At 56.3% G+C, this 113,862-nt stretch carries 108 protein-coding genes and 5 tRNA genes (2 of these 113 running past the window's edge); 69 read left to right on the plus strand and 44 right to left on the minus strand.

Translation table 11 applies throughout. The features are described 5' to 3' along the window. The 3 genes from pstB to GJQ55_RS00525 form a co-directional block, all read left to right on the plus strand. Positions 1 to 356, plus strand: partial view of a phosphate ABC transporter ATP-binding protein PstB gene (pstB, locus tag GJQ55_RS00515; protein WP_267874254.1) — the end only. The gene continues 448 nt to the left of window position 1, outside the view; 356 of the gene's 804 nt are visible here — the last part of the coding sequence; its start codon lies off the left edge, out of view; its stop codon occupies positions 354 to 356. Positions 357 to 367: 11 nt separating this feature from the next. Continuing rightward, on the plus strand, positions 368 to 1,081 hold the full coding sequence (gene phoU, locus GJQ55_RS00520; protein WP_228345561.1) for a phosphate signaling complex protein PhoU: 714 nt from the start codon (positions 368 to 370) through the stop codon (positions 1,079 to 1,081). Between the two features lie 261 nt (positions 1,082 to 1,342). Beyond that, positions 1,343 to 2,329: a porin gene (locus GJQ55_RS00525; protein ID WP_228345562.1), complete on the plus strand. Its 987-nt coding sequence runs from the start codon at positions 1,343 to 1,345 to the stop codon at positions 2,327 to 2,329. A 132-nt stretch (positions 2,330 to 2,461) separates the two neighbouring features. Here GJQ55_RS00525 and phoR (GJQ55_RS00530) read toward each other — a convergent pair whose 3' ends face one another. After that, the gene (gene phoR, locus GJQ55_RS00530; RefSeq protein ID WP_228345563.1) at positions 2,462 to 3,739 is read right to left on the minus strand and encodes a phosphate regulon sensor histidine kinase PhoR; all 1,278 of its coding nucleotides are present in this window, start codon (positions 3,737 to 3,739) and stop codon (positions 2,462 to 2,464) included. Between the two features lie 11 nt (positions 3,740 to 3,750). Then, positions 3,751 to 4,455, minus strand: a complete 705-nt coding sequence (gene phoB / locus GJQ55_RS00535; protein WP_228345564.1) for a phosphate regulon transcriptional regulator PhoB — start codon at positions 4,453 to 4,455, stop codon at positions 3,751 to 3,753. 171 nt (positions 4,456 to 4,626) lie between these two features. On the opposite strand from phoB (GJQ55_RS00535), the gene GJQ55_RS00540 reads away from it, so the two are divergent. The 3 genes from GJQ55_RS00540 to GJQ55_RS00550 all read left to right on the plus strand — a co-directional run bounded on the left by GJQ55_RS00540 (position 4,627) and on the right by GJQ55_RS00550 (position 6,519). After that, positions 4,627 to 4,702: transfer RNA gene (locus GJQ55_RS00540), tRNA-Thr, on the plus strand. A gap of 121 nt (positions 4,703 to 4,823) precedes the next feature. Then, positions 4,824 to 5,144: a DUF3392 family protein gene (locus tag GJQ55_RS00545; RefSeq protein ID WP_228345565.1), complete on the plus strand. Its 321-nt coding sequence runs from the start codon at positions 4,824 to 4,826 to the stop codon at positions 5,142 to 5,144. 565 nt (positions 5,145 to 5,709) lie between these two features. After that, positions 5,710 to 6,519, plus strand: coding sequence for a hypothetical protein (locus tag GJQ55_RS00550; protein WP_228345566.1), 810 nt, complete (start codon positions 5,710 to 5,712; stop codon positions 6,517 to 6,519). Here GJQ55_RS00550 and trmH read toward each other — a convergent pair. Continuing rightward, the gene (gene trmH / locus GJQ55_RS00555) at positions 6,495 to 7,190 is read right to left on the minus strand and encodes a tRNA (guanosine(18)-2'-O)-methyltransferase TrmH (protein WP_228345567.1); all 696 of its coding nucleotides are present in this window, start codon (positions 7,188 to 7,190) and stop codon (positions 6,495 to 6,497) included. The two genes, GJQ55_RS00550 and trmH, sit on opposite strands and share 25 nt — an antisense overlap. 91 nt (positions 7,191 to 7,281) lie before the next feature. Here trmH and cysZ point away from each other — a divergent pair, with 91 nt between their 5' ends. Together cysZ and GJQ55_RS00565 are read left to right on the plus strand one after the other, a co-directional pair. Next, positions 7,282 to 8,052, plus strand: a complete 771-nt coding sequence (gene cysZ / locus GJQ55_RS00560; protein ID WP_228345568.1) for a sulfate transporter CysZ — start codon at positions 7,282 to 7,284, stop codon at positions 8,050 to 8,052. 13 nt (positions 8,053 to 8,065) lie between these two features. After that, entirely contained in the window at positions 8,066 to 9,001 is a 936-nt protein-coding gene (locus GJQ55_RS00565; protein ID WP_228345569.1) for a response regulator, read from the plus strand. Positions 9,002 to 9,022: 21 nt separating this feature from the next. Here the strand turns inward: GJQ55_RS00565 and phoR (GJQ55_RS00570) are convergent, their stop codons facing one another. From phoR (GJQ55_RS00570) to GJQ55_RS00585, 4 genes are all read right to left on the minus strand, one after another. Next, positions 9,023 to 10,357 (minus strand): phosphate regulon sensor histidine kinase PhoR, encoded by a 1,335-nt coding sequence (gene phoR / locus GJQ55_RS00570; RefSeq protein WP_228345570.1) that lies wholly within the window; start codon positions 10,355 to 10,357, stop codon positions 9,023 to 9,025. A 3-nt stretch (positions 10,358 to 10,360) separates the two neighbouring features. Next, complete coding sequence (gene phoB, locus GJQ55_RS00575; protein ID WP_228346731.1) at positions 10,361 to 11,059, minus strand: phosphate regulon transcriptional regulator PhoB; 699 nt, start codon at positions 11,057 to 11,059, stop codon at positions 10,361 to 10,363. 100 nt (positions 11,060 to 11,159) lie between these two features. Then, positions 11,160 to 12,062 (minus strand): 4-hydroxybenzoate octaprenyltransferase, encoded by a 903-nt coding sequence (gene ubiA / locus GJQ55_RS00580; protein ID WP_228345571.1) that lies wholly within the window; start codon positions 12,060 to 12,062, stop codon positions 11,160 to 11,162. Between the two features lie 14 nt (positions 12,063 to 12,076). Beyond that, positions 12,077 to 12,610 (minus strand): chorismate--pyruvate lyase family protein, encoded by a 534-nt coding sequence (locus GJQ55_RS00585; RefSeq protein WP_228345572.1) that lies wholly within the window; start codon positions 12,608 to 12,610, stop codon positions 12,077 to 12,079. A gap of 180 nt (positions 12,611 to 12,790) precedes the next feature. On the opposite strand from GJQ55_RS00585, the gene GJQ55_RS00590 reads away from it, so the two are divergent. Genes GJQ55_RS00590 through GJQ55_RS00620 form a run of 7 tightly spaced genes read left to right on the plus strand, consistent with a single transcriptional unit; the run spans position 12,791 to position 17,521 of the window. Next, a complete protein-coding gene (locus tag GJQ55_RS00590) occupies positions 12,791 to 12,955 on the plus strand; it encodes a rubredoxin (protein WP_228345573.1) in 165 nt (54 codons plus the stop codon). An 11-nt stretch (positions 12,956 to 12,966) separates the two neighbouring features. Further along, complete coding sequence (locus GJQ55_RS00595; RefSeq protein ID WP_228345574.1) at positions 12,967 to 14,124, plus strand: FAD-dependent oxidoreductase; 1,158 nt, start codon at positions 12,967 to 12,969, stop codon at positions 14,122 to 14,124. Between the two features lie 59 nt (positions 14,125 to 14,183). After that, positions 14,184 to 14,456, plus strand: a complete 273-nt coding sequence (locus tag GJQ55_RS00600; protein WP_228345575.1) for an HU family DNA-binding protein — start codon at positions 14,184 to 14,186, stop codon at positions 14,454 to 14,456. Then, a complete protein-coding gene (locus GJQ55_RS00605; protein WP_228346732.1) occupies positions 14,453 to 15,028 on the plus strand; it encodes a DUF1415 domain-containing protein in 576 nt (191 codons plus the stop codon). The genes GJQ55_RS00600 and GJQ55_RS00605 overlap by 4 nt, the downstream gene beginning before the upstream one ends. Positions 15,029 to 15,067: 39 nt before the next feature. Further along, a complete protein-coding gene (locus tag GJQ55_RS00610) occupies positions 15,068 to 15,442 on the plus strand; it encodes an SCP2 sterol-binding domain-containing protein (RefSeq protein ID WP_228345576.1) in 375 nt (124 codons plus the stop codon). Positions 15,443 to 15,482: 40 nt separating this feature from the next. Next, complete coding sequence (locus GJQ55_RS00615) at positions 15,483 to 16,763, plus strand: dicarboxylate/amino acid:cation symporter (protein ID WP_228345577.1); 1,281 nt, start codon at positions 15,483 to 15,485, stop codon at positions 16,761 to 16,763. Then, positions 16,760 to 17,521, plus strand: coding sequence for a hypothetical protein (locus tag GJQ55_RS00620; protein WP_228345578.1), 762 nt, complete (start codon positions 16,760 to 16,762; stop codon positions 17,519 to 17,521). Before GJQ55_RS00615 ends, GJQ55_RS00620 begins: the two co-directional genes overlap by 4 nt. 92 nt (positions 17,522 to 17,613) lie before the next feature. On the opposite strand, the gene rho is transcribed toward GJQ55_RS00620, so the two are convergent. Both rho and trxA read right to left on the minus strand, forming a co-directional pair. Next, a complete protein-coding gene (gene rho / locus GJQ55_RS00625; RefSeq protein ID WP_228345579.1) occupies positions 17,614 to 18,882 on the minus strand; it encodes a transcription termination factor Rho in 1,269 nt (422 codons plus the stop codon). Between the two features lie 174 nt (positions 18,883 to 19,056). After that, positions 19,057 to 19,383 (minus strand): thioredoxin TrxA, encoded by a 327-nt coding sequence (gene trxA, locus GJQ55_RS00630; protein ID WP_228345580.1) that lies wholly within the window; start codon positions 19,381 to 19,383, stop codon positions 19,057 to 19,059. A 149-nt stretch (positions 19,384 to 19,532) separates the two neighbouring features. Between trxA and ppx the strand changes: the two genes are divergently transcribed. After that, on the plus strand, positions 19,533 to 21,035 hold the full coding sequence (ppx, locus tag GJQ55_RS00635) for an exopolyphosphatase (protein ID WP_338147397.1): 1,503 nt from the start codon (positions 19,533 to 19,535) through the stop codon (positions 21,033 to 21,035). 25 nt (positions 21,036 to 21,060) lie between these two features. Here the strand turns inward: ppx and GJQ55_RS00640 are convergent, their stop codons facing one another. The 4 genes from GJQ55_RS00640 to hemB are packed head-to-tail and all read right to left on the minus strand — an operon-like array spanning position 21,061 to position 27,064. Further along, on the minus strand, positions 21,061 to 23,466 hold the full coding sequence (locus GJQ55_RS00640; protein ID WP_228345582.1) for a copper resistance system multicopper oxidase: 2,406 nt from the start codon (positions 23,464 to 23,466) through the stop codon (positions 21,061 to 21,063). A gap of 39 nt (positions 23,467 to 23,505) precedes the next feature. Continuing rightward, positions 23,506 to 23,934, minus strand: coding sequence for a hypothetical protein (locus GJQ55_RS00645; protein ID WP_228345583.1), 429 nt, complete (start codon positions 23,932 to 23,934; stop codon positions 23,506 to 23,508). Positions 23,935 to 23,944: 10 nt separating this feature from the next. Continuing rightward, on the minus strand, positions 23,945 to 26,044 hold the full coding sequence (ppk1, locus tag GJQ55_RS00650) for a polyphosphate kinase 1 (RefSeq protein ID WP_228345584.1): 2,100 nt from the start codon (positions 26,042 to 26,044) through the stop codon (positions 23,945 to 23,947). 9 nt (positions 26,045 to 26,053) lie between these two features. Continuing rightward, positions 26,054 to 27,064 carry a porphobilinogen synthase gene (gene hemB / locus GJQ55_RS00655; protein WP_228345585.1) on the minus strand — a complete coding sequence of 337 codons (1,011 nt, stop codon included), beginning with the start codon at positions 27,062 to 27,064 and terminating at the stop codon, positions 26,054 to 26,056. Between the two features lie 245 nt (positions 27,065 to 27,309). Here hemB and GJQ55_RS00660 point away from each other — a divergent pair, with 245 nt between their 5' ends. Further along, positions 27,310 to 27,786, plus strand: coding sequence for a thioesterase family protein (locus tag GJQ55_RS00660; RefSeq protein ID WP_228345586.1), 477 nt, complete (start codon positions 27,310 to 27,312; stop codon positions 27,784 to 27,786). A gap of 42 nt (positions 27,787 to 27,828) precedes the next feature. Here the strand turns inward: GJQ55_RS00660 and GJQ55_RS00665 are convergent, their stop codons facing one another. Together GJQ55_RS00665 and rpiA are read right to left on the minus strand one after the other, a co-directional pair. Continuing rightward, the gene (locus GJQ55_RS00665) at positions 27,829 to 30,525 is read right to left on the minus strand and encodes an intermembrane phospholipid transport YdbH family protein (protein WP_228345587.1); all 2,697 of its coding nucleotides are present in this window, start codon (positions 30,523 to 30,525) and stop codon (positions 27,829 to 27,831) included. Between the two features lie 4 nt (positions 30,526 to 30,529). Next, positions 30,530 to 31,204: a ribose-5-phosphate isomerase RpiA gene (gene rpiA, locus GJQ55_RS00670; protein WP_228345588.1), complete on the minus strand. Its 675-nt coding sequence runs from the start codon at positions 31,202 to 31,204 to the stop codon at positions 30,530 to 30,532. Positions 31,205 to 31,309: 105 nt separating this feature from the next. Here rpiA and ilvA point away from each other — a divergent pair, with 105 nt between their 5' ends. Then, positions 31,310 to 32,827: a threonine ammonia-lyase, biosynthetic gene (gene ilvA, locus GJQ55_RS00675; RefSeq protein ID WP_228345589.1), complete on the plus strand. Its 1,518-nt coding sequence runs from the start codon at positions 31,310 to 31,312 to the stop codon at positions 32,825 to 32,827. A gap of 127 nt (positions 32,828 to 32,954) precedes the next feature. Continuing rightward, on the plus strand, positions 32,955 to 33,686 hold the full coding sequence (locus GJQ55_RS00680) for a lysophospholipid acyltransferase family protein (protein ID WP_228345590.1): 732 nt from the start codon (positions 32,955 to 32,957) through the stop codon (positions 33,684 to 33,686). Here GJQ55_RS00680 and smrA read toward each other — a convergent pair. Further along, complete coding sequence (gene smrA, locus GJQ55_RS00685; RefSeq protein ID WP_228345591.1) at positions 33,683 to 34,282, minus strand: DNA endonuclease SmrA; 600 nt, start codon at positions 34,280 to 34,282, stop codon at positions 33,683 to 33,685. The genes GJQ55_RS00680 and smrA overlap by 4 nt on opposite strands. A gap of 260 nt (positions 34,283 to 34,542) precedes the next feature. On the opposite strand from smrA, the gene GJQ55_RS00690 reads away from it, so the two are divergent. After that, entirely contained in the window at positions 34,543 to 35,139 is a 597-nt protein-coding gene (locus GJQ55_RS00690; protein WP_228345592.1) for a hypothetical protein, read from the plus strand. A 67-nt stretch (positions 35,140 to 35,206) separates the two neighbouring features. Here the strand turns inward: GJQ55_RS00690 and GJQ55_RS00695 are convergent, their stop codons facing one another. Then, a complete protein-coding gene (locus tag GJQ55_RS00695; RefSeq protein ID WP_228345593.1) occupies positions 35,207 to 35,932 on the minus strand; it encodes a DUF481 domain-containing protein in 726 nt (241 codons plus the stop codon). 155 nt (positions 35,933 to 36,087) lie between these two features. Further along, entirely contained in the window at positions 36,088 to 37,716 is a 1,629-nt protein-coding gene (locus tag GJQ55_RS00700; protein ID WP_228345594.1) for an acyl-CoA synthetase, read from the minus strand. A gap of 296 nt (positions 37,717 to 38,012) precedes the next feature. On the opposite strand from GJQ55_RS00700, the gene GJQ55_RS00705 reads away from it, so the two are divergent. From GJQ55_RS00705 to hemW, 6 genes are all read left to right on the plus strand, one after another. Continuing rightward, positions 38,013 to 39,242 (plus strand): polyhydroxyalkanoate depolymerase, encoded by a 1,230-nt coding sequence (locus tag GJQ55_RS00705; RefSeq protein WP_228345595.1) that lies wholly within the window; start codon positions 38,013 to 38,015, stop codon positions 39,240 to 39,242. Between the two features lie 163 nt (positions 39,243 to 39,405). Further along, positions 39,406 to 40,563, plus strand: coding sequence for a homoserine O-succinyltransferase MetX (gene metX, locus GJQ55_RS00710; protein WP_228346733.1), 1,158 nt, complete (start codon positions 39,406 to 39,408; stop codon positions 40,561 to 40,563). Continuing rightward, positions 40,560 to 41,162, plus strand: coding sequence for a methionine biosynthesis protein MetW (metW, locus tag GJQ55_RS00715; protein ID WP_228345596.1), 603 nt, complete (start codon positions 40,560 to 40,562; stop codon positions 41,160 to 41,162). The genes metX and metW overlap by 4 nt, the downstream gene beginning before the upstream one ends. A 2-nt stretch (positions 41,163 to 41,164) precedes the next feature. After that, positions 41,165 to 41,632 (plus strand): DUF4426 domain-containing protein, encoded by a 468-nt coding sequence (locus tag GJQ55_RS00720; protein WP_228345597.1) that lies wholly within the window; start codon positions 41,165 to 41,167, stop codon positions 41,630 to 41,632. Further along, positions 41,629 to 42,240 carry an RdgB/HAM1 family non-canonical purine NTP pyrophosphatase gene (rdgB, locus tag GJQ55_RS00725; protein WP_228345598.1) on the plus strand — a complete coding sequence of 204 codons (612 nt, stop codon included), beginning with the start codon at positions 41,629 to 41,631 and terminating at the stop codon, positions 42,238 to 42,240. The genes GJQ55_RS00720 and rdgB overlap by 4 nt, the downstream gene beginning before the upstream one ends. 3 nt (positions 42,241 to 42,243) lie before the next feature. Continuing rightward, positions 42,244 to 43,386, plus strand: coding sequence for a radical SAM family heme chaperone HemW (hemW, locus tag GJQ55_RS00730; protein ID WP_228345599.1), 1,143 nt, complete (start codon positions 42,244 to 42,246; stop codon positions 43,384 to 43,386). Positions 43,387 to 43,390: 4 nt separating this feature from the next. Here hemW and GJQ55_RS00735 read toward each other — a convergent pair whose 3' ends face one another. Then, positions 43,391 to 44,104: a 3-deoxy-D-manno-octulosonic acid kinase gene (locus GJQ55_RS00735; protein ID WP_228345600.1), complete on the minus strand. Its 714-nt coding sequence runs from the start codon at positions 44,102 to 44,104 to the stop codon at positions 43,391 to 43,393. A gap of 109 nt (positions 44,105 to 44,213) precedes the next feature. Here GJQ55_RS00735 and GJQ55_RS00740 point away from each other — a divergent pair, with 109 nt between their 5' ends. Continuing rightward, complete coding sequence (locus tag GJQ55_RS00740; protein WP_228345601.1) at positions 44,214 to 45,266, plus strand: glycosyltransferase family 9 protein; 1,053 nt, start codon at positions 44,214 to 44,216, stop codon at positions 45,264 to 45,266. Positions 45,267 to 45,297: 31 nt separating this feature from the next. Here the strand turns inward: GJQ55_RS00740 and GJQ55_RS00745 are convergent, their stop codons facing one another. The 5 genes from GJQ55_RS00745 to ectA form a co-directional block, all read right to left on the minus strand. Further along, positions 45,298 to 46,248: a TPR end-of-group domain-containing protein gene (locus GJQ55_RS00745; RefSeq protein ID WP_228345602.1), complete on the minus strand. Its 951-nt coding sequence runs from the start codon at positions 46,246 to 46,248 to the stop codon at positions 45,298 to 45,300. Next, a complete protein-coding gene (locus GJQ55_RS00750; RefSeq protein WP_228345603.1) occupies positions 46,224 to 47,672 on the minus strand; it encodes an aspartate kinase in 1,449 nt (482 codons plus the stop codon). Before GJQ55_RS00750 ends, GJQ55_RS00745 begins: the two co-directional genes overlap by 25 nt. 10 nt (positions 47,673 to 47,682) lie before the next feature. Then, positions 47,683 to 48,087 (minus strand): ectoine synthase, encoded by a 405-nt coding sequence (locus GJQ55_RS00755; protein WP_228345604.1) that lies wholly within the window; start codon positions 48,085 to 48,087, stop codon positions 47,683 to 47,685. Between the two features lie 74 nt (positions 48,088 to 48,161). Further along, entirely contained in the window at positions 48,162 to 49,427 is a 1,266-nt protein-coding gene (gene ectB, locus GJQ55_RS00760; protein WP_228345605.1) for a diaminobutyrate--2-oxoglutarate transaminase, read from the minus strand. A 6-nt stretch (positions 49,428 to 49,433) separates the two neighbouring features. After that, the gene (gene ectA, locus GJQ55_RS00765) at positions 49,434 to 49,973 is read right to left on the minus strand and encodes a diaminobutyrate acetyltransferase (protein ID WP_228345606.1); all 540 of its coding nucleotides are present in this window, start codon (positions 49,971 to 49,973) and stop codon (positions 49,434 to 49,436) included. A gap of 293 nt (positions 49,974 to 50,266) precedes the next feature. Here ectA and GJQ55_RS00770 point away from each other — a divergent pair, with 293 nt between their 5' ends. Further along, positions 50,267 to 50,752, plus strand: a complete 486-nt coding sequence (locus GJQ55_RS00770; protein WP_228345607.1) for a MarR family winged helix-turn-helix transcriptional regulator — start codon at positions 50,267 to 50,269, stop codon at positions 50,750 to 50,752. Between the two features lie 193 nt (positions 50,753 to 50,945). After that, positions 50,946 to 52,127 carry an acetyl-CoA C-acetyltransferase gene (locus tag GJQ55_RS00775; protein ID WP_228345608.1) on the plus strand — a complete coding sequence of 394 codons (1,182 nt, stop codon included), beginning with the start codon at positions 50,946 to 50,948 and terminating at the stop codon, positions 52,125 to 52,127. Between the two features lie 405 nt (positions 52,128 to 52,532). On the opposite strand, the gene tatC is transcribed toward GJQ55_RS00775, so the two are convergent. The 8 genes from tatC to ubiE are packed head-to-tail and all read right to left on the minus strand — an operon-like array spanning position 52,533 to position 57,705. Next, positions 52,533 to 53,264, minus strand: a complete 732-nt coding sequence (gene tatC, locus GJQ55_RS00780) for a twin-arginine translocase subunit TatC (RefSeq protein WP_228345609.1) — start codon at positions 53,262 to 53,264, stop codon at positions 52,533 to 52,535. Beyond that, on the minus strand, positions 53,261 to 53,578 hold the full coding sequence (gene tatB / locus GJQ55_RS00785) for a Sec-independent protein translocase protein TatB (protein WP_228345610.1): 318 nt from the start codon (positions 53,576 to 53,578) through the stop codon (positions 53,261 to 53,263). Before tatB ends, tatC begins: the two co-directional genes overlap by 4 nt. Next, a complete protein-coding gene (tatA, locus tag GJQ55_RS00790; RefSeq protein ID WP_228345611.1) occupies positions 53,578 to 53,841 on the minus strand; it encodes a twin-arginine translocase TatA/TatE family subunit in 264 nt (87 codons plus the stop codon). Before tatA (GJQ55_RS00790) ends, tatB begins: the two co-directional genes overlap by 1 nt. 45 nt (positions 53,842 to 53,886) lie before the next feature. After that, positions 53,887 to 54,219, minus strand: a complete 333-nt coding sequence (locus GJQ55_RS00795; RefSeq protein WP_228345612.1) for a phosphoribosyl-ATP diphosphatase — start codon at positions 54,217 to 54,219, stop codon at positions 53,887 to 53,889. Between the two features lie 26 nt (positions 54,220 to 54,245). Further along, the gene (gene hisI / locus GJQ55_RS00800; protein ID WP_228345613.1) at positions 54,246 to 54,623 is read right to left on the minus strand and encodes a phosphoribosyl-AMP cyclohydrolase; all 378 of its coding nucleotides are present in this window, start codon (positions 54,621 to 54,623) and stop codon (positions 54,246 to 54,248) included. Between the two features lie 37 nt (positions 54,624 to 54,660). Beyond that, entirely contained in the window at positions 54,661 to 56,313 is a 1,653-nt protein-coding gene (gene ubiB, locus GJQ55_RS00805) for a ubiquinone biosynthesis regulatory protein kinase UbiB (protein WP_228345614.1), read from the minus strand. Positions 56,314 to 56,320: 7 nt separating this feature from the next. Continuing rightward, positions 56,321 to 56,956, minus strand: coding sequence for a ubiquinone biosynthesis accessory factor UbiJ (locus tag GJQ55_RS00810; protein WP_228345615.1), 636 nt, complete (start codon positions 56,954 to 56,956; stop codon positions 56,321 to 56,323). Next, entirely contained in the window at positions 56,956 to 57,705 is a 750-nt protein-coding gene (gene ubiE, locus GJQ55_RS00815; RefSeq protein WP_228346734.1) for a bifunctional demethylmenaquinone methyltransferase/2-methoxy-6-polyprenyl-1,4-benzoquinol methylase UbiE, read from the minus strand. Before ubiE ends, GJQ55_RS00810 begins: the two co-directional genes overlap by 1 nt. Positions 57,706 to 57,920: 215 nt before the next feature. Between ubiE and GJQ55_RS00820 the strand changes: the two genes are divergently transcribed. Then, positions 57,921 to 58,622 (plus strand): hypothetical protein, encoded by a 702-nt coding sequence (locus GJQ55_RS00820; RefSeq protein WP_228345616.1) that lies wholly within the window; start codon positions 57,921 to 57,923, stop codon positions 58,620 to 58,622. A 71-nt stretch (positions 58,623 to 58,693) separates the two neighbouring features. Then, entirely contained in the window at positions 58,694 to 58,951 is a 258-nt protein-coding gene (locus tag GJQ55_RS00825; protein ID WP_228345617.1) for a DUF1145 domain-containing protein, read from the plus strand. 70 nt (positions 58,952 to 59,021) lie between these two features. On the opposite strand, the gene GJQ55_RS00830 is transcribed toward GJQ55_RS00825, so the two are convergent. The 6 genes from GJQ55_RS00830 to GJQ55_RS00855 form a co-directional block, all read right to left on the minus strand. Beyond that, entirely contained in the window at positions 59,022 to 60,668 is a 1,647-nt protein-coding gene (locus GJQ55_RS00830; RefSeq protein WP_228345618.1) for a CocE/NonD family hydrolase, read from the minus strand. 119 nt (positions 60,669 to 60,787) lie between these two features. Then, a complete protein-coding gene (gene dauA, locus GJQ55_RS00835; RefSeq protein ID WP_228345619.1) occupies positions 60,788 to 62,509 on the minus strand; it encodes a C4-dicarboxylic acid transporter DauA in 1,722 nt (573 codons plus the stop codon). 838 nt (positions 62,510 to 63,347) lie between these two features. Further along, positions 63,348 to 63,611 carry a DUF167 family protein gene (locus tag GJQ55_RS00840; RefSeq protein WP_228345620.1) on the minus strand — a complete coding sequence of 88 codons (264 nt, stop codon included), beginning with the start codon at positions 63,609 to 63,611 and terminating at the stop codon, positions 63,348 to 63,350. Between the two features lie 26 nt (positions 63,612 to 63,637). Further along, complete coding sequence (locus GJQ55_RS00845) at positions 63,638 to 64,231, minus strand: YggT family protein (RefSeq protein WP_228345621.1); 594 nt, start codon at positions 64,229 to 64,231, stop codon at positions 63,638 to 63,640. Positions 64,232 to 64,326: 95 nt separating this feature from the next. After that, positions 64,327 to 65,145, minus strand: coding sequence for a pyrroline-5-carboxylate reductase (gene proC / locus GJQ55_RS00850; RefSeq protein ID WP_228345622.1), 819 nt, complete (start codon positions 65,143 to 65,145; stop codon positions 64,327 to 64,329). 42 nt (positions 65,146 to 65,187) lie between these two features. Beyond that, positions 65,188 to 65,892: a YggS family pyridoxal phosphate-dependent enzyme gene (locus GJQ55_RS00855; RefSeq protein WP_228345623.1), complete on the minus strand. Its 705-nt coding sequence runs from the start codon at positions 65,890 to 65,892 to the stop codon at positions 65,188 to 65,190. Positions 65,893 to 66,108: 216 nt separating this feature from the next. On the opposite strand from GJQ55_RS00855, the gene GJQ55_RS00860 reads away from it, so the two are divergent. The 15 genes from GJQ55_RS00860 to tatA (GJQ55_RS00930) all read left to right on the plus strand — a co-directional run bounded on the left by GJQ55_RS00860 (position 66,109) and on the right by tatA (GJQ55_RS00930) (position 85,250). Continuing rightward, the gene (locus tag GJQ55_RS00860) at positions 66,109 to 67,143 is read left to right on the plus strand and encodes a type IV pilus twitching motility protein PilT (RefSeq protein WP_228345624.1); all 1,035 of its coding nucleotides are present in this window, start codon (positions 66,109 to 66,111) and stop codon (positions 67,141 to 67,143) included. 12 nt (positions 67,144 to 67,155) lie between these two features. After that, positions 67,156 to 68,271, plus strand: a complete 1,116-nt coding sequence (locus GJQ55_RS00865; protein ID WP_228345625.1) for a PilT/PilU family type 4a pilus ATPase — start codon at positions 67,156 to 67,158, stop codon at positions 68,269 to 68,271. Between the two features lie 93 nt (positions 68,272 to 68,364). Beyond that, on the plus strand, positions 68,365 to 70,641 hold the full coding sequence (locus tag GJQ55_RS00870) for a bifunctional diguanylate cyclase/phosphodiesterase (RefSeq protein ID WP_228345626.1): 2,277 nt from the start codon (positions 68,365 to 68,367) through the stop codon (positions 70,639 to 70,641). A 68-nt stretch (positions 70,642 to 70,709) separates the two neighbouring features. Beyond that, positions 70,710 to 71,393, plus strand: coding sequence for an endonuclease (locus tag GJQ55_RS00875; protein ID WP_228345627.1), 684 nt, complete (start codon positions 70,710 to 70,712; stop codon positions 71,391 to 71,393). A 50-nt stretch (positions 71,394 to 71,443) separates the two neighbouring features. Continuing rightward, on the plus strand, positions 71,444 to 71,893 hold the full coding sequence (locus tag GJQ55_RS00880) for a PhnE/PtxC family ABC transporter permease (protein ID WP_228345628.1): 450 nt from the start codon (positions 71,444 to 71,446) through the stop codon (positions 71,891 to 71,893). Positions 71,894 to 72,034: 141 nt separating this feature from the next. Continuing rightward, positions 72,035 to 73,102: an HlyD family secretion protein gene (locus GJQ55_RS00885; RefSeq protein ID WP_228345629.1), complete on the plus strand. Its 1,068-nt coding sequence runs from the start codon at positions 72,035 to 72,037 to the stop codon at positions 73,100 to 73,102. Then, complete coding sequence (rbbA, locus tag GJQ55_RS00890; protein ID WP_228345630.1) at positions 73,099 to 75,831, plus strand: ribosome-associated ATPase/putative transporter RbbA; 2,733 nt, start codon at positions 73,099 to 73,101, stop codon at positions 75,829 to 75,831. The genes GJQ55_RS00885 and rbbA overlap by 4 nt, the downstream gene beginning before the upstream one ends. Positions 75,832 to 75,833: 2 nt before the next feature. After that, entirely contained in the window at positions 75,834 to 76,961 is a 1,128-nt protein-coding gene (locus GJQ55_RS00895) for an ABC transporter permease (RefSeq protein WP_228345631.1), read from the plus strand. A gap of 508 nt (positions 76,962 to 77,469) precedes the next feature. Next, positions 77,470 to 79,521 (plus strand): transcriptional regulator NosR, encoded by a 2,052-nt coding sequence (gene nosR / locus GJQ55_RS00900; RefSeq protein ID WP_228345632.1) that lies wholly within the window; start codon positions 77,470 to 77,472, stop codon positions 79,519 to 79,521. A gap of 29 nt (positions 79,522 to 79,550) precedes the next feature. Continuing rightward, complete coding sequence (gene nosZ / locus GJQ55_RS00905; RefSeq protein WP_228345633.1) at positions 79,551 to 81,473, plus strand: TAT-dependent nitrous-oxide reductase; 1,923 nt, start codon at positions 79,551 to 79,553, stop codon at positions 81,471 to 81,473. A gap of 52 nt (positions 81,474 to 81,525) precedes the next feature. Further along, positions 81,526 to 82,770 carry a nitrous oxide reductase family maturation protein NosD gene (locus tag GJQ55_RS00910; RefSeq protein WP_228345634.1) on the plus strand — a complete coding sequence of 415 codons (1,245 nt, stop codon included), beginning with the start codon at positions 81,526 to 81,528 and terminating at the stop codon, positions 82,768 to 82,770. A 1-nt stretch (position 82,771) separates the two neighbouring features. Continuing rightward, positions 82,772 to 83,686 carry an ABC transporter ATP-binding protein gene (locus GJQ55_RS00915; RefSeq protein ID WP_228345635.1) on the plus strand — a complete coding sequence of 305 codons (915 nt, stop codon included), beginning with the start codon at positions 82,772 to 82,774 and terminating at the stop codon, positions 83,684 to 83,686. Beyond that, positions 83,683 to 84,513 carry an ABC transporter permease gene (locus tag GJQ55_RS00920; protein WP_228345636.1) on the plus strand — a complete coding sequence of 277 codons (831 nt, stop codon included), beginning with the start codon at positions 83,683 to 83,685 and terminating at the stop codon, positions 84,511 to 84,513. Before GJQ55_RS00915 ends, GJQ55_RS00920 begins: the two co-directional genes overlap by 4 nt. Positions 84,514 to 84,532: 19 nt before the next feature. Beyond that, on the plus strand, positions 84,533 to 85,081 hold the full coding sequence (locus GJQ55_RS00925; protein WP_228345637.1) for a nitrous oxide reductase accessory protein NosL: 549 nt from the start codon (positions 84,533 to 84,535) through the stop codon (positions 85,079 to 85,081). A gap of 13 nt (positions 85,082 to 85,094) precedes the next feature. Beyond that, positions 85,095 to 85,250, plus strand: coding sequence for a twin-arginine translocase TatA/TatE family subunit (gene tatA, locus GJQ55_RS00930; protein WP_228345638.1), 156 nt, complete (start codon positions 85,095 to 85,097; stop codon positions 85,248 to 85,250). 71 nt (positions 85,251 to 85,321) lie between these two features. Here the strand turns inward: tatA (GJQ55_RS00930) and GJQ55_RS00935 are convergent, their stop codons facing one another. After that, complete coding sequence (locus tag GJQ55_RS00935; protein WP_228345639.1) at positions 85,322 to 85,615, minus strand: hypothetical protein; 294 nt, start codon at positions 85,613 to 85,615, stop codon at positions 85,322 to 85,324. Here GJQ55_RS00935 and GJQ55_RS00940 point away from each other — a divergent pair. From GJQ55_RS00940 to acuI, 3 genes are read left to right on the plus strand one after another with little or no spacing between them, the layout of a single operon-like run. Then, positions 85,610 to 87,064 carry an NAD-dependent succinate-semialdehyde dehydrogenase gene (locus GJQ55_RS00940; protein WP_228345640.1) on the plus strand — a complete coding sequence of 485 codons (1,455 nt, stop codon included), beginning with the start codon at positions 85,610 to 85,612 and terminating at the stop codon, positions 87,062 to 87,064. The two genes, GJQ55_RS00935 and GJQ55_RS00940, sit on opposite strands and share 6 nt — an antisense overlap. Positions 87,065 to 87,091: 27 nt before the next feature. Next, positions 87,092 to 87,766, plus strand: a complete 675-nt coding sequence (locus GJQ55_RS00945) for a cytochrome b/b6 domain-containing protein (protein ID WP_228345641.1) — start codon at positions 87,092 to 87,094, stop codon at positions 87,764 to 87,766. A gap of 51 nt (positions 87,767 to 87,817) precedes the next feature. After that, on the plus strand, positions 87,818 to 88,813 hold the full coding sequence (gene acuI, locus GJQ55_RS00950) for an acrylyl-CoA reductase (NADPH) (protein WP_228345642.1): 996 nt from the start codon (positions 87,818 to 87,820) through the stop codon (positions 88,811 to 88,813). 14 nt (positions 88,814 to 88,827) lie between these two features. On the opposite strand, the gene GJQ55_RS00955 is transcribed toward acuI, so the two are convergent. From GJQ55_RS00955 to GJQ55_RS00975, 5 genes are all read right to left on the minus strand, one after another. Next, complete coding sequence (locus tag GJQ55_RS00955) at positions 88,828 to 89,316, minus strand: DUF1543 domain-containing protein (protein WP_228345643.1); 489 nt, start codon at positions 89,314 to 89,316, stop codon at positions 88,828 to 88,830. 65 nt (positions 89,317 to 89,381) lie between these two features. Next, positions 89,382 to 89,828, minus strand: coding sequence for a c-type cytochrome (locus GJQ55_RS00960; RefSeq protein ID WP_228345644.1), 447 nt, complete (start codon positions 89,826 to 89,828; stop codon positions 89,382 to 89,384). 102 nt (positions 89,829 to 89,930) lie between these two features. Continuing rightward, entirely contained in the window at positions 89,931 to 90,212 is a 282-nt protein-coding gene (locus GJQ55_RS00965) for a hypothetical protein (RefSeq protein WP_228345645.1), read from the minus strand. After that, complete coding sequence (locus GJQ55_RS00970) at positions 90,209 to 92,056, minus strand: Na/Pi cotransporter family protein (protein WP_228345646.1); 1,848 nt, start codon at positions 92,054 to 92,056, stop codon at positions 90,209 to 90,211. The genes GJQ55_RS00965 and GJQ55_RS00970 overlap by 4 nt, the downstream gene beginning before the upstream one ends. 84 nt (positions 92,057 to 92,140) lie before the next feature. Continuing rightward, a complete protein-coding gene (locus GJQ55_RS00975; RefSeq protein WP_228345647.1) occupies positions 92,141 to 93,133 on the minus strand; it encodes an adenosine kinase in 993 nt (330 codons plus the stop codon). 134 nt (positions 93,134 to 93,267) lie between these two features. Between GJQ55_RS00975 and birA the strand changes: the two genes are divergently transcribed. The 20 genes from birA to tuf (GJQ55_RS01075) form a co-directional block, all read left to right on the plus strand. Next, on the plus strand, positions 93,268 to 94,224 hold the full coding sequence (gene birA / locus GJQ55_RS00980) for a bifunctional biotin--[acetyl-CoA-carboxylase] ligase/biotin operon repressor BirA (protein ID WP_228345648.1): 957 nt from the start codon (positions 93,268 to 93,270) through the stop codon (positions 94,222 to 94,224). After that, on the plus strand, positions 94,205 to 94,906 hold the full coding sequence (locus GJQ55_RS00985; RefSeq protein ID WP_228345649.1) for a type III pantothenate kinase: 702 nt from the start codon (positions 94,205 to 94,207) through the stop codon (positions 94,904 to 94,906). The genes birA and GJQ55_RS00985 overlap by 20 nt, the downstream gene beginning before the upstream one ends. Continuing rightward, on the plus strand, positions 94,888 to 95,556 hold the full coding sequence (locus GJQ55_RS00990; protein WP_228345650.1) for an SPOR domain-containing protein: 669 nt from the start codon (positions 94,888 to 94,890) through the stop codon (positions 95,554 to 95,556). The genes GJQ55_RS00985 and GJQ55_RS00990 overlap by 19 nt, the downstream gene beginning before the upstream one ends. A 96-nt stretch (positions 95,557 to 95,652) precedes the next feature. Beyond that, positions 95,653 to 95,736 (plus strand) — tRNA-Tyr (locus tag GJQ55_RS00995). A gap of 78 nt (positions 95,737 to 95,814) precedes the next feature. Beyond that, positions 95,815 to 95,888 (plus strand) — tRNA-Gly (locus GJQ55_RS01000). A gap of 8 nt (positions 95,889 to 95,896) precedes the next feature. Next, positions 95,897 to 95,972 (plus strand) — tRNA-Thr (locus GJQ55_RS01005). Between the two features lie 75 nt (positions 95,973 to 96,047). Continuing rightward, positions 96,048 to 97,271: an elongation factor Tu gene (gene tuf / locus GJQ55_RS01010; protein WP_228345651.1), complete on the plus strand. Its 1,224-nt coding sequence runs from the start codon at positions 96,048 to 96,050 to the stop codon at positions 97,269 to 97,271. Between the two features lie 298 nt (positions 97,272 to 97,569). Next, a tRNA-Trp gene (locus GJQ55_RS01015) sits at positions 97,570 to 97,645 on the plus strand. Positions 97,646 to 97,695: 50 nt separating this feature from the next. Then, complete coding sequence (secE, locus tag GJQ55_RS01020; protein ID WP_228345652.1) at positions 97,696 to 98,064, plus strand: preprotein translocase subunit SecE; 369 nt, start codon at positions 97,696 to 97,698, stop codon at positions 98,062 to 98,064. 10 nt (positions 98,065 to 98,074) lie between these two features. Continuing rightward, positions 98,075 to 98,611, plus strand: a complete 537-nt coding sequence (gene nusG / locus GJQ55_RS01025; protein WP_228345653.1) for a transcription termination/antitermination protein NusG — start codon at positions 98,075 to 98,077, stop codon at positions 98,609 to 98,611. Between the two features lie 78 nt (positions 98,612 to 98,689). Next, positions 98,690 to 99,124 (plus strand): 50S ribosomal protein L11, encoded by a 435-nt coding sequence (gene rplK / locus GJQ55_RS01030; protein WP_228345654.1) that lies wholly within the window; start codon positions 98,690 to 98,692, stop codon positions 99,122 to 99,124. Continuing rightward, entirely contained in the window at positions 99,124 to 99,819 is a 696-nt protein-coding gene (rplA, locus tag GJQ55_RS01035; protein WP_228345655.1) for a 50S ribosomal protein L1, read from the plus strand. Before rplK ends, rplA begins: the two co-directional genes overlap by 1 nt. A 199-nt stretch (positions 99,820 to 100,018) precedes the next feature. Continuing rightward, on the plus strand, positions 100,019 to 100,510 hold the full coding sequence (gene rplJ, locus GJQ55_RS01040; protein ID WP_228345656.1) for a 50S ribosomal protein L10: 492 nt from the start codon (positions 100,019 to 100,021) through the stop codon (positions 100,508 to 100,510). 61 nt (positions 100,511 to 100,571) lie between these two features. Beyond that, on the plus strand, positions 100,572 to 100,940 hold the full coding sequence (rplL, locus tag GJQ55_RS01045; protein ID WP_228345657.1) for a 50S ribosomal protein L7/L12: 369 nt from the start codon (positions 100,572 to 100,574) through the stop codon (positions 100,938 to 100,940). Positions 100,941 to 101,132: 192 nt separating this feature from the next. Next, on the plus strand, positions 101,133 to 105,206 hold the full coding sequence (gene rpoB / locus GJQ55_RS01050) for a DNA-directed RNA polymerase subunit beta (RefSeq protein WP_228345658.1): 4,074 nt from the start codon (positions 101,133 to 101,135) through the stop codon (positions 105,204 to 105,206). A 65-nt stretch (positions 105,207 to 105,271) separates the two neighbouring features. Next, positions 105,272 to 109,495 carry a DNA-directed RNA polymerase subunit beta' gene (gene rpoC / locus GJQ55_RS01055; protein ID WP_228345659.1) on the plus strand — a complete coding sequence of 1,408 codons (4,224 nt, stop codon included), beginning with the start codon at positions 105,272 to 105,274 and terminating at the stop codon, positions 109,493 to 109,495. 128 nt (positions 109,496 to 109,623) lie between these two features. Further along, the gene (gene rpsL / locus GJQ55_RS01060) at positions 109,624 to 109,998 is read left to right on the plus strand and encodes a 30S ribosomal protein S12 (RefSeq protein WP_228345660.1); all 375 of its coding nucleotides are present in this window, start codon (positions 109,624 to 109,626) and stop codon (positions 109,996 to 109,998) included. Between the two features lie 89 nt (positions 109,999 to 110,087). Then, the gene (gene rpsG, locus GJQ55_RS01065) at positions 110,088 to 110,558 is read left to right on the plus strand and encodes a 30S ribosomal protein S7 (protein WP_228345661.1); all 471 of its coding nucleotides are present in this window, start codon (positions 110,088 to 110,090) and stop codon (positions 110,556 to 110,558) included. A gap of 19 nt (positions 110,559 to 110,577) precedes the next feature. Beyond that, positions 110,578 to 112,671: an elongation factor G gene (gene fusA, locus GJQ55_RS01070; RefSeq protein ID WP_228345662.1), complete on the plus strand. Its 2,094-nt coding sequence runs from the start codon at positions 110,578 to 110,580 to the stop codon at positions 112,669 to 112,671. A gap of 28 nt (positions 112,672 to 112,699) precedes the next feature. Next, positions 112,700 to 113,862, plus strand: partial view of an elongation factor Tu gene (gene tuf, locus GJQ55_RS01075; protein WP_228345651.1) — the 5' portion only. Its footprint extends 61 nt past the window's final position; only the first 1,163 of its 1,224 coding nucleotides appear in the window; it begins with the start codon at positions 112,700 to 112,702; the stop codon falls past the right edge of the window.

A 113,862-nucleotide genomic window follows, 5' to 3' on the forward strand; every position in this document is an offset into this window, starting at 1 on the left:
GGAACGAAGTAAAAGACCGTCTGCATGCTCCGGGCACCGGTTTATCCGGTGGTCAGCAGCAGCGTCTGTGCATTGCCCGCACCATTGCGGTGGACCCGGAAGTGATCCTGATGGACGAACCCTGTTCGGCCCTCGACCCGATTGCCACTGCCAAAATTGAAGAGCTGATTGACGAACTGCGCGAGAATTACACCATCGCCATCGTTACTCACTCAATGCAGCAAGCGGCACGGGTCTCACAACGTACCGCCTATTTTCACCTGGGTCAGCTGATTGAGGTGAATCCGACCGATCAGGTTTTCACCACGCCCGATCATGAACTAACAGAAGCCTACATTACCGGCCGGTTCGGTTAAGGGGACGCAGCATGGAAATGAATTTTAACCAGCATATTTCCGGTCAGTTTAACGCCGACCTGGAAGGTATCCGCAACAGCATGATGGCCATGGGTGGCCTGGTTGAGCGTCAGGTGGCCAATGCCATTGAAGCCATTACCACCGGCGACAGCCGGGTGGCCGATGACGTTATTCGCCGCGAAGACGAAGTGGATAAACTGGAAGTGGAAATTGACCAGGAATGCACCCAGATTCTGGTGCGCCGCCAGCCGGCGGCTTCGGATTTGCGCATGGTATTGTCGGTTTCGCGGGTGGTGCGTGATCTGGAGCGCATTGGCGACGAAGCCTGCAAAATCGCCATTCATACCCTGGAAATGGGCGACCAGAAAAATAACCCGCTGTGCCAGCAAGCCATGCGTTACATGGGTGCCGAAGTCGTCAAAATGATTTCCGGGGCACTGGATGCCTTTACCCGCCACGATATGGACGGCGCGGTGGATGTGGTGCGTAACGACAAACTGGTGGATCAGCAGTACGCCTCGGCGTTGCGTGAACTCATTACTTATATGATGGAAGACCCGCGTTCTATCAGTCAGGCCATCAGCATTCTGTGGATTCTGCGCGCCATTGAGCGTATTGGTGACCACGCCCGCAATATTTCTGAACAGGTTATTTACCTGGTGAAAGGCACCGACGTACGCCACAGCAGTCTGACCGAAATTGAAGAGCAGGCGCAGAAAAAGTAACGCAGTCTGTTTGTGCTTTTTACCACCAGGCCCGCCAATGTGCGGGCCTGCTGCGTTATGGGCAGGCAATTTTGCTAAAGCGTACTATGGTAGAACTCACGTCTGGCGACCTTCCTGTTAATGTCATAAAAACATCACCCAAATGGCATTAAACAGAAATATTGCCCGGCAATGTCATAAAACTGTAACTATTCTGCAACACAATCGTCATGACTCTGCTGCCATGGCGGCACCCGGCAAACTGACTATTGGAAGACAATTATGAAAAAACTCGCTTTAGCAATCGCCATTGCAACCACTCCTTTTATGGCCGGCCTGGCGCAGGCTGCAGACGGTGAGCCGGAGCTGTACGGCCGCGTCAATCTGGGCTTTCAATATGTGAATGAAGCCGATCTTAACGGCAAACTGGATGGCAAAACCGAGCTGCGTAACAACAGTTCGCGCATCGGCGTAAAAGGCTCACAGGTGATTAACGACGCCGTTACTGCCATTTACCAGGTGGAACTGCGCATTAACCCGGATGCGCTTGGTGAAGGTGCTAACGAAAAAAACATGCAGCACCGCAACAGCTTTATTGGTTTTAAAGGCGAGTTTGGTACGGTGAAGTTCGGTACTCATGACACCCCGCTGAAACTGATTCAGGACAAAATCGACCTGTTCAGCACCCTTGATGGTGATATGAAAGAAGCCCTGTTCGCCAACAGTGAAAACCGTGGCCAAAACATGCTGATGTATACCTCACCGAGCCTGAGCGGTTTTACCGTGGATGTCGCGCATCTCAGTGCCGAAGAAGAAGGTGTAGGCAATAACGATGATGACGGTATTTCCGCAGCGGTCAGCTACAAGGCCGACAAGATGTACTTCGGTATTGCTTATGACGATAACGTAAAAGGTCAGGATATCAGCACGCTGCGTGCCTCGGCGCGTATCAATATTGCGGCGGTACAGCTGGGGGCTATTTACGAACAATCAGAAAATAAAGTGACCAACTTTGCCACTGGCGATGATAAAGAAGACGGCTGGCTGGTTTCTGCAGCTTATACTTTGGCGCCTAAGGTCACCCTGAAAGCTCAGTACGGTCAGTCGGATATGGTTTACAAAGACGGTGAATCCGTCAGCGTAGGTGCTGATTACCAGTACGCTAAAAATACCCGTCTGATGGTTTTTTCTACGCTTAACTCTGGTGACAAAGCCGGAAAAGATGAATCGGCCAGTTACAACGGCGTTGCGGTTGAATACCGCTTCTGATCGGCTGGTGTGGTTTATCAGGGGCGCTGCGGCGCCCCTTTTTATTGGCCGTTTATTGAGGTTTTGCGACGTTATTGTTGGATGTTATTGGTGGAAATAATGGGCGGTTGGCCCAGCAGCTGCAACAGCCGCTCACTCCTGCTCGCTGATCCGGCAACGGTCGGCCGGCAGGGTAAAGCTGAAGGTGCTGCCCTTGCCCAGAGTCGATTCAATATCCAGCACAGTGTCGTGGTGGTCCAGGGCGTGCTTCACAATGGCCAGCCCCAGCCCCGAGCCGCCCAGAGTCGATTCCCGCGAATCATCCACCCGGTAAAACCGTTCGGTTAAGCGGCTGATATGCTGTGCCGGAATGCCGGGGCCATGATCGGTGATGCTGACTTTTACGCCGTCCATGCCGGCGCGGATATTCAAGTCAATCTGACCGTCACCACCGTACTTCACCGCATTGGTCAGCAGGTTGCTCAGCACAGAACTCATTTCTTCCGCGTGGCCACAGACGTCAATCCGTTGCGGACAGTGCAGACGAATACGGCCTTCACTCAGGGGGTGTAGCTGATCGATGACCGCATGGCTGAGCTGTTGCAGGTCAAACCAGTCACCGCGCTGCTCGCTGTTGGTGCTTTCCAGTTTCGACAGTTGAATCAGATCATTCACCAGCGTCTTCATCCGCTGCCCCTGGCTGTCCATCTGGCTGATGGCTTTGGCCAGCGCTGGCGGCAGCTCCATATCGCCCAGCATTTCCAGATAGCCGTTAATCACCGTCAATGGTGTGCGCAGCTCATGCGAGACATCGGCAATAAAGTTCTGCCGCATGGTTTCCACCCGTTTGCGCTCGGTAATGTCTTTGACCAGCATTACTTTCTGGTCATCACCAAAGGGCGTGATCTGCACCTGCAGGCTGAACAGGCGGCGGTGATTAATATCAAACTGCAGTGCCGAGCTGTAATCACCGGCTTTGAAATAACGGGTAAAGCGCGGATTGCGCAGCAGGTTGGTAACCGGCTGGCCGATGTCTTCTTTGCGCAGCCCCAGCAGGCGGGCAGCGGAACTGTTAAAGGCGACAATATGGCCGTCGGCGTTCAGGGTTACCACCCCGTCATGCAGCGACTCGATGCCTTGTTTGTAGCGCTGAATCTGGCCGGTCAGCAGCTGGATTTTATGTTTCAGGTTTTTTTCGCGCAGCAGAATGCGGTCGGTGCTGTAGCCAATCAGGCCATCTTCCGGTCGCGGCCCCTGGCGCAGACTCCAGCGATATAACGCCAGCATGGTGCGGTACATCAGCACAATCACAACCAGCAGGCCGATCATCAGCCCCATCAGCGGGTAGCCCAGCGACCAGCCCAGTGCCAAACCCAGGCCGGCAATGACCAGAACGCGTAACAACTCTTTCTGCCGGGCAATCTGCTGCACCTGGCGACTCCTTAGTGTCCGTTATGGGTGGGCGGAGAAAAGCGATATCCCGTGCCACGGACGGTTTGAATCATCTGTTCCTGGCCTTGTGGCGACAGGGCTTTGCGCAACCGGCGGATATGCACATCCACCGTGCGTTCATCCACATACACATTGCCACCCCAGACCCGGTCGAGCAGCTGGCCGCGGGAAAAAACCCGGTCGGGGTGCAGCATAAAGAACTCCAGCAGGCGGAACTCCAGCGGCCCCAGCGTCACGGGTTCGCCAGCAATGCTGGCTTTCTGGGCCTTGCGGTCAAGGCTCAGCTGATCGGCGGTTACCGGCTGATCATCCACCAGGCTGCCGCTGCGGCGCAGCAAGGCCCGTACCCGGGCCACCAGCTCGCGTGGCGAAAAGGGTTTCACCACATAATCATCGGCCCCGGTTTCCAGACCATTGATACGGTCGTCTTCATCGCTGCGGGCAGTGAGCATAATCAGCGGAATATCCGCCGTTAATTCGTCGCGCTTCAGCCGCCGTGCCAGTTCAATGCCCGACACCATTGGCATCATCCAGTCCAGCAGCACCAGATCGGGGCGGTCATTCACAATCATCTGGTGGGCCAGATGCCCGTTAGCCGCCAGCCGGACTTTAAAGCCGGCCATTTCCAGGCAGGTGCGGATCATTTCGCAGATGGCTGGTTCATCGTCTACCACCAGAATGTAACCACCACTCATCGCGGCCCCCGATTTTAAGGTAAAAAACACGGCCGGTATTGTGACAGTTTTATGAATCGCCGTGCAGCCCTGTTTGCCCGCTGAATGTATGCATAAATTGAAGATTTTCAGCGGCTTACCGAAAAAGCAGTTGACGGCACCCGGGGCGCTCATTAATATCCGTGCCCACTTGCCGGTATAGCTCAGTCGGTAGAGCAACTGACTTGTAATCAGTAGGTCCCGAGTTCGACTCTTGGTGCCGGCACCATACCAAAAAGCCCGTCCTTGTGACGGGCTTTTGCTTTTCCGGGGTTCCGTGCCCCGCGTTTCTGTGGATTGGAAACTCTTTTTCCGGCTGCAATAATCCGCGCCTTAACAAGGGGATAACCATGAGTCTGATTGTTGATATCGCCAGTGTCGTTCGGCCTTACACCAGCAGTATTGCCATTGCCTTAATTGCCACGCTGCTGGTGATTTTTGGTGGCGCCATTAATGAAATGGTGCGCACGCTGATTAAAACCCAGCCCACGTGGTTGCGGGTGCTGGTGTTTATTCTGCTCTGTACGTTTGGCTACGGGATTTTGTCGGTGTGGTTAACCGGTTTGCTGCAGGGGTATTTGCGCGGTTTGAGTGCGGGGATGTTTTTGTTGCAGGTAAGCCTGGCGTTTGTGGTAATCGGGGTTCTGGCCGAACGCAGCCGCTGGCGGTGAAATTCTGGTTATCCGGGGAATGTGGTGCGGGGGAGGGGTGAAAATCGGGCGGTCGGAATTCCGTTTCTGACCACCACAGCACCCAAAGCCTTCCTGGCCGAGAAGCTTACGCTTAATCCGTCTTGCCCTTCCTGGGTTCTTCCTTGTCATCGTCCTGATGAATGTTCTTCCTGTTGCCTCCTGGCGGGTCTTCCCTGAGCAATCCTTTGCTTTGTCCTGTGGTATTCCGCTACCTGATTTCATCCGTTCGCACGTCCGTGCACATCATCCTGCTGACCACCGCGATCCGTGCAGTGCAGTCATCCCTGATGCAAATAAAGATAACAGAATCAGTGGGTTGGAAAAGTGCCAGTATCCGCTTCTGTGACCACTTACCAGATGATTTTTTTGTTATCAGTGGCTAACAAAATCCATATAAATCAATGGGTTAACTAATAGTATTGCTGTGCAGGCGAAAAATGATGTCGAATGACTGCCGGAATGTCCTACCAGCGTGTGAGATATATCGCACACGCGCTGCAGAATTTCGCCCGGTAAGTTCGTCTGAAAGGTGCAGGAGTTAAGTATGAGCGAAGCATTAAACATCCCGTCCGGGCTGGTATTTTTGCCGCTGGGTGAAGAGGCATTGCCCTTGCTGAAACGCGGTGTGGTGCCGCTGCTGTGCCCGGCTGACAGTGGCTTGCCCTGGTTTGTTCGGGCAGCCGAAAAGGCTCAGGCTCCGGCGCGGATTGATGACGCCGCCTATCTGGCGCATTTGCAGCGTGAGTATCAGCGCTTGCCGGACTCTTTGCGTGGCCTGTTGACGCAGGAGGTATTTATTCAGCAGGCGGAAAAGAAGCGGGCGGATATTGAGGCGGCCTTATTAGCGCAGCAGCAGGCGCAGGCGGTGCAGGATACCGGTAACCCGGAGGACTGGTTGCTGCAGCGTTTTTACACCGATCCGTTTTCCCTGCTGGCCTGGCAACAAGGGGGTGGACTGAAAACCCTGTGGCTGGGCATTGATGCCAGCCAGTGGCCGGAAGCGGCGCTGCAGAGCGTTGAATACCGGCCGTCGCTGCCGGCGGCTTATCCACAACGGCTGTGGGCGGAAAGTCCGGTGCTGGCACCGCTGCAGGAACAGCGGCTGGTGCTGGCACGGGCAGACGCCGGACGGCTGGTGGAAGTGGCGGGCCGCACGCAGGGGTTATTGCGGCTGCCGCCGGTGGCGTTGCGCTGTGTGCTGCTGGGGGCTGAAATGCGGCCGGCTTTTGTGGCCTCGTTCCGGCAGTTCTGGCAGCAGGATTTCCGTTATCAGCGTATGCCGCTGGCGCGGATGCAATTACAGTCCGACCGCTATGGCTGGGACTTTATTCAGACGGTCTCTGCATCGCGCTGATTCACCAGTGCTGAAAACCCCTGCGGATCGGCCAGTTCGCCATCGTCGCGTAAGGGTGGGTAAGGCAGTTGCAGGCGCTGGCATATCCGGGCGACCTGCGGTTGGCACCATTCAAGCTTCAGGCGCTGGTAATCGTCATCGGCAATCCGGCGCTGATTAAACATACCCGCCTGCTGACGCTGACGTTGGGCTTCGCTCAGCAGCAGTGCGGCGGCGACCGAAACATTGAACGACTGCACCATGCCGTGCATGGGAATCACCAGATGCTCGTCGGCCAGTGCGGCGGCCTGGGCGCTGACACCGGTTTTTTCCGAGCCCAGTAACAGCGCCGTGGGTTGGGTGAAATCGTAGTCACGGTAATCGCGGGCACGCTCGCTGAAATGCGCGGCGCAGACGCGGAAGCCCTGTTGTTGCAGGGTTTGAATGGCGGTACCAATGTCGGGGTGGGTGTGAATATCCACCCAGTTGCCACTGCCGGCGCTGTGGTTACGGCGGACGCGGTATTGTTCGCCCAGCCACACACAGTGGGCAACGGGTACGGCGAAGGCATCGCAGCTGCGTACAATGGCCGACAAATTGCGGTCTTTGTGAACTTCATCGGTAAGAACGGTCAGATCGGGCTGACGCAGTGACAGGGTGTGTTCGATTCTCTCCAGACGTTGCGGCGTCACGGGCACAGTTCTCCTTGCTGGGTAAAACCGGTCTGGCCGGCATCAGGCCGGCATTGTATAAAACCCACTTTTTGAATGCACGGAGACGGTTATGCGTGGAAATCCCTGGGCGGGCATGATGTTTTTCTGGCACGGACTGAGCCGTCTGGGCGAGCCGGGCTTGCGCCGTTATGTGGCGTTGCCGCTGTTGCTGAATGTGCTGATTATGTCGCTGGCCAGCTGGTGGGGTATCAGCACCCTGCACGAACAAATGGGCGCGCTGGTGGAGTGGCTGCCGGGTTGGCTGAGCTGGTTGTACTGGCTGTTGTTGCCGTTAACCGTTATCACGCTGCTGCTGTTGCTGATGTACTTTTTCAGCACCGTGCTGATTATTCTGGCCAGCCCATTTAATGGCTTGTTGAGTGAGCAGGTGGAGCGCAGCAGCGGCGTGATGCTGCCGGAAGAATCCATTCCGGCGCTGATCCGGCGCACCCTGGGCCGGGAAATGACCAAGCTGGGCTATCTGCTGCCGCGCTATCTGTTGCTGCTGGTGCTGAGTGTTATCCCGGGTATTAACCTGGCTGCGCCCTTTCTGTGGTTCTGGTTTGGCAGCTGGGTGGTGGCGCTGCAGTACATCGATTATTCCTTTGATAACCACGGCCGCAGTTTTGCCGAAGTGCGTCAGGCCATGGGACAGGAACGTTTTACCGTGCTGGGCTTTGGTGCGCTGGTGGCGCTGCTGATGACGGTGCCGGTGCTGAACTGGTTTGTGATGCCGGCGGCCGTGATTGGCGCCACCCTGTTGCGCCAGCAGCGGTTGCCGTTGGCGGATGTAACGGGCAAAGCGGATGTGATCGGCTATGCTGAAAGGGTTTCTGAATAACTAAGGCCCGCTAATGGCAGCTCTGAATATTCTGGTCGTGGACGATGCGGCCTTTATCCGTGATTTAGTGAAAAAAGCCGTCCGTGAAACCTATCCGGGCTGTGAACTGCATGAAGCTATTGATGGCCGTAAGGCCATCAGCATTATGAACAGCAAAACCATCCAGCTGGTGCTGTGCGACTGGGAAATGCCGGAAGTCTCCGGCATTGAAGTGCTGGAATGGATGCGCGCCGACGAGCGCTACAAAGCCGTCCCTTTTATGATGATTACCAGTCGCGGTGACCGCGATCATGTCATCAAAGCGGTGCAGGCCGGGGTATCCGAGTACATTGGCAAACCCTTCACGCGGGAAAACTTTGTCGCCAAACTGACCAAACTGGTGTGGAAACATCTGAAAATCCGCCCGTCGCAGGGCGATGCGCCAGCCAATCCGCGTGCCGCTGGTGCCGCCGGTGTGCTGGGTGCAACAGCGATTGATGGCAAACCTAAAGGCGGTGATCTGGGCGGTGCCTCGGTACTGATGGGTGCAACGGCCAAACCGGCGGCAGCGCCCGCCGCCGCCCCGGCCGCTGACAGCGCCGCGGCGTTGCTGAATCCGGCGGCCGCCGCTAAACCAGCAGCCAAAGCTGGTGCGCGGGCGCGGGGGCTGGCCGATGTGCGTTTTGCTTCCGGCAGCCGCGCCAAACTGGTGATCAAAGACATTAATCTGCAGGAAATGATCGGCGTGTTCCGCCGTGAAGACGCGCTGCCGGCATTGCTGGAACAGGCGGTGCTGGACATTGTGGATCAGGATTCCGGCGAGGTGGCCCGCATCAATGGCTATGTGCGCATGATGCAGGCGCAGGAGCCGCACCCGGATGCGCAGACCATCCAGATGCTCATTCGTTATGTCGATGACGATCCGGAAAAGCTCGCTACCTTGTCGCGCTTTATTGCCAAGGTGCGCTGAGTTTTTCAACGCCCCTTGTTCTTATGGTTGATATCCCTGCTGGTCTGGTCCGGTTAACTGCTTGCCAGTCTGCCAGCGGGAAGCCGGGAAGACACAGCGGAAACAGCTGCCGGTGCCCGGTGTGCTGGTAATCTCCAGCGTCGCGTCGTGGCGCAACAACACATGCTTCACAATCGCCAGCCCTAAACCGGTGCCGCCGGTGGCTTTGCTGCGGCTGGGGTCGGCGCGGTAAAAGCGTTCGGTCAGGCGCGGAATATGCTGCGCTTCAATCCCCATGCCGTTGTCCTGCACCGCAAACACCCCGCAACCGTTGTCCAGAACCTGCCAGCTGAGCACAATATGGCCGCCGTCCGGGGTGTATTTGCAGGCATTAAACGCGAGGTTGGAAAAGGCGCTGCGCAGCTCGCCCGGGTAACCCAGAATCTGCAATGGTGCGTCGGCCTGCAGCTCCACTTGCTGGTGTTTGCTGGCCGCCAGTGCTCGGGCATCACGCAGAATCTGTTCCAGTAAGGCGTTCAGGTCCAGCCATTGCGGCGGTTCCTGACGGGTGGTTTCCAGCCGTGACAGCATCAGCAAATCTTTAATCAGCACATCCATGCGCCCGCTTTGTTCACTCATCTGCTGCAGAATACGCTGCCAGCGCGGTGGAAGTTCGGCGCTCAGATCCTGCAGGGTTTCGATATAGCCGCTCAGTACCGTCAGCGGGGTGCGCAGTTCGTGGCTGACGTTGGCGACAAAGTCTTTACGCATCTGCTCCAGCTGCCGCAGCCGGGTGACATCCTGAATCACCAGCAGGCGTTCATGGCGGCCAAAGGCGGTAATGCTGATCTGCAGCTGGCGTTTGCTGGCGTGCGGCGCAGCCATAATTAACGGTTCGCGGAAATCGGCTTGCTTCAGGTATGCGGAAAATTGCGGTTCGCGCACCAGATTGGTGAGGGGCTGGCCGGTATCGGCCGGACGTTTCAGCCCCAGTTGCCGGCTGGCGGCCAGATTCCACCATTCCAGATTGCCATGGCTGTCGAGCATCAGAATGCCTTCCTGCAGGGCGTCGGTGGAATCCTGAATGCGGCTCAGCAGCGCCTGCAGTTGCTGGCGATGGCGCAGGCTGCGCTGCTGCAGTCGCTGGGTGGTGCGGAACAGCGATTCCCATAAGCCGCCGGGTGGCGCTGGTGGTGTTGGGGTGTCCTGCAGTAACAGGCGCTGCAGGCGGTGCATTTGCCACAGCTGCCACAGCAGGGCCAGCAACAACACGGCGGTCAGAGTTGGCCATAACAGGTTTTTCAGGTACCCGAGCAAGGCGGCCGGCAACAATATCGCCAGCAGCCATTGCGCCTCCGTGCGCCAGCTGTGCGGCATGGCTCAGGACGCTTTGGTGGAGAAGCGGTAACCCGTGCCGCGCACGGTCTGGATCAGATGCTCGTGCGCACTGCCCAGGGCTTTGCGCAGGCGGCGGATATGCACATCGACGGTGCGCTCTTCCACATACACATTGCCGCCCCAGACCTGGTCCAGCAGCTGAGTACGCGAATACGCGCGTTCCTGATGGGTCATAAAAAACTGCAGCAGACGGTATTCGGTGGGGCCAATCTCGACCGGCTGATTGTGCGAGGTGACCCGGTGACAAACCGGGTCCAGCAGCAGGCCGCTGACTTCAATAGGTTCTTCAATACCCTGCGGGGTGGCGCGGCGCAGCACGGCTTTCAGGCGGGCCACCAGTTCGCGCGGGGAAAAGGGTTTGGTGATGTAATCATCGGCGCCGGCTTCCAGCCCCTGCACCTTGTTATCTTCCTCGCCTTTAGCGGTGAGCATGATAATGGGCATTTCAGCGGTTATATCATCGCGCTTCAGGCGCCGGGCAAATTCCACCCCGCTGGTGCCGGGCAGCATCCAGTCGAGCAGTACCATGTCGGGTTTGCGATCGACAATTTTAGCGTGGGCTTCCTGCGTACTGGCAGCTTCCAGACATTCGTAGCCGGCCATTTCCAGGGCCACGGCAATCATTTCCCGGATCGGGGCTTCGTCATCAACGATTAAAACGGTTTTTCCGGCTTTGCTCATAATGGTCACGCCAATGTCACATTCCTGTATTGCGGTGGTATTACAGACGCAGATTGTTACAGAGATGTGACGGCGGACGGTTTGGCGGAAATTTAACCGTTTATGTGGTGGGCGCTGCGGTCAGCAGATAGCTGCCCGCCAGCCCGGCCCAGATGATCAGCCCGAACCAGTAATTGTTTAAAAAGGCCTGGAAACAGGCTTCGCGGCTGCGTGAACGCACGCAGTACAGTAGCCAGCCAAAGTACAGAGCACCGGCCAGCAGCCCAATATAAGCCGGCCAGGCCAGTGCCAGCTGACCAAAGGCGGCCAGCAGACTGAGCAGGGTAATGCCGTACAGCAGGCCGACCATGACCAGATCCAGATCGCCGAACAGAATGGCGGTGGATTTCACCCCGATCAGCAGGTCATCGTCGCGGTCGACCATGGCGTACAGGGTATCGTAGGCCACCGTCCAGGCCATATTGGCGGCGTACAGCAGCCAGGCCACTTGCGGTATGTCATTGCTCTGGGCGGCAAAGGCCATGGGAATGGCCATCGAATAGGCGGCGCCCAGAAACAGCTGCGGCAGATGGGTGTAACGTTTCATAAAAGGGTACAACGACGCCAGCCCCAGCGCCGCAACCGACAGCATGATGGTCAGTTGGTTGGTCAGCAGTACCAGCAAAAAGGCCAGTACCACCAGTACGGCAAAGCCCTGCAGTGCCTGTTTGGGGGTTAAGCGCCCGGTCGCCAGCGGCCGGTCTTTGGTGCGCTTAACATGGCCGTCGACCTTGCGGTCGGCAAAGTCGTTGATGATGCAGCCGGCTGAGCGCATCAGAAACACGCCGAGGGTAAAGATCACCAGCAGGTGCCAATCCGGCACCCCCTGGGCGGCAATCCACAGCGCCCACAGGGTAGGGCCGAGCAGCAGATAGGAACCAATCGGACGGTTCAGACGGGTCAGGGCCACCCAGTCCTGCCATTGCGGCCAGTGGCGGTTGAGGGCGTCAGTAACAGCAGACATAGGCATTCCGGTGTTCAGAGAAAGTCAGTCAGGGCGCCGGTAAAGGCTTCGGAGACCATCAGAGGCTTATCTCCCAGATAAAATACCGACCGGCGCGACCATTCTAACCCCAGTGCATTGGCTTTGCAGTGGCTGGCCCGCAAGGGCGTACGGCGCAGATTCGGCTGCTGAAACAAAAAGCTGCCTAACGAGCGTTCCCCCAGAGACTGCAGACGTTTGCCGGCCCCGTTCAGGGTGGTGATTGGTACGGCGGTGCGGGCATACACCAGCGGGGTATCACCGAGCAGCAGGATAACTTCCCGCACCCACACACTGTGCTGACCGTGCAGTTGCAGTTCTGTGCGTTCCAGTGGCGTCGGCCGGCCATGATACTGGGCCAGCAACTGCACCCGGAACTGCCCCGGCCGCAGGGCGCTGAGGCGGGCGGTCAGAGAGCCGGAGTCCAGCAACCAGTCACGCCACAGCGGCGGCAGCAACGACGGCAGGCAGCGGTTGCGGCCGGACCAGTCCGGTACCGCAGGATGCAGCAGGGTTGCCAGCTCGGGCATTGGCAGAATTCCGCAACGGGGTGAATGAAACAGGCGCGCAGGATGCGCTAAACGCTGCCGTCAGGCAAGCCGGCGGGTGCATGGCGGCCGCTTTTTGCCCGTAATTGACCGTTGATTTTAACCGGCAGGCTGAGTAGCCTCAGCGCCTTTCTGATACCTGTGTAACAAAGGTTTGTGACCATGAAAAAGTGGCAATGCGTAGTATGTGGCTGGATTTATGACGAAGAACTGGGTGCGCCGGAAGAAGGCATTGCCCCGGGAACCCGTTGGGAAGATGTACCGGCTGATTTTATTTGCCCGGACTGCGGCGTCGGTAAAGACGACTTTGAAATGATCGAAATCTAACGGACATACTCATGACCGAACATCTTGCTCCCATCGTTGTCATCGGTACCGGCCTGGCCGGTTATAACCTGGTGAAAGAACTGCGCAAGCTGGCGCCGGCGCAGCCGGTGCTGATGATTACCGCCGACGATGGCCGTAATTACTCCAAACCCATGCTGTCGACCGGTTTTGGTAAAAACAAAACGGCTGATGAGCTGGCCATGGCGACGGCTGCTGACATGGCTGAGCAGCTCGGCATTGTGATCCGCACCAATACCCGGGTGACCCACATCGACCCCAAAGCTCATAAGGTCTTTATTGGCGAAGAACCGGTGGCCTACAGCAAGCTGGTACTGGCCTGGGGCGCCGATGTGATTGCCCCAAGAGTGCAGGGCGATGCCCAGGAGCGGATTTTCTCCATCAACGATCTGCAGGATTACAGTCGTTTCCGTACGGCAGCGGCAGGCAAAAAGCGGGTGCTGATTATGGGCGCCGGCCTGATCGGTTGTGAGTACGCCAACGATATGAAAGACGGTGGCTTTGCGGTGGACGTGGTCGCTCCGTGCGAACAGCTGATGCCGTCACTGCTGCCTAAAGAAGCGGCCGCCGCTGTACAGCGCGGGCTGGAAAGCCTCGGCGTACGCTTTCATTTAGGCCCGCTGGTGAGTCGTATTGAGCGTCACGGCGAGGGCGTCCGCGCCACGCTCAGCAACGGCGAAATGCTTGATGCAGATCTGGCGGTGTCGGCCATTGGCCTGCGGCCACGGCTGGAGCTGGCGGTGAAGGCGGGCTTACAGACTCACCACGGCGTGGTGGTTAACCGGCTGCTGGAAACCAGTGAGCCGGATATTTATGCGCTGGGTGACTGTGCTGAAGTCGATGGCCTGGTACTGCTGTATGTACTGCCGTTAATGACTGCAGCGCGGGCGCTGGCGAAAACCCTGGCCGGCGAACCGACGCCGGTCAGCTACGGCGTGATGCCGGTGACGGTGAAAACTCCGGTGGTACCGGTGGTGGTGGCGCCACCGGCAGCTGGCAGTGCCGGTCAGTGGCACATCGACGCCGAAGGCAACGATGTGCAGGCTGAATTCCGTGACGAAAGCGGTCAATTGCGCGGTTACGCTTTGACCGGAGCCAGGGTTATGAATAAAGTAGCGCTCAATAAGGCGCTGCCGGCATTGTTGCCCTGAACCTTTTTATAATCCCCGGGACACGGGGGCCTGACAAAACCCAACAAGGATAATTGTCCATGCGTAAACCTGAACTGGCTGCGGCCATCGCGGAAAAAGCGGATCTGAGCAAAGAAAAAGCGGCAGAAGTGATCACTGTCATTACTGACCAGATCGCGAAAGCACTGAGCGAAGGCGACAGCGTCAGCCTGATCGGTTTCGGCACTTTCGAAGTACGTTCACGCGCTGAACGTCAGGGTAAAAACCCGCAGACTGGTGCTGCTATCACCATCGCAGCGGCCAAAGTTCCGGCCTTCAAGCCGGGCAAAGGTCTGAAAGAGGCCGTGCAATAAGCACGGTTGAGCAGCTCACCCGTGACTGGGTGCGCGTGCTGGTGGTGGGCGAGGGGCTGTGCCCCTTCGCTCACCCGGTATTATCCCGCCTGCATATCGAGTTATCCGACAGCGCTGATCTGGAACGGGTAACCATGCACTTTATGGATCATCTGCAGCAGGTTGCTGAAGCCGATCCGCAGCAATTACCCACTTCCCTGTTTGTTACCCCCAACGTGCTGGACAGCTTTGACCAGTACTGGAACTGGGTGCTGATCTGCGACAACCTGCTGGTGCAGCTGGGTTACGAAGGCGTGCTGCAACTGGCAACCTTTCATCCGCAGTATCTGTTTGAAGGTGAAGACGAAGACGACATGAGTCACTTCACCAACCGTTCGCCTTACCCCATGCTGCACATCATCCGTGAAGACGATATGGAGCAGGCGCTGGCCAGTGTGCGCTTTCCCGAGCGCATACCAGAACGAAATCGTGAGCATATTAGACGTTTGGGTAAAGAAGGGCTTTTGCAACTGATGCCGGCTCTGGCACAATCGCGCCTCTTTCAGGATGTAACCGGACATCAGGACTCCTGAGAGCATCGTCTAAACCGCTACCACCGAGGCCTTATGCCAATGATCAAGTTCCCCCTGCTGCTGTGGGCGCTCAGCCTGCTGATGAAAAAAGCAGCCCGTAACAACCCCGATTTTCGCAAACAGCTGGAAGGCAAAGATTTTGCGTTTCAGTTGCAGACCGCCGATGGCGGCATCGTACGCCAGTTCGTCGTTGCCAATAACAGCATTCGCAGCAAACGCAAAGCGCACAGCAATCCGGCCTTTACCATCAGCTTTAAAAACGCCGATACTGGGCTGCGGATTCTGACCTCGAAAGACAAAAATGCCTTTATGCGGGCCATTCAGGAAAAAGACATCGCTATCAGCGGTGACCTGTCCCTGGTGATGTGGTTCCAGAGTGTCAGTAAGTACCTGAAACCTTCTAAAAAGAAATAAGCCAGTACCGTCCTGCCGGGCTGGCTGACAGGACGTTGTTATGACGCTGACGCGCCAGATTCTGATCGCCATGCTGGCTGCCCTGTTACTGGGCAGCCTGACCCGTACCCTGCTGCAATTACCCGGTTTGCCGGACGCACTGCACTGGCTGCTGAACGACCTGCTCAGCACCGGCCTGATTGAATTGGGTGGGCAGATATTTCTCGCCAGTCTGAAGTTGCTGGTGGTGCCGCTGGTGCTGGTGTCGCTGATTTGCGGCGTCAGCCAGTTGCAGGATCAGAGCACCTTAGGCCGTATGGGCCTGAAAACCCTGTTGCTGTATCTGGCCACCACGGCACTGGCGATCAGTCTGGCGCTGTTGTTGGCCACCGTGCTGCAACCGGGCAGTGGGGTGAATCTGGATACCCCGGCCAGTTACAGCCCGCCGCCGGCAACGCCTTTACTGGATGTGCTGATCGGCATTTTCCCCACCAACCCGGTGGCGGCCATGAGCAGCGGCAATATGCTGCAGATTATCGTTTTTGCGTTACTGATCGGGCTGGCCATCGGCCGCAGCGGTGAGGCCGGCCAACGGCTGGCGGCGCATTTCCGTGATTGGGATGCGGTGCTGATGACGCTGGTGTCGCTGCTGATGAAGGTCGCCCCTTATGGGGTGTTCTGCCTGCTGTTTAACCTGTTTGCCCGTCAGGGGTTGGGCACGGTGGGTGATCTGCTGCTGTACATGCTCACCGTCATCGCCGCCCTGCTGGTGCAGGCGCTGGTGGTTTACCCTTTGCTGCTGAAAACCTTTACGGGTCTGTCGCCCTGGCCCTTTCTGCGCAAAATGCGCACCGTGCAGATGTTTGCCTTCAGTACCGCCACCAGCAGTGCCACCATTCCGGTAAACCTGCGTAATGCCGAGCAACGGCTGGGGGTGGATAACCGCGTGGCCGCTTTTGTGATTCCGCTCGGCGCCACCATCAATATGGACGGCACCGCCATTATGCAGGGCGTGGCCACCGCCTTTATTGCCCAGGCGTTCGGACTGGAGCTGACCTTTACCGACTATCTGCTGGTTATCCTCACCGCTACCCTGGCGTCCATCGGTACCGCCGGGGTGCCCGGGGTCGGTTTGGTTACCCTGGCGATGGTATTGCAGCAGGTCGGCTTGCCTCCGGAGGGAATCGCCCTGATCATAGGCGTCGATCGCTTGCTGGATATGCTGCGCACCGCCGTCAACGTCACCGGGGATGCCCTGGTGAGTGTGATCGTTGGTCGCAGCGAACAAGCATTGAACGAACCTCTTTATTCTGATCTGAAAGCCGGAGAATCTGACGCATGACCCTGCGCCCTTATTGGCTGTTGCTGGCGCTTAGCCTGTGTTTTTCCTTATCTGCCGTGGCCGTTGACGCGCCGGCATTGTTGCCCGACGGCGCTGCCGCCGTGCTGCCGGATGCCGAGCAGGTACGCCAGCAGGAACAGCTGCTGGCCATTATTGATATGAGCGGGCTGACCGGGCTGGGCATTCAGGCCCGCCATGTTGCCCAGCAGATTCTTAACGATACCAACGCACCGTTAGGGCAGCAGTACGATGTCGTGGACCGCATTGCCCCGGTATGGGCGCCGGAGCAGCTGCAGCACCGCCTGAGTGCGCTGTTGCAGGGCTACGATGAGGCGCAGCGCCAGCAATTGCTGAGCACATTAAACAGCCGGGTGATACTGCAGGCGCGCAGCAAGGAACAAAGCGCGGTGCAGCAGCAAGACAGCCCTGCGTATCAGGATTACATTGCCCGGCTGCGCCAGCAGCAGCCGGCGGCAGAGCGTCTGCGGATGATTCAGGAACTGGATGCCGCGATGCTGTTTTCCGGTTTTCTGATCCAGACCCGGGCCGCCGTCTACCCGGAGCTGCAGGCCGTGTTGCGCAGCTGGAAGCCTTCGGAAAACTGGCAGGATACGGTGCGCCGGGATGCGCTGGAGTTTTTGCTGTACACCTACCGCAGCACTCCCAATCATGAGCTGCAGAAGCTGGCCAGTGCCTGGCGCGAGCCGCTGTTGCAGGACTGGTTGCAGGCGGTGCGGCAGCAGTTGGGTAAGTCCTGAGCTTGTCCTGGTGCCGGCCAGTGGGCCGCACCGGTAAATGAGCACCATAAAAAAAGCCGTCACAAGGACGGCTTTTTTGTGCGTGGCCGGTATTACTTACCCGGGCCGCCGCGCATGGAGTCGAAGAAGTCGTCATTGGTTTTGGTCTGACGCAGCTTATCGAGCAGGAACTCGATGGCCTGCACATCTTCCATTTCCGACAGCAGACGCCGCAGAATCCACAGACGCTGCAGCGCCTGTTCGTCGTACATCATGTCTTCACGACGGGTGCCGGAACGACGGATGTTGATGGCCGGGTAAATACGTTTCTCGGCGATCTTGCGGTCGAGGTGCAGTTCCTGGTTACCGGTACCTTTGAACTCTTCGTAAATCACTTCGTCCATCTTCGAGCCGGTATCCACCAGGGTGGTGGCGATGATGGTTAAGGAGCCACCTTCTTCCAGATTACGGGCGGCACCAAAGAAGCGCTTGGGTTTTTCCAGCGCGTTGGCATCCACACCACCGGTTAAGACTTTGCCGGAGGACGGCACCACGGTGTTGTAGGCACGGGCCAGACGGGTGATGGAGTCGAGCAGAATCACCACGTCGCGTTTGTGTTCGACCAGACGCTTGGCTTTTTCGATGACCATTTCGGCAACCTGCACGTGCCGTGACGGCGGTTCGTCGAAGGTGGAAGCGACCACTTCACCACGCACCGAGCGCTTCATTTCGGTTACTTCTTCCGGACGCTCATCGATCAGCAGTACGATCAGGTCACATTCCGGGTTGTTGCGGGCAATCGACTGCGCAATGGTCTGCAGCAGCATGGTTTTACCGGCTTTCGGCGGTGCCACAATCAGGCCGCGCTGGCCTTTACCAATGGGAGCAATCAGATCGAGAACGCGGGAGGAAAGGTCTTCGGTAGAGCCGTTACCCAGTTCCAGCACCAGGCGCTCGTTCGGGAACAGCGGGGTAAGGTTTTCAAACAGAACTTTGTTTTTGGTGCTTTCCGGCTTGTCGCCGTTAATTTCGTTAACTTTCAGCAGGGCAAAATAGCGTTCGCCTTCTTTGGGCGGGCGGATTTTACCGCTGACTTCATCGCCCTTGCGCAGGTTAAAGCGGCGGATCTGACTGGGGGATACATAGATATCGTCAGGGCCGGCGAGGTAAGAACTGTTAGAGCTGCGCAGGAAACCAAAACCATCCTGCAGAATTTCCAGCACACCATCACCGTAAATATCTTCGCCGCTTTTGGCATGGTGTTTCAGAATGGCGAAGATGATGTCTTGTTTACGGGTGCGGCTGACGTTCTCGAGGTTCATCTCCTTGGCAATATCCAGGAGCTCAGGAACGGACTTAAGTTTCAGATCAGAAAGATTCATAAAGGGTTGGATTTATTGCAGTTATTGAAGGGAGTTTGATGCTTGATCAAGAGAGGGCGACCCGGGGACCCCGAGCGTTGGCAAACTATAGACGCATTCCCGGGCGGGTGTCCACAAAAAAGGCGCCTGTTGGCGCCTTTTTTGTTCAGTCTGCAACCTTGGTCGGAAGCGCTCTTACAGGGCTTGTTCGATAAAGGCGGTCAGTTCAGATTTGCTCATGGCACCAATTTTGGTGGCTTCCGGCTGACCGTTTTTGAACAGAATCAGGGTCGGGATAGAGCGGATGTTGAACTTCGGCGCAGTGGCTTCGTTCTGGTCAATATTCAGCTTGGCCACTTTCAGTTTGCCGGCGTATTCAGCCGCCACTTCTTCCAGTACCGGAGCAATCATTTTGCACGGACCACACCACTCAGCCCAGAAATCCACCAGCACCGGCAGGTCGGAACCCAGTACGTCGGCGTCAAAGGAGTCGTCGGATACGGTCAGGATGTTATCGCTCATGTGTTTCCCCTGTGGAAAAATTACGGAAAGATGGCTTGCATTGTACGCCGACACGAGCCGGAATCAATGTGCAATCCGGTGCTGGACGTCACCGCCGGCTGGTTGCATAGTTCAGCCTTTGTCTGCAGCGGTGTGCAGGAAGAATGTTTATGAGTGATGCAACCAACGCCGGCAGTGATTTGATTGCTGCGGTAGACCTGGGCTCCAACAGTTTTCACATGGTGCTGGCGCGGGAGTTTCAGGGCGAATTCCGGGTGCTGGAAAAACGTGGCCAGAAGGTGCAGCTGGCGGCTGGTCTGGATGAACAGGGGATATTATCGGAAGAAGCCCAGCAACGCGGGCTGGATTGTTTGCGCGAGTTCTCGCAGTTTCTGCAGGGTATGGACGGCAGCCGGGTCAGCGTATTGGCCACCAATGCCTTGCGCGCCGCGCGTAACCGGCAGCAATTTATTGACCGTGCCGGGCAAATATTGGGCTATCCCATCGAAGTGATTGCCGGCCGTGAAGAGGCGCGGCTGATTTATCTTGGCGTGGCGCATACCCAGGCCGATGATGCCGGCAAACGGTTGGTGGTGGATATCGGCGGCGGCAGTACCGAATTTATTATCGGCGAACGCTTCGAGCCATTGGCGCTGGAAAGCCTGCACATGGGCTGTGTTTCCTATACGAAACAGTTTTTTCCCGATGGCGTTATTACCGAATCCCGGTTTAACGAGGCGGTCGCCGCCGCCAGCCAGGAACTGCAGGCGATTCAGCAGCAGTATCAGCAGCTGGGCTGGCATCAGGTGGTCGGTTCTTCCGGCACCATCCGTGCGGTGGAGCAGGCCTTGCTCGAAAATGGCTGGGAAACCGAAGGCATCAGTGCCGCCGGATTGGAAAAACTGACCCGGCAAATGCTCAGTTACGCCCATGTCGATGAGGTCAGTCTGCCCGGTGTCAAACCGGAGCGGCGCCAGGTGTTTATTGGTGGCTTAGCCATTTTGCAGGCGGTCTTCCAAACCCTGAAATTGTCGCGGATGCAGTATTCCGACGGCGCGCTGCGGGAAGGCGCGTTATGGGATCTGGTCGGCCGTTCCGGCCATGAAAATGTGCGCGAGCGTACCCTGCAGGCATTGTCTGAGCGCTTTCACACCGATACCGCGCAGGCACAGCGTGTGGAAGAGATGGCGTTGCAGTTATTTCAGCAGGTACGCCACGACTGGCAGCTGGATCAGAACTGGGGCGAGTGGCTGAAACGCGCCGCCCGCCTGCATGAAATTGGTCTGAGCATTGCTCACAGCGGCTTTCATAAGCACGGCGGTTATTTACTGGAGCACGCCGACTTACTGGGCTTTACCAAGCAGGGGCAGGCCAAGCTGGCGGCGCTGGTGCGCAGCCACCGGCGCAAAATTCTGCCGGAATACTTTGCCGGTTTACCCGAACCGGTACGGCCGCCGCTGCTGCGCGTGGCGCGCCTGTTGCGGCTGGCGGTGGTGCTGAACCACAGTCGTGGTGCCCATGCGTTGCCGGTACCGCAATTACAGGTGGATGGCGACACATTACAGCTGACTCTGCCCGCCGGTTGGCTGGCAGAGCATCCGTTAACGGCCCGTGATCTGCAGGATGAAATTAAACTGCAGAAGCAGGCCGGGTTGGTATTACTGGTAAGCTGACGGTCAGCACCGCCGGGTTGTTCGATCAGAATAACAGCGTTAAACCCAGACCGGCCTGCCATTGCTGTTCGGCTTTGGTGTTGCTGGCTTCGTGCTCATGCGTCCAGGCAATATCCACAAAGGGCCGTATGCGTTTGCTGATTTCATAACGGGTTTCTAACCCGATACGCAGTTCGCTCAGACCATTACGCAGCTCATCCCGTTCGTTATTCAGTACATATTCCGCATCCACATAGGGCTGGGTAATCCAGCGCTGCGTCAGCAGTAAATCACGCTCAGCTTCCAGTGTGATGGCCTGGCGGTCGGGGTGCAGCCACAGGTGCAGATCGGTTTCGATAAAACCGGGCGCCAGTCCGTGCACGCCGATAATGGCCGCTTCCTGCTGCAATAGTTCACGCTCCTGATAGCCGATACCCAGCTGAATATCCCAGAATTCGCTGTGCATGCGGCTATACAGCAGCAGGGCGTCGTAATTCGCATCGTGACCGGCTTCTTGATGGCCATGCGCCTTGATAAACAGCCGGTTTTCATCGGTGCCGATACGGCTTTCAATTTCTCCCTGCCAGCTGTCGTCATGGTGCTCATTCTGATACAGACCGAGATCGGCCAGCGTGCTGTGGAAAATCTGATTACCGTGTTCACGGCCATGCGCAGGTGACGGATTTATGAGAGGCGCTGCGGATGTCACGGGTTTCTGATGATGGCCGTGATGATGATCGGCATGTTCAGTCGGGTTCTCCTCACTCACCTGAGCCACCACCACTTTGTTCATCATGCCGGAACTCATGTGGTACAGCAGATGACAATGAATAGCCCACTCGCCCGGCTCATTGGCCGTTAACAGTGCGCTGACGGTTTGTCCTGGTGGCACAATAATGGTGTGTTTATTCGGCAATAATGCGGCATCGGCACCGTTTTCCAGTTGCATAAACATACCGTGCAGGTGCATGGGGTGCGCCATCATGCTGTTGTTCACAAAGGTCAGGCGTACACGCTCACCGAATTGCAGTTGCCAGGGTTCGGCCTCGGTGAATTTTTTACCATTTAATGTCCAGATGTAGCGCTCCATGCTGCCACCCAGGTTAATCACCAGATCGCGTGCCGGTGGTCGTTGATCCGGTTGTGGCAGCAGCGATTGTAAATCGTGATACTGCAGCATTTTATGGCCGTCCGGCGTGGCGGCATCAGCCCAGCCTGATACTGGTATGTCATGACCCTGATGCGGGTGATGACCGGCGTGTTCATCCTGCTTCGCCGCCATGCGGTGGTGAGCGTGTTCATCATGGTGATGGTCGTTATGTGCAGCATGATTCATCGTCGCCATATCGTGACCGCTATGTTCTTCGTGCCCCATATCGGCCATGGTCAGTAAGGCGCGCGGTCGGGCTTGCGGCTCGGCAATCGGTGCAGCCGGTTCTTTACCATTACTTAATAACGCGAGAGCAAAGCCACTGCGGTCAATGGATTCCGCTTCCAGCGCATAACGGTCGTTGCGGGGGCGGATCAGTACGTCGTACGTTTCGGCGGTACCAATGCGGAATTCCTGCACGGTGACGGGTTTTACCGGCTGACCATCAGCGCTGACCACGACCATATCCAGACCGGGAATCCGCACATCAAAAAACGACATGGCAGCGGCGTTAATAAAGCGCAGCCGCACGGTGTCGCCGGGGCGGAATTCTCCGTGCCAGGGGCTGGCGGCAGGCTGGCCATTCACCAGAAAGGTATAGCCGGTAACGTCGGCCAGATCGGTGCGCAACATGCGCATCTGATTCCAGTCGGCGCGCTCACGCAGCGTGCTCAGCAGGCCATCGTGCTGAATCTGGCGCCACACATCGGCCAGGGTTTCACGCTGATCCTGATAATATTCGGCGGTCTTTTTCAGATTTTTCATGATCTGCTCGCCGGGCAGGTCATGAAAATCCGACAGCATCACGACGTAATCGCGCTCACTGCGTTCATGCGTTGCCACGGGCTGTTGACCGGCCGGATGCACAATAAACGCACCGTATAAACCGTCCTGCTCCTGACTGCGGCTGTGCGCGTGATACCAGTAAGTGCCGTGCTGACGCAGTGTAAAGCGATACTCAAAATGGGTTCCCGGCGGAATACCGGGAAAGCCATTAAAACCGGGCACGCCGTCCATATAGCCGGGCAATAATAAGCCGTGCCAATGCACAGACGTGTCCTGATTTTTCAGGTCATTGTGAACGTGAATAACGGCTTCTTCGCCTTCTTCAAATTCCAGCGTGGGGGCTGGAAACTGGCCATTCACGGTAATGCGGGGTAATGCTTTGCCGGTAATGTTCACCGGTTGTTCGGCAATGTGCAGGTGGTATTCACGCACCTTGGCGGGGGTGCCAGCCTGCACCTGCATAAACATCAAAAGGCCTGCCAGCAACAGCGGCAGACGCACGAATAATCGGGTCATAAACAATCTCCTGAAACTGAAAAAATAAAACGATTCAGCTCAGGTATTTTGTGGCGGGCGTAACAGCAAAGATGGATGGCCCAGGCGCGGATTATCAATAAACCACTGGGCGAAGACGTGCAGCGGTGGTGTGGCGCTTACCGCAGCGGTATGTCCCGGCATGGTCAGCCAGTGGCACAGCTGCTGACACAAGGATTGTGCACAATCGGGGCAGTCGTCATGGGATGTGGCGGAGTGTGAGGTGAAACGGTGGTCGGGCGCGGCGTCCGCCGCCCTGTCGTGGCAGGGCAATACGTGATCTTCGTCAGTGGCAGCAATTGGTGTCGCTGCCGGGTGTGCCGGTGTTGCCGGTACGGCGTCATGAGCAGGTAATGCATGCAGCGGAGTAACGGCCGACAACAGGCTGCCCCACGCCATTAACAGCGTGCACATCAGAATCAGCCAGGCCGGTCGTTGTTTTTTCTGCATCCGTTATTACTCAGGACGAGCTGGCCGCCAGGGTTTCCAGCAGCAGGCTCTGGGCCTTGATAATATCAGCGTTTTTACCCGGCTGGGCGCGCACATAGGTGCCATCGGGCTGCAGATCCCAGGCCTGACAGTTGTCCTGCATGTACACTTCCAGCTCGTTTTTCATGCGCTCTTTCAGTTTGTTGTTTTCAATCGGGAAGGCGGTTTCGACCCGGTGCAGCAGGTTGCGTTCCATCATGTCAGCACTGCCGGCGTAAATTTCGTCTTTGCCGTTATTGAAGAAGTAATACACCCGGGTGTGTTCCAGGAAGCGGCCAACGATGGAGCGTACCCGGATGTTCTCCGACAGTCCGGCAATGCCCGGCCGCAGACAACACATACCCCGGATAATCAGCTCGACTTTAACCCCTGCCTGCGCCGCTTTATACAGCGCCCGGATTAATTTGGGTTCGGTTAAACCGTTGGCCTTAATGCGGATTAACGCCGGTTTACCGGCTTCGGCATGGCCGCGTTCGCGGTCGACCATTTCGATCAGTTTTTTGTGCAGGGTAAAGGGCGCATGGAACAGTTTTTTAATGCGCAGCGCTTCGCCCATGCCGGTGAGTTGCTGGAATACTTTGTGTACGTCTTCACCGATGGAATCGTCACAGGTTAAGAAACTGTAATCGGTATAGGCGCGCGCATTCCCGGCGTGATAATTACCGGTACCCAGATGTACATAGCGTTTATATTTGTCGCCTTCTTTGCGCACAATCAGCATCATTTTGGCATGGGTTTTATAGCCCACCACGCCATACACCACCACCGCACCGGCTTCCTGCAGGCGGTTGGCCAGATACAGGTTTTCTTCTTCGTCGAAGCGCGCGCGCAATTCAATTACTACCGTTACTTCTTTGCCATTACGGGCGGCATCGACCAGCGCATTGACGATTTCCGACTTGGCGCCGGTACGGTACAGGGTTTGTTTAATAGCGCGCACGTTCGGGTCTTTGGCGGCTTCGCGCAGTAAATCCACTACCGGGGTGAAAGACTCAAAGGGATGCAGCAATAACGTGTCTTTATCGCGGATACTTTCAAAAATACTTTTCTTGAAATTGATGTGCTTGGGCAGCCCTGGCGTGAACGGCGGATATTGCAGATCGGGGCGATTGATCTGAGCGATCACTTCCATTAACCGGCCCAGGTTCACCGGACCATTCACCCGGTACAAATCGTTGTTTTCCAGGCCGAATTTTTTCAGCAGAAACAGCGTCATGTCTTCAGGGCAGTTGTCGGCTACTTCAAGCCGCATTTCGTCACCGAAATTGCGCGAGTGCAGTTCGTCTTCCAGCGCCGAGGCTAAATCGGCAGTGTCTTCGTGGTCAATTTCCAGGTCAGCATTACGGGTAACGCGGAACTGATAACAGCCTTTTACCGTCATGCCGGGGAATAATTCATCGGCGTATTCGTGAATCATCGACGACAGGAAAATAAAGTGATCACCGCCGCTGGTCAGGGCATCCGGTACCCGGATAATGCGCGGCAGAGAGCGCGGTGCCGGAATAATGGCCATACCGGTTTCACGGCCAAAGGCGTCTTTACCCTCCAGCTCGACAATAAAATTCAGCGATTTATTCACCAGCCTGGGGAAGGGGTGCGAGGGGTCCAGCCCGATGGGGCTGATCAGTGGCTGAATATTGTCGTCAAAATAAGCCCGTACCCACACCCGCTGTTCTTCGCTCCAGTCAGCGCGGCGCAGGAAATGAATATTTTCTTTTTCCAGCGCCGGAATTAAGGTGTCATTCAGAATGCTGTACTGGCGTTCCACGGTGGTGCTGCACAGGGTATGAATGGCATTCAGCACCTGTTGCGGGTGCATGCCATCAGCCCCGGCCTGCTCGCGGGCAAACGCCAGCTGGCGGGTTAAATTAGCGACGCGGACTTCGTAAAATTCATCGAGGTTTTTGCTGAAAATACACAGAAAAAACAGCCGCTCCAGTAACGGATGCGTTTCATCCAGCGCTTGTTCCAGCACGCGGATATTAAACTGCAGGTGTGACAGCTCGCGGTTAATGTAATATTCGCTGCTGTTCACATCGATGATTTTTTCTACGCTGTTCGCGTCGCTCATAAACCGTCCTTAAGAATTAAGCCACTCGGCATATTGTTTGGCGTAGTAAGTCAGAATGCCATCGGCACCGGCGCGTTTAATGCACAGTAAGGATTCGTGCATCACCGCGTTGTCGTCCAGCCAGCCGTTTAAGGCGGCCGCCTTGTGCATGGCGTATTCACCACTCACCTGATACACAAAGGTGGGGGCTTTAAATTCATCTTTAATGCGGCGCACGATATCCAGGTAGGGCATGCCCGGTTTGATCATTACCATGTCGGCGCCTTCGGCCAGATCGAGGGCCACTTCGTGCAGCGCTTCGTCGCTGTTGGCCGGGTCCATCTGGTAGGTTTTCTTGTCGGCTTTGCCAAGGTTGGCGGCGGAGCCAACGGCATCGCGGAACGGGCCGTAATAGGCCGAGGCATATTTGGCGGAATAGGCCATGATGCGGGTGTTCACGAAGCTGTCTTCTTCCAGCGCGGCGCGGATATCGGCAATGCGGCCATCCATCATGTCGGACGGTGCAACAATATCGGCACCGGCTTCAGCGTGTGACAGCGCTTGTTTGACCAGGGTTTCTACCGTACGGTCGTTCAGCACATAACCATCGCGGTCGATGATGCCGTCCTGGCCGTGGGTGGTGAAGGGGTCAAGGGCAACGTCGGTAATCACGCCCATTTCCGGCACCGCATCTTTAATGGCGCGCACGGCGCGCTGGGCCAGACCGTTGGGGTTAAAGGCTTCTTCGGCAAATTCTGTTTTTGCTTCCGGTGGGGTGACCGGAAACAAGGCGACCGCCGGAATGCCCAGCTTATACAGATGCTTAACCTCAGCGACCAGCAGGTCGATGGACAGGCGCTCGATACCCGGCATGGAGGCAATTTTTTCGCGCTCCTGATGACCTTCCAGCACAAACATCGGGTAAATCAGGCTGTCGGTGGTCAGCTGAGTCTCACGCATCAGGCGACGGGAAAAATCATCGCGGCGCATCCGGCGCAGGCGGGTTTCCGGGAAAAAGCGTTGGGCATCGCTGAAAGCCATGAGGGAATCTCCAGTGGTAGCGGGGAACAGGGAAAGTATGGCCATTCTAGCCCGAAAGTGCGCTGATATAACGCAAAGTTTGGTCTGTCCGGGCGCTGCTGCCGCCTGGCCGGCACTGTGCCCGGGTAATGTTACAAAAATGTGACCGCTGGGCAGATAGGCCACTGTTGGTGGGCGTTTCTGCCCTTTACCGAAATGGGCGGGACCGCAACAATGCGGCTTCAATCCACCAACAGGTAAACCCCATGAGCTTGCAGGCCGAAGGATTCAGCAAAACCGAACTGACACTGGCCACCAATTTTCTTGATCAGATTCCGTTCAACAAATTACTGGGGCTGAAGCCAACATTATTAAGTGGCGAGCGTTGTGAATTTACCCTGGCCATGCGTGACGATCTGGTCGGCAACTGGTTGCAGGGCATTCTGCACGGCGGTGTGATTGCCACGGCGCTGGATGTCAGTGGTGGGGCGATGGCGATGATTGCTACCTGGCAGCGTATGCACCGGCATGACATTCCGAAAAGCGAGCGGCCGCAAAAGCTGGCCAAGCTCGGCACCATCGATATGCGGGTGGATTACCTGCACCCCGGTAAAGGCAAAGAATTTACCATCAGCGCCACGCTGTTGCGTATCGGCAACAAAGTGGCCGTGACGCGGATGGAATTTCACAATGAAGACGGTGTATTAATTGCGGTAGGCACCGGCACCTATTTGTGTGGCTAAGGCAACGGCCCTTCAATAAGTGACGGATGTCTGCGCAATCTGTTATTGATATTTTTCTTCCAGCCGGGTGATGACATCCTGAGTGACCCGCAGGCTTTCCAGAAAATCGAGCAGGTTGTATTCCAGGTTCACATTTAAGTGGGTGGCCTGGCCGCCGAAAAAGTCCGGATTTTTACCCTGAAACTGCAGCGCCAGGTCGAGCTGGCCATCGGGTTGATACAGCACGCCGGTTTGCAGCTGGTTGTAGTGGAAATTTTCCAGTATCTGCATGGCCAGCCCAACGCTCTGGTCGCTCTGGCCCAGGGCATCCGCCGCCGGGCTCTGATAGCGGATAACGCCGCCGGGATCGCGGGCAAATAAATTACCGGCCGGTATCTGCGGCCCTTGCGGGGTCAGCACGATCGGCAGCAGGCCATCCAGGGTACCGTTGGCCTGCACCCCGGAGCCGGGTTCCAGCGCCGCGATCTGGCCAAGCTGAATGCGGCTGATTTCAATACCGAACGAGTTAATCTCACGGCGGCTGTCGTAGCGGATTAACGGGGTGTGGATACGGCCGCCCAGCAGGTCGGTGTGCATTTCATAAATTTCTATCTGGGCCCAGGACAGGTCAGCGGGAATACGGGTCTGGCTGCGTGCCAGCAGGTTGCTCAGCTCGATGCCGGGGTTGAGTTTCTGGCCACTGAACTGGGCATCCAGCAGGTAGTCGCCCTGAAATGGCCGGCGCAGCGCCAGCAAGGCATTCCAGCCTTCCAGCGCCACGCTGTTGTCGTAAATGGCGCTGAGGTTATCGGCGCGCAGGCTGATATCCGGGGTGACCAGCCAGCCATCCTGCTGTTGTTGCCAGTCGACCCAGCCCTGGCCGGCCAGATGACCACTGAGGAACTGAATTTTGGTCAGCGCGGCCATGCTGCTCAGATTCAGGCTGTCCCAGTTCAGCGGAGTGTCGTTCAGGTGCCATTGCAGGTTGCCCCGGCCGGCGCTCACATCATGCTGCAGGTTCAGGCGCAGTTGCAGTTGTTGTCGGGCGGCCTGCAGCTGCAGCTGGCCGGTTAACAGTGGTTGCTTGTCCAGCTGGCGCCATTGCAGCGGCCCCTGCAGTTGCACATCCGGAATGGGCCAGCCCTGAAAGCTGGAAGGCCCCAACGCCAGACTCAGCTCGCAACGGCTGAGTAAGCCACGCCGGGTCAGGGTCGGGCGGCACTGCAGGGTACTGGCCTGCAGCTGCAATTCGGTAGTGGCGTGGTGGCGATTGGCCGGCTGGCGCAGCGTGGCGGGCTGCAGTTGCAGGCGCAGCGGTGCCACTCGCAGTTGTTCACCCACCTGAGTGGCATACAGATTTCCCTCTGCGGCCAGCTGTGGCAGTAAGGTCAGCGCCAGCGGCGGCAGTTGCCAGCCTGGTAGTGCCGCTAACTGCAGCTGGCTGGTAAGCCCTTGCTCACTGTGCAGCTGCCAGTTACCGGCAGCGTCCAGTGCCGCACTGAGCGTGCCCTGCAGGCTGGCCTGTTGCAGCGGCAGACCGGCCTGTAGCGCCTGACCATTCTGTAACTGTGCCTGCAGCGGCAGCTGCAGGGTCAGGCCGTCCGGTTGCCAGTGCAGATCGGGTTGCAGTTGCAGATTGGCGACGCTGATACCGGCTGAGTTGTGCAGTTGTTGCTGCAGCTGGCCGTGCAGATGGCAGTGGCTTAAATCGGCGTGGCAGCGGCCCTGCAGTTGCTGGCTGGCCTGCAGGTGCAGGTCGGCGGCCGGCAGGCGGATCTGTTGGGGCATACCCTGCAGGTGCAGCAGCCAGTCGCTGGCGGGTTGTTCTTTGGTGACGGATAACAGCCATTCCCCGCTTTGCCAGTGAGCGGTTGCATGCAGCGGGCGGGCAATGGTGGTCAGGGTTGAGGCGCTGGTCAGTTGCAGATCGCGTGGCAGCACGCCGTTATTCGGCAGCTGTAGCGTGGCTTTGGCCAGCAGCTGGCCAAGCGGCAAGGGTAAACCGGCCAGCTGAGGTAAGCGTTCACTCAGAGCGGCCAGCTCGAGACGCTGGTCCAGTTGCAGGCGGGTGTGGTCGGTATCCTGTTCAACCATGCCGTACTGTTGCAGCAATAACTGGCTTTGTTCGGCCAGCAACAGCAACCATTGGCCACTGCTTTGCAGCTGCAGTTCCAGTTGCCAGGGTGCAGATAAACCGGTCAGCTGTACGTCACCATGTAAGCGCCATTGTTGTTGGTTGACGCTGGCCTGCAAGGTCGCGCTGGCGGCCGGGTGTTGCAGCAGAATGCGGTCTATCCGCAGTTGCTGCAGGGGCAGTTGCAGCCACTGGCTGAAGGGCGGAATGCTGATGGCCTGATTGAATTGTTCGCGCACACGTTCGCCGGCATTGGCGGCAGCGGCTTTGGCCAGTTTTTCGGCGCTGGGGGCGGGCAGGCTGAGGCGGATTTCCTGCAGTTGTAATTCACGCAGCCGGCCTTGCAGCAGTTCGGCGGGGTGCCAGTTCAGGTGCAGATTGTGCAGTTGCAGCTGGCTGCCGTCGGCCAGACTGAGCTGCAGGTGCTGAAGGTGCAGACGATTCCAGCTGAGCCGGGCAATGTGCAGGGTTGCCGGGTGTTCTGTGCTGCCCAGCAGGGTTGGCAGCCAATGGTTAAGCGCAGGTTGTAACAGGCTGGGCAGGGCGGCCAGCAGCAGTACCAGCAGCCCGGCGGTAAGGCCAAGACTGATGGCGGTTATCCGCAGCCAGCGCAATCCCTGCGTCATCGGTTTACTTCGCGGTCAGAGTGCGGACGCCTTTCTGAGTACCGAGCAGCAGCACATCGGCAGCGCGGCGGGCAAACAGGCCGTTGGTGATAACCCCGGTGATATGGTTGATGCGGTTTTCCATACCGATGGCAGAATCCACAAACAGATCGTAAACATCCAGAATCTGGCCGCCGTTATCGGTGACCACGCCTTCGCGGTAAACCGGGTTGCCACCCAGCTTGACCAGTTCGCGGGCAACGTAGGAGCGCGCCATCGGAATCACTTCAACCGGCAGCGGGAATTTGCCTAAGCGTTCCACCATTTTGGTTTCATCGGCAATGCAGATAAATTCGCGCGCCACGGCCGCCACGATTTTTTCCCGCGTCAACGCCGCACCGCCGCCTTTGATGAGTTCCAGATTGCGGTTCACTTCATCAGCACCATCGATATAAAAATCGAGCTTACCAACGTTGTTGAGGTCGAACACTTCAATGCCGTGGTCGCGCAGGCGCTGCGCGGTAGCTTCCGAGCTGGCCACGGCGCCGGCGAATAAAAATTTATCCTGCGCCAGAGCATCGATAAAACAATTGGCAGTGGAACCCGTACCAACACCGACGATGCTGTCTTTGTCGAGTTTCGGGCGGATATAAGCGGCAGCGGCTTCGCCGACGGCGCGTTTCAGTTCGTCTTGTGTCATGGCATTCAACCTCGCTTTGATGTGCGAATTATAGGCGCTGATGCGTTACAATGCCTGTCCTTCTGCGCAATTTGCCGCTTTTTTTGTACTCACTGGACTCCCGGTATGCTGAACGATTACCTGAAAAAGATTCTTGCCGCCCGCGTTTACGATGTCGCCATCGAATCGCCGCTGCACATTGCCCCCTTTCTGAGTGAGCGGCTGGGGAATCAGATTTGGGTGAAACGCGAAGATCAGCAGCCGGTGTATTCGTTCAAGTTGCGCGGCGCTTACAACAAAGTGGTGCAGCTGACCGAGGAAGAAAAAGCCAAAGGCGTGGTGGCGGCTTCGGCCGGCAATCATGCTCAGGGATTAGCGCTGGCCGCCCAGAAGCTGGGTATTAAAGCCACCATCGTGATGCCCCGCACCACCCCGGATATTAAAGTCCGTTCAGTCAAAGCCCGCGGCGCCAAGGTGGTGTTGCAGGGCGATGCCTTCGACGATGCCTTTGCCTATTCGCAGAAGCTGGTGGAAGAAAAAGGCATGACTTATGTGCACCCCTACGATGATCCGGAAGTGATCGCCGGCCAGGGCACCATTGCCATGGAAGTGCTGCGTCAGCTCAGTGGTCCGCTGGATGCGGTGTTTATTCCTGTTGGTGGTGGCGGTTTAATGGCTGGCATGGCGGCTTATATTAAGGCGCTGCGGCCGGATGTGCGGGTAATTGGGGTGGAAAGCTCCGAGTCGGCTTCGTTGCATGCCGCACTGGCCGCCGGTGAGCGGGTGATTCTGCCGCAGGTCGGTATTTTTGCCGACGGTGTGGCGGTGGCCCAGATCGGTAAAAACACCTGGGAAATCTGCAAAGACCATGTCGATGAAGTGATCACCTGTACCCCGGATGAAATCTGCGCGGCCATTAAAGATGTGTTTGATGACACCCGCGCCGTGTGTGAGCCCGCCGGCGCCCTGAGCGTGGCCGGGGTAAAAAAATACGTTGAACGTGAAGGCTGCGAAGGGTTGAACCTGGTCGCCATTCTCAGCGGCGCCAACGTCAATTTTGATCGCCTGCGTTATATTTCTGAGGTGGCGGAAATCGGTGAAGGGCGGGAAGTCATTCTGGCCGTTACCATTCCGGAACAGCCGGGCAGTTTTCAGCGCTTCTGCAGCTTAATCGGCAAGCGGCCGATTACCGAATTCAATTACCGTTATGGCGATGATAAGCAGGCGCAGATTTACGTCGGCATTAAAGTAGGCGCCGAACCGGGTGCCCGGCAGGCGCTGCTGGATGAGTTGCGCGCTGACCATTACCCGGTACTGGATATTACCGATGACGAAATGGCCAAATACCATATTCGCCATATGGTCGGTGGCCATGCGCCGGCCAGCGTCACCGATGAGCAGGTCTACCGCGTTGAGTTTCCGGAGCGCCCGGGTGCGTTGCTGAATTTCCTGCGCAAGCTGGGTAAGCAATTTAATATTTCGCTGTTCCATTACCGCAATCACGGCGCTGCCTACGGCCGGGTGCTGGTGGGCCTGCAGGTACCGGAAGACAAACACCAGTTACTGCAACAATGCCTGGATGATCTGGGTTATGCCTTCTGGGATGAAACCCAGAATATGGCCTACCAGTTATTCTTGCGCTGAACGATACAATGTATGGCCGTCGCCGGTCTTGTTGCCGGCGGCGTGATGACGGATAAAGACAATAATAAAAAAATAATACGCCGGGCAGGTTCTGCCCCGCAGCCGGATTAACTACAGGATTCCATTCATGCTTTATATGTTGCGTGCAGCGTATCTGACTCTGCATTTTTTAGTGGTTTGTTTTATTACGATGCTGGTCAGTGTGTTACGGCCCCGGCATCTGAATAACACCACTCAATGCGCGCGGCTGATGTGCTGGGCGTTGCCGGTGTTGCGGGTACGGGCTATCCGCAATAACGACTGCCCCATTAAGGGCCAGGAGCAGGCTATTTATGTGGTGAACCACCAATACACCATGGATGTGTTTACCTGCGCGACCATGCTGCCCGATCATATTGCCATTCTGGGAAAAAGCAGTTTGCGCTATGTGCCGGTGTTCGGTCTGGCGTTCTGGCTGGCGGGAAATATTTTCATCAATCGCCGCAATAAAGCCAAAGCCTGGGACACCATGGCCGAGGTCGCCCGTATTGTGAAACGTCGCGGTTGTTCGGTGTATATCTTTCCGGAAGGCACCCGCAGTCGCGGCCAAGGGCTGCAGCCGTTTAAATCCGGTGCCTTTGCGTTGGCGATTGAGTCGGGCTTACCGATTGTACCGATTGTGTTCAGCAGTACGCACAAACACATTGATCTGGGCCGCTGGAATACGGGCGTGGTGATGGGTGAATATCTGGAACCGATTCCGACCGCCGGCCTGACCGAAGCCGATGTAAAACCACTGGCCGAATTAACCCATCAGAAAATGCTGGCCGCCCTGCAGCGGCTGGATACAACGCTGGAGCAGCAGCGCGCCGCCGGTTAAAGCCGGCCCTTGCTGAATTGCTCCCGCGCGGCCTGTTTTTTGCGCTCGCTTTTGCGCAGTAATACATAAAACGCCCCGGCACCACCATGATGGGGTTGGGCGGTGTGAAACGCCTGTACATCGTCCAGCTCTGGCAGCCAGTGGGCGAGAAAGCTTTTCAGCACCGCCGGGTCTTTCTGATTGCGGTCGCCTTTGCCGGGTAAAATCAGCACGCTGCGTAAATCGTGTTCCATGCATTCGCGCACAAAGCGCAGTAATTCCCGCCGCGCTTCTTCGATGGTGCGGCGGTGCAGATCCAGCCGCGCTTCAATTTCATAGCGCCCCAGCCGTAATTTGCGGTACACCCCATCCTGAATACCAGGGCGTTTATAGCCCAGCACATCGTGCGGGCCGACCCGCGGTGCATCGCTGGTGGCCAGTGGTGCCACCACTTCGGCCGGTTTATCGGTGGCGGCCGCCTGCCGTCGTGCGGCCAGGCTGGCAGCATCGGCAGTGCTTTTTTGCAGGTCAGCCCTGGCTTTGGTCTGCAGGGGCGTAACCCCCTGCATTTCCTGCACAAACAGCGGGTCGGCGGTGGGGTTTTCAGGTGTTTTCATACAGCGTGTGTCCGTTGTTCCGGTGCTAAGGAGCCTCTGAATAACTCTGCACAGCTCTGCGCGAGTCTTTCCGGGCTGTAGAGCAAGGCGGCGAATGCAGAGAATGGCGGGTCCTTTTCAAGTTCGCCCTTAATGATACCCGACCGGCGAGGCGGGCGTCTGCCGTTGCCGCAGGGTGACAAAACTTTGCACACCGGCGACACAAGTTTGTGCCGGAATCCGTACACTGAGGGCGTTGTCGCAGTCAGTGGAACCGCATTATGTCGTTAGTCTCAGTTGGCAGAATCTTCACGCTCGTGCTGGCCGGTTGGTGGGTCAGTGCTGCGGCGTGGGCGTTTGAAGGTCTGCACCGGGAAATTGACTGGGTTAAGGAGTTGCAGTTGAGTGCCGCTCAGCAGCAGCAGCTGGAAGCCATTGAAGAACGTTATCAGCCTCTGCGTAAAGAGCAGATGCGCGGTTGTATGCGTGCCGCCGATGGCTTGCAGAAGATGCGCGAAGAGATGCATCAGGTACTGGATGTGCAGCAGCGCGAGAAGGCCCGCACCCTGATGCGGGCGCAGCATCAGCAGATGCAGTTACGCCACACCCGCGAGCTGGCGCATCGGCTGAATCTGCCGGATGAACAAAAAGATGCACTGCTGCAGGCGGTGACCAATTTGCAGGATGAATACCAGTGGCCGCTGGATATTGCCCAGCATGGCGCGGCCCGCCAGCAATACGAAACACTGCTGCAGGCGCAGCTGAATGCCGGCCAGCTGGCGCAGTGGCAACAGTGGCGGGAACAACGCCAGTATCAGTGGGCGCAGTCGGATAATGACAAAAAGAAGAAGCCCTGCCGTCGTCAGCAGGCAGAATAAGCCTGGCGCTAATGCCATAAAAAAACCGTGCCTGGCACGGTTTTTTTATGGGCGTTGAGCCGGTGGATCAGAAGCTGTATACCAGCGTGACTCCGAACTCGGTATCTTTATTGTCGCTGCCCAGCGGCACTTCATCGACGTATTTGATTTTGTAGCTCAGGTTCATGGCCAGGCTGCCGTTAAGGCGGCTTTGCAGGCCGGTTTCGGAACGGTAAATATTGTTATCGGCACCCATGTCAGCCGTAAATTCTTCAAAGAATTTTACCGCTTCGTTGATGGTCCACTGGTATTTCAGAGCCAGACGGCCGATGGCTTCTTCCTGGATTTCGCCGGTGTCATCGACTTTGTCGCGGCGATAACCGGGGCCGGCTTCCAGATCCAGGTGCATGGTGTCGGTGTTGATGGCGCGATAACCAAAACCAAAACCGGCGGTGCCCTGATATTTAAAACCACTGAAGCGGTCGCGTTCCTGGTCGGCGGTAATGGCCAGGTAGGTTGTTTCACTGAAATTACGGTCAAACTGCACTCCGGCGGTGTATTTCTCTTTCGAGGTTTCGCCGTCGTCTTTACTGTTCAGAGACGTCAGGCGCAGACGGGAATCCCACTGTGCGCCGGTGTGTTTTACCTCAAACTTACCGGTGGTGCTGGAGGTACTGGTGTTGCCCGACGTACGGATGCTGCCCAACTCGGCGGAGCCACTCCAGGCGGATTTTTCTTCCTCGGCTGCCATAACGGCAGGGCTGCTCATCAGGGCCAGCAGGCTGGCGGTAAACAGGGCGGATGGGGTGCGCATGATGTCCTCTCAATGCAGTTCGGGTTGGCAGCAGGTTAGCGGCCACACCGGGTGACTGCAACCATCAACAAGAGCATTGCTGCGGCATAAAGAGAGTGGTGGCAGATTGGCGGGCCGAAAAGAACACCGGCCTGCAGAGCAGGCCGGTAAGGGTGTTACATTTCTTTCGCTTGCGTCCGCAGCACGAACTTCTGGATCTTACCGGTGGAGGTTTTCGGCAGTTCTCCGAATACCACGTTACGAGGAATCTTGAAGTGCGCCATGTTGGCACGGCAGAAATCGATGATTTCTTTTTCGGTTACCTGGGCACCGGCTTTCAGCTTGATAAAGGCGCAGGGTGTTTCACCCCACTTATCATCCGGCTTAGCCACAATGGCCGCTTCTTCGACATCCGGGTGACGGTAGAGCACGTCTTCCACTTCGATGGAGGAGATGTTTTCACCACCGGAAATAATAATGTCTTTGGAGCGGTCTTTGATCTCGATGTAACCGTCTTCGTGCCACACAGCTAAGTCACCGGTGTGGAACCAGTCGCCGCTGAAGGCTTCTTCGGTGGCGGTCGGGTTTTTCAGGTAACCCTTCATCACGATGTTGCCGCGGATAAAGATTTCACCGATGGTCTCGCCATCGCGCGCAACCGGCTGCAGGGTTTGCGGATCGGCCACCATCAGGTCTTCCTGCATGGACGACTTCACACCCTGACGGGCTTTCAGCGCCGCACGCTCACGCGCGCTCTTGTCGTTCCAGGCTTCATGCCATTCACACAGAATGCAGGGGCCGTAGGTTTCGGTCAGGCCGTACACGTGGGTCACTTTAAAGCCCATCGCTTCCATGCCTTCAATCACGGCAGCCGGTGGTGCAGCACCCGCTACCATGGCGTTAATCTCATGCTCGATGCCGGCTTTCATGTCAGCCGGGGCATTGTTTAGCATGTTCAGTACAATTGGTGCGCCACAGAAATGCGACACTTTGTGATCTTTGATGGCACCGTAAATGGCATCGGCGCGCACGTGACGCAGGGACACGCTTACACCGGCGGCGGCGGCCAGAGTCCAGGGGAAACACCAGCCGTTGCAATGGAACTGCGGCAGAATCCACAGGTATACCGGGTGCTTGCCCATGTCCCAGGACACGATGTTGTTCACCGCATTCAGGTAGGCGCCACGGTGGTGGTACACCACGCCTTTGGGGTTGCCGGTGGTGCCTGAGGTGTAATTCAGGGTAATGGCATCCCACTCGTTGCCCGGCAGCTGCCAGTCAAAATCGGTGCTGGCTTGTTCCAGCAGTTGTTCGTAGGTCTGGCTGCCCAGTAGCTTACCATCCTGGTAATACTGGTCATCAATGCCGATCACGATGGGTTTAACGGCCACCATTTTCAGGGCTTTTTCGGCAATTTCACCGAATTCACGGTCAACAAACAGTACCTTGGTTTCAGCGTGCTGCAGAATAAAGGCAACGGCTTCGGCGTCCAGTCGGGTGTTGATGGCATTCAGCACGCCACCGCTCATCGGTACCCCGAAATGGGCTTCAAACATCGGCGGAATGTTCGGGCATAAGAAAGAAACGGTTTCACCTTTCTTGATACCCAGTTTATTCAGTGCTGAGGCCAGCTTTACGCAGCGCTCGTAGGTTTCACCCCAGGTGTACTGAGTATCCTGGTGGATCTGCGCGACGCGGTTCGGATAAACGAAGGCGCTGCGCTGAATGTAGCTGATGGGTGAAAGAACGGTGTAGTTGGCCGGATTGGCATCCAGACCCATGTCGTAAATGTTGTAGTGCTGCATAGGTACCCCATGTGTGCGCTGACAAGCTGTTGATTGTTGCCTGACCGGCAAAGGCCGGCATTAAAGGCGCAGGCCTGCTCTGTGTGAATGCGACCTAGGTAGTAATTCACTGTAAAGATTGATCTGTTGCAGGTACCGGCCTGATTGGCGTCAATGGCAGGGTTGATAGACACAGGTTGGTCATATCGGGCGATTATAAATCGTGTGTAACGGCCCAAAAAAAGCCACACTAATGCATTCCCTGCTAACCGAATGCTGTTGGCCGGCGTGTACTAATGACATTGCAGGAGCTTGCCATGCTTTACCGACTGAACGCCCAGATAATGGAGGCCATGCTGCCACTGCACGTGATGGCCCGTCAAACCCGGCAGATGATGTACCAGCCGCTGAACCCGCTGAACAGCAGCTGGGCGTTTCAGACTCTGCGTGCCGGTATGGAGCTGACCGAGCGGCTGACCGCCTGTTATCAGCAGCCGGCCTGGGATCTGGATACCACCACGATTAACGGCGAAACCGTCGCCATTGAGTACCGGGTGGCGGTGCATAAGCCCTACTGCAATCTGTTGCATTTTGAGCGGCAGAAAGACGGTTTGCAGCAGCCCAAGGTGCTGATGATCGCACCGTTATCCGGCCATTACGCCACTCTGCTGCGTGGCACGGTGCGGGAATTTATGCCCGACCACGAGGTATACATTACCGACTGGATCAATGCCCGCGATGTGCCGCTCAGCGACGGCTCATTCCGCTTTGATGACTATGTCGATTACCTGATTCAGTTTCTGGAGCATCTGGGGCCAGATACTCACGTACTGGCCGTGTGTCAGCCTTGTGTGCCGATGCTGGCAGCAGCGGCTTACATGGCCAGGAACAATCATCCGGCCCAGCCGCGCAGCATGACCCTGATGGGTGGCCCGGTGGATACCCGTATTAGCCCGACCAGCGTCAACGATTACGCCTCCGGCAAAGATCTGGAATGGTTTGAGGATAATGTGATTCAGCGTGTGCCGCGCGGCTTTGCCGGCCGCCGCCAGCTGGTGTATCCAGGGTTTATCCAGCTCACGGGTTTTATGTCGATGAACCTGGATTCGCACCTCAACAAACACTTCAAATTTTTCAATGACCTGATCAAAGGCGATGGTGACAGCGCCGATGCGCACCGCCAGTTTTACAACGAATACCTGGCGGTAATGGATATGCCGGGCCTGTATTATCTGGACACCATCCGTAAGGTATTTCTGGAGCATCAGCTGCCCAAGGGCGAGATGGAGTTCCGCGGCCAGCGCATTGATCTGAGTGCGATCCGTGATACTGCTCTGCTGACCGTGGAAGGTGAGTTGGATGATATTACCGGCCGCGGCCAGACCTCTTGCGCGCTGGATCTGTGCAGCAATATCCCCGCGGCCCGCAAACAGCACCTGGAAGTGGCAGGGGTGGGGCACTACGGCATCTTCAATGGCCGTCGCTTCCGTCAGGAGGTGGCACCGGTGGTGAAAGCCTTTATGCGTCAGCACGCCGGTAAGCAGTAAGTGGCCGGACGCTAGAAGCCAGAAGCCAGAAGCTAAAAGCCCAGTCAGCAATATCGGATAACAGCGGCCCCACTGCGTGGCTCTGCTGTTATCTGCCGGCAAGCCTGATAAACTCGCGCTTTGATTTTTCAGCCTTATTCACCTGAGCGGGATGCCAACTCTCATGCCGGATGTGATTCCCGACGATTCCGTCGGTCTGGTGACACCCCAGTTATTCCATTTCGATGAACCATTGACCCTGCGCAGTGGCCGTGTGCTGCCGCAATACGATCTGATGGTGGAAACCTACGGTACGCTGAACCGCAATAAAACCAATGCGGTGCTGATCTGTCATGCATTGAGTGGCGATCACCACGCGGCCGGTTACCACAGCATAAATGATAAAAAGCCTGGCTGGTGGGACAGTGCCATCGGCCCGGGCAAGCCGATTGATACCAACCGCTTTTTTGTGGTGGCGCTGAACAATCTGGGCGGCTGTTCCGGTTCTACCGGGCCGGTGAGCACCAACCCGGAAACCGGCAAGGTCTATGGGCCGGATTTTCCCATACTGGCGGTGCGCGATTGGGTGAACAGTCAGGCGCGCCTGGCCGACCGGCTGGGCATTCAGCAGTGGGCAGCGGTGGTGGGTGGGTCGCTCGGTGGTATGCAGGTATTACGCTGGTCGATTCAGTTTCCTGAACGTCTGCGTCACGCCGTTATTATTGCCTCGGCACCGAAATTATCGGCGCAGAATATTGCTTTTAACGAAGTCGCGCGCCAGGCCATTGCCAAAGATCCCGATTTCCATAACGGTCATTACCTGCAGCACGATACCCTTCCCAAGGCGGGTCTGATGCAGGCGCGCATGCTCGGGCATTTAACCTATTTATCCGACGATGCCATGCGGCAGAAATTCGGCCGCGAATTAAAAGAAGGCAAACTGAATTACAGCTTTGCGCCGGAATTTGAAGTCGAAAGTTATCTGCATTATCAGGGTGAAAAATTCAGTACCCGCTTTGATGCCAATACCTACATGCTGATGACCAAGGCGCTGGATTATTTTGACCCGGCCGCCGATTACGATAACGATCTGGTGAAATGCATGAGCCGGGCGCAGTGTAAATTCCTGCTGGTGTCGTTCACTACCGACTGGCGTTTTTCACCGGCCCGTTCGGAAGAAATTGTGAATGCGCTGGTACAAAACGATAAAGACGTCAGCTACGCCTGTGTGGAATCAGAAAGTGGCCACGATGCCTTCTTAATGCCTATTCCGCGTTATATGGCCATTTTTAACGCCTATATGCGCCGGGTTGCGGACGATGTTGAAGGAGGTGCGCGGTGAGTGCCTTACGCGAAGACCTGCAGATTATTCAGCAATGGGTAAAGCCCGACAGCCAGGTGCTGGACCTCGGCTGTGGCGAAGGCACCTTGCTGAAATACCTGCAGCAGCACAAAAATGTGCGGGGTTACGGGCTGGAAATTGACCCGGATAAAATCACCGCCTGCATCGCCAATGGCGTGAACGTGATTGAGCAGGATCTGGACAAAGGCTTAAGTAATTTTTCCGACAACAGCATTGATACCGTCATTATGACGCAGGCTTTGCAGGCCGTGCAGCGCCCCGATTTGTTGCTGGATGAAATGCTGCGCATCGGTGATGAGGCCATCGTGACCTTTCCGAATTTCGGTTACTGGCGCACGCGCTTTTATCTGCTGTTAAAAGGCCGCATGCCGATGTCGGAAACCCTGCCGTATAACTGGTACGACACGCCTAATATTCACATGTGCACCTTTCGCGATTTTGAAGTGCTGTGTCACGCCAAAAATATCCGCATTCTTAACCGCACGGTGGTGGATGATCAGCACCGTGAACACTGGACCATCGGTTTATGGCCGGCCATGCTCGGCGAAATCGCTGTTTATCACATTACGAGGAAATAACCATGAAGACACTGCAGCATCATGTTATGACCCTGATCTGTCTGCTGGCGGTCGCTTTCAGTCCGCTGTCACTGGCCAACAGCCGCGGTGAGCAGAAGCAGGTATTCGGTGATTACGAAGTGCATTATATCGGCCTGACCTCCAGCTTTCTGACGCCCGAAGTGGCTGCGGCTTACGGCATTGACCGTTCCCGCTCGCTGGGTTTTCTGAGTATTTCGGTGTTGCAGAGCCAGTCCGGTCAGGAGCTGGCGGTGCCGGTGCGGGCCAAACTGACCGGCACCATCCGCAACCTGATTGGTCAGACCCGCACGCTGGAATTCCGCGAAATTAAAGAAACCAATGCGGTGTATTACATCAGCACCTTCCGCTTTGATGACGAAGATATGTACACCGTGCAGTTACAAGCCACGCCGGAAGGCCAGACCCGCACCTTCGATGTGAAATTCAGCCAGCGGTTTTATCAGCAATGAAAATAGTATTGGCCAGCGGTAACGCCGGAAAATTACGGGAATTCCGCGCCTTGTTTGACACGCACTTTGCTCAGCAACACATTGAGATGCTGCCGCAAACTGAATTGGGTGTAACCGAGGCCGAGGAAACCGGCCTCAGCTTTGTCGAAAACGCCATTATCAAAGCCCGCCACGCCTGTGCCGTTACCGGTTTACCGGCTCTGGCCGATGATTCCGGTTTAGAAGTGGATGCCCTGGCCGGCGCGCCGGGTATTTACAGCGCCCGCTATGCCCAGCCGCAGGATGGTTTTGGCAGCGGTGATGCCGCCAATAATGCCAAGCTGCTGGCGGCGTTACAGGACATTACCGACGAACAACGCAGCGCGCGTTTTCAGTGTGTGCTGGTGTATATGCGCCACGCCAATGACCCGACCCCGCAGGTGTTTCAGGGCAGCTGGGAAGGCCGCATTCTGCAGGCACCGGAAGGCACCGACGGCTTCGGTTATGATCCGCTGTTTTATGTGCCCGAAACCGGTTGTGCTTCGGCCAGCCTGAGCAAAGAACGGAAAAACCAGCTCTCGCACCGTGCCAAAGCCCTGCAACAATTACTGCAGCATTGGCGCCCCTGATTCATGCTGCAACTGCCGCCGTTAAGCCTGTATATCCATATTCCCTGGTGTATCCGCAAATGCCCGTACTGCGATTTTAATTCGCATCAGGCGGGCACGGAGCTGCCGGAGCAGGAGTATATTCAGGCACTGCTGGCCGATCTGGACCACGACCTGACCTGGGTACAGGGCCGGGAAATTCAGAGTATTTTCTTTGGCGGCGGCACCCCCAGTTTGTTCTCGGCGGCGGCTTACCAAGCCTTGTTTAACGGACTGCAGCAACGCCTGGGTTTCGCTGCGGATATCGAAATCACCCTGGAAGCGAACCCCGGCACCTTTGAGGCGGAGAAATTCGCTGCTTACCGTCAGCTGGGTATTAATCGTTTATCCATCGGTATTCAGAGCTTTCATCCGCAGCATTTGCAGGCGCTGGGGCGGGTGCACGACAGCGCCCAGGCGATGCGGGCGGTGGAAATGGCCAAGCAGGCCGGCTTTGATCATTTTAATCTCGATTTAATGTATGGCCTGCCGGGGCAAACGGTGGAGCAGGCGCTGGCCGATATCCGCCAGGCGCTGGCGTTTCAGCCACCGCATCTGTCCTGGTATCAGCTGACCATTGAACCCAATACCGAATTTTATAAAACCCCGCCACGGCTGCCGCAGGATGATGATCTGTGGGACATTCAGGAAGCGGGGCTGGCGTTATTAGCGCAGCAGGGTTTTGAGCATTATGAGATTTCCGCTCATGCCAAACCCGGTCAGGCGGCGCGTCATAATGTTAATTACTGGCAGTTCGGGGATTATCTCGGCATTGGTGCGGGCGCCCACGGCAAAATTACCCTGCCGCAAACCGGGCAGATTATCCGTACCCAGAAAACCCGTTTACCGAAAGATTATCTGCATCCGGCGAAACCATTTCTGAGCAGTCAGCAACCCATTGCGGCTGACGAAGTGGGGCTGGAATGTCTGATGAATGCACTGCGTTTAAAAGATGGCATGCTCACTGCGGAATTTATCCAGCGCACCGGCCTGACCCTGGAATCGGTGAAAAACCCCCTGCAAAAAGCCCAACAGTTGGGATTGTTGCAGGTGGATGAGCGCATCATCGCCACCGCCAAAGGCCAGCAGTATCTGAACGAACTGCTGGCGTTATTTCTGGCCGATTAAGCGGTTATTTCCGGACGCTGCGGTAACCATCCAGCAGCGCGGCAAAGTCTTGTTCCTGCCAGTGAATGGCGCGTTTTTTTACTTCTTTACGGAACGAGCGCAGCAGCCGGTCGAGGTTGCTTTGCTGCCAGCCGTTGCCGCTTTGTGCATGGCATTTATCAAAATCAATCAGCCACACGCGGCCATCGGTATCGAGCAGAATATTGTGAATATTCAGATCGGTATGGTTCACCTGAGCCCGGTGCAGACGGGCTATTTCGATGCCGATATGACGGTACTCTTCGGTATCCAGCGGGCCTTGTTGCAGCAACTCGGCCAGATCGCGGGCGGCGGCAATTTTTTCGGTAATCAGGTCGGCGCGGTAACAAAGGCCGCGTTTGACTGCCCGCGCTGCCAGTGGCCGGGGCACATTGACGCCGGCTGCACGCAGTGTACTGAGCAGGGCAAATTCCTGCTGGCTGCGGGTGTTGTCCCAGCCGCTGAACCAATAGCAATCGCGCACCAGTTTGCCGAACAAACCACCGCGGCGGTAATGCCGCAGCGCCGCGTCACCGCCGTCGCTGCGGATAAACCAGGTGGTACCGCGGCCACTGGCCTGGCCGCTGATGCGGTTGTGCCGGCGCCAATGGGCCGGGTCAAACACCGGTGCGGCGGGGTCGGCCAACCATTGCGGGTCGTACCAGATCACTTCTTGGGCAGACAGTTGCCGGCGTTGCATAAGGGCCCCGGAAAAAGCGCGTAATGGGTTAAAAAGCCGGCAATTTTACACCGAACACCCGCCCCTGCATAATCGGGCCTGTTTTCCCTACCCAGCTGTGAGTGCTTGTATGCCATTGTTTAATCAGCCGCCGGAGTCTGTCTGTTTTGTGCGTTTGTCGGCCATTGGCGACGTCTGTCATGCGGTTGCCGCCGTGCAGGCGTTGCAACGGCACTGGCCACAGACCCGGGTGACCTGGGTGGTGGGAAAAATTGAAGCACAGCTGTTGCAGGGATTGGCCGGTGTCGAGCTGGTGGTGTACGACAAGAAAGCCGGCTGGGCGGGCATGAAAGCCGTGTGGCAGCAGCTGAACGGGCGGCGCTTTGATGCGTTGGTGCACATGCAGCTGGCATTACGCGCCAGCCTGCTGACCCTGGGTATTAAAGCCCGCTACAAGGTCGGCTTTAACCGCCGCCGCGCCAAAGAAGGGCAGTGGCTGTTTACCAACCGTAAAATTACCGACACCGAATCGCAGCACGTACTCGACAGTTTCTATGCCTTTATTGAATATCTGGGTGTGCCGCCATCGGCCCCGCAATGGCAGTTGTCGTTAAGCGACGCTGACCAGGAGTTTGCCCGCCAGCAGTTGCAGCAGCGCGCCACGGTGGTGATCTGCCCGGCGGCCAGTAAAGATGAACGCAACTGGTTGCCGGAGCGTTACGCGGCTTTTGCCGATTATGTGGTGAATCAGGGGTTTCAGGTGGCTGTTTGTGGCTCGCCGGCCGCCCGTGAAGTGCAGCTGGCAGCGCAGATTGAAGCGGCCATGCAACAGCAGGCGCTGAATCTGGTGGGGCAAACCAGCCTCAAGCAGCTGGCGGCGGTGTTGCAGCAAGCGGTGCTGGTGCTGGCGCCGGATTCCGGCCCGGCGCATATCGCCACCACGCAGGGGACGCCGGTGCTGGGGTTGTACGCCCACAGTAATCCGCAACGCACCGGGCCGTATAACAACCGTGCCGATGTGGTGAGTGTGTATGAACAGGTGGTGGTGGAGCAGCAGGGTAAACCGCTGAACGAGTTACCCTGGAGTACCCGCGCCAAAGGCGCGGAGTTAATGCAGCGGATACCGCTGAGTGCGGTCATTGAACGTTTCGAGCAAATGCGGCAGCGTGAGCTGCCGCACTGAGTGCCCGAGCAGGCACCGGATTAATGGCTGATCAGGCGTGGCTGGCCGGATCATCCGTCTTATCTTCGTGATCTTCATCGCGGTCGGGTAAGACCACCATTTCCAGAAAACGCGGATGCTCATGCAGGCTGACAAAACTGCTGTCACGGCCAGCCTGCAGCCGCAACGAGTCGGTTTTGCGGATGGCCCGGTGCAGGTCACGCAAGGCTTCGTCCGGCATATCAGATTCAGCGTAAGCACAGGCACGCTGGTACAGGGCATGGCTGTTATCGGGGTCAATATCCAGTGCCCGGTTGGCCAGGCTGCGGGCCCATTGCGCCTGCCCCAGCAACAGTGCGGCATCGGCTTTGTAGGTTAAGGCTTCCACATCGTCGGTACGCAGTTCCAGAATCTGATCATAAATGGCGATTTTGGCTTCGGCGGTATTTTCCTGCGAGGCTTTCAGCCACAACGAATGAATTTCGTTGGTCAGCTCAATCTCTTCCTGGGCCTGGGCGATATGGCGTGATTTATGGTGCAGTTCTTCTTCCAGCTTATCCAGCCGTTGTTCATAGCTGGCGGTGATGCGCCGGATTTCTTCATTGGCAAAAGCGCCGGCGCGTTCTTTGATATCACGCATTGAGTTCCAGCCGACCAATACCAGAATGGTGGAGGCACCGGCGATCAAATAGAAGAAGTAGGTGACGGTGTCGGTGGCGTAGCGGACGGCGGTGCTGGCCACCATAATTTCGCGGTCGACGATTTTTTCGGTGGCCTCTACGCGCAGATCGGCAATCATCTGCCGCAATGTGCGTACTTCATCGAGCAGATAACGCTCGGTAAAGGCGTTATACAGGGGCGCATCCAGCGCATCGATGGCCTGGTCAGCCTCGGCTTCCTGCGCCGCCTGGTCGGCCACGGGGGATGGACTGCCCCAGCTCTGCAGGGGCAGTAACAGGCTGCTGAGCAGCAGCGCGGTCAGGCAAGTTTTTGTGCTGGCCATGTGTCCGCCTGTTCAATCAGTTGCCCATGCAGTGCTTTCACTGCGGCGGCATAATCGGAATCGCTGACCAGGAACATCATATCAACCTGACGCAGCGCCTGGTGTACTGAGCGGATATTAACCCCGGCAGCGGACAGCGCACCAGCGGCCTGTTGCAACAGGCCCGGAATGTTCATGTCAGAACCGATGGCGCTGACCAGCGCCAGTTTTTCCACCCGCACGTCAGCCTGCGGGTACACCTGCTGCAGACGCTCCATCAGCCAGTTGATACGACGGCTGTTGCCTTTCATATAAAAGGTAACGGTGTTGGCGTTGTAGTCTTTGGTTAATACCCGCACGCCGGATTCCAGTACCAGATCGTTCATGCGCTGGCCGTAAGCCGGGTCGCCGACCATGTCCTGATCGAACAATTCCAGCGCCCAGACATTGCGGGTACCGGCGATGATTTCCACTTTCGGGGTGCTGCTGCAGTAATCGTTGCGGATCACGGTGCCGCTGTGTTCCGGTTCGAAGGTGTTTTTCACCCGCAGCAGAATGTTCTGCTTGCGCAGGCCGGCGGCGGCGCGGGGGTGAATGGCTTCCATTCCCAGGTTGGCCAGCTGGTCGGCCACATCGTAGTTGGTCTGACCGATAGGGTGGACGTTATCGGCACCGACCAGCAGCGGGTCGGCGGTGCTGAAGTGATATTCCTTATGAATAATGGCTTCGCGCGCGCCGGTAATGGTGGCAATGCGGCTGAAGGTCATTTCGCTGTAGCCACGGTCAAAGGTGCGCATCAGGCCTTCGCGGCATTGGGTATAGCCGGTAACGATGGGCATTTCGCGGGCAAAGTCGACATCGGCAAAGGCACTGGCGATGTGCTCATCCAGCGATTGCTGGTCGTCAGACACCCAGTTGGTTAAGTCGATAAAGCGGGCATTCACCTCATGCTGGCGCAGCAGTTGTACCGAGTTGTAGGCGCTGTGGGCTTCGCCCAGCGCACTGAGCATTTCCCGCACCCGGTGCAGGTGGTCATCAAGCTGGAAATGACCAAAGCTGCACACGGCCGCCAGATGCTGCAGGCATTCCTGCACGTCACCGATCCGCTCGCTGATAAACTGGTCGGCGCGTTTGCGGGTAACGGCATCGTCGGCAAACATACCGGCGTTAATGTCCAGCATTTGCTGTAACACCTGCTGTAGCTTGTCCTGCCAGGGGTGCTTGTCGTCCATTTCGGCAAACAGGGCATAGACGCCCGGTTCGCCGGATTTTTTGTGTTCCAGCAGGCCGTTGGTGATGCCGGCGTAGGCCGACACCACAAATACCCGTTGATACAGGCTGCTGTTGCCATCGGCACCGGTGTGCGGACGCAGCCAGATATTCTGTAATACATCCTGCCAGCGGCTCATCGAAGTGCCGCCGATTTTCTCGACGCTGTGGTTCATGGCGTTGTCCTCACTCGGTCACCGGTTCGGCACTCAGCTGATAAGCACCGTTTTTATCGTGCACTTCGTTGCCGATAAGCGGCGGGTTGAAGACACAGGCCATGGTCATTTCGCTGAAACCACGCAGCAGGTGCTTATCGTGTTTGTCCAGGATGTACAGCGTGCCGGGTTTGATCGGGTAAACCTTGCCGTCAGCAACGGTTTCAATTTCGCCTTCGCCGCTGATGCAGTACACCGACTCGAGGTGGTTCTGATACCAGATGGGGGTTTCGGTGTTGGCGTAAATGGTGGTGATGTGAAACGAGAACCCCATGTTGTCGTCTTTCAGCAACATGCGCACGCTGTTCCAGGTGCCGGTTTCGCTTTCAATTTTACGGGCAGAGTTCTGACATTCTTCCAGAGTACGGACGATCATAATAATTCCTGTAAGTATTCAATGCGGAGCAAATAGGAGAGAGGCGGGGGCAGCGCCCCCGTGCAGACGGCGGATCAGGAGGCTTTGGAGATCTGTTCGGCCATCACATCGCCGATGCACTGGGCCAGAATGTCCAGGCCGGCGTTCAGGGTTTTGTCTTCAATGGTCAGCGGGGTCAGGATTTTCACCACCTGGCCATCGGAACCGCTGGTTTCAATAATTAAGCCGCGTTTAAACGCCAGCTCGGTAATGCGGCTGGCCACCTGACCATTAACGCATTCTAAGCCCTGCATAATGCCGCGGCCTTTGTGCTTCATCTGGCCGCCGTGCTCGGCCTGAATTTCTTTCAGGCGGCTGCGGATCAGTTGCGCTTTTTTCTTCACGCTCTGGCTGAAGCTGTCATCGGCCCAGTAGGTTTCAATGGCTTTGCGGGCGGTGATAAACGCGTGGTTGTTGCCGCGGAACGTACCGTTATGCTCACCCGGCTTCCAGGTATCCAGCTTCTCTTTCAGCAGCACCACCGCCATCGGCAGACCAAAACCGCTGAGGGATTTGGACAGGGTAATCACGTCCGGTTCGATGCCGAATTCTTCAAAGCTGAAGAAGGTGCCGCTGCGGCCACAACCGGCCTGAATATCATCGACAATCAACAGCATGTTGTAGCGTTTGCACAGTGCCTGCAGGCCCAGCATCCAGGCGGCGGAGGCACTGTTCAGGCCGCCCTCACCCTGAATGCACTCCACAATCACGGCCGCCGGATGACCCAGGCCGGACGATTTGTCCTGCAGAGCTTTTTCAAAATAATGCAGGGTGTTGAAGTCACCCAGATAACCGTCGTAAGGCATAAAGTGTACGCCCGGCAGCGGCATACCAATGGCGGCTTTGTAGTAACCGTTGGCGGTTACGGCAGCCGCGCCCTGAGTGACGCCGTGGAAACCATTGGTGAACGACACAATGGTCTGGCGGCCGGTATTTTTACGGGCAATTTTCAGTGCCGCTTCCACCGCGTTGGTGCCGGTCGGGCCGGTAAACTGCACTTTGTACTTCATTTTGCGCGGTTGCAGGATGTGCTGGTCAAAAGCTTCCAGAAAAGCGGTTTTCGCTTCGGTGTGCATATCCAGGCCGTGGGCAATGCCGTCGGCTTCAATGTAATCCAGCAGCGCCTGCTTGAAATGCGGGTTGTTGTGGCCGTAATTCAGCGTACCGGCACCACCCAGAAAATCGATATAGGTATTGCCCTGATCATCGGTCAGGGTGGCATTTTGCGCCTTGGTAAAGGTTACCGGGAATGAACGACAGTAACCGCGAACGTTGGATTCCAGCTTCTGATAAATATCCATAACAAATTACTCCTGTGTGAAATAGGTGAAGGGACCGATGTGCACCAGCATTTCGCTGTCGTGAGCCTGTTTAAAATGTTGCTCTTTATCGAACAGGGTGCTGATGTTCAGCGGTGCGCCAAGGTTGTTGGCCAGGCGGCGGAAGGTATTCCACGACGCCTCGTTGCCGGGGGTGATACTGGTGTGCAAATGGTTAACCGCATGACGGTGACGCTGCAGCAGCTCATTCAGCATGCGTACGGCCAATCCCTGACCGCGGGCTTTTTTATCCACGGCCACCTGCCATACAAACAGGGTGTCGGGTTGCTGCGGCAGACGGTAGCCAGAGACAAAACCGACCAGCTCGCCATTCATTTCAGCGGCGACGGCAGTCTGGGCAAAGTGTGAACACTGCAGCAGGTTGCAGTACATGGAGTTGGTATCGAGCGGCTGACAACGACTGATCAGCTTATAAACATCGCTGCCGTCGGTAGCATCGGGGATGCGGAAGGTAATGGTTTGATCTGTATGGGTTTTTTCGGCTATATCCAGTGTGTCGCTAGTCATTCCTGTCGCAGAAACCGCGTACCGATGAGATGCTGGCTGATTTTTGGGCCGGCATGCCGTCATTACGGCTTCTGTAATTGCTTAGAGTGCTAAATAATTTAACAGGCTGAGAAAGTATTTACAACCCTAAACACTTTTCGGGCATTCCCGGCATGGAATATGCGTGCATGGTCCGAGCGGTGTGCTTGAGCGGCTGGCGAAAGTACAGAAGCCCTTACAAAATCCGTCTTGCTGATGCTTAGGCCCCTAATGATGTTACACTGCGCGCCATGCCTGACTTTCTGGAATTCCTGATGAACCGTTACGATGAAGTGCTGGTGGCCTTGCGCCGTATTATCCGCGCCACCGATCTGCATTCACGCCAGCTCAGTAAAGTATCCGGTCTGACGTCGCCGCAGCTGTTGATTCTGCAGCTGTTGCGTCAGCACAGCGAACTGACCGTCGGCGAAGTCGCTCAGCGGGTCAGCTTGTCGCAAGCCACCGTCACTACCATTATTGACCGGCTGGAAAAACGCGCGCTGGTCAAGCGTGAACGCGGCAGCAGTGATAAACGCAAGGTGTATGTGTACCTGACCGATGCCGCCAATGCGGTGCTTCTGAATGCCCCGAAACCCCTGCAGGAAAGCTTTGTGCAGCAGTTTCAGGATCTGCATGACTGGGAGCAGACCATGATTCTCAGTGCGCTGGAGCGGGTGGCCTATATGATGGATGCGCAGCATATTGATGCCTCGCCGGTACTGGATATTGGCCGTCTGGATCGTACCGATGGTAATTTGTAACCGACTTTCGTCGTAGTTGCGCGGCCCCCGCGGTGGCCCGTCTTGCGTTATAATGCGCGCCCTCCGCAGCCGGCCATGGCTGGACAATGCGGACAAGCCTCATACCTTTGCCTGAAACGGCGCCGGGCGTCATCAACCGGTCACCTGTCGTGTGCCAGTCTGTTCAGGTCTTTTTTGCTCACGGAGAATTTCCATGACTGATGTAGTGATTGTGGCGGCTACCCGTACCGCTGTTGGTTCTTTTGGCGGTTCTCTGGCCAGCCTCAGCGCGGTTGATCTGGGCGCTGCGGTTATCCGTTGTTTGCTGGATAAAACCGGTATTAATCCGGCCGATGTCGATGAAGTACTGATGGGGCAGGTATTAACCGCCGCCAGTGGACAGAACCCGGCCCGTCAGTCGGTGATTAAGGCCGGTTTGCCGGTTACCGTACCCGCCATGACCATCAATAAGGTCTGTGGTTCAGGCCTGAAAGCCCTGCATCTGGCGGCGCAGGCCATCAAGAGCGGTGATGCTGATATCGTTATCGCCGGTGGTCAGGAATCCATGTCCAACGCCCCGCACGCCTTGCCGAACTCCCGCAATGGTCAGCGCATGGGTAACTGGAACATGGTGGACACCATGATCAGCGATGGTCTGTGGGATGCCTTCAACGATTACCACATGGGTATCACGGCTGAGAATATCGCCGAAGAGTACAGCATCAGCCGCGAAGAGCAGGATGCTTTTGCCGCCGCGTCACAGGAAAAAGCCCTGGCGGCCATTGCAGCCGGTAAGTTCAAAGACGAAATCACCCCGGTGCTGATTCCGCAACGTAAAGGTGACCCGCTGGTGTTCGATACCGATGAAAACCCGCGGGCCGGCACCACGGTCGAAAAGCTGGCCGCCATGCGCCCGGCGTTCAAAAAGGACGGCTGCGTGACCGCTGGTAATGCTTCCTCACTGAATGACGGCGCCGCTGCTGTGATGCTGGCCAGCCGGGCCAAAGCGGAAGCGCTGGGCTTGCCGATTCTGGGTACCATTAAGGCTTACGCCAGTGCCGGTGTGGACCCGAAAATCATGGGTACCGGCCCGGTGCCGGCGACTAAAAAGTGCCTGGAAAAAGCCGGCTGGAGCGTGGCCGATCTGGACCTTATCGAAGCCAACGAAGCCTTTGCCGTACAGGCTCTGTCGGTGAACAAAGGCCTGAACTGGGATGCCGATAAAATCAACGTGAACGGTGGCGCTATTGCCATCGGTCACCCGATTGGGGCGTCTGGCTGCCGTATTTTCGTTACCCTGTTGCATGAAATGATGCGCCGGGATGCAAAAAAAGGCCTGGCGACTCTCTGTATCGGTGGTGGTATGGGTGTGGCACTGGCGGTTGAACGCGGCTGATTATCGCGTTTTTGTGCATCAGAAAGGGCAGCATTGGCTGCCCTTTTTTTATGTCATTGGTCTGATGGATAACGGATTATTCTGCAGCTGCAGGACGTGCGGCTACCCGCTGTCCGTTCCTGTACAGCGAATGCGCATCCCGGGCATCGGCGTTGGTCGTCTCATCCCAGCCGGTAACCTCAAAACTGGCGCTGTCGGCGCCTTCCAGAACCTGTGTCGGCTCATACCCCTGACGGTGATACACAAGGTGTTGATCCTTCAGATAGCCGCGCGCTAATACCTCTATGCTGGCCGGATCGGCGACAGCATGAAAAGCAGGGGCCTGAACAGTAATAAAAACGTGGTAATAATTTGCGCGATTAACAGCATCGAAAAATCCTTTTAGCTGTCAGAGAGGTTTTGTATTCAGTCCTGTTGCACCGGTTTTTTCACCAGCCGCGCCGCCAGCACGCCGGCTTCAAACAGCAGCCACATGGGTACCGCCAGCACGGTCTGGGAAATCACATCGGGCGGGGTAACCAGCATGCCGACCACGAAGCAGCCCACAAAAATATAAGGGCGCTTTTCGGTTAATGATTCAACGCTGGTAATGCCGCTGAGGACCAATAAAAAGGTGGCGATGGGGATTTCAAAGGCAATGCCGAAAGCAAAAAAGACTTTCAGAATAAAATCCAGAATATTGCTGATATCCGGCAGGTAGGAAATGCCTTCCGGGCCTGCCGCCGTAAAAAATCCGAATGCCAATGGCAACACCAGGAAATAGGCGAAGGCGATACCGAGGTAAAACAGTGCAATACTGCTGAGCAGCAACGGGATGGCGAAGCGTTTTTCGTGCTGGTACAGGCCGGGGGAAATAAAGGCCCAGATCTGGTGCAGAATAAAGGGCACCGCCAGCAGTACCGACAGTACAAAGGTCATTTTGAACGGCACCAGAAAAGGCGCAACCACGCCGGTGGCGATCATATTGCCGGTGCTGGGTAATAAATCAGACAGCGGTTGTACCAGAATCAGGTACATATCGTTGGCGAAATAAAACAAGCTCAGAAAAATCACCAGCACCAGCAGCACCGCTTTCAGCAGGCGGTTGCGCAGCTCAATCAGATGGGCGACTAAGGGTTGGGCCTGATCAGTGCTCATAGTGGGGGTTTACCGGAATGGTTGTCCGTTGTCTCCGGCAGGGCCGGGTTCTGCTCAGCCGCACCAGCATCGGTTGGTGCCGGTGGGGCAGCTGGGGTATCGATAAAGGTGGCGTAGGGATCTTTCAGTTTTTCCCGTAATTCTTCGGTGCGCACCTGCCGTTCCAGTTCGTCCTGCATATTATTGAGCGAGCGCCGCACTTTACCCAGCAACAAGCCGGCCGTACGGGCGGCTTTGGGCAGTCGCTCCGGCCCCAGTACCAGCAGGGCCAGAATGGCGCAGACCAATAACTCAAGAAAACCGATATCGAACATCAGCGTTTATCGTGTTCCTGAGTGGTGCTTTTAAACTCGGCGTCTTTGGTGTCGCCAGACGCTTTGTCACCGGTCTGATGCTCCAGCGGTTTGGCCGGGTCGGCGGTTTTGTCGTCTTCTTTATCGCTGTTCATCGCGCCTTTGAAGCTTTTGATAGCGCCACCTAAATCACCGCCTAAATTACGGAGTTTTTTGGTGCCGAAAATCATAATGACAATGGCCAGAATAATAAGCAGTTGCCAGATACTGATACCGCTGAGCATGGTGTTTTCCTCTTATGCAAATAGGGCAGATCGCTGCCGCTGTGGTTATTCCGGCTGGCGGGAGGCTTTTTCTTCCAGCCCCGACATATTAAACCGGCGTGCCAGTTCGTTCAGCACCGCTTCCGGGCGCTCGCCCAGTTTGGCCAGTGCCACCAGGCTGTGAAACCACAGGTCAGCAGTTTCATAAATAACATCGGAATTATCACCACTGCGTTCAGCATCTTTGGCAGCAATGATCGTTTCGGTGGCTTCTTCACCGATTTTTTCCAGAATTTTGTTCAGACCCTTGTGATACAGGCTGGCGACATAGGACGAGTCGGCCGCAGCCTGTTTACGCTGTTCCAGAATGTCGCCCAGATTGGTAAGTACATTACTCATAATGTTTCCGCTGTGTCGGTTCGGTATTAATAAATGTCGTGCGGGTCTTTCAGCACCGGGTCGACCGTTACCCATTCACCATCGCGCCAGACTTTGTAGAAACAGCTTTCGCGGCCGGTATGACAGGCGATGCCACCGATCTGTTCTACCTGCAGTACGATGACATCGGCATCGCAATCCAGACGCACTTCGTGCAGATTTTGCACATGACCGGATTCTTCGCCTTTGCGCCACAATTTCTGGCGCGAGCGTGAATAATAAATGGCACGGTTTTCGGTAACCGTCAGCTCTAATGCTTCACGGTTCATCCAGGCCATCATCAGAATGCGGCCACTGCGGTAATCCTGCGCGATGGCCGGTACCAGGCCATCGCTGTCCCACTTCACGGCGTCAAGCCAACTCATAACAACCCCTTCTAATCAGTGCGGCAGAATAGCGCGCTCAGGCCCGCAGCAGCAACAGCAGGATGCCGGCGGCGGCGATGCCCACGCCGGTAAATTCCGGCACCCCCAGTGCAAAGCTCTGCCACCAGACAAATAAGCCGCTGCCGATGGTCAGCGTGCCCATGGTCTGCTGACGCTTCTGCTGTTTCTGTTGGTGCAGCTCTTCGCGCAGGGCGCGGATTTCGGCGTGCAGGCTGGCCTGGGTTTCATCCAGATGGTTCAGCCGGGTTAAGGCACCGTGTACAAGACCCGGAATCTGCGGGGCTTTTTCAATCCAGCCCGGCAACTGGCGCTTCAGTTCACGGAAGGCCGCTTTCGGGCCAAAGCGGTCGCGCATCCAGCGTTCCAGGAAGGGTTTGGCGGTGCTCCACAAATCCAGCTGCGGATACAACTGCCGGCCCAGCCCCTCGATGTTGAGCAGGGTTTTCTGCAGCAGCACCAGTTGCGGCTGCACTTCCATATTGAAACGGCGCGCGGTGCTGAACAGCTGAATCAATACCTGACCAAAGGAAATTTCGGCCAGTGGTTTCTCAAAAATCGGCTCCAGCACGGCGCGGATGGCGGCGGAAAATTCATTCACCTTGGTGGTGGCCGGCACCCAGCCGGAGTCGATGTGCAACTGCGCGACCTGATGATAATCCTGGTTAAAAAAAGCCAGCATGTTCATGGCCAGATAGGTCTGGTCTTCTTCGGTCAGGCTGCCGACGATGCCGCAGTCGATGGCGATGTATTGCGGGGTTTGCGGATGCTCGCGCGAGACGAAAATATTGCCCGGGTGCATGTCGGCGTGGAAAAAACTGTCGCGGAATACCTGGGTAAAAAAGATTTCCACCCCGCGTTCGGCCAGCAGCTTCATATTGGTGTTCTGCGCGTGCAGGGCGTCGATATCCGCCACCGGAATGCCATAAATACGCTCGCTCACCATCACTTTGGTGCGGGTGTATTCCCAGTACACGTCCGGCATGTACAGCAGTTCGGAGTCTCTGAAATTGCGTTTCAGCTGGGTGGCGTTGGACGCTTCGATGCTGAGGTTCAGCTCGCCGTAAATGGTGTGGCGGTAATCCTCGACAATTTCCATGGGCTTGAGGCGGCGGCCGTCGGCGGAATACTTCACCAGCAGACGTGCCATGGTTTCCAGCAGCTGCAGGTCGCGTTCGATGGTGTGCTCAATGCCGGGCCGCACCACTTTCACCACCACTTCTTTACCGGCGCTGCCATCGCTGTTAAACAGACGCGCTGCGTGCACCTGCGCAATGGATGCAGAAGCCAGCGGTTGCGGGGAAAACTCGGCAAACAGCTCAGCAATGCGGCGGCCCAGCTGTTCTTCAATTAACGCCATCGCCTGATCGTTGGGGAACGGCGGCACGTCGTCCTGCAGGCGCTTCAGTTCTTTAACGATATCGGCCGGCACCAGATCGGGGCGGGTGGACAGAATCTGGCCGAATTTAATAAAGATCGGGCCTAAGGCTTCCAGCGCTAACCGCAGCCGCTCACCACGCCCCAGTTTCGAGGGCACCGGGTTCAGACGCCAGGGTGCCAGCCACAGCAGAATACGCAGACTAAGCGGGAGTTGTTCCACCGGTACCAGGCTGTCGAGCCGGTAACGGGTAAACACAAACAGGATTTTCCAGAGACGCCAGAGGTTTGCCACGGGGTTGTTATTCCTTGGGCTGAGCAGGGGCCTGTTGCAGGCGGTCAAGGCGGGCCGCCAGACGGTCGGTGTCCAGCTTCAGCTGATCGACCTCATCGGCAAACTGCGCCAGCAGCGGCGCTGGGGTAACCAGCTGCGCTTCATCTTCCAGGTATTCTTTTACCGCCGTGCGGTACACCGGCGCGGTGGTCTGGCCCCAGCGCAGCAAACCACGCAGACCTTTACCCAGCCGATGTGCCAGCAGACCACCGGTGAGCGGGCTGAGCAGGGCTTCCCAGTCGATATCCAGCTGCTGGGCGATGCGGGTCAGGCCAATCGCAAATTCACTGTCACCACTCATGTCGATGGCGGAGTTAATCAGCGTGTTGGCTTTATCCTGCGCCGCGGCCAGCGCCAGAAAATCAGTCAGGCTGCCGCTGAGGGTGGCGTCGGCTTCTGCGTCATTGCGGAAACTGAGGCCGATACTGCCATCCAGAATGCGCACAAACAGCGCCTGCTGGCCGACCTGCAATGCCAGTAACCGGCCCTGCAGCGGACGCAGTTGCTGCTGTGCCGCCGGGTCGTATTGCAGCACATGATTAATGGCCAGTTCCGCAGGAATGCAGGCGGCCTGCAGCAGTTCAGCGGGCAGGTGTTGCAGCATCAGGGCTTAATGCCGCGGTGCAGCGCGACCACGCCGCTGGTCATATTGTGGTAGCTGCAACGCACCAGGCCGGCCTCTTCCATCATGCATTTCAGGGTTTCCTGATCGGGGTGCATGCGGATGGATTCGGCCAGATATTTGTACGATTCGGCATCGTTGGTGACCACTTTGCCCATAAACGGCAGCGCGGTGAACGAGTACAGATCGTAGGCTTTGCTCATCAGCGGATTGGTCGGCTTGGAGAACTCCAGCACCAGCAGACGGCCGCCCGGCTTCAGGCAGCGGGCCATGGAACGCAGCGCGGCGTCTTTGTCGGTGACGTTGCGCAGGCCAAAGGCGATGGTGATGACGTCGAAGCTGTTGTCTTCAAACGGCAGGCATTCGGCGTTGGCCTGCACGTATTCAATGTTGCCAACATAGCCCTGATCGGTCAGGCGGTCGCGGCCGACATTGAGCATGGACGAGTTGATATCGGCCAGAATCACTTTGCCCTGCGGGCCGACAATTTTGGAAAACTTGCGCGTCAGATCGCCGGTGCCGCCGGCCAGGTCCAGTACGCGGTTGCCCGGACGTACGCCCGACATATCAATGGTGATGCGCTTCCATAAACGATGCACCCCGAACGACATCAGATCATTCATAAGATCGTACTTGGCGGCTACGGAATGAAACACCTCCGCCACCTTGGCCTGTTTCTCTTCAACGGCCACGGTCTGGTAACCAAAATGCGTGGTTTTATCCCCGGACATACAGATGTTCTCCCGTGCGGATTCTGACTGGGCGCTCATTTTAGCCACCGCAGTCAGGAAAGTCTTGCGCTGCGTGCGCTTTCGTTGAGGCGCTAACTGACTGATAGGTCAGGTATCGGTTACACTGCCGCCAGCAGCCTACTTCAGGGAGTCAGCAGGTGCCGATAATAAACAGGATTCGTCAGTTTTTAATATTGTCTTTGCCGGTGGTCGCGGTGCAGGCCAGTGATCTGACCATGGCCGTTCCCGACGATGCTTATCCGCCTTATGTGGTGCATAACGAGCAGGGCGAGGCCATTCAGGGATTGTTGATTGACCCGCTGCGTGAGGCGCTGACGGCGCTGGATATGCAGCTGGAATTACAGGAACTGCCGGTATTACGTTCTACCTATATGCTGGACGCCGGAAAGCTGGATGCGCGGATGGAATCCCCGCAATGGCTGAACAATCCGGATGATTTTCTGTGGCTGGATGTTGGCGTAACGCTGGAAGACATTCTGGTTTACCGCGCTGATTTGCCCTATGTTCCGGACAGCCTGACAACTCTGGAAGGCAGCGAAATCATTACCCATCTGGGTTATATCTATCCGACCCTCGATCCGTTATTCCACAGCGGTAAACTGACCCGGCTGGATAAACATACGGAGCGCGAAATGATTGATGCACTGCTGAACGCGCCGGCGGAAAGCCCGCGTTTGCTGGTGATTGAGCGTAAGGTATGGGAGTGGTACCTGCCACAGCTCGACATTCCGCCGCATATTCGCCTGCAGGCCAGCCCGCTACTGGTGGGGTGTGCGCAGCTGCAGATTCAACTGGCCAGAACCGCCCACTTAGAGACGTTACAGCCACGCTTGCAGAGTTGGATTGATGCTCATCACCCGGCTCGCGCGCTTTCTGCCTGTACTCCGGCGTCTTAACGGCGGTGTCAGCCTCTTGGCAAGACCGTCGCTGCACGACACACTGGCGTCTTTTAAATGCCGGAGTCGTTATGCTGATCGTGCTGAATAAACTGGCCACCCTGATATTCTGGCTGCTGGCCTTACTGGTGTGGTCACAGGGGTGGGGTGGCTATCTGGGCTGGTTGCCGGTCATGGCGCTGGTGGTACTTGGGGTGCATGTACTGGAAGTGCTGTATTTCTGGGTTGCCTTCCGTAAAGACAGTCAGAATCCATTGGCCGATGCCGTGCAGATTCTGGTGTTCGGAATTTTCCACCTGCGCCGGTTTATTGAAGTGCGGGCACAATAAAACAAGTCTGAAAAAAAACCGGCCAGGTGTTTAGCCTGGCCGGTTTTTTTATGCGCGTCTTCTCATCACATCAAAGTACCGGCACGCTCAGGGTTGAGGTCAGATTGCCGCCAAAACGGAAGTCTGCAGCAAAGTAGGATTTGGCCGGCTTGGCGTACAGCAGATCCTGAGTGTCCACGACCAGCATCAGACGGTTACCCGGTTTTATGTCATACGACACCGCCACCAGATCCAGATTAACCTGCTCGGTTTTACCGGCCGTGGTGTGCGGCAGGGTAACCGGCGCATGGGTAATTAAGGTGCCGATGCCCAGCGCATTCACGTCGTACAGATAGGCCACCAGCTGCAGATTGCTGTGCTGGGGTTCCACCGCCATGCTCAGTTGCGGAATACCACGGATCTTCATCCCGCTGCTGAGGCGGCCGCTGTCAAAGGCCACCGAATGATTCCGTAACAGCAGCGTCATGGGGGCAGTGACCGGCACATCAGCCTGCTCCAGTAATTCCGCCACAATCGGCACCTGAGTGCTGGCCACGCTATCCAGCAATGAGTTGATGCGGGTTTCGGTTACCCGACGGTTCTGATACGGGCTGTCGTCCAGCTTGCCATTACTGAACAGCGAGCGCGGGTGCAGGTGCCAGGTTTGGGTACGGGCTTCCGGCAGCGGGAAATCGCTGAAGCCTTCCCAGTTGCTGGTCAGTTTGGTTTTCATCTGCACCGGTGCCTGGCCATTCATAGCACCGGTTTCACCTTTCAGGTGCTCAGCAAACCAGCGGTGCATATTGTTCAGCACCTTGGTGTTGCCACCGCCGATCATGCCGATGATTTCCGGGAAGGCATGGGTACCGGCCTGCAGATCAATATGCTTGGGTACGTCCAGCTGGCCGAACAGACGCAGTACGCTGTTGGGCTGGAACAGGTTATCGCCATAGTTCTGCGCCATATAAATGGCGGTGCCATTGGCGTTGATCTGCTCCACATAATTCAGCGGTGAACGCAGATCGGTCCAGGGGTATACCGATTCCACATCGGTGCCGGACAGTACTTTGTTCCATTGTTCTTCAATAATCGGATCGGGATTGCCCAGCAGGCCGGAGGACAGCGTCAGCAGCTCACCCCACACCAGCCGCGGGGTCTGGTCGGCGTACAAAGCATCCTGCAGGCTGCCCCAGCCACTTAATGACGCCACGGCGCGGATACGCGGATCGTGCGCCGCACCCAGCAGGCTCATGCCGGCACCATAAGAAATACCCGCGGTACCAATACGCTGCGGGTCCACCTCATAGTTGGCGATCAGGTAATCGATAACCTTGCTCAGGTCAGCCATATCCTGCGGGCCGGCGGTATCAATCAGACCACCGCTGGTGCCGAAGCCACGGGTGGAATAACTCAGCACCACGTAGCCTTCTTCGGCAAAACGCGCCGCTTCGGTCAGGTATTCATATTCGTTCAGCGCCCAGCTGTTAATAAAAATAACTGCCGGTTTCAGACCGGGTTGATTCGGGACAAAAATGTTGGCGGCTAATTCGGTGCCATCATTGGCAACCACCACAATGTCATCATCCGTGGTGTAGCGGTCAGATTTCGGGAAGACGCCGACATTGAGAATGCCAGCGACCAGAGTGAGGGCTGGTGCCAGTGCCGAGTCGGCCTGAGCCTGGGCCGTGGGCAGACAGAGCGCGCCGGCAGCGCACAGGCTGAGTAAGGTTTTTTTCATGGTGAGTCCCGCCGTTATTGTTGTTGTGGGTGGTGCTACAAGAGCCGCACCACCCTAGAACAACCTATGCGGGTAAGAAAGAGCCAGCCCGGAGGCTGGCCTGTGTTGCGGTGTGCAATTCAGCCAGCGGGTTGCAGCTGTTCCAGCGCCGCCGCCAGCGTTGGGGTAAAACTGAGCTGCTGCGGCAGCGGCTGTAAACCGGAGCGGGCAATGGTTTTCAGCGGCTGGAATTGCAGATCGGCAATAATCACTTCGGTATTGTGCTTACGGCACGCTCCTAAAAACTTCTCCAGCGCCGACAAGCCGCCGGCATCCAGCACGGGGACGGCATCCATATACAACACCAGCCCGCTGCGTTCACGCGCCAGCAACGCCAGTTCCGCAAAGACGCGATCTGCCGCGGCAAAGAATAACGGCCCATTGATTTTGAACACCGACCAGCCGGCCGGTAATTCCTGCGGCACCATTTTGCGTTGTTCGCTGATGTCGCTGACCTTGGTCAGCTCGGAAATGTCGCGCATAAACAGCAGCGCCGCCAACACGATACCGACGCCAATGGCGATCACCATATCGAACAGCACGGTCAGGCCCAGGCAGGTGCTTAACACCAGCACATCACCACGCGGGGCGGTGCGGAAGAAATGCACCACCTTGTCGGCTTCGGCGATGTTCCAGGCCACCAGTAACAGTAACGCCGCCATGGAAGCCATGGGCAGGTGCGCCAGCAACGGCGCCAGCACCAGCAAACCGGCCATCACCACCAGGCCGTGAATCATCGCGGCGATGGGGGTTTGCGCGCCGGCGCGCAGGTTAGCAGCGGAACGGGCAATGGCCGCGGTGGCGGTAATGCCGCCGAAAAACGGCACCAGCATATTGCCGATACCTTGCCCCATCAGCTCGCTGTTGGCGCTGTGGCGGGTGTTGGTCATGTTATCCAGCACCACGGCGCACAGCAGCGATTCAATGGCACCGAGCATGGCGATGGAAAAGGCCGCCGGTAACAGCAGTTGCAGCAGCGTCCAGCTCAGGCCGATCGGCTGCCCGTCGGCACCCGGCTGATTCCAGGGCCAGACAAATTCCGGCAGGATCGGCGGAATGCCGGCACCGGTAGTGCCATCTGGTAAGAGGTAGCTGAAACGGCTGCCGATGGTATCGACGGTATGGCCATCCAGCCCCAGCAACCAGGCGATGAATACACCGACCAGCAGCGCCGGAATATGTGGCGGTAAGGTGCTGAACTTTTTCCAGATCAGCAGCGCGGCAAAGGTACCACCGCCGACCAGCAGGCTGGGCCAGTGGAGGTCCGGCATGGCCAGCGCCAGCTGCTCAATCTTTTCCACATAGGTTTCCGGGTACTGCATCTGCAGGCCGAAGAAATCTTTTAATTGCAGGGTAGCAATAACGATGGCGATGCCTGAGGTAAAGCCGAGTGTTACTGACTCGGGAATGTATTCAATAAAACGCCCCAGCCGGGCGAACGCCATCAGCATCAGCACCACCCCGGACAGGAAGGTGGCAATCAGCAGGCCGCCTAAACCGAATTTTTCGGCAATGGGATACAGAATCACGACAAAGGCTGCCGTTGGCCCGGAAATGCTGTAACGGGAGCCGCCGGTAAGGGCGATGATAAAACCGGCAATCATGGCCGTGTACAAACCGTACTGCGGCGCCACGCCACTGGCGATGGCCAGCGCCATCGACAAGGGAATGGCAATAATGCCGACGGTAATACCGGCGATCAGGTCCTTGCTGAACCGTTGTGGGTTGTAAGGTGCTTCTTTGAAGGATTCGCGCAGGGCGTGGGCGATGCGCAGGGAAAACAGATGAGCGCGATGCTGCATAGTGGGCCCCTGACTGAGTGAGGGCGGCACTTTAGCACAAAAAAGTGCTTTTTTGTTGTAGTGGTTGCCAGCCTTGCAGGCTGGTCAGCCCTTCGGGCTGATATGGCCGCCGCTGGAGCGGCTGGCCCTGGCCGTCAATGCGTGACGGCTTATGCCGTATGCCAGCCTGCATGGCTGGAACGGCCGCCGCTGGCGGCCTGATGCGGGGCTCTGCCCCTGCGCCCCGGATGTGGGGATCTTATCCCCACGCCCCTGCTTTTGCGCTGTATAGCACGTGTTTCCTCATTCACCGTCATTGCCTGCGGCCACGGATCGTAAGGCGCATCGTGCGCCACGATCCTCGCCCGGTCCATCCGGGCGGGCCTGTCAATGACGGTTCATTTCGGCGTGCTATAGGCGCGGATAAAACCGCAGCGGCTACGCCGGAAAGGTTTTCTTGGGCGTGCTACGCACGTAAAGAAGCCAAAAGCCAAAAAGTTATTCCGGCCGCAGGCCACAAAAATCGCTTCAGGTTGCTGCGGTTTTTCCCGGCCCATTCGTTCCAGTCCGACGTTTGGCAAAGCCAATAGCATCGTTTGGATGACTCCAAACGAGTGGCCAGGGGCATGGATGCCCCTTGGCCGCGTATGCTCAATTGGCTTTGGTAAACAAGGAAATAGCTGGAACGCGGGCCAGAGGGGTTCGCAAGGGGATACCTCCCCTTGCACAGTCCGCGGGCGCAGCCCGCAATAGGCCAGCCGCGGTAGCGGCGGCCGTACCAGCCTGAAAGGCTGGCATACATTAGGCAGGGCCAGCGCGCAGCGGCAGCTTAAACAGCTGCCAACGGCCGGAGGCCGTATCAGCCCGCCGGGCTGACCAGCGCCTCGTCCGGCAGCTTAGCCGGAGCAGCAATCCGCACCCGCTTATGGCGGTTCAGCTCCCCGCTGATGATCTCAATATCCCGCTTGCCCACACCAAAGGCTTTGGCCAGAAACTTCACCAATTCGGTATTGGCTTTGCCTTCCACCGGCGGCGCCTGAATGCGGATTTTCAGGGCGTCGCCGTGTAAGCCGGCAAATTCACTGCGCGAGGCATTGGGTTGCAGGTGGCAGACAAGGAGCAAATCCCCGTCTGACCATTGGAAATGACTCACAGGCCAAACATCAGCCCGCGCGGTACCGCCAGCATTTGTGCCAGCGGGCCGATGACGATGATTTCCAGCACCTGAATTAACAGGAACACCACGATGGGGGATAAGTCGATGCCGCCCAGGTCGGGCATTTTGGCGCGGATCGGGCGCACGACCGGTTCGAGAATCTGGTTAATCAGAATCAGCGCCGGATTGTAGGAGTTGGGGGCAATCCAGGAGGCGATGACGGTAATGATCAGGCCCCAGAAATAGATTTTCAGCAGCAGCCCGAACAGCCCCAGCGGTGCCCACACCAGCAGGTTGGCCCAGGGGATGTCGGCGCCCATGCCGGCGACCAGCAGAATCAGCGCCATGGTGACAATCTGGATGCCGTAGGCCAGCAGCAGCGAGGCAATGTCCAGACCACCGAAACCCGGAATAACCCGGCGCAGCGGGTTCAGCAGCGGGCTGGTGAGTTTGACGATCATCTGCGAAATGGGGTTGTAAAAATCAGCGCGTACCAGCTGCAGCAGAAAGCGCAGCAGCACAATCAGTAACGCCAGACTTCCGATGGTGTTGATCAGCAATAAGCCGACATTGGCGAGGGGTGACATGGATTCTCCACAGCAGTTCAGATTGGGGCTGGCCCGTTTTGCCTGAACATAAAGGCAGAACGGGCAGATTTCCAGAGGCTCTGGGTTAAATAATGTCAGTCGGCCAGCTGGCGGCTGAGTTCAGCGGCACGATCGCTGGCGGCTTTTAATGCCGTCGCCACAATCTGGCGCAGACCGGCGTCTTCAAAACGACCAATGGCTTGTTCGGTGGTGCCCCCTGGCGAGGTGACACGGCGACGCAGCTCGGCCGGCCCTACGTCGCTGTTCAGGGCCATCTGGCCTGCACCCAGCGCGGTTTGCAGGGTCAGTTTGGTGGCGGTTTGTTCGCTTAAGCCCAGTTGTTGGCCGGCTTCGATCATGGCTTCCATGAGCAGGAAGAAATACGCCGGGCCGCTGCCGGAGACGGCGGTGACGGCGTCAATTTCGGCTTCGGTTTTCACCCATACGGTCAGGCCGACGGCGCGCAGCAGCGCGTCGGCCATATTGCGCTGGTCAATGCTCACCTCTTTGCTGCCGAACAGGCCGGTGGCGCCAAGGCTGAGCAAGGCTGGTGTATTGGGCATGCAGCGCACCACGGCCTTGCAGCCACTCCAGCTTTGCAGGCTGGCAACATTGATGCCGGCGGCGATGGAAATTAATAACGGCTGACGTTTGCTGAGGGTGGCCTGCAGCGTTTCCAGCACGGTTTTCATCACTTGCGGTTTCACCGCCATGATGACCACGTCGGCCTTGGCGATGGCCTCCTGGTTATCTTCGTGCACCTGCACGCCAAAGTCTTTTTGCAGTGCCTGGCGCTGGCCGGCGTTGGGATCGGCCACATGAATGAGGCTGGCTTTGGTGTCGCCCTGACGGATCAGGCCACCGATAATACTGGTGGCCATATTGCCACCACCGATAAATGCAATCTGGGTCATTGTTGGGTTCCTGTTGCTGCGCGCCGGTAACATCCGGTGCGGTTAATGCGGGGCGTCCGGGTAGTCCCGGGCGCCGAAAATATCGGTACCAATACGGATTTCAGTGCTGCCGCAGGCGATGGCCAGCTCCAGATCGGCCGACATGCCCATCGACAACGTATCGACGAGCGGAAATTCCTGCTGTAACTGTTCAAATAATGTCCGCATCTGGGCAAATTGGGCAGCCAGCACGGCCTGGTCGGCTTCGGCTTCGGCAATGCACATTAAGCCACGCAGTTGCAGCCGCGGCAAAGCCGCCACGGTGCGGGCGAAGTCCAGTGCCTGTTCCGGCAGTACCCCGGCTTTCTGCGCTTCACGGCTGATATTGACCTGCACCAGAATGTTCAGATCCGGCATGGTATCCGGGCGTTGCTCGCTGAGGCGACGGGCAATTTTGTCGCGGTCGACGGTTTCCACCCAGTGAAAATGCCCGGCCACCAGGCGCGATTTATTGGATTGCAGCGGGCCGATAAAATGCCATTCAATATCGCTCAGATGCGCCAGCGCAGTAATTTTTTCCAGACCGTCCTGTACATAATTTTCACCAAAAGCGCGCTGGCCCAGCCGGTAGACGGCCTCTACCTGAGCGGCGGGTTTGGTTTTACTGACGGCCAGCAGGCGTACACTGGCGGGGTCGCGCTGATGGTTGCGGCAGGCTTGTTGCAATCGTTGCTGCACAGCCTGATAGTTCTGTTCAGTGCTTGGCATGGCTAAGGTCTGGCTCTGCTGTATAAACGTCGTTGCTTGTCGTTCATCGGCTCTACTAATATCTGGGGCGTAGCGCCCGGTGTGATCTGACTTTGACCGGTTTCAACAAATACCGCCGGCGATGCTGATAGTATAGAAGCCTGTTACTGACTGCACCCCGTCCGCGCTGATCGCGGCCGATACTGAATAAAAACCTCTGGTCCATAAGGAGTGGCTATGGATATTACCGAACTGCTGGCGTTCAGTGCCAAACAAGGCGCATCCGACCTGCATCTGTCCGCGGGCTTACCGCCGATGATCCGGGTCGACGGCGATGTACGCCGTATCAACCTGCCGGCACTGGGGCATAAAGAAGTTCATAGCCTGGTGTACGACATTATGAACGACAAGCAGCGTAAGGATTTTGAAGAATTCCTGGAAACTGACTTCTCGTTTGAAGTGCCGGGGGTGGCGCGTTTCCGGGTCAACGCCTTTAACCACAACCGCGGTGCCGGGGCGGTATTCCGGACCATTCCGTCCAAAGTGCTGACCATGGACCAGCTCGGCATGGGCCAGGTGTTTAAAGATCTGGCCCGTATTCCGCGCGGTATTGTGCTGGTGACCGGGCCGACCGGTTCGGGTAAATCCACCACCCTCGCGGCGATGATCGACTATATCAACGAAAATAAGTACGACCATATTCTGACCGTGGAAGACCCGATCGAATTCGTACACGAATCGAAAAAATCCCTGGTCAACCAGCGGGAAGTTCACCGTGACACCTTAGGTTTTAACGAAGCTCTGCGCTCGGCGCTGCGTGAAGACCCGGATGTGATTCTGGTGGGTGAGCTGCGGGACCTGGAAACCATTCGTCTGGCCCTGACCGCCGCGGAAACCGGCCACATTGTGTTTGGTACGCTGCACACCAGTTCGGCGGCCAAAACCATCGACCGTATCGTCGACGTTTTCCCGGCGGAAGAAAAATCCATGGTGCGTTCCATGCTGTCGGAATCGTTGCAGGGGGTTATTTCCCAGACCCTGCTGAAGAAAAACGGCGGTGGCCGGGTGGCGGCCCACGAAATTATGGTGGGAACGCCGGCCATCCGTAACCTGATCCGCGAAGACAAAATTGCGCAGATGTATTCGGCTATTCAGACCGGTTCTGCGTACGGTATGCAGACCATGGATCAATGTCTGCAGAATCTGATGAATAAGGGGCTGATCACCCGCGAAGTGGCACGTGAAAAGGCCAAAATTCCGGATAACTTCTGAGGCTGAACCGGCATGGCAATTGATAAGTTTCTGCGTCTGATGGTGGAAAAGGGCGCCTCCGATATGTTCATTACTACCGGTGTGGCACCGTCGATGAAGGTGAACGGTAAGATTATGCCGCTGACCAAAAATGCGCTGTCGCCCGAGCAGGTGCGGGAGGTGGTGTTCGGTTTAATGAACAGCAAACAGCAGGATGAGTTTGAAGAAAAAAAGGAACTCAACTTCGCCATTAACGCCTCCGGTATCGGCCGTTTCCGCGCCAGTGCGTTTTATCAGCGCAACACCTGCGGCATGGTGCTGCGGCGCATTGAAACCCGCATTCCCGGCATTGATCAGCTTGGCCTGCCTGATGTTATTAAAGAAATTTCCATGGCCAAGCGCGGCCTGATTCTGTTTGTGGGGGGTACCGGTACCGGTAAATCCACCTCGCTGGCGGCCATGATCGGCCACCGCAATAAAAACAGTAAGGGCCATATTTTAAGCATCGAAGATCCGATTGAATTTATTCACTCGCACGATGGCTGCATTGTCACCCAGCGCGAAGTGGGGCTGGACACCGAAAGCTTCGATGTGGCACTGAAAAACTGCCTGCGTCAGGCGCCGGATGTGATCATGATCGGTGAGGTGCGGACCCAGGAAACCATGGAGCAGGCCATTACCTTTGCGGAAACCGGCCACCTCTGTCTGGCCACCCTGCACGCCAACAACGCCAACCAGGCGCTGGAGCGGGTGATCCACTTTTTCCCGCCGGAGCGACACAACCAGATCTGGATGGATCTGTCGCTGAACCTGCGGGCCATTGTGGCGCAGCAGCTAATTCCGACCCCGGATGGCCGTTCGCGCCGCGCGGTGGTAGAAGTGTTGCTGAATACACCGCTGGTGGCTGACCTGATCCGTAAGGGTGAAGTGCACGAACTGAAACCTTTGATGGCGAAATCCAGTGAGCTGGGTATGCAAACCTTCGACCAGGCCCTGTATGCCCTGTACGAGCAGGGTGAAATCACTTACGAAGATGCCATCGCCCACGCCGATTCACCCAACGATCTGCGCCTGATGATCAAACTCGGTTCGGAAACCGACTCGGACCATCTGGACGGCGCCACCCGCAATCTGCGCCTGCAGGATTGATATTGGCCATAAACGGGCCAACTGGCCCGTTTATGGCTTAGCGTATCCAGTCACCTTCAGCTACAGTATCGGGGTTTTCATCCGGTCATCTCTATGAAGGTTCTGCGCAAAAATCTCTGGACGTTGTTTCTGCTGTTCGTGCTGGCCAGCACCTTTATGTTTGCCGCCGTTCTGTGGCAGCGGGCGGACAGTATTTATCAGAGTTACGATGAGCGTCAGAGCAATCTGGTGGTGCTGGTCAACAATGCCCTGCATTCCTTATTTGTCAGTCAGGGCATGCTGCTGGATCTGCTTGGCCAGCAATTATTGCAGGACGGCAGCCTGATCGACCGGGTGCATTCGGTACCGATTCTGGATGCCATGCTGAGCGTCAGCGATGGCATCGTGCTGTTTGCGCTCAGCAAACCCGACGGCACCATGATTGCCGTATCCTCCAACCTGTTGCAAAGTGCCGGGCTGCCCAACCTGCAGGACGGTGAAGCCACCGGCGACAGCTTCCGCTACGCTCTGGAAACTGACAAGCTGGTGCTGGGCCGCACCTACTATCTGCCCACCCTGAAAGAATGGATTATTCCGGTACGCAAGCGCATTACCGACCATAACGGCAAGGTCGTTGGTGTGATGTCAGCGGGTTTGCGGCTGGGTAAAGCCTCGCATTTTTTTAATCAGGATATTCACGGTGGCATTCACCATGATGTATTGCTGCTGCGCGACCGTGATTATTACCTGCAGTATTTATCCTCCGAATGGATGGATCAGAATATCGCCTTTAATCGTCCGGTGGCGGCCTCATTATTGCACCAGGTATTACGGGACAGCGGCTTAACGCTGGAACAGGCCAAAAGCTCGGCCAGTCCGGTGCAATATCTGAATGTGGTGAATCGTCGTCAGGCCCGCACCCGGGGGTTTGCGCTGTATAACCCGGAATATGAACTATGGGTGCTGTCCGAAATAGAACAGGGTTTCCTGCACAAGCAATGGCTGGCCATCGGCATTTTTTATCTGCCGATTTTATTGGTTATTCAGTTTCTGGCGTTCCTGAGTTTTTACCATATTCACCGCACCGAAATTGCCCGCCATAAAGAACTGATGTTTCAGGCCACCCATGACCAGCTGACCCGCCTGCCCAATCGTTATTATCTGGCCGAGCAGTTGCAGGGCTGGTTTGCCGGTCAGCAGCGTTTCGCCATGCTGTTTGTGGATATGGATAACTTTAAAGGCGTGAACGACGGGTTTGGCCATGAATGCGGCGACCGTGTGTTGCAGGAAATTACTGCCCGTCTGCAGCAGGTGGTGAGCCGGCAGGATCTGCTGGCGCGTCTCGGCGGGGATGAGTTTGTGGTGCTGACCCGCAACGCCGATACCGACAGTCTGCTGGCGCTGGCGCGGCGGTTAATCAGCATTGCCGATACTGACTTTCAGGTCGGACATTTCAGTTTCAGTCTGGGCGTCAGTGTCGGTGCGGCCTGTTATCCGGAGCATGGTACCGACTTCAACAGCCTGATGCAGGCCGCCGATATCGCCATGTATGAAGCCAAAAAACACCGCAACAGTGTGCGGATTTTTGTGCCCGCCATGCAGCACGACTACCTCAGCAAAATACAGATTGAACAGCGTTTACGTAACGCCATGAATAACCATGAGCTGTATATGATGTATCAGCCCAAGGTGGATATTAACGGTACTCTTAAAGGTGTTGAGGCGCTGGTGCGCTGGGAAAATGCTGAGCTGGGTTTTGTTCCGCCGGATCAGTTTATTGCCGTGGCCGAAGCGGCCGGCCTGATGCCGGAATTAGGCCAGTTTATTTTGTACACCGTGCTGCAGGATATGGTGCAGCTGCAGCAGACTCTGCAGGTGGAATTCCCGGTAGCGATTAATATCTCTGTTAAGCAAATTTTGCGTGAACACTTTGTCCGCGATGTGCTGCACAGCATTGATGCAGCGGGTATGGCACGGAATCAGGTGATTCTGGAAATTACCGAAAACGTCTTTATTGACGATATGGATCTGGTGGTGGATCTGCTGCATGCCCTGCACGTGGCCGGGGTGAGTCTGTCGATGGATGATTTCGGTACCGGTTACTCCTCCCTCAGTGCCTTGCGCCGGCTGCCGGTGGATGAGCTGAAGATCGACAAGAGTTTTATCGACAATATCCTCAGCGAAGAGGATGCGCGCAAAATGGTGCAGAGCATTATTACCATCGGCGGCAACTATGGCATGAGTCTGGTGGCGGAAGGGGTGGAGACGGCCGAGCAGGCGGCGCTGTTGCACGCATACGGCTGTGAATGTTTTCAGGGCTATCACTTTGCCAGACCCATGCGGCTGGCGGATCTGCAGGCATTTATTCAGGCAGCTGCCGTAGCCGGTTAAGTCGCTGGTATTGGGCCGGCTCAGCCAATCTGCTACATTGCCGGGTTTTTCTGACCCCGGATCTCACCATGATTGTGCGCTGGTTGTGTGGTTGTCTCGCACTGTTTTCCCTGTTGGTTCAGGCCCAGACCGGGCCGGCTAATTTCAACGAAGCCAAACGGCTGGCAGTTAAGATTTATGCCGGCCATCCCTATACTTTTTATTGTGATTGCGCCTTCAGCGGCAAGCAGATTGATGCCCGCAGTTGTGGCTACGCACCGCGCAAAAACGCTAAGCGCGGCGCACGGCTGGAGTGGGAGCATGTGGTACCGGCCTGGGAATTTGGCCATCAGCGCCAGTGCTGGCAGAACGGTGGACGCAAACACTGCGTGAAAACCGATGCTACCTTCCGGCGTATGGAGGCCGACCTGCACAATCTGGTGCCGGCGGTGGGCGAGCTGAACGGTGACCGTTCCAACTATCGCTTTGGCATGCTCGAGGGTGAGCCGCGCGTGTACGGTCAGTGTGATTTTGAAGTGGACTTCAAATTGCGGCGTGCCGAGCCTAAAGATGATCGTCGCGGCGATGTAGCGCGTATCTATTTTTATATGCGCGATCAGTACGGTCTGGCCATCAGCCGTCAACAAAACCAGCTCTTTACCGCCTGGAGCAAACTCGATCCGCCGGATGCCTGGGAATGCGAGCGTAACCGTCGCATTGCCTTGCTGCAGGGGCGCGGCAACCCGCATGTGCAGGCTTGCCCGGCCCCCTGAGTGGTTTGTTACTTTATGGCTGGCGCCCGGCCGGGCGGCTGGCGCTGCTGATGATGCGCTCAACCCCGGAGCTGATGATCGCTTTTGTGTTGCTGTTGTTGTTTGGCCCCTCGGGCTTACCGGCGGTGCTGGCGCTGGCGATTCATAACGGCGGCTTAATCGGATTTTTATTGGCCAATGCCAGCGAGCAACAGGCGCAGCGGCCGGATGATCCGCGTGGCATGGCGGGGTATCTGTACCTGCATACGCCACGGTTATACCCGGCTTTTCTGGCGTTTTTGTTTTACCGCTGGGAAGTGATTCTGCGCGAGAGTGCCATTATGGGCGTGCTGGGCATTGCCACCTTGGGCTTTTTTGTCGATTCCGCCTTTGAAGAAATACGTTACGACAAAGCGCTGTTTTTAATTGCGGTGGCGGCGCTGCTGAACATTGCGCTGGATTCGCTGGCGCGGCGGTTACGGCGCTGGGCCGGGGTCGAAAAAGCCGCAGGTTTGTCCTGAACAACAGACCGATGCTGTGACAGGAATAATACGGATCAATAAAAGCAGTCTTTCCGGTTGCGGCCGCGCTGCCAAGCCAGTAGAAACATCATCATTCACAGACCGGCGAGCATCGGATTGCTGCGCATCACAGGAAGGCTTATGAACATGCACAATATCACCCGCTTTTTATTACCCGTGGCCATCGTTGCCCTGCTTGGGATGGCGGCCTATTACAGCCTGGAGAATGGTGCTGCAGAGGTTGGTGTGTTCAGCAGCAACGGCCGCATTGAAGCCACCGACATTGCCATTGCCGCGCGCATCGGTGGCCGGGTGCAGGAATTGCTGGTGAACGAAGGCGATTTTGTCGAGGCCGGGCAGGTGGTGGGCCGTATCGACAGTGAATCGCTGCGGGCACAGTTATTACAGGCGCAGGCGCAGCAAAATCAGGCCGTCAGTGCGGTGTTGGCGGCGCAGAGTGCGGTGCAACAGGCACGCAGCCAGGAACAGGCGCAGGCCGCAGCGGTACGGCTGCGCGAAGCCGAATTAAACGCCGCGCGTAAGCGGGCCAAACGTACCGGTACGCTGGTGCGCGAAGGGGCGGTATCCGAACAGCTGGCTGAAGATAACGACACTATGGTCGCCAGTGCCGAAGCCGCGCTCGGGGCTGCCAAGGCACAGCTGAGTGCCGCCGCCGCTGCCATTCGCACCGCCGAAGCGCAGGTGGCTGCTGCTGAAGCCGCCCAGGCCGCGGCCGCCGCAACGGTGGTGCGGGTGGAAGCCGATGTGGCCGATACCGTGCTGGTGGCCCCGCGCGCCGGGCGAATTCAGTACCGGGTGGCGGAAACCGGCGAAATTGTCGGTTCCGGCAGCCGCATTCTGAGCCTGATTGACCTGACCGATGTGTATATGACCTTCTTCCTGCCGTCGGCGCTGGTCGGTCGTTTAACTCTGGGCGATGAAGTGCGGCTGGTGCTGGATGCGGTGCCGCAGGTGAGTATTCCGGCGCAGATTTCCTATGTGGCCGATGTCGCCCAGTTCACTCCGAAAACCGTGGAAACCGCCAGCGAGCGCGAGAAGCTGATGTTCCGGGTAAAAGCGCGCATTAATCCGGAACTACTGCAAAAACACATTACCCAGGTAAAAACCGGTTTGCCGGGTATGGCCTGGCTGCGGCTGGATAAACAACAGCCCTGGCCGGACAGCCTGCCGCCGCTGGTTAACCCATGAACCCTGTGGTGCAGGGGCAGGGCCTGACCCTGCAATATGGTAAAACCCATGCCTTGCGCAAGGTCGACCTGAGCATTCCGGCCGGTTGCATGGTGGGGCTGATCGGCCCCGATGGCGTGGGTAAATCCAGCCTGCTGGCGTTAGTTTCCGGCGCCCGCCGGCTGCAGCAGGGCGAGCTGCAGGTACTCGGTGGTGATATGCGCAGCCAGCGCCACCGCCGCCGGGTATGCCCGGATATCGCCTATATGCCGCAGGGGCTGGGGCGTAACCTCTACCCGACCTTATCGGTGGAAGAAAACCTGCAGTTTTTTGCCCGCCTGTTTGGCCATAATCAGGCCGAGCGTCGCCGCCGTATTGATGAACTCACGGCCATTACCGGCCTGAAGCCTTTTTTACAGCGCCCGGCGGGCAAATTATCCGGTGGTATGAAACAAAAGCTGGGCCTGTGTTGTGCATTAATTCACGACCCGCTGCTGTTGATTCTGGACGAGCCCACTACCGGCGTAGACCCGCTGTCGCGCAGCCAGTTCTGGCAATTAATTAATACCATCCGCGCTCAGCGCCCGCAGATGAGCGTCCTGGTGGCCACCGCTTATATGGACGAAGCGGCGCGCTTTGATCATCTGCTGGCCATGAATAATGGCAGCGTGCTGGCCACCGGTTCGCCGGTGGAATTGCTGCAGCGTACCGGTGCCGGCACCCTGGAAAATGCCTTTATTGCGTTGTTGCCGGAACAGCAGCGGCAGAGTTATCAGCCGGTGACTATTCCGCCGCTGGTGCTGGATAAACAGGCGGGTTTTGCCATTGAAGCGCACCATCTGACCATGAAATTCGGCGATTTTACCGCCGTGGATAACGTCAGTTTTCAGATTCGTCGTGGCGAAATATTTGGCTTTTTAGGCTCCAACGGTTGTGGCAAATCCACCACCATGAAAATGCTCACCGGCCTGCTGCCCGCCAGTGCCGGCCGCGCGGAATTATTCGGCCATCCGCTCGACCCGCAGGATATCGCCACGCGCAAGCGGGTGGGTTATATGTCGCAGGCATTTTCCCTGTATGGCGAACTAACCGTGCGCCAGAATCTGGAATTGCACGCGCGCTTATTTCATGTGCCTGCCGCTGATATTCCGGCGCGGGTGCAGGAAATGAGCGACCGCTTCGGGCTGCAGGAGGTACTGGAAGAATTACCCGAACGCCTGCCGCTGGGTATCCGCCAGCGCTTATCACTGGCGGTGGCGATGGTGCATAAACCGGAATTATTAATTCTGGATGAACCGACGTCCGGCGTAGACCCGGTGGCGCGTGATAATTTCTGGCGTCTGATGATTGATCTGGCCCGCCACGATGGCGTTACCATTTTTATTTCCACCCACTTTATGAACGAAGCCGCGCGCTGCGACCGCATTTCGCTGATGCACGCCGGCAAGGTGTTATTAACCGATACCCCGGCCGCCATTGTTGAACAACGCGGTGGTGACACGCTGGAGCAGGCTTTTATTGACGTGTTAATCGATGCCGGTGCCGGTGATCGCCAGTCGACGCTCAGCCAGCCTTCGGCCGGTACCGCCACGACCAGCCAGGCAAAGGCGGTGCGTTCCCCCTCGTTCAGCCTGGGGCGGTTATTCAGCTATGCCTGGCGTGAAGCACTGGAGCTGGTGCGTGACCCGCTGCGGCTGGCGTTATCGATGGTGGGTACGCTGGTGCTGATGCTGTTTGTGGGTTACGGCATTACGCTGGATGTGGAAGACCTGAATTTTGCCGTACTGGATAACGACCAGACGGTGATGAGCCGCGACTATGTGCAGAATTTATCCGGCTCGCGGTATTTTAACGAGCAGCCGCCGCTGACCAGTTACGCCGAACTCGACCGCCGTATGCGCAGCGGTGAACTGGCGCTGGCGCTGGAAATCCCCGCCGGTTTTGCCCGCCGGGCCGAGCGCGGTGAGGCGGTACAGATCGGCGCCTGGATTGACGGTGCCATGCCCACCCGCGCAGAAACCGTCAGTGGTTATGTGCAGGGTATGCACCTGCACTGGCTGGGCGTGCAGGCGCGCGCCGCCGGGCTGGAAGCGGCCATGACCAGCCCCATCCGTATTGAAACCCGCTACCGCTACAACCCGGACGTAAAAAGCATGGTGGCGATGGTGCCGGCGCTTATTCCGCTGCTGCTATTAATGATTCCGGCCCTGCTTACCACCTTATCGGTGGTGCGGGAAAAAGAGCTGGGTTCCATTACCAATCTGTACGTTACGCCGGTCAGCCGCAGCGAATTTTTACTGGGCAAACAATTGCCCTATATCGGCCTCGGTATTCTTAATTTTTTCCTGCTGGTGGCCATGGCGTTGTGGCTGTTTAAGGTACCAATGACCGGCAGCTTTCTGACCCTGCTGTTCAGTGCGGTGCTGTTTATTATGTTTGCCACCGGGTTTGGCTTGCTGGCCTCGGTATTCACCAACAGCCAGATCGCTGCCATGCTGATTTCCATGCTCGGCACCATGCTGCCGGCGGTGCAGTTTGCCGGCATGATTACGCCGGTATCGGCGCTCGAAGGCATAGGGCGCGTGATTGGTGAAATTCACCCGGTCAGTCATTTTCTGCAGATTAACCGCGGCATTTTCAATAAAGCCCTGAGCTTTGCCGATGTGCAGCACGAGATACTGGCCATGGCGCTGGCGGTGCCGGTGATTCTGGCGCTGGGCATTGTGCTGCTGAAAAAGCAGGAGGCCTGAGCATGTGGCAAACCCTCAGTAATATTTACCGCTTAGGCATTAAAGAGCTGTGGAGCTTATGGCGCGACCCGGCCATGTTGCTGTTGGTGATTTACACCTTTACCGGCAGCCTCTATGTGGCCGCTACCGCCGCCCCGGAAACCCTGCATAAAGCCACCATCGCGGTGGTGGATGAAGACCGCTCGCAACTGTCGGCGCGCCTGATAGGCGCCCTGTATCCGCCGCAATTTATGCCGCCGGCGGATATTCCGCTGTATGAAATGGACCGCGTGCTGGATGAAGGCCGCTACACCTTTGTGCTGAATATTCCGCCGGATTTTGAAAAGGATACGCTGGCCGGTCTGCAGCCCGCCCTGCAGCTGAATGTGGATGCTACGCGCATGAGCCAGGCCTTTACCGGCAACGGCTATATCAGCCAGATTATCAGCAGCGAAGCTCAGGATTATGTGCGCGGTTACCGCGCTGAAACCCATTTACCCGCCGAGCTGGCGTTGCGGGCACGGTTTAATCCGGCGCTGGAACACAGCTGGTTCGGCTCGGTGATGGAGCTGATCAACTCCATTACTATGATCTCCATTATCCTCACCGGCGCGGCGTTAATCCGCGAGCGCGAACACGGCACGGTCGAGCATTTGCTGGTAATGCCGCTGGGGCCGGCGCAGATAATGTTGTCCAAGGTGTGGTCGATGGGGCTGGTGGTAATGCTGATGGTGTGGCTGGCGTTGCAGCTGATTATTCAGGGCGCGCTGGCGGTGCCGATTGAAGGCTCGCTGCTGCTGTTTATGCTGTGCGTGGCGCTGCATTTAACCGCCACCACCTCAATGGCCATTTTTATGGCCACCGTGGCCCGCACCATGCCGCAATTCGGCTTGTTATTAATTCTGGTATTGTTGCCGCTGCAGCTGCTGTCGGGCGGCATGACCCCGCGTGAAAGCATGCCGGAATTCATTCAGACCGTAATGCTGGCAGCGCCGACCACGCATTTTGTGAAAGCCTCGCAGGCGGTGTTGTACCGCGGTGCCGGTATCGATGTGATCTGGCCGCAGCTGCTCAGTCTGGCACTGATTGCCGGGGTGCTGTTTACCGTAGCGCTGAAGCGTTTCCGCCGTACCATCAGCCAGATGGCCTGACCGGAAGAGCCGGCGCAGCGCTCATCCGCCTCGGCCTCGGATATCCGCCGGCTGGCGGACGAAACCAATCAGCGGGTAAAAAGCCTCGCCGCATCACTGCGTAAGCTGAACGAAGAAAATTAAACGCTGAAGGGTCGTATGTAATAACGGGGTGGAGCCTGATGGATTTCCGCCCCAGAGGGTTGCTGCGACCTGCCCTCCGGAAGGCCAGGGGTGAGAATTATTTATTAATACGCACCTCTGGCTAATTCCCACCCCCTGCCATTGACTCATCAAATATTGATCTGAGTTCTGTTTTCTACTCCGGATGGGGTATGTCAGGGTCTTGCTGCGGCTGCGACAATTTGTCGCACACGTCAGGCCGGTTACTGATTCCAGCCATCTTCTGACGCTGAAAAGGAAACCTACGATGTCCGTACCTATCCGCCTCATGCAGAATCTCTTATGGCGGTTTGTCCTTCTCTTTCTGCTTGGTCTGAGTCTTCCTGCCGCGGCTGATGATTCCGGCTTGCAGCGTCTGTACCAAATTCTGCCAGATGCTACGACAATCACCGAACCGGAAGGCGAATACGCCATCCGCAAAGCCATGGCCGGAGAAAAATTACTGGGCTATGTGTTTGAAACCATCAACGTCGCCAACATTCCGGCTTATTCCGGCAAGCCGATCAATATGCAGGTCATCTTAAGCCCTGAGGCGATAATTCTGGATGCCTGGCTGCTGGAGCACCACGAACCGATTCTGTTGGTCGGTATTCCGGAGCAGAAGCTGGTTGATTTTGGTGTTGCCTATCAGGGTATTAAGGCCGATCAGCGCGTGGTGGTAGGCAGTACCAAGGATGAGAATGCCGTAACCGTCGATGCCATCACCGGCGCCACCGTCACCGTGATGGTGGTGAATGAAATCATTATGAAGGCCACTCATACCGTGGCCGCATCCCTGGGGCTGGTCGAGGCGCAACTGGCGCAGAAACAAAAGCCCGCCAATATACTGCCGGAGGCTTACAGCCCGGCGCCCTGGCAACAACTGACCGGCAACGGCTCCATCCGCCGTCTGCACCTGTTGCGCTCGCAGGTTGATGAAGCCTTTAAAGGTACCGAGGCTGAGGCGGTGGAAAAAGCCACTCCGGATCAGCTCAATGACACCTTTATTGATCTGTATATCGCTTATCTGAATGCCCCAACCATTGGCCGTAACCTGCTGGGTGACAGCCAGTACCGTTTTCTGATGGAAGACCTGAAGCCCGGCGAGCATGCCATTGCCGTACTGGCCAACGGCATGTTCTCGTTCAAGGGGTCGGGTTACGTGCGCGGCGGTATTTTTGACCGTATTCAGTTGCGTCAGTTTGGCGATGTTATTTCCTTCCGCGATCTTGATCAGCAACGGCTGTACGATGTTATGGCTGAAGGCGCTCCGGAATTCAAAGAAAAATCGCTGTTTATTATCCGTGATAAAAGCCACTTTGATCCGGGTACCGACTGGACCTTTGAACTGCTGGTGCGCCGCCAGACCGGCCCGGTCGATGGCGTATTCACCAGTTTCGAACTGGGTTATCAACTGCCGGAAGTCTACTTTGAACGTCCGCCTCTTACGGAAGCCGAACTGGCAGCTATTGAAGAGGCCAGCCGTCCGCTGTGGCTGAATATCTGGTATCAGAAGAGTTTCCAGATCGGAATTCTGATCACGGCGCTGGGTGTTTTGCTGGTTATTTTATTCCTGCAGGATTATTTCACCAGCAAGCCTGCATTTCTGCACTGGCTGCGCCGTGGTTATCTGTTATTTACCGTGTTCTTTATCGGTTGGTATTGCCTGGGTCAGCTGTCGGTTGTCAACGTACTGACCTTTGTTCATTCACTGATGCAGGACTTCCGCTGGGAATTATTCCTCAGCGATCCGGTTATATTTATTCTCTGGGCATTTACCGCAGCCACCATTTTGCTCTGGGGACGGGGAGTATTCTGTGGCTGGCTGTGTCCGTTTGGTGCTCTGCAGGAGCTGATTAACGAAGCCGCCCGCAAATTAAAAATTCGCCAGTATGAATTGCCCTTTGCTGTGCACGAACGCTTATGGGCCGTTAAGTACATTATTTTATTGGGTTTATTCGGACTGTCTCTGGAGTCACTTGCGACCGCTGAGCGCTATGCCGAAGTGGAACCCTTTAAAACCGCCATCATGCTCAAATTCAGCCGTGAATGGGGCTTTGTTTTCTACGCCGTGTTGTTGCTGGTTATCAATATTTTTACCCGCAAAGTTTACTGCCGCTATATCTGCCCTCTGGGTGCTGCCCTGGCAATACCGAGTAAAGCCCGCCTGTTCGACTGGCTGAAACGCCGCAAAGAATGTGGCCAGCCTTGCCAGCTCTGCGCCAATGAGTGCGAAATTCAGGCGATTCACCCTGATGGCCGGATTAACCACAACGAATGTCATTACTGCCTCGATTGCCAGATGACCTATCACAACGATAACAAGTGTCCGCCACTGGTTGTTAAACGTAAAAAACAGCAAAGAAATAAACCCGCTCCAGAGCGTATCCCGGTGGTACAGATGGATCCGCAAAACTGAAAAGCCAATCTTGTTCAAGGAGATAGACCATGACAGATAACAGCAACAAACCTGTGTCAGAAAAAGAAAAGACCGGGCTAAGCCGCCGCGGATTCCTCGGTGCCAGTGCTCTGACCGGTGCCGGTGCAGCACTGGTTGGTGCGACCGGCCTGGGTTCTGCCGTAATGAGCCGCGAGGCCTTTGCCGCTGCCGCCAAAGACGCCAAGAAGAAGTACCATGTAGAACCGGGCGAACTGGATGACTACATCGGTTTCTGGAGCGGCGGTCACCAGGGTGAAGTGCGTGTACTGGGCATTCCGTCCATGCGTGAGCTGATGCGCATTCCGGTATTTAATATCGACTCGGCCACCGGCTGGGGGATCACCAACGAAAGTAAGGCGATCATGGGTGATAGTGCGAAGTTCCTGAATGGTGACTGTCACCATCCGCACATCTCCATGAAAGATGGCAAATACGATGGCAAATATGTTTTTATTAACGATAAAGCCAACAGCCGCGTGGCCCGTATCCGCCTGGATATTATGAAGTGCGACAATATGCTGACCGTGCCTAACGTTCAGGCCATTCACGGTCTGCGTCTGCAAAAAGTTCCGTACACCAAATATGTTTTCGCTAACGCCGAATTCGTTATGCCGCATCCGAACGATGGCAAGCATTTCGATTTGCAGGCCGATTACAGCTACACCATGTTTAACGTTATTGACGCAGAAACCATGGAAATGGCCTTCCAGATTATGGTGGACGGTAACCTGGATAACTGTGATGCCGACTATACCGGCCGCTTTGCTGCGTCCACCTGTTACAACTCAGAAAAAGCCTATGATCTGGGCGGTATGATGCGTAACGAGCGTGACTGGGTGGTGGTATTCGACATCCACGCCGCCGAAAAAGCCGTTAAAGCCGGTAAATTCACCACCCTGGGTAATTCCAAAGTGCCGGTGCTGGATGGCCGTAAAAAAGGCGACAAAGACAGCCAGTTCACCCGCTATATTCCGGTACCGAAGAACCCGCACGGCTGCAACACCTCGTCCGATGGCAAATACTTTATTGCCAACGGCAAGCTGTCACCGACCGTATCCATGATCGAAATCGCCAGACTGCCCGACCTGTTTGCCGGCAAGATCAAAGACCCGCGTGACACCATCGTCGCCGAACCAGAACTGGGCCTTGGGCCGCTGCACACCACCTTTGATGGTCGTGGCAACGCCTACACCACCCTGTTCATTGACAGCCAGGTGGTGAAGTGGAATATGGCCGATGCGGTACGTGCCTATAACGGTGAGAATGTTAATTACATCAAGCAGAAACTGGACGTGCAGTATCAGCCGGGTCACATCCATGCATCGCTGTGTGAAACCAGTGAAGCCGATGGTCAGTGGCTGGTAGCGCTGTGCAAATTCTCCAAAGACCGCTTCCTGCAGGTTGGCCCACTGCACCCGGAAAACGACCAGCTGATCGACATTTCCGGTGAAGAAATGAAACTGGTACACGATGGCCCGACCTTCGCTGAACCACACGACTGCACCATGGCCCGCCGTGACCAGATTCGTACCCGGAAAATCTGGCAGCGGGATGACCCCTTCTTTGCCGGCACCGTTGCCATGGCGAAAAAAGATGGCATTACCCTGGAGTCCGATAACAAGGTTATCCGTGATGGCAATAAAGTACGGGTTTACATGACCTCGGTGGCGCCGACTTACGGCATTAACGAGTTTAAGGTAAAACAGGGGGATGAGGTCACTGTGATCGTCACCAACCTCGACCAGATCGAAGACGTTACTCACGGCTTCTGTATGGTAAACCATGGGGTATCCATGGAGATCAGCCCGCAACAGACTGCCTCAGTTACCTTTACCGCTGACAAAGTGGGTATGCACTGGTATTACTGCAACTGGTTCTGCCACGCTCTGCATATGGAGATGGTAGGCCGGATGTTGGTTGAACCAGCCTGATGGCTGGCGGCGGGCCCTGGGCCCGCCGCCCCTTCCACAACTGCAGGGCACTATGATCCTTTCCGTCTTTTTTTTACTGCTGCTGGCCAGTGCCGGAGTACAGGCGCAGTATCAATCTTTGCCGCTGCAGAAGCAGGGTGAGGTGCAGGTACTGCCCGCCGGGCATTACCAGGGCAACTTTCTTATTGATCAACCCGGCCACATCCGCTGTGCCACCGAAGCCGTCATTGACGCCGGAGCGCAGGGTCATGCCGTTAAAATTACCGCCACCGGAGTCAGCCTTGAAGGCTGTCATATCATTAACTGGGGCCGTAATCTGACCGATCTGGATTCCGCTATTTTTGTCGCTGCCCGGGCCGACCATGTACGTCTGCTGAACAATCATCTGCAGGGCGCAGGTTTTGGTATCTGGGCTGATACCAGTAATCACATTGAAATCCATGGCAACCGCATCGACGGTGACGAACGGGTGCGCTCACAAGACCGTGGCAATGGCATTCATTTGTTTTCTGTCCGCCAGGCCATTGTGACCGACAACGTTATCCGCCACACCCGGGATGGCATCTACATCGACACCTCCAACCACAACACCCTGACCGGTAATGTGCTGGAAGACCTGCGCTACGGAATTCACTATATGTTTTCCAATAACAATGTGGTGCACAACAATATTACCCGTCGTACCCGTACCGGCTATGCCCTGATGCAGAGCCGCAGTCTGGATGTACGCAACAATCTGTCTGAAGGCGATCAGAACTACGGCATTCTGATGAACTACATCACCTACTCCACCATCAGCAACAACAGAGTGCAGGGGGTGATCAGCGGCAGCACTGGTGACAGCATGATTCAGGGTGCTGAAGGCAAAGCGTTATTTATCTATAACTCCGTATTCAACACCATCAGCCACAACCACTTTACCGACAGCGTAATGGGTATTCACCTTACCGCTGGTTCTGAAGACAATAAAATTTTTGGCAATGCCTTTATTGCTAATCAACAGCAAGTTAAATATGTCGCCACCCGAACTCAGGAATGGTCCGAAAATGGCCGCGGAAATTACTGGAGCGATTATCTGGGCTGGGACAGAAATGCCGACGATATCGGCGATCTGATCTACGAACCAAACGACAATATCGACCGCTTATTGTGGCTTTATCCACAAATGCGTTTATTACTGAACAGCCCGGCCATTGAATTACTGCGCTGGGTGCAGCAGGCGTTTCCGGTCGTTAAATCACCTGGCGTGCGGGACAGCTTTCCCCTGATGCGCCCACCGCTGACAGAGGCACCTTAAAATGAACCTGGTAGAACTGCAGAATGTCAGCCTTGCTTATGGCCGGATGGAGGTTATAAAAAACCTTTCTCTGCACCTGGCCGAAGGTGAAATACTTGGTTTATTCGGTCATAACGGTGCCGGCAAAACAAGCACTATGAAAATGATCCTTGGTCTGCTCGCGCCCGGCAGCGGCCACGTTCAGGTATTTGGTAATACTCCGGATCATACCGAAGTCCGTAAGCGGCTTGGTTATTTACCGGAAAACGTTATGTTTTATCCGCAATTAAGCGGCGAGGAAACACTGACTTATTTTGCCCGCCTGAAGGGGGCTGCTAACCATCAGGTCGGAGAATTACTGGAAAAAGTCGGGCTGACCCATGCCGCTAAACGTAAAGTAAAAACCTACTCCAAAGGTATGCGTCAGCGGTTGGGCCTGGCTCAGGCATTGCTGGCAAATCCACGCCTGTTATTACTGGACGAGCCGACCGTCGGCCTGGACCCGGTAGCCACGCAGGAACTTTACCAGTTTCTGAACGAGCTGCGTCAGAACGGCACCGGCATTATTCTCTGTTCGCATGTATTACCCGGTGTTGAACCTTACATCAGCCGTGCCGCCATTCTGGCCGGCGGTCAGTTACAGGCTGTCGGCACTCTGAGTGAATTACGCCGTCAGGTAGCACTGCCAACACGCATACGCCTTGGCAGTCTTCCGGAACCGGAGCACTGGCGAGCCCGGTTATCCGGTCTTGGTTTCGATTCCCGCTGTATTGGCCGGGATGCTCTCGAAGTTTTAACTCACAACGGCGCCCACCGGGAGTTACTTAACACCCTGATAAACAGCAGTGAAGCCGCCGATCTGGAGGTCAGCCCCCCCTCCCTCGATGATCTGTACCGCCATTTTGCGGTCGTCCCGGCACCGGAGAAATCGCAATGATGCAAGTCTGGAATATCGCCATTAAAGAGCTGAATGATGGCCTGCGTAACCGCTGGCTGCTGGCTATCAGTCTGCTGTTTGCCATTCTCGCTGCGGGTATTGCCTGGCTTGGCTCAGCCGCCGCCGGCCAGGTTGGTTTCAGTTCCATTCCGGCAACCATTGCCAGCCTGGCCAGCCTGGCAACATTTCTGGTTCCGCTGATTGCGCTGTTGCTTGCTTACGATGCCATCGTGGGTGAAGAAGAAGGCGGAACCCTGTTGTTATTGCTGACCTACCCGCTCAGTCGCGGGCAGTTACTACTGGGGAAATTTATTGGTCATGGGCTGATTCTTGCGCTCGCCACATCCATTGGTTTTGGCAGTGCCGCCATCGCCATTGCGTTATTGGTCAGTGATCTGGATATCTGGCTGCTGATTCATTCGTTTTCACGGTTTATTTTTTCAGCCACATTACTGGGCTGGGTTTTCCTTGCACTGGCCTATTTTCTCAGCAGCAAAGCCAGCGAAAAATCCACCGCAGCCGGCCTCGCGCTTGGTGTGTGGTTTCTGTTTGTGCTGGTGTTTGATCTCAGTCTGCTGGCATTGCTGGTGTTCAGTAAGGGGCAGCTCAATCCTGACCTTCTGCCATGGCTTTTACTGCTTAATCCCACCGATATTTTCCGGCAAATAAATCTGTCCGGTCTTGGCGACAGCAGCTCAATGAATGGCGTTATGGCTTTGGGGCAGGATTTACCCATCACTAATGCCGGACTGTGGATATCATTATTTGTCTGGCTGATTTTCAGCCTGGGTATTGCTCATTTCACCTTACGCCGCCGTGCGATTTAATTTTATAAAGGATAAATTTATGAAAAAAGTATGCTCTTTCATTTCTGTCGCTACCCTGATGTTCAGCGCATTGCTGGCCGGCTGCAGCCAGCCCACCAACAGTGAAACCGCGAAGCAATCACCTGTTGCTTTTCATTCCTCAGATGAGTGCCACGTGTGCGGTATGGCCATCACCCGCTTTCCCGGCCCCAAGGGCGAGGCGATAACCGGCAATGGCAAAACCAGAAAGTTCTGCTCATCCGCCGAGATGCTGCAGTGGTGGTTGCAGCCTGAAAATCAGGTTCAGAACATGACGTTATACGTTCACGATATGAGCCGCAGTGATTGGCACAAGCCGGATGATGCACATCTGATTGATGCCACGCAGGCATTTTATGTTGTTGCACCGGATATGGCAGGCGCAATGGGCACACCAATTGCCAGTTTCGCTGATAAAGAAAAGGCAGAATTTTTTGCTTCCGACAGAAAGACCAGCGTGATGACATTCGACCAGTTAAAAGACGCCCTGCTGCAACATCAGAATACGATGGGCGGAAGCCATTCCAAAGATCACAGCATGCACCATTAAGGCGGGAATGATTATGGGAATAAGTCCATGGCAGTTACTGATCGTCCTTCTGATTGTACTTGTGTTATTTGGCGGTAAACGTCTGCGCTCTCTGGGCGGTGACCTTGGTGGTGCGATCCGGGATTTTCGTAAAGCAGCTAACAAACAACCCGAAGATAGCGAGCAATAGTTCCTGGCCCAACCGTCTGCCGTGAAAAAATCACGGCAGGCACCTATTTTATCGATTCCATACGCCTCCGTTCACCGAATGCCAGCGTCAATTCCGCTGCGCGGGTCCGGTACATCAAACAGGTTTTTGGTTATGGCAAGGTCCACTATGACGGCCTCGCCAGGATCAACAACCGGCTGCTTTGGCTGGCAGCGTTCAAAAACTTCCTGATCGATGGAAAATACCTGCTGGCGGCCTGCGTGGCTGGCCATCGATATCTGCCATAAAGCATGATGCTGATAAGGTATTGGCAGCCACCAAAGCCGGATATATTTTCCAGCCCCGGTGGGGTAGGGTCGGGGCCTGATGCGGAGGTCGTTATGCAATTACAGAATTCTGCGCTGTGGCGCACTCAGGCTCTTATTAATGGTGAATGGCTGGCCGGTTCCCGCCAGTTTGCGGTACTGAACCCGGCCGATGGCTCGGTGCTGGCACAGGTGGCTGATCTGGGCGCCGACGATACCCGTCGCGCCATCGAAGCGGCGGCTGCCGCCATGCCGGCCTGGCAGCAATTACCGGCCGTACAACGCAGCAATGTGTTGTGGCGCTGGTATGAATTGCTGCTGGACAATCAGGAAGACCTGGCCCGGCTGATGACGGCGGAACAAGGTAAACCGCTGGCGGAATCGCGCGGTGAAATTGCTTACGGGGCGTCTTACGTTCGCTGGTTTGCCGAAGAAGCACGGCGGGTTTATGGCGATATTATTCCATTGCCACAGGCTGATCGCCGTGGTCTGGTGATCCATCAGCCGGTCGGCGTAGTCGCCGCCATTACGCCGTGGAATTTCCCCAATGCCATGATTGCCCGCAAAGTGGCGCCAGCGCTGGCGGCCGGTTGCGCGGTGGTGCTGAAGCCAGCGGCAGAAACGCCGCTGTCGGCGCTGGCGATGGCAGAACTGGCGTTACAGGCCGGTGTTCCGGCGGGTATTTTCAATGTGATCACCGCCACCGATGCGCCGGCGGTGGGCGCCGAGATGACCAGCAACCCGCAGGTGCGCAAAGTCACCTTTACCGGCTCGACGCCGGTGGGCAAATTATTGCTGCAACAATGTGCAACCACGGTAAAACGTACGTCAATGGAGCTGGGCGGTAACGCGCCGGTGATCATCTTTGACGATGCCGATCTTGATCTGGCCATTAACGGCACCCTGGCCGCCAAATTCCGCAATGCCGGCCAGACCTGTATCTGCAGCAACCGTTTGCTGGTGCAGGCCGGTATTTACCCGGAATTTGTCCGGCGGCTACAGGAAGCCGTAGCGGCGTTCCGTGTCGGTAACGGCATGGACGAAGGGGTGACGCAGGGGCCGTTAATTTCCCCGCAGGCGGTGGCCAAGGTGCATGCCAAAGTGCAGGCCGCGCAGGCTGGCGGCGCGCAGTTGGTATGCGGCGGCGAGTTGTCACCGCTGGGGGAATATTTTTATCCACCGACTATTCTTACCGGAGTCACGCCGGCCATGGCGGTGTGGCAGGAAGAAATTTTCGGCCCGGTGGCGCCGGTGCTGAAATTCACTACCGAAGCCGAAGCCATTGCGCTGGCCAACGACACCAATGCCGGATTGGCGGCTTACCTATTCAGCCGCGATATGGGCCGTTGCTGGCGCGTCAGCGAAGCCCTGCAATACGGCATGGTGGGGGTGAATGAAACCGCCATCAGTTCCGAGCAGATTCCGTTCGGCGGCGTCAAAGAATCCGGCAGTGGCCGTGAAGGCTCAAAATACGGCCTGCAGGACTATCTGGAAACCAAGTACATTTGCATGGGCGGGTTACAGAGGTAAGCCACTGCAACAGAAGCAGGAGTAAGCATGGACAGTAACAAAATATCGGTGTGGGATATTTTTGTACGTTTGTTTCACTGGTCACTGGTGGCCGCTATTGGTTTTGCCTGGTGGACGGGCGAGCAGGGCGGTGAATGGATGGACTGGCATAAGCGCTGCGGTTACGCCGTGCTGGGGTTGGTGGTTTTCCGCTTGCTGTGGGGCTTCGCCGGCCCTGTGTATGCGCGCTTCAGTCATTTTTTGTACGGCATTCGCACCACACTGGGTTATGGCCGGTCGGTCGTTAAACGACAGGACCCGCCTTACCTGAGCCATAATCCGCTCGGTGGCTGGGCGGTGCTGGCGTTGTTGCTGCTCTGTGCGCTGCAGGCCGGCACCGGGTTGTTTGCCAACGACGATATTTTTACCGAAGGGCCGCTGGTGCATCTGGTCGGGTATGACTGGAGTTCGGAGATTACCCGCTGGCACAAATCGTTGTTTGATCTGTTGCTGGCGGTCATCGGTCTGCATGTGGCCGCGGTGCTGTTCCATCAGTTGGGCCGGCGTGAGCCCCTGTTGCAGGGGATGATTACTGGCCGCAAGCCCGTCGCTGGCGCCGTGGATGTGCAGCCGGCCGTCACCTCTGGGACTGGCGTGTGGGTGAAAGGGGTGCTGCTGGCCGGGCTGGCGGTGCTGACCGTGTGGGGTGTTATTAATCTTTAACCGGCAACCGTGATCGTTGGTCACGCCGGACTATTTATTGGGAGAATCGCTATGTTCAACGCTCTGATTATCCGTAAGGACGACCAACAGCCCAAGCCACAGCAGCAGGTGGCGCTGGAGCAGGTTGACGAACAGCAGCTGCCGGAAGGCAATGTAACGGTGCAGGTTGGCTGGACCACCATGAATTACAAAGATGCACTGGCCATTACCGGCGCATCACCAGTGGTGCGCAGCTTCCCGATGGTGCCGGGCATTGATTTTGCCGGCACGGTGGTGGAATCCCGTGATCCGGCCTACCAGAAAGGCGACCAGGTGGTGCTGAACGGTTGGGGCGTCGGTGAAAAACACTGGGGTGGCATGGCCGGCCTGGCGCGGGTGCCCGGTGACTGGCTGGTACCGCTGCAGGCTCCTTTTACCCAGAAACAGGCCATGGGCATCGGCACCGCCGGTTATACCGCCATGCTCTGTGTGCTGGCGCTGGAAAAACAGGGCATTACGCCAGACTCTGGTCCGGTGCTGGTGACCGGGGCGGCCGGTGGTGTGGGCAGTGTGGCAGTCGCCCTGCTGGCCAAACTGGGCTATCAGGTAACGGCCATGACCGGCCGGGAACAGGAAGCCGATTTCCTGCGCTCACTGGGAGCGGCCGAGATTATCAGCCGGGATGGTTACAGCCAGCCGGGACGGCCGCTGAACAAAGAACGCTGGGCGGCCGCTATTGATGTAGCCGGCGGTCAGGTATTGGCCAATGTCTGTGCCGAAATGCGTTACCGCGGCGTGGTGGCGGCCTGTGGTCTGGCGGCCGGAATGGATTTTCCGGCGACCGTGGCACCCTTTATTTTGCGCGGTGTCACGCTGGTGGGGGTCGATAGTGTGATGGCGCCTTATGCCGACCGGCTGCAGGCCTGGCAGCGGCTGGCACAGGATCTGGATATTACCGCGCTGGAAAAAGTGATGCAGGAAGTGCCGCTGGAACAGGTACAGGAACTGGCGCCGCAGCTGCTGGCTGGTCAGATTCGTGGCCGCCTGGTTATTCCGGTTGCGGACTGAGCAGCCCTGACCGGTTACAGCACAATGTAGTCATTTCTGAACGCACACTCCTGGTGCGGTTCCCGCACCAGGTGTACGTATAACCCCTCGATCTGATCCAGTTGCAGACAGTCGTCCACCTCGGCCAGATTATCGCGGTGTGGTTTAAGCCAGAGTTCGCCGGCGCGCGCTTTGGCCTGTTGTTTGGCACTCTGCATATCGTCTGCCACCAGCAGCAGATAGCGGTGATCTTCACCGAATACCTGTTTTAAATACCCACCCAGATTAACAAAATACAGCCGTGGACCGGCCGCTGGTGGCTCAGGACGCAGCCGCACAGCATAGTCATCCACACCATCAATCTGCATCCAGGCATCAATGTGGACCCGTTTCGGGTCGCCGAACCAGTTGCGGATCAGGGCCGGGTAGGTGTGTGGCAGCGTATCGCCACAGGCAAACACAATATCGTGGACTTCAATTTTGGCGCGCGGATGGTGGCCGCCAAGCATCACCATATACAGCATGGGCAGCAGGCTCTTCAGGCGGGGGGAAATCAGGGTGCCGGCCGGCTGGCCGGCACCCGGCGGGCTCAGTCTCTGAAGTTATCGTGACAGGCTTTGCAGGTTTTGGCCGCGGCCATAAAGGCCGGGCGGATGCTGTTCAGGTCACCGCTTTGGGCTGCAGTCGCCAGCTCGGCGGTGGCTTGCTGGAAGTCCTGCATACCGGCGTCAAACTTGGCGCGTTCGGTTTCAATTTTCGGCAGTGCGGCGGTTTTTTTGTCGTAGGTGCCCGGCAGGAAGGCTTCGCCCGGCATCTGGCTCAGCGCGGCCAGTAGATTGGCGCGGCGGCTGAATTCTTCGGCGTTAAATTCGGTTTTGCCTTTTACCATGTCGCCCAGCGGGCCGAAGTGCCATTTCACCGCTTTGAACACACCCTGACGATATTCAATGGCTTCAAAGGGTTTTACCTGGGCGCTGGCAATGCCGGCGGTGGCGGTTAAGGCGGCGGTCAGGCCGATCAGCAGCATTTTCTTCATGGGATTTCCTCTCTCATTAACGATTGCCGTAGCATGGTGGCGGTCAGTCTATCCCCCATAATGAGTAGGGCCTAGTAATGAGTGACAGCTTATTACCTTCCTTTACACATCCGTGGCCGGTTTGTCCTCAGGGGCAGGGCTGTCATTCAATTCACGCAATAATTCCAGTCCCTTACGGCGCTGGGCCGCCAGAATGGAGATTTTTTCCTCCAGTTCCTGGCGCGCCGTCGGCTCGTGACATTCGGCCAGTACGTCGTCCAGCTCATGTTGTTTATGCCGCAGTTTACGCAGGGCGGCTTTCAGCTCTTTGCGCTGCCGTTGGCGTTCACGCTGGTGGTTATCGAACAACGCATTGAGCTTTTTGACCATTTTAGAAATTTTCATGGTTGGTCTCCGGCAGTGTTATCACTGCGTTGTTCATCCAGCTGGCGATTAATGGCCGACAGCTCTGCGGCTTCCAGATTCAGGTTATCCGGTTCTTCCGATTGTGGCCGGTCGGCATCAATAAACAGATAGCGGGCGGCACTCAGCAGGCTGTTGCAGATATCGTAGACATAGCCTTTGTCGGTCAGCAGCGAGGTGGCCATGCCGGTGGTGATTTTGCGGCCGCGGATAAGCCCTTCAATCAGGGTATCCGACAGTTCGCGCTCGCGCTCGGTCAGCAGTAACTGGTGGTCCAGTGCCAGCCGGCTTTCGGTTGGCTCTTCCATGTGGCGCACGTCATTGATGGTGCGTAATACATCGCCAATCTGCAGGCGCAGTTGCTGGTAAGCCTGGGCCATTTCGGGGTTCTCGCTGTGCACATAAAACAGCAGGTTACGCTGTAAATGTTTCACTCCTTTGATCGCTTCAATTAAATGATGGTCGGCGGCACGCAGCTCACGCAGCCGTTCGTCAAAGGTGCCGCTGGTTTTTTCCCGGGCGCTGCTGATAAAGCCGATGATGCTGGAATAGATGCCTTTCACCTGCTGTTCGTAGCGCTGCTGCAGGTTGGTCGCGGCAGCTGAACGGCTGTTGTCCGTCAGTAAGGGGAGGGGTTGGCCACGATTAAATTCGTCGGCATGCCATCCCAATCCTTCAATTAATAAGTCGGTGGACAGACTGTAGAGGCGGATGCTTTCGTTCCGGGTAACGGAAACCGCCGCCGCCGGTGATTCCATTGCGGCCTGGTTTAGATATTGTGGCTGACTGTCTTCCTGCTCTTTGGTGCGAATTATGCGTTCCAGAAAACGTTGCAGGCGTTGCAGTTGGGGCAGCATTAAGGCAATCCCCAGTAAGTTAAACAGGGTGTGGAAGACGGCCAGTTTCATGGTGTGGTTGTCGGCAGCAATCCCCATGGCATGGCTCAGGTGTTCCACAATCCAGAGCAGTGCCGGCAGCATTAACAGCGCCACAACGCCGGTGAACAGGTTGAACACCAGGTGTCCCATAGCCAGGCGTTTACCCGCACTGTTGGCACCGATACTGCCAAATACCGCCGTGGTGACGGCGGTTCCCACGTTAGCCCCAATGGCCAGGGCCAAAGCGGCTTCATAGCTTATTTGCCCAACGGACAGTGCCGCGAGGGTGAGTACCAAGGTGGCATGGCTGGACTGCAGAACCACCGTGGCCAGTATCCCAAACAGGGTGAACAACAGGATGCCGGCGATACCGCCCGGGGCGATGGTTGTCAGATCCAGGCCATCCTGCATGCCGCCGAAGCCATCCTTCATGTAATCAATACCAAGAAACAGGAAGCCGATACCCAGCAGAATATTGCCCAGTGCGGTGCGCCCCTGGGTTTGCTGAAATTGCAGCAGCACACCAAAGATCAGCAGCGGCATGGCCAGCTTTGAAAGACTGATGTTCAGACCAAAGCCGGCAATCAGCCAGGCACCGGTGGTTGTACCCAGGTTGGCGCCAAAGATGACACCAAGACCAGCGCCCAGCTTCATCATGCCGGCGGACAAAAATGAAATGGTCAGCACCGAAACCAGGGTGCTAGATTGCATAACGCTGGTGGCGACTGCGCCAAACAGCATGGCACGAGGTGTGGATTGCGTGGCGCGGTGCAGAACTTGCTCCAGTATCCCTCCGCTGAATGCCTGAAAGCCCCGCTCCAGTAACATCATCCCAAATAAAAAGAGCGCGACACCAGCGGCAAGAATCTGCAGGGTGGGGCTGGTCCAGAAGCCAATACCCAACAGCAGCATAATGACGGGTAACAACAGGCGTTTGAGTAGTTCCAAGAGGCGATCCTTCGTGTCATCAGGCCGGAAGAGTCAGTGCCGCCACAGCCGCCGGCAAGCGGCCATAGCATGACGAACGTGCCATTACCCCAGGTGACGTTTCAGTGGTTCGTGCTGGGCCGCTTCCAGACGCGGACCAAACTGACTGACCACCTGTGCCGAGGCGGCAGACGCCAGACGGCCGGCGGCGGCAAAATCGTAACCATGGGTAATGGCGTATAAAAACGCTCCGGCAAACATATCACCGGCGCCGTTGCTGTCTACTGCGGTAACCTGATGTGGCGCAATCTTATGCAGGGTTTCACCATCAAAGGCGACAGCGCCTTTATTACCCAGGGTAACGGCAAAGGTGCGGGCGAATTTTTTCAAGCCGGCAATAGCATCGTCCAGGTTGTCAGTGCCGGCCATCAGACGGGCTTCCTGCTCATTGCAGAACAACAGGTCGACACCCTCACCCAGCATTTCCTGCAGGCCGTCTTTAAAAAACTGCACCATGGCCGGGTCGGAAAAAGTCATGGCCACTTTAACGCCATGCCGGCGCGCCAGTTCCCGTACCCGGATAGCTGCCGCCCGGGAAGTGTCTGAGGTGACCAGGTAGCCTTCTATATAAACGTATTCGGACTGTGCCAGTGCGTCTTCGTGAATATGCTTTTCATGCAGGTCGCTGGTAATGCCCAGGTAGGTGTTCATGGTGCGCTCGGCGTCCGGAGTAATCATGACCAGGCATTTGCCGGTGACGCCTTCGTCCCGCTCGCCGCCCATGTTGGTGTCGACACCGGCCGCTTTTAAATCATTCACATAAAAATCACCGGCTTCATCATTGGCGACGTTACAGGTGTAAAAGGTTTTGGCGCCAAAATAAGAGGCCCCGATAATGGTGTTGGCCGCACTGCCACCGCAGGCGCGTTTTTTCAGCGGATGGCTGTGCAGCAGTTGTTGCAGTAATTGTTCCTGCTGGTTGGCATCAATCAGGGTCATTACGCCTTTCTGAATACCGGCGGTGCTGAAAAATGCATCACTGACTTCAAACTCTTTATCAACCAGCGCGTTGCCGATGCCATAAATGTGGTAACCCATGCTTTCTCTCCGCAAAAAATTGGCCAGAGTTTAGCCGATTGTCGGCAGCGGCGGAAATTGACTTACCGGCAGGCAGCGGCACCGGCTGTGCGCTGTACAACCTTCCGGTATAGTGCGCAGCAGAGGTGGGTAGCATGCTGAATAACATTTTACGCTTGCTGGCCGATGGCCAGTTTCATTCCGGCGAAGAGCTGGGTGAAGCCCTGGGCGTCAGCCGGGCAGCGGTGTGGAAACAATTAAAAAAACTGGAAGAGCTGGAAATACCTTGTTCATCGGTAAAGGGTAAGGGTTACCGCTTGCAGGATGCCATTGAATTGCTCGACCAGGATGTTATCCGCCGCCAGCTGACCCAGCGGTTGGATATTCTGGACGTATTGCTGGATGTGGATTCCACTAACACCTGGTTATTTCAGCGTGCGGCCGACCACATGGGTAAACGCTATGCGGTACTGGCGGAAAAACAGGTGGCGGGTCGTGGCCGGCGCGGCCGGCACTGGGTCAGTCCGTTCGGTAAAAATATTTATTTGTCGCTGCTGGTGTCATTCAGTGGCGGGCTGGCCGCGCTGGAAGGCTTAAGCCTGATGACCGCCATTGCGGTGGAGCGGGCGCTGGCGAAGCTGGGTATTGACGGTATTGGGCTGAAGTGGCCGAACGATGTCTACGCCAACGGCAAAAAACTGGCCGGTATTCTGCTGGAGGTAACCGGCGAATATAGCAGCCATTGTCAGGTGGTTATTGGTATCGGCCTCAATCTGTCCCTCAGCGATCATGATGCCGCCCGCATTGAACAACCCTGGGCTGAGCTGCGCAGCCTGAAGCCCGGGTTGTCTCGCAATCAGGTGGCGGCGGCGGTACTGGATGAACTACTGCAAGCGGTGGACGAATTTCAGCGCGACGGTTTTGCGCCGTATCAGCAGTACTGGGCCGAGCGCGATATCTTTATGCATAAAGAAGTCCGTATTGTCGCCGCCAGCAACGAAAAGCGCGGTGTGGTTAAAGGCGTTAACCGTAAAGGTGAATTAATGCTGCACTCGGAGCGCGGCATGGAAGTGATTAATGCCGGAGAAATCAGTGTCCGTGCTGCTGATTGATGCGGGTAATACCCGTTGCAAATGGCAGCTGCGCGCTGCCGGTCAGATATTAGAAGAGGGCAGTGCCGCCTACGCGGCACTGCCGGCCGATTGGCCAGAGGCTGACCGTGTTGTGGTTGCCTGTGTGGCCGGGCAGCCGGATTTGCAGGACCGCCTGCGTCAGCGCTATGGCGAGCGCTTGTATTGGCTGAGCGAACCGCTGGCCGGTTATCCGCATTTCCATCATTGTTACCCGCAGCCGCAGCGGCTGGGGGTGGATCGCTGGCTGGCCATGCTGGGGGCGCGGACGCACGGCAGCGGCAATGTGCTGGTGGTGGATGCCGGTACGGCCCTGACCATTGATTTAATGAATGCTGCCAATCAGCATGAGGGCGGATTTATAGTGCCGGGGCTGGAACTTGCTCAGCAGGCGCTGTTCAACAACACCGCCCGGGTGCGGCCTTTTGTGGATGAGCAGGTGCAGACTGCACTGGTGCCCGGCCGTGATACGCTCAGCTGTGTCAGTGCCGGTGTGCAGCGGCAATTACAGGCGCTGGTAATGTCGGTGGTGCAGGACTACCCGGATTACCGGTTGTTTATCAGCGGAGGGGATGGCCACTGGCTGGCGCAACGGCTGGCGGTGCCACCTTCTCCGCATCTGATTTTTGAAGGTATGGAATCCTTATGCGCTGGATATTTCTGACCCTGGTGTTTGGCAATTTATTGCTGCTGGCATTGTTCTGGCAGCAGCAGAATAAAACTGAAATGGCGCCGGTCGTGGCCCTGGATATTCCTGCCAACAGCCGTCAGTTGCAATTGGTTCAGGAGCTGGCCGAACCCTTGCCGGCGGCAGCGCCGCGCAAAGTGGCCAACGGGGAGCGGCAGCCGCTGTGCTATGTGGCCGGTCCTTATGCTGATGAGCTGGATGCTCGTCACCTGTTGGCGCGGGCGGCAGCACTGAGCCTCAGCGGGCGCATTAATAGCGTAGAGATTGCCACCGGTGAGCCGGCTGAGTACTGGGTGCTGGTGCCGCCGCGGGCATCACGGGCGGAGGCCATGCGGGTATTGCGGGAATTGCAGCAGCGCTCTTACGACAGTTACATCGTGACTCAGGGCGATCTGGCCGAAGCGGTGTCGCTGGGTTTATTCCGCAATAAAGAATCGGCGTACCGGCTGCAGAAAACCATTGAAAGCTACGATATTCCCGCCGAAGTGCGGGTAATGAATAAAGCCAGTCGTGAATACTGGGTGGAAATCCGTGAAGTGGCACAGCTGAATGACCGGATGCGCGAGCGCATCCGGGCGGCTGATACCGGGATCAGCTGGGAGCTGGTGGAATGTAAAAGCCGCTGAATCCTGTTGCGCCGCTGCTTTTTTCTTAAGTTGATAATAAATAAGAAAAAAGTGGTTGACAGGGTTGGGGGGCATCAAGATAATACGCGCCACTTTGGTGGGGTTCCCGAGCGGCCAAAGGGATCAGACTGTAAATCTGACGCGAAAGCTTCGCTGGTTCGAATCCAGCCCCCACCACCAGTTTTCAGATAGCAGCCGGGTCTGTTATCGGAGTGAGCAGGAAGCACGGGCTGCTGTTGAACGCGCTGACTGCGGTATGCGGGTATAGTTCAATGGTAGAACCTCAGCCTTCCAAGCTGATGATGCGGGTTCGATTCCCGCTACCCGCTCCAACAACATTGCTGATATAGCTCAGTCGGTAGAGCGCATCCTTGGTAAGGATGAGGTCCCCAGTTCGACTCTGGGTATCAGCACCATATTTAAGCGGAAAGGCAGGCCATTGGTCTGCCTTTTTGTGTATGAAAAACTTCCACTGATAAAGAGACAGGGTCATGGCTAAGGAAACGTTTGAACGCTCGAAACCCCACGTAAACGTAGGCACTATCGGTCACGTTGACCACGGTAAAACCACTCTGACAGCGGCACTGACCCGCGTATGTTCAGAAGTATGGGGTGGTAAAGCAGTAGCGTTCGACGGTATCGACAAGGCACCGGAAGAGCGTGAGCGTGGTATCACCATTTCTACTTCTCACGTTGAATACGAGTCACCGACCCGCCACTACGCACACGTAGATTGCCCGGGCCACGCCGACTACGTTAAAAACATGATTACCGGTGCTGCCCAGATGGACGGCGCGATCCTGGTGTGTGGTTCAACTGACGGCCCGATGCCGCAGACCCGTGAGCACATCCTGCTGTCCCGTCAGGTAGGCGTACCTTACATTGTTGTGTTCCTGAACAAAGCTGACCTGCTGGCTGAAGACTGCGGCGGCGCGGATTCTGACGAATACGCCGAGATGCTGGAGCTGGTAGAAATGGAACTGCGTGACCTGCTGTCTGAATACGACTTCCCGGGTGACGACACTCCGATTATCCCAGGTTCTGCGCTGATGGCCCTGAACGGCCAGGATGAGAACGGCATGGGTACTTCTGCCGTTAAGAAACTGGTAGAAACTCTGGATGCTTACATTCCGGAACCTGAGCGTGCCATCGACGGCGCCTTCCTGATGCCGATCGAAGACGTATTCTCCATTCAGGGTCGTGGTACCGTAGTAACCGGTCGTGTAGAGCGTGGTATCGTTCGTACGGGTGAAGAACTGGCCATCGTTGGTATTCGTGAAACCACCAAGACCACCTGTACCGGTGTGGAAATGTTCCGCAAGATCCTGGACGAAGGCCGTGCTGGTGAAAACGTTGGTGTACTGCTGCGTGGTACCAAGCGTGATGACGTAGAGCGTGGTCAGGTACTGGCCAAGCCGGGCTCCATCACCCCGCACACCAAGTTTGAATCCGAAGTCTACGTACTGGGCAAAGACGAAGGCGGCCGTCACACTCCGTTCTTCAAAGGCTACCGTCCGCAGTTCTACTTCCGTACCACTGACGTAACCGGTTCAGTAGAACTGCCGGAAGGCGTAGAGATGGTAATGCCGGGCGACAACGTGAAACTGGTTGTTACCCTGATTCACCCGATCGCGATGGACGACGGTCTGCGCTTTGCGATCCGTGAAGGCGGCCGTACTGTAGGCGCCGGTGTTGTGGCTAAGATCATTGAATAATTCGCCCGGAGCGAATTATGACAGCCGGAGGCTGGCCCGATAGGGCGAGGGCAGGAAGCCCGCAGCAATGATGATTTTTGCCAGACGCTAGACGCTAGACGCTACAAGCGAAAAGCCGAAAGCGACAAAAAGCCCTGCCAGTAATGGTGGGGCTTTTAAAAGCGGAATTCGTTCCGTTTGCTCGACGGGTGTAATGCCCGGTGTGGTAATTTAGAAAAAATATCGGTTAATCAAGTTGTTAGGGCTTGATTAATCGTCCGGGCTGCAGTATCTTCCTGCGCCCTAATTGAGTGTCTTTAGGCCAGTAGTTCAATTGGTAGAGCACCGGTCTCCAAAACCGGGTGTTGGGGGTTCGAGTCCCTCCTGGCCTGCCAAATTTAAGAATGGCAGCTTCGGCTGCCATTTTTGGCTTCAGGGAATAGCGATGAGTACTGAAAGCAAAGCAAGAAAATCACCGTTGGATATGTTCAAGTGGTTGCTGGCGGTTGGCGTGTTTGGCGCGGCCGTTGTGGGTAACTATTTGTATGCTGACCTGGGTCTGATTTATCGCGTTCTGGCGGTGGTTGGTCTGATGCTGGTCAGTGCCGGTATTGCCCTGAGCAGTACGCAGGGGAAAGCCTTTCTGCAGCTGCTGAAAGAAGCCAATGTCGAACGACGAAAAGTAGTGTGGCCGACCCGGCAGGAAACCACCCAGACCACGCTGATTGTCGTGGTTGTTGTGTTTGTAATGGCGCTGGTTTTGTGGGGTATGGATTCCCTGTTCGGGTGGCTGGTCCGGTTATTGGTAGGCTGAGGAGCAGAATATGGCTATGCGTTGGTATGTGGTTCACGCCTATTCGGGCTACGAAAAGCGGGTTCAGAGTGCGCTGCTGGAGCGTATTCAGCTGCACAATATGCAGGATTATTTTGGTGACGTGCTGGTGCCCACGGAAGAAGTGGTTGAAGTGCGTGACGGTAAAAAACGTAAGAGCGAGCGTAAGTTCTATCCCGGCTATGTGCTGGTACAGATGGATATGAACGACGAGAGCTGGCACCTGGTTAAGCAAACTCCGCGGGTAATGGGCTTTATCGGCGGTACGGCTGATAAGCCGGCACCGATCACTGATCGTGAAGCCGATGCCATTCTGCAGCGTGTGCGTGACGGCGCTGATCGTCCGACCCATAAAACCATTTATGAGCCGGGTGAAGTGGTGCGCGTTACCGATGGTCCGTTTGCTGACTTCAATGGTGTGGTGGAAGGTGTCGACTACGACAAGTCCCGCCTGCAGGTTGCAGTAACAATTTTTGGTCGTGCTACGCCGGTTGAGCTTGAGTTCACTCAGGTTGAGAAGTCCGCGTAACACATAATCAATGGCCGCCTGGCGGTCGGGGAGCTGCGGTGCTGAACCGCAGCGTTAATACCCATCAGGAGCATAAATATGGCTAAGAAAGTAGAAGGCTACATCAAGCTGCAGGTTGCAGCTGGTAAAGCAAACCCGTCGCCACCGGTAGGTCCGGCTCTGGGTCAGAAAGGTCTGAACATCATGGAATTCTGTAAAGCGTTCAATGCTCAGACTCAGGGTATGGAAGCCGGTATGCCGGTACCTGTGATCATCACTGCGTACAGCGACCGTTCTTTCACCTTCGAACTGAAAACTCCGCCGGCGGCTTACCTGCTGAAAAAAGCAGCTGGTATCAGCAGTGGTTCAGCGCGTCCGAACACCAATAAAGTGGGTACTGTTACCCGTGCTCAGCTGGAAGAGATCGCCACTATGAAGGCGAAAGATCTGACCGCTGCAGACATGGATGCAGCCGTACGCTCCATCGCGGGTTCTGCCCGTTCTATGGGTCTGAACGTGGAAGGAGTTGAATAATGGCTAAGCTGACCAAGCGCCAGAAAGCAATCGCCGAGAAAGTGGTTCCGGGCAAGATCTACTCTGTAGAAGAAGCCGCTGCCCTGCTGAGCGAACTGTCTGTTGTTAAATTCAAAGAGTCTGTCGACGTAGCCGTTAATCTGGGTATCGACGCTCGTAAATCCGACCAGGGCGTTCGCAGCGCTACCGTACTGCCGCACGGCACCGGTAAGACCATGCGCGTTGCTGTGTTCACTCAGGGTGCCAATGCTGAAGCCGCTAAGGCTGCTGGTGCTGATGAAGTGGGCATGGAAGATCTGGCCGAGAAAATCAAAGGTGGTGATCTGAACTATGACGTGGTTATTGCTTCCCCGGATGCAATGCGCGTTGTGGGTGCTCTGGGTCAGGTGCTGGGTCCGCGTGGTCTGATGCCGAACCCGAAAGTGGGTACTGTTACCCCGGACGTCGCTACCGCGGTTAAAAATGCCAAAGCAGGTCAGGTTCGTTACCGTAACGACAAGAACGGCATCATTCACACCACCATCGGTAAAGTGGATTTCAGTGCGGAAGCCCTGAAAGACAACCTGGTGGCGCTGCTGTCTGATCTGCGTAAAGCCAAACCGACTTCCGCCAAAGGCGTATATATGAAGAAAGTGACCCTGAGCACCACCATGGGTCCTGGTTTGGTTATCGATCACGCGTCTCTGGACGTCTGATCAGCAAAGCTCTTTGGGGTTGCTGCTGGTTCTGCGGAACGCAGCAGCAGCTGTCAAAGACCGCAGGAGCCGGGGCGGCTCCATGAGTTGCCCTGACTTAATATTTCCTGCGTAGATGGTGTGTGGCCCCTTCAGAATTCTGAATAGTCACACCGAGACTGGCTCTTACGAGCTCTACTTAACTTGTTAGGAGTTAATCGTGGCCTTAGGACTCGAAGATAAGAAGGCGATCGTCGCCGAAGTCCAGGAAGCAGCACAAGGTGCTCTGTCTGCTGTTGTTGCGGATTCCCGCGGCGTAACAGTAGGCGCCATGACCGCTCTGCGTAAAGAAGCGCGTGAAGCTGGTGTGTGGATGAAAGTTGTCCGTAACACTCTGGCCCGTCGCGCTGTTGAAGGCACCCAGTACGAATGTCTGAAAGAGACATTCACCGGTCCTACTCTGATTGCATTTTCCGCTGAACACCCAGGTGCGGCTGCCCGTATCTTTAAAGAGTTCGCGAAAAAGAACAAAGAGTTTGAACTGAAAGGTGGTGCGTTCGATGGCAATATCGTTTCTGTTGATATGCTGGCAACTCTGCCGACTTACAACGAAGCACTTGCCAAGCTGATGAGCGTCATGAAAGAAGCTGCCGCCGGCAAACTGGTTCGTACCATTGCCGCTGTTCGCGACCAAAAAGAACAAGCTGCCTGATTATTTCAGGTGGGTTTAACGATTTAACGAGCGTAATGCTCCATTAATTCAGGAAAGTCTCATGTCTCTGACTAAAGAACAAATCATCGACGCTATCGCCGAAATGTCTGTAATGGACGTTGTAGAACTGGTTTCTGCGATGGAAGAAAAATTCGGCGTGTCTGCTGCTGCTGCAGTAGCTGCTGGTCCGGCTGCAGCTGCTGAAGCTGCTGAAGAACAGACCGAATTTACCGTAGTCCTGGCTTCTGCCGGCGACAAGAAAGTGAACGTGATCAAAGCCGTACGTGAACTGACTGGTCTGGGTCTGAAAGAAGCCAAAGGTCTGGTTGACGGCGCTCCGGGCACTGTTCAGGAAAACGTTTCTAAAGACGTTGCTGAAGCTTCTAAGAAAACTCTGGAAGAAGCTGGCGCGACTGTTGAAATCAAGTAATTTGCACATCGTTGCAAACTTGCTTCTGTCGCGCCAGATTGGCGCGACAACTGGCTGACGGGTAATTACCCGTCGGCCTTTTTCACGTTATGGAAATCGTGAGCACGCTGGCATAGTGCCGGGTTCAAACGCAAGCAAGTCCTTGAGCCACGGGTAAATTACCCAATCGAGGATACAGTCCGGGGATAACTGATGGCTTACTCATATACTGAGAAAAAACGTATCCGTAAGGATTTCGGTAAATTACCGAGTGTGATGGATGTGCCTTACCTGCTGGCCATTCAAATCGACTCCTATCGCAAGTTCCTCCAAGAAGGGGCAACCGCTGAAGAACGCATCGACATCGGTCTGCATGCGGCATTTAAGTCTGTTTTCCCGATCGTCAGCTATTCCGGGAATGCTGCACTGGAGTACGTGAGCTACCGCCTCGGTACCCCAGGTTTTGATGAAAAAGAATGTATGCTGCGTGGCGTTACTTATGCTGCTCCGCTGCGCGTAAAAGTGCGCCTGATTATCTACGATAAAGAATCAGCCACCAAAGCCATCAAAGATATTAAAGAGCAGGAAGTGTACATGGGCGAAATGCCGCTCATGACTGACAACGGTACTTTTATTGTTAACGGTACTGAGCGCGTTATCGTGTCTCAGCTGCACCGTTCACCGGGTGTGTTCTTTGATCACGACAAAGGCAAAACGCACTCTTCCGGCAAGCTGCTGTATAACGCCCGTATTATTCCGTACCGCGGCTCCTGGCTGGATTTTGAATTCGATCCGAAAGATCTGCTGTTCGTCCGTATTGACCGTCGTCGTAAGTTGCCGGCTTCCATTCTGCTGCGCGCCCTGGGCTACGATACCCAGGAAATTCTGGCGACCTTCTTTGAGAACGACAGCTACCGCCTGACCGCTGACGGTGCGATGCTGAAGCTGATTCCGTCACGTCTGCGTGGTGAAACCGCTGCCTTCGATATCAAAGACAACGAAGGCAATATCATCGTTGAAGCGACCCGTCGTATTACTGCCCGCCATATTAAACAACTGGAAAAAGCCAAGGTTGAAGAACTGGCGGTACCGGTTGAATACATGCTGGGTGAATCGCTGGCGAAAGATATTGTTAATACCAAGACCGGTGAAGTGCTGGCCACTGCCAACACCGAACTGACTGCTGAACTGCTGGGTAAGCTGACTGAAGCCGGTATTAAAGAGTTCGAAACCATCTACACCAACGAGCTGGATTGCGGCGCCTTTATGTCGGACACATTGCGTGCCGACCCGACTGGCAGCCCGCTGGAAGCACTGGTCGAAATCTACCGCATGATGCGTCCTGGCGAGCCGCCGACAAAAGAAAGCGCCGAGTCACTGTTCGAAAACCTGTTCTTCAGTGACGAACGTTACGACCTGTCTGCGGTGGGCCGGATGAAGTTCAACCGTCGTATCGGCCGTGATGAAATCACAGGTCTGGGTACGCTGGAAAAGAGCGACATCATCGCCGTGATGAAAACCCTGATCGAGATCCGTAACGGTAAAGGCGTGGTGGATGATATCGACCACCTGGGTAACCGTCGTATCCGTTCCGTGGGTGAAATGGCTGAAAACCAGTTCCGAGTGGGTCTGGTGCGGGTTGAGCGTGCGGTCCGTGAACGTCTGTCGATGGCCGAATCCGAAGGCCTGATGCCGCAGGATCTGATCAACGCCAAGCCAGTGGCTGCTGCTGTGAAAGAGTTCTTCGGCTCTTCTCAGCTGTCGCAGTTTATGGACCAGAACAACCCGCTGTCTGAAGTGACGCACAAGCGTCGTATTTCAGCACTCGGTCCGGGCGGTCTGACCCGTGAACGTGCCGGCTTCGAAGTGCGTGACGTACACGCCACTCACTACGGCCGTGTGTGCCCGATTGAAACGCCGGAAGGTCCGAACATTGGTCTGATCAACTCGCTGTCTTCTTATGCCCGCACCAACGAATACGGTTTCCTCGAAACACCGTATCGCCGGGTGGTGGATGGTGTGGTCACTGACGACATTATTTATGTGTCTGCCATTGAAGAATCTGACTACGTAATCGCTCAGGCATCCGTGCCGACCGACGCCAAGGGCCGTCTGCAGGGCGACCTGATTTCCGTGCGTCACCAGAACGAATTTACCGTGATGTCACCGGACAACGTCACGCTGATGGACGTATCACCGCAGCAGGTGGTTTCCATCGCCGCGTCACTGATTCCGTTCCTTGAGCACGACGACGCCAACCGCGCCCTGATGGGTTCCAACATGCAGCGTCAGGCCGTCCCGACGCTGAAGTCTGAGAAGCCTCTGGTGGGTACCGGTATGGAGCGCTCGGTCGCTGCCGACTCGGGTGTCTGCGTGGTGGCCAAGCGTGGTGGTGTGATCGATTCAGTCGATGCTTCCCGTATTGTGGTGAAGGTAAACGATGATGAAACGCTGGCGGGTGAAGCCGGTGTGGACATCTACAACCTGACCAAATACACCCGTTCTAACCAGAACACCTGTATTAACCAGCGTCCGCTGGTGAAAGCCGGTGATCAGATTGAGCGTGGCGACATCATGGCCGATGGTCCGTCGGTGGATATGGGTGAGCTGGCCCTGGGTCAGAACTTCCGCATCGCCTTCATGCCGTGGAACGGTTACAACTACGAAGACTCCATCCTGCTGTCTGAGCGGGTGTCTCAGGAAGACCGCCTGACCACCATCCACATTCAGGAACTGACCTGTGTGGCGCGTGACACCAAGCTGGGTGCGGAAGAAATCACCTCCGATATTCCGAACGTGGGCGAATCTGCTCTGAACAAGCTGGATGAATCTGGCATTGTGTACATCGGTGCGGAAGTGAAGCCGGGCGACATTCTGGTGGGCAAGGTAACGCCGAAAGGTGAAACCCAGCTGACGCCGGAAGAAAAACTGCTGCGTGCCATCTTCGGTGAAAAAGCCTCCGACGTGAAAGACACCTCACTGCGCGTTAAGACCGGTACCACCGGTACCGTTATTGACGTACAGGTGTTTACCCGTGACGGCGTCGAAAAAGACGAACGTGCCAAGCAGATCGAAGAAATGCAGCTGGCCGAGATCCGTAAAGATCTGAACGAAGAAATGCGGATTGTGAAGGGCGCTACCTATGAGCGTCTGCAGCGTGCGCTGGTTGGCCAGAAAGTGAACGCAGCTCCGGGTCTGAAGAAAGGGGATACCCTGACCGAGGAATACCTGCAGTCACTGGAAGCCGACAAGTGGTTCAAGATTCTGCCGCAGGACGAAACCTTGGCCGAAACCCTGGAGTTGGCCGAGAAGTCTCTCGACGAGCGTCGTAAGCAGCTGGACGACAAGTTCGAAGACAAGAAACGCAAACTGCAGCAGGGCGATGACCTGGCGCCGGGCGTGCTGAAGATTGTTAAGGTGTATCTGGCCATCAAACGGAAGATCCAGCCGGGCGACAAGATGGCCGGTCGTCACGGTAACAAAGGTGTTATCTCCGCGATCAAGCCGATCGAAGATATGCCTTACGACGAAAACGGCGTACCGGTGGATATCGTACTGAACCCGCTGGGCGTACCGTCGCGGATGAACGTCGGTCAGATCATGGAGATCCACCTGGGTCTGGCCGCCAAAGGTCTGGGCGAAAAAATTGAGCGGATGCTGCGTGAACAGCAGGAAATCGCCAAGCTGCGCAAACTGCTGGATGAAATCTACAACGGTGGCGAAGGCCGCAAAGAAGATTTCGACAGCATGAGCGATGCCGAGATTCTGGAGCTGGCCGACAACCTGCGCGGTGGTGTGCCGATGGCTACACCAGCGTTCGATGGTGCGGAAGAAGTCGAAATCAAGCGCATGCTGCGCCTGGCGGATATGCCGGATTCCGGTCAGATGACGCTGTTTGACGGCCGTACCGGTGAAGCGTTCGATCGTCAGGTAACCGTTGGTTACATGTACATGCTGAAACTGAACCACCTGGTTGATGACAAGATGCACGCCCGTTCTACCGGTTCGTACAGTCTGGTTACCCAGCAGCCGCTTGGCGGTAAAGCCCAGTTCGGTGGTCAGCGTTTCGGGGAGATGGAAGTGTGGGCGCTGGAAGCCTATGGTGCCGCCTATACCCTGCAGGAGATGCTGACCGTGAAATCCGACGACGTGGCCGGTCGTACCAAGATGTACAAAAACATCGTGGATGGCGACCACCGCATGGAAGCCGGTATGCCGGAATCCTTTAACGTATTGGTTAAAGAGATCCGCTCACTGGGTATCGACATCGAACTGGAAAACGAATAAGCGGACGAGCAGTGCGGCTGCCGGTGCAAGCACCGGCAGTACCCTGACTCCACACGGAGCAAAATATGAAAGACTTAGTCAATTTTCTGCGTAACCAGAACAACGCTGACGAGTTTGACGCCATCCGCATCGGCCTCGCCTCGCCAGAAATGATCCGTTCCTGGTCGTTCGGTGAAGTCAAAAAGCCGGAGACCATCAACTACCGTACCTTCAAGCCGGAGCGTGACGGTCTGTTCTGCGCGCGCATCTTTGGTCCGATCAAGGACTATGAGTGCCTGTGCGGTAAGTACAAGCGTCTGAAGCACCGCGGTGTGATCTGCGAGAAGTGTGGCGTTGAAGTCACCCAGGCCAAAGTGCGTCGCGAGCGCATGGGCCATATTGAACTGGCGTCCCCGGTTGCCCACATCTGGTTCCTGAAGTCCCTGCCGTCCCGTATCGGTCTGATGCTGGATATGACGCTGCGGGATATCGAACGCATTCTGTACTACGAGTCATTCGTAGTGACTGAGCCTGGTATGACCACGCTCGAAGTCGGCCAGCTGCTGACCGATGAACAATATTATGAAGCGATTGAAGAATTCGGTGACGAGTTCGAAGCGCGCATGGGTGCTGAAGCCATTCAGGCATTGCTGGGCCAGATTGAACTGGGTGAAGAAGTACAGCGCTTGCGTGAAGAGATTCCGCAGACCACTTCCGAAACCAAGATCAAGAAACTGTCCAAGCGTCTGAAGCTGCTGGAAGCCTTCCATCACTCCGGTAACGATCCGAAGTGGATGATCATGTCCGTGCTGCCAGTGCTGCCGCCGGATCTGCGTCCGCTGGTACCGCTGGACGGTGGCCGTTTCGCCACCTCCGATCTGAACGATCTGTACCGTCGCGTGATCAACCGTAACAACCGTCTGAAGCGTCTGCTCGAGCTGAACGCGCCGGACATCATTGTGCGCAACGAAAAGCGTATGCTGCAGGAAGCGGTCGACGCCCTGCTGGATAACGGTCGTCGCGGTCGTGCGATCACCGGTTCCAACAAGCGTCCGCTGAAGTCGCTGGCTGACATGATCAAAGGTAAGCAGGGTCGTTTCCGTCAGAACCTGCTGGGTAAGCGCGTGGACTACTCCGGTCGTTCCGTTATTACCGTGGGTCCGCAGCTGCGTCTGCACCAGTGTGGTCTGCCGAAGAAAATGGCTCTGGAACTGTTCAAGCCGTTCATCTTCTCCAAGCTGGAACACCGTGGCCTGGCGACCACCATTAAAGCCGCCAAGAAAATGGTTGAGCGTGAAACCGCTGAGGTGTGGGATATCCTCGCCGAAGTGATCCGCGAACACCCGGTGATGCTGAACCGGGCACCGACGCTGCACCGTCTGGGTATCCAGGCGTTTGAACCGCAGCTGATTGAAGGTAAAGCGATTCAGCTGCACCCGTTGGTGTGTGCGGCCTATAACGCCGACTTCGACGGTGACCAGATGGCGGTCCACGTACCGCTGACCATTGAAGCGCAGCTGGAAGCCCGCGCGCTGATGATGGCAACCAACAACGTACTGTCTCCGGCCAACGGTGATCCGATCATCGTACCGTCGCAGGACGTGGTACTGGGTCTGTATTGGATGACCCGTGAGCGTATCAACGCCAAGGGCGAAGGCATGCTGTTTGCCGACCTGGACGAAGTGGAACGTGCTTACCAGACCGGTTCTGCACACCTGCAGGCCCGTGTCAAAGTGCGCATCACCGAAACTCTGGTGGATGAGCAGGGCAACGAAACCACTGAAACCAAAGTGGTGGATACCACTGTTGGCCGGGCGCTGCTGTTCCGCATCGTACCGCGTGGTCTGCCGTTTGAGCTGGTAAACCGCCCGATGAAGAAGAAGGCGATTTCCAACATGATCAACACCGCATACCGCCGTGTGGGTCTGAAGGACACCGTTATCTTCGCCGACCAGGTGATGTACACCGGTTTCCGTTACGCCACCCGCTCTGGTTCTTCCATCGGTGTGAACGACTTCGTGATTCCGGATGCCAAGGCAAAAATCATTGCTGACGCGGATGCCGAAGTAAAAGAAATTGAAAGCCAGTTTGCGTCCGGTCTGGTGACCCACGGCGAGAAGTACAACAAGGTTATCGACATCTGGTCCCGCGCCAACGAACTGGTAGCCAAGGCGATGATGGACAACCTGGGTAAAGAGAAAGTGATCGACCGCGACGGTAACGAAGTGGATCAGGAGTCTTTCAACTCGGTTTACATGATGGCTGACTCCGGCGCGCGGGGCTCACCGGCCCAGATCCGTCAGCTGGCGGGTATGCGTGGTCTGATGGCCAAGCCGGACGGTTCTATTATTGAGACGCCGATTACCGCGAACTTCCGTGAAGGTCTGAACGTACTGCAGTACTTCACCTCCACCCACGGTGCGCGTAAGGGTCTGGCGGATACCGCTCTGAAGACTGCGAACTCCGGTTACCTGACCCGTCGTCTGGTTGACGTGGCACAGGATCTGGTAGTGACCGAGCACGATTGCGGCACGGAAGAAGGTCTGGTCATGACTCCGCTGATCGAAGGCGGTGACGTGGTGGTAGCCCTTGGTGACCGTATTCTGGGTCGTGTGGTGGCAACCGATGTACACAAGCCGGGTTCTGAAGGCGATATCGTGGTACCGGCCGGTACTCTGATCGACGAAGCCTGGGTAGCCAGGATCGAAGCCGAAGGTGTCGACGAAATTCTGGTGCGCTCTGCCATTACCTGTGAAAGCCGTGTCGGTATCTGTTCGTCCTGTTACGGTCGTGACCTCGGCCGCGGTCACCAGGTGAACGTGGGTGAGGCCGTGGGTGTTATCGCTGCTCAGTCCATTGGTGAGCCGGGTACTCAGCTGACCATGCGGACGTTCCACATCGGTGGTGCGGCTTCGCGTGCTTCTGCTGCTGACAGCGTACAGGTGAAAAACAATGGTACCGTGCGTCTGCAGAACATGAAGACCGTGACCCGTGATAACGGCAATCTGGTCGCGGTATCCCGTTCCGGTGCCATTGCCATTGCCGATGAACACGGTCGTGAGCGCGAGCTGTACAAGCTGCCTTACGGTGCGGTGATCAGCGTGCAGGATGGTGCCAAGGTTCAGGCCGGTCAGAAAGTGGCCAGCTGGGACCCGCACACCCACCCGATCGTGGCTGAAGTGAAAGGCCGTATCGAATTCGTGGGTATGGAAGAAGGTATTACCATCAACCGTCAGACTGACGAGTTGACTGGTCTGTCCAACATTGAAGTAATCGATCCGAAAGACCGTCCGGCCGCGGGTAAAGATATCCGTCCGATGGTTAAACTGGTCGATGCTGCTGGTAACGATGTGGTACTGCCAGGCTCGAATGCCCCGGCTCAGTACCTGCTGCCGGCCAACGCTCTGGTCAGCCATGAGAATGGTACCGAAGTGTCGGTGGGCGACATCATCGCCCGTATTCCGCAGGAAACCTCAGGTAACAAGGATATTACCGGTGGTCTGCCGCGCGTAGCGGACCTGTTCGAAGCACGTAAACCGAAAGAGCCGGCTATTCTGGCGGAAATTTCCGGTGTGGTGAGCTTCGGTAAAGAGACCAAAGGTAAGAAGCGTCTGGTGATCACTCCGACCAATGGCGGTGAGCCGTATGAAGAGCTGATCCACAAGTGGCGTCACCTGAACGTGTTCGAAGGTGAAAACGTGGAGAAGGGCGAGGTTATTTCCGACGGCCCGATGAACCCGCACGACATTCTGCGTCTGAAAGGCGTGGGTGATCTGGCGATGTACATCACCAACGAAGTGCAGGAAGTTTACCGCTTACAGGGCGTAAGCATTGACGATAAGCACATCGAAGTCATTGTGCGTCAGATGCTGCGTAAAGTGATGATCACCGAAAACGGCGACAGCACCTTTATCCCGGGCGATCAGGTTGAGTACTCTGCGTTCCTCAGCGAAAACGAGAAACTGGAGAACGGCGCCAAGATCACAGCCAAAGGCGAGCGCGTACTGCTGGGTATCACCAAGGCTTCTCTGGCCACCGAGTCGTTTATTTCTGCGGCTTCGTTCCAGGAAACCACCCGTGTACTCACCGAAGGTGCGGTTACCGGTAAGGTCGATCACCTGCGTGGTCTGAAAGAAAACGTGGTTGTGGGTCGTCTGATCCCGGCCGGTACTGGTCTGGCTTACCACGCTGAACGTAAGCGTAAGCGTCAGACCCGTGATAACGATCGTATGAAAACGATGCCAGCTGGCCTCAATGTCTCTGCTGATGAGATGGAAGCCAAACTGAGCGAAGCGTTCAGCGATAAGTAAGGCTCAGTGTCCGTTGGTTGTTAAACAATCAACGGCTTGACGATCGGGGGCGGGAGGATTATCCTTCCGGCCCCTTTTATTGCGTCAGAATTTTCTGACGTTGTGTTAAATAAGTTGGAGTTTGCTAAATGGCTACAATCAACCAGTTGGTTCGTCAGCCTCGTAAGCGCAAAGTGGCTAAGAGTGACGTACCTGCTCTGCAGGCTTGTCCTCAGCGTCGTGGCGTATGTACCCGTGTATATACCACCACTCCGAAAAAGCCTAACTCGGCCCTGCGTAAAGTATGCCGTGTGCGTTTGACGAATGGTTTCGAAGTTGCTTCCTACATCGGTGGTGAAGGCCACAACCTGCAGGAGCACAGTGTTGTTCTGATCCGTGGTGGTCGTGTAAAAGACTTGCCAGGTGTTCGTTACCACACTGTTCGCGGTACCCTGGATACTTCCGGCGTTGCGAACCGTAAACAAGCCCGTTCTAAGTACGGTGCAAAACGTCCTAAGAAATAATTTCTTAACGACATATAGATAAGAGTAAGGCTGGGCTTATTTGTTGACTCAGATGCTCAGGCTGACCTGAAGACCTAAGAGGGCTTATCATGCCAAGAAGACGCGTCGCTGCGAAGCGCGAAATCCTGCCGGATCCGAAGTTCGGAAATATCACTCTGGCCAAATTCATGAACCACGTGATGATCAGTGGTAAAAAATCCATCGCCGAAAAAATCGTTTACGGCGCTATGGATATCATGGCGAAAAAACAGGGCGGTGACGCTCTGGAACTGTTCGAAAAAGCCCTGGAATCTATCCAGCCGATGGTGGAAGTAAAATCCCGCCGTGTGGGTGGTGCTACCTACCAGGTACCGGTTGAAGTGCGTCCGGCCCGCCGTCAGGCACTGGCCATGCGCTGGCTGGTTGATGCTGCCCGTAAGCGTGGTGAAAAATCCATGGCGCAGCGTCTGGCGAATGAGATGCTGGAAGCCAGCGAAGGCAAAGGCTCTGCGGTTAAGAAGCGTGAAGACGTACACCGCATGGCAGAAGCGAACAAGGCTTTCTCTCACTATCGCTTTTAATTAGACCGAGGCCGGCACCGTGGCACGTACAACGCCCATCGAACGTTATCGTAATATTGGTATTTGTGCGCATGTGGATGCGGGTAAAACCACCACCACAGAGCGCGTCCTGTTTTACACAGGCAAGTCCCATAAAATGGGTGAAGTACATGACGGTGCCGCGACCATGGACTGGATGGAACAGGAGCAGGAGCGGGGGATTACCATTACCTCTGCAGCCACCACCTGCTTCTGGTCCGGCATGTCCAGGCAGTATGACGAACACCGCGTTAACATCATCGATACCCCGGGGCACGTCGACTTCACCATTGAAGTTGAACGCTCTCTGCGTGTATTGGATGGTGCAGTGGTGGTGCTGTGCGGTTCTTCCGGTGTGCAGCCGCAGACCGAAACCGTCTGGCGTCAGGCCAACAAATATGAAGTTCCGCGTATGGTATTCGTCAACAAGATGGACCGTACCGGTGCTGATTTCTTTAAAGTCGTACAGCAGCTTAAAGATCGTCTGAAAGCCAATGCGGTACCGATTCAGATTAACCTCGGCAGCGAAGATCAGTTCCGCGGCGTGGTCGATCTGTTGCTTATGAAAACCATCATCTGGAATGACGCTGACCAGGGCATGACCTTTGAGCTGGGCGAAATTCCTGCCGACTTACTGCCCGTCGCGCAGAAGTGGCGAGACAACATGGTTGAAGCTGCTGCCGAAGCCAGCGATGAGCTGATGGACAAATACCTCGAAGGCGAAGAGCTGAGCGAGGCTGACATTAAAGCCGGTTTGCGTAAACGCACGCTGGCCAACGAAATTGTTCCGGTCGCCTGTGGTTCCGCCTTCAAAAATAAAGGCGTGCCAGCGGTACTGGATGCGGTGGTGGATTACCTGCCATCACCGACCGAAGTAAAGGCCATCGAGGGCGTACTGAACGACGCCAACGAAACGCCGGCAGAGCGTCATTCATCGGATGCTGAGCCTTTTGCCGCGCTGGCCTTCAAAATTGCCACCGATCCTTTTGTCGGCACCCTGACCTTTATCCGGGTGTATTCCGGTGTGCTGAATTCCGGTGACGCCGTGTATAACGCGGTGAAAGGCAAGCGCGAACGCGTTGGCCGTATGGTGCAGATGCACGCCAACAACCGCGAAGAAATCAAAGAAGTCCGGGCCGGCGATATTGCCGCCCTGATCGGTATGAAAGATGTCACCACCGGTGACACACTGTGTGACATGAATAACGTCATCACGCTGGAAAAAATGGACTTCCCGGAGCCGGTTATTTCGGTGGCGGTAGAGCCGAAAACCCAGGCTGACCAGGAAAAGATGGGCATCGCGCTGAGCAAGTTGGCGATGGAAGATCCGTCCTTCCGCGTTGAAACCGATGAGGAAACCGGCCAGACCATTATTTCCGGCATGGGTGAGCTGCATCTCGACATTATTGTCGACCGTATGCGTCGTGAATTCAGCGTTGACGCAAACGTCGGTAAGCCGCAGGTGGCCTACCGTGAAAAGATCACATCGACTGTCGAGATCGACAACAAGTTCGTGAAACAGTCCGGTGGTCGTGGCCAGTATGGTCACGTGGTTATCAGGTTCGAGCCCAGCGATGTAGAAGGCCTCGAATTTGTTAACGAAATCGTTGGTGGTGTCATTCCGAAGGAGTACATCCCGGCCGTTGAAAAAGGCATCGCTCAGCAAATGAAGAACGGTGTTCTGGCGGGTTATCCGCTGCTTGGCCTGAAGGCCACGTTGCTTGACGGCTCCTATCATGACGTGGATTCCAACGAAATGGCGTTCCGCATCGCGGCATCAATGGCCACCCGGCAGCTGTCTGAAAAAGGCAATGCGGTGCTGCTTGAGCCGGTGATGAAGGTAGAAGTGGTAACGCCGGAAGATTACATGGGTGATGTGGTGGGCGATCTTAACCGCCGCCGCGGTCTGATTTCCGGTATGGATGAAGGTCTGGCCGGTAAGGTAATTAACGCCAGTGTACCGTTGGCCGAAATGTTCGGTTACGCCACTGACCTGCGTTCCGCCTCTCAGGGCCGTGCGACCTACTCCATGGAATTTGAAAACTACTCGGAAGCACCTGCCAGTGTGACCGATCGCATCATTAAACGAGCTTAAATTACTCAAACTCTGAACGAGGTGTTCTATGGCTAAGGAAACGTTTGAACGTTCCAAACCCCACGTAAACGTGGGCACTATCGGTCACGTTGACCACGGTAAAACCACTCTGACAGCGGCGCTGACCCGCGTATGTTCAGAAGTATGGGGTGGTAAAGCAGTAGCGTTCGACGGTATCGACAAGGCACCGGAAGAGCGTGAGCGTGGTATCACCATTTCTACTTCTCACGTTGAATACGAGTCACCGACCCGCCACTACGCACACGTAGATTGCCCGGGCCACGCCGACTACGTTAAAAACATGATTACCGGTGCTGCCCAGATGGACGGCGCGATCCTGGTGTGTGGTTCAACTGACGGCCCGATGCCGCAGACCCGTGAGCACATCCTGCTGTCCCGTCAGGTAGGCGTACCTTACATTGTTGTGTTCCTGAACAAAGCTGACCTGCTGGCTGAAGACTGCGGCGGCGCGGATTCTGACGAATACGCCGAGATGCTGGAGCTGGTAGAAATGGAACTGCGTGACCTGCTGTCTGAATACGACTTCCCGGGTGACGACACTCCGATTATCCCAGGTTCTGCGCTGATGGCCCTGAACGGCCAGGATGAGAACGGCATGGGTACTTCTGCCGTTAAGAAACTGGTAGAAACTCTGGATGCTTACATTCCGGAACCTGAGCGTGCCATCGACGGCGCCTTCCTGATGCCGATCGAAGACGTATTCTCCATTCAGGGTCGTGGTACCGTAGTAACCGGTCGTGTAGAGCGTGGTATCGTTCGTACGGGTGAAGAACTGGCCATCGTTGGTATTCGTGAAACCACCAAGACCACCTGTACCGGTGTGGAAATGTTCCGCAAGATCCTGGACGAAGGCCGTGCTGGTGAAAACGTTGGTGTACTGCTGCGTGGTACCAAGCGTGATGACGTAGAGCGTGGTCAGGTACTGGCCAAGCCGGGCTCCATCACCCCGCACACCAAGTTTGAATCCGAAGTCTACGTACTGGGCAAAGACGAAGGCGGCCGTCACACTCCGTTCTTCAAAGGCTACCGTCCGCAGTTCTACTTCCGTACCACTGACGTAACCGGTTCAGTAGAACTGCCGGAAGGCGTAGAGATGGTAATGCCGGGCGACAACGTGAAACTGGTTGTTACCCTGATTCACCCGATCGCGATGGACGACGGTCTGCGCTT

Origin of the sequence: Venatoribacter cucullus (assembly GCF_016132445.1) — a bacterium.
Classification (GTDB): Bacteria; Pseudomonadota; Gammaproteobacteria; order Pseudomonadales; family Oceanobacteraceae; genus Venatoribacter; species Venatoribacter cucullus.

Coding starts and splice junctions, on each gene's coding strand:
- phoU (WP_228345561.1), top strand. CDS start 368: ATGGAAATGAATTTTAACCAGCATATTTCCGGTCAGTTTAACGCCGAC.
- GJQ55_RS00525 (WP_228345562.1), top strand. CDS start 1,343: ATGAAAAAACTCGCTTTAGCAATCGCCATTGCAACCACTCCTTTTATG.
- phoB (WP_228345564.1), bottom strand. CDS start 4,455: ATGAGTGGTGGTTACATTCTGGTGGTAGACGATGAACCAGCCATCTGC.
- GJQ55_RS00545 (WP_228345565.1), top strand. CDS start 4,824: ATGAGTCTGATTGTTGATATCGCCAGTGTCGTTCGGCCTTACACCAGC.
- GJQ55_RS00550 (WP_228345566.1), top strand. CDS start 5,710: ATGAGCGAAGCATTAAACATCCCGTCCGGGCTGGTATTTTTGCCGCTG.
- cysZ (WP_228345568.1), top strand. CDS start 7,282: ATGCGTGGAAATCCCTGGGCGGGCATGATGTTTTTCTGGCACGGACTG.
- GJQ55_RS00565 (WP_228345569.1), top strand. CDS start 8,066: ATGGCAGCTCTGAATATTCTGGTCGTGGACGATGCGGCCTTTATCCGT.
- phoR (WP_228345570.1), bottom strand. CDS start 10,357: ATGCCGCACAGCTGGCGCACGGAGGCGCAATGGCTGCTGGCGATATTG.
- phoB (WP_228346731.1), bottom strand. CDS start 11,059: ATGAGCAAAGCCGGAAAAACCGTTTTAATCGTTGATGACGAAGCCCCG.
- ubiA (WP_228345571.1), bottom strand. CDS start 12,062: ATGTCTGCTGTTACTGACGCCCTCAACCGCCACTGGCCGCAATGGCAG.
- GJQ55_RS00585 (WP_228345572.1), bottom strand. CDS start 12,610: ATGCCCGAGCTGGCAACCCTGCTGCATCCTGCGGTACCGGACTGGTCC.
- GJQ55_RS00590 (WP_228345573.1), top strand. CDS start 12,791: ATGAAAAAGTGGCAATGCGTAGTATGTGGCTGGATTTATGACGAAGAA.
- GJQ55_RS00595 (WP_228345574.1), top strand. CDS start 12,967: ATGACCGAACATCTTGCTCCCATCGTTGTCATCGGTACCGGCCTGGCC.
- GJQ55_RS00600 (WP_228345575.1), top strand. CDS start 14,184: ATGCGTAAACCTGAACTGGCTGCGGCCATCGCGGAAAAAGCGGATCTG.
- GJQ55_RS00610 (WP_228345576.1), top strand. CDS start 15,068: ATGATCAAGTTCCCCCTGCTGCTGTGGGCGCTCAGCCTGCTGATGAAA.
- GJQ55_RS00615 (WP_228345577.1), top strand. CDS start 15,483: ATGACGCTGACGCGCCAGATTCTGATCGCCATGCTGGCTGCCCTGTTA.
- GJQ55_RS00620 (WP_228345578.1), top strand. CDS start 16,760: ATGACCCTGCGCCCTTATTGGCTGTTGCTGGCGCTTAGCCTGTGTTTT.
- rho (WP_228345579.1), bottom strand. CDS start 18,882: ATGAATCTTTCTGATCTGAAACTTAAGTCCGTTCCTGAGCTCCTGGAT.
- trxA (WP_228345580.1), bottom strand. CDS start 19,383: ATGAGCGATAACATCCTGACCGTATCCGACGACTCCTTTGACGCCGAC.
- ppx (WP_338147397.1), top strand. CDS start 19,533: ATGAGTGATGCAACCAACGCCGGCAGTGATTTGATTGCTGCGGTAGAC.
- GJQ55_RS00640 (WP_228345582.1), bottom strand. CDS start 23,466: ATGACCCGATTATTCGTGCGTCTGCCGCTGTTGCTGGCAGGCCTTTTG.
- GJQ55_RS00645 (WP_228345583.1), bottom strand. CDS start 23,934: ATGCAGAAAAAACAACGACCGGCCTGGCTGATTCTGATGTGCACGCTG.
- ppk1 (WP_228345584.1), bottom strand. CDS start 26,044: ATGAGCGACGCGAACAGCGTAGAAAAAATCATCGATGTGAACAGCAGC.
- hemB (WP_228345585.1), bottom strand. CDS start 27,064: ATGGCTTTCAGCGATGCCCAACGCTTTTTCCCGGAAACCCGCCTGCGC.
- GJQ55_RS00660 (WP_228345586.1), top strand. CDS start 27,310: ATGAGCTTGCAGGCCGAAGGATTCAGCAAAACCGAACTGACACTGGCC.
- GJQ55_RS00665 (WP_228345587.1), bottom strand. CDS start 30,525: ATGACGCAGGGATTGCGCTGGCTGCGGATAACCGCCATCAGTCTTGGC.
- rpiA (WP_228345588.1), bottom strand. CDS start 31,204: ATGACACAAGACGAACTGAAACGCGCCGTCGGCGAAGCCGCTGCCGCT.
- ilvA (WP_228345589.1), top strand. CDS start 31,310: ATGCTGAACGATTACCTGAAAAAGATTCTTGCCGCCCGCGTTTACGAT.
- GJQ55_RS00680 (WP_228345590.1), top strand. CDS start 32,955: ATGCTTTATATGTTGCGTGCAGCGTATCTGACTCTGCATTTTTTAGTG.
- smrA (WP_228345591.1), bottom strand. CDS start 34,282: ATGAAAACACCTGAAAACCCCACCGCCGACCCGCTGTTTGTGCAGGAA.
- GJQ55_RS00690 (WP_228345592.1), top strand. CDS start 34,543: ATGTCGTTAGTCTCAGTTGGCAGAATCTTCACGCTCGTGCTGGCCGGT.
- GJQ55_RS00695 (WP_228345593.1), bottom strand. CDS start 35,932: ATGCGCACCCCATCCGCCCTGTTTACCGCCAGCCTGCTGGCCCTGATG.
- GJQ55_RS00700 (WP_228345594.1), bottom strand. CDS start 37,716: ATGCAGCACTACAACATTTACGACATGGGTCTGGATGCCAATCCGGCC.
- GJQ55_RS00705 (WP_228345595.1), top strand. CDS start 38,013: ATGCTTTACCGACTGAACGCCCAGATAATGGAGGCCATGCTGCCACTG.
- metX (WP_228346733.1), top strand. CDS start 39,406: ATGCCGGATGTGATTCCCGACGATTCCGTCGGTCTGGTGACACCCCAG.
- GJQ55_RS00720 (WP_228345597.1), top strand. CDS start 41,165: ATGAAGACACTGCAGCATCATGTTATGACCCTGATCTGTCTGCTGGCG.
- rdgB (WP_228345598.1), top strand. CDS start 41,629: ATGAAAATAGTATTGGCCAGCGGTAACGCCGGAAAATTACGGGAATTC.
- hemW (WP_228345599.1), top strand. CDS start 42,244: ATGCTGCAACTGCCGCCGTTAAGCCTGTATATCCATATTCCCTGGTGT.
- GJQ55_RS00735 (WP_228345600.1), bottom strand. CDS start 44,104: ATGCAACGCCGGCAACTGTCTGCCCAAGAAGTGATCTGGTACGACCCG.
- GJQ55_RS00740 (WP_228345601.1), top strand. CDS start 44,214: ATGCCATTGTTTAATCAGCCGCCGGAGTCTGTCTGTTTTGTGCGTTTG.
- GJQ55_RS00745 (WP_228345602.1), bottom strand. CDS start 46,248: ATGGCCAGCACAAAAACTTGCCTGACCGCGCTGCTGCTCAGCAGCCTG.
- GJQ55_RS00750 (WP_228345603.1), bottom strand. CDS start 47,672: ATGAACCACAGCGTCGAGAAAATCGGCGGCACTTCGATGAGCCGCTGG.
- GJQ55_RS00755 (WP_228345604.1), bottom strand. CDS start 48,087: ATGATCGTCCGTACTCTGGAAGAATGTCAGAACTCTGCCCGTAAAATT.
- ectB (WP_228345605.1), bottom strand. CDS start 49,427: ATGGATATTTATCAGAAGCTGGAATCCAACGTTCGCGGTTACTGTCGT.
- ectA (WP_228345606.1), bottom strand. CDS start 49,973: ATGACTAGCGACACACTGGATATAGCCGAAAAAACCCATACAGATCAA.
- GJQ55_RS00770 (WP_228345607.1), top strand. CDS start 50,267: ATGAACCGTTACGATGAAGTGCTGGTGGCCTTGCGCCGTATTATCCGC.
- GJQ55_RS00775 (WP_228345608.1), top strand. CDS start 50,946: ATGACTGATGTAGTGATTGTGGCGGCTACCCGTACCGCTGTTGGTTCT.
- tatC (WP_228345609.1), bottom strand. CDS start 53,264: ATGAGCACTGATCAGGCCCAACCCTTAGTCGCCCATCTGATTGAGCTG.
- tatB (WP_228345610.1), bottom strand. CDS start 53,578: ATGTTCGATATCGGTTTTCTTGAGTTATTGGTCTGCGCCATTCTGGCC.
- tatA (WP_228345611.1), bottom strand. CDS start 53,841: ATGCTCAGCGGTATCAGTATCTGGCAACTGCTTATTATTCTGGCCATT.
- GJQ55_RS00795 (WP_228345612.1), bottom strand. CDS start 54,219: ATGAGTAATGTACTTACCAATCTGGGCGACATTCTGGAACAGCGTAAA.
- hisI (WP_228345613.1), bottom strand. CDS start 54,623: ATGAGTTGGCTTGACGCCGTGAAGTGGGACAGCGATGGCCTGGTACCG.
- GJQ55_RS00810 (WP_228345615.1), bottom strand. CDS start 56,956: ATGCTGCAACACCTGCCCGCTGAACTGCTGCAGGCCGCCTGCATTCCT.
- ubiE (WP_228346734.1), bottom strand. CDS start 57,705: ATGTCCGGGGATAAAACCACGCATTTTGGTTACCAGACCGTGGCCGTT.
- GJQ55_RS00825 (WP_228345617.1), top strand. CDS start 58,694: ATGCTGATCGTGCTGAATAAACTGGCCACCCTGATATTCTGGCTGCTG.
- GJQ55_RS00830 (WP_228345618.1), bottom strand. CDS start 60,668: ATGAAAAAAACCTTACTCAGCCTGTGCGCTGCCGGCGCGCTCTGTCTG.
- dauA (WP_228345619.1), bottom strand. CDS start 62,509: ATGCAGCATCGCGCTCATCTGTTTTCCCTGCGCATCGCCCACGCCCTG.
- GJQ55_RS00845 (WP_228345621.1), bottom strand. CDS start 64,231: ATGTCACCCCTCGCCAATGTCGGCTTATTGCTGATCAACACCATCGGA.
- proC (WP_228345622.1), bottom strand. CDS start 65,145: ATGACCCAGATTGCATTTATCGGTGGTGGCAATATGGCCACCAGTATT.
- GJQ55_RS00855 (WP_228345623.1), bottom strand. CDS start 65,892: ATGCCAAGCACTGAACAGAACTATCAGGCTGTGCAGCAACGATTGCAA.
- GJQ55_RS00860 (WP_228345624.1), top strand. CDS start 66,109: ATGGATATTACCGAACTGCTGGCGTTCAGTGCCAAACAAGGCGCATCC.
- GJQ55_RS00865 (WP_228345625.1), top strand. CDS start 67,156: ATGGCAATTGATAAGTTTCTGCGTCTGATGGTGGAAAAGGGCGCCTCC.
- GJQ55_RS00870 (WP_228345626.1), top strand. CDS start 68,365: ATGAAGGTTCTGCGCAAAAATCTCTGGACGTTGTTTCTGCTGTTCGTG.
- GJQ55_RS00875 (WP_228345627.1), top strand. CDS start 70,710: ATGATTGTGCGCTGGTTGTGTGGTTGTCTCGCACTGTTTTCCCTGTTG.
- GJQ55_RS00880 (WP_228345628.1), top strand. CDS start 71,444: ATGATGCGCTCAACCCCGGAGCTGATGATCGCTTTTGTGTTGCTGTTG.
- GJQ55_RS00885 (WP_228345629.1), top strand. CDS start 72,035: ATGAACATGCACAATATCACCCGCTTTTTATTACCCGTGGCCATCGTT.
- rbbA (WP_228345630.1), top strand. CDS start 73,099: ATGAACCCTGTGGTGCAGGGGCAGGGCCTGACCCTGCAATATGGTAAA.
- GJQ55_RS00895 (WP_228345631.1), top strand. CDS start 75,834: ATGTGGCAAACCCTCAGTAATATTTACCGCTTAGGCATTAAAGAGCTG.
- nosZ (WP_228345633.1), top strand. CDS start 79,551: ATGACAGATAACAGCAACAAACCTGTGTCAGAAAAAGAAAAGACCGGG.
- GJQ55_RS00910 (WP_228345634.1), top strand. CDS start 81,526: ATGATCCTTTCCGTCTTTTTTTTACTGCTGCTGGCCAGTGCCGGAGTA.
- GJQ55_RS00915 (WP_228345635.1), top strand. CDS start 82,772: ATGAACCTGGTAGAACTGCAGAATGTCAGCCTTGCTTATGGCCGGATG.
- GJQ55_RS00920 (WP_228345636.1), top strand. CDS start 83,683: ATGATGCAAGTCTGGAATATCGCCATTAAAGAGCTGAATGATGGCCTG.
- GJQ55_RS00925 (WP_228345637.1), top strand. CDS start 84,533: ATGAAAAAAGTATGCTCTTTCATTTCTGTCGCTACCCTGATGTTCAGC.
- tatA (WP_228345638.1), top strand. CDS start 85,095: ATGGGAATAAGTCCATGGCAGTTACTGATCGTCCTTCTGATTGTACTT.
- GJQ55_RS00940 (WP_228345640.1), top strand. CDS start 85,610: ATGCAATTACAGAATTCTGCGCTGTGGCGCACTCAGGCTCTTATTAAT.
- GJQ55_RS00945 (WP_228345641.1), top strand. CDS start 87,092: ATGGACAGTAACAAAATATCGGTGTGGGATATTTTTGTACGTTTGTTT.
- acuI (WP_228345642.1), top strand. CDS start 87,818: ATGTTCAACGCTCTGATTATCCGTAAGGACGACCAACAGCCCAAGCCA.
- GJQ55_RS00955 (WP_228345643.1), bottom strand. CDS start 89,316: ATGCTGTATATGGTGATGCTTGGCGGCCACCATCCGCGCGCCAAAATT.
- GJQ55_RS00960 (WP_228345644.1), bottom strand. CDS start 89,828: ATGAAGAAAATGCTGCTGATCGGCCTGACCGCCGCCTTAACCGCCACC.
- GJQ55_RS00965 (WP_228345645.1), bottom strand. CDS start 90,212: ATGAAAATTTCTAAAATGGTCAAAAAGCTCAATGCGTTGTTCGATAAC.
- GJQ55_RS00975 (WP_228345647.1), bottom strand. CDS start 93,133: ATGGGTTACCACATTTATGGCATCGGCAACGCGCTGGTTGATAAAGAG.
- birA (WP_228345648.1), top strand. CDS start 93,268: ATGCTGAATAACATTTTACGCTTGCTGGCCGATGGCCAGTTTCATTCC.
- GJQ55_RS00990 (WP_228345650.1), top strand. CDS start 94,888: ATGCGCTGGATATTTCTGACCCTGGTGTTTGGCAATTTATTGCTGCTG.
- tuf (WP_228345651.1), top strand. CDS start 96,048: ATGGCTAAGGAAACGTTTGAACGCTCGAAACCCCACGTAAACGTAGGC.
- secE (WP_228345652.1), top strand. CDS start 97,696: ATGAGTACTGAAAGCAAAGCAAGAAAATCACCGTTGGATATGTTCAAG.
- nusG (WP_228345653.1), top strand. CDS start 98,075: ATGGCTATGCGTTGGTATGTGGTTCACGCCTATTCGGGCTACGAAAAG.
- rplK (WP_228345654.1), top strand. CDS start 98,690: ATGGCTAAGAAAGTAGAAGGCTACATCAAGCTGCAGGTTGCAGCTGGT.
- rplA (WP_228345655.1), top strand. CDS start 99,124: ATGGCTAAGCTGACCAAGCGCCAGAAAGCAATCGCCGAGAAAGTGGTT.
- rplL (WP_228345657.1), top strand. CDS start 100,572: ATGTCTCTGACTAAAGAACAAATCATCGACGCTATCGCCGAAATGTCT.
- rpoB (WP_228345658.1), top strand. CDS start 101,133: ATGGCTTACTCATATACTGAGAAAAAACGTATCCGTAAGGATTTCGGT.
- rpoC (WP_228345659.1), top strand. CDS start 105,272: ATGAAAGACTTAGTCAATTTTCTGCGTAACCAGAACAACGCTGACGAG.
- rpsL (WP_228345660.1), top strand. CDS start 109,624: ATGGCTACAATCAACCAGTTGGTTCGTCAGCCTCGTAAGCGCAAAGTG.
- rpsG (WP_228345661.1), top strand. CDS start 110,088: ATGCCAAGAAGACGCGTCGCTGCGAAGCGCGAAATCCTGCCGGATCCG.